112 protein-coding genes, 1 tRNA gene, 1 other RNA gene, 1 pseudogene and 1 riboswitch are annotated in these 107,856 nt (G+C 58.3%); of the genes and pseudogenes, 55 read left to right on the plus strand and 60 right to left on the minus strand.

Annotated features, from left to right (window positions below):
- Window positions 1-53 precede the first annotated feature (53 nt).
- Window positions 54-1,424, plus strand: coding sequence for an IS1182 family transposase (locus DQ393_RS14845; protein ID WP_112340028.1), 1,371 nt, complete (start codon window positions 54-56; stop codon window positions 1,422-1,424).
- A gap of 176 nt (window positions 1,425-1,600) precedes the next feature.
- Here DQ393_RS14845 and murB read toward each other — a convergent pair whose 3' ends face one another.
- The 17 genes from murB to DQ393_RS14930 all read right to left on the minus strand — a co-directional run bounded on the left by murB (window position 1,601) and on the right by DQ393_RS14930 (window position 20,196).
- The gene (gene murB / locus DQ393_RS14850) at window positions 1,601-2,575 is read right to left on the minus strand and encodes a UDP-N-acetylmuramate dehydrogenase (RefSeq protein WP_112342546.1); all 975 of its coding nucleotides are present in this window, start codon (window positions 2,573-2,575) and stop codon (window positions 1,601-1,603) included.
- Window positions 2,572-3,987 carry a UDP-N-acetylmuramate--L-alanine ligase gene (gene murC, locus DQ393_RS14855; RefSeq protein ID WP_112342547.1) on the minus strand — a complete coding sequence of 472 codons (1,416 nt, stop codon included), beginning with the start codon at window positions 3,985-3,987 and terminating at the stop codon, window positions 2,572-2,574. Before murC ends, murB begins: the two co-directional genes overlap by 4 nt.
- Window positions 3,984-5,105 (minus strand): undecaprenyldiphospho-muramoylpentapeptide beta-N-acetylglucosaminyltransferase, encoded by a 1,122-nt coding sequence (murG, locus tag DQ393_RS14860; RefSeq protein ID WP_112342548.1) that lies wholly within the window; start codon window positions 5,103-5,105, stop codon window positions 3,984-3,986. The genes murC and murG overlap by 4 nt, the downstream gene beginning before the upstream one ends.
- Window positions 5,106-5,286: 181 nt before the next feature.
- Window positions 5,287-6,441, minus strand: coding sequence for a putative lipid II flippase FtsW (gene ftsW / locus DQ393_RS14865; RefSeq protein WP_112342549.1), 1,155 nt, complete (start codon window positions 6,439-6,441; stop codon window positions 5,287-5,289).
- A 1-nt stretch (window position 6,442) separates the two neighbouring features.
- Complete coding sequence (gene murD / locus DQ393_RS14870; protein WP_112342550.1) at window positions 6,443-7,855, minus strand: UDP-N-acetylmuramoyl-L-alanine--D-glutamate ligase; 1,413 nt, start codon at window positions 7,853-7,855, stop codon at window positions 6,443-6,445.
- A 7-nt stretch (window positions 7,856-7,862) separates the two neighbouring features.
- Window positions 7,863-8,984, minus strand: coding sequence for a phospho-N-acetylmuramoyl-pentapeptide-transferase (mraY, locus tag DQ393_RS14875; protein WP_112342551.1), 1,122 nt, complete (start codon window positions 8,982-8,984; stop codon window positions 7,863-7,865).
- Between the two features lie 11 nt (window positions 8,985-8,995).
- Window positions 8,996-10,456 carry a UDP-N-acetylmuramoylalanyl-D-glutamyl-2,6-diaminopimelate--D-alanyl-D-alanine ligase gene (locus tag DQ393_RS14880; protein WP_112342552.1) on the minus strand — a complete coding sequence of 487 codons (1,461 nt, stop codon included), beginning with the start codon at window positions 10,454-10,456 and terminating at the stop codon, window positions 8,996-8,998.
- The gene (locus tag DQ393_RS14885) at window positions 10,453-11,916 is read right to left on the minus strand and encodes a UDP-N-acetylmuramoyl-L-alanyl-D-glutamate--2,6-diaminopimelate ligase (protein ID WP_112342553.1); all 1,464 of its coding nucleotides are present in this window, start codon (window positions 11,914-11,916) and stop codon (window positions 10,453-10,455) included. Before DQ393_RS14885 ends, DQ393_RS14880 begins: the two co-directional genes overlap by 4 nt.
- A 66-nt stretch (window positions 11,917-11,982) precedes the next feature.
- The gene (locus DQ393_RS14890; protein ID WP_112342554.1) at window positions 11,983-13,734 is read right to left on the minus strand and encodes a peptidoglycan D,D-transpeptidase FtsI family protein; all 1,752 of its coding nucleotides are present in this window, start codon (window positions 13,732-13,734) and stop codon (window positions 11,983-11,985) included.
- The gene (gene ftsL / locus DQ393_RS14895) at window positions 13,734-14,249 is read right to left on the minus strand and encodes a cell division protein FtsL (RefSeq protein WP_112342555.1); all 516 of its coding nucleotides are present in this window, start codon (window positions 14,247-14,249) and stop codon (window positions 13,734-13,736) included. Before ftsL ends, DQ393_RS14890 begins: the two co-directional genes overlap by 1 nt.
- A 1-nt stretch (window position 14,250) precedes the next feature.
- A complete protein-coding gene (rsmH, locus tag DQ393_RS14900) occupies window positions 14,251-15,276 on the minus strand; it encodes a 16S rRNA (cytosine(1402)-N(4))-methyltransferase RsmH (protein ID WP_112342556.1) in 1,026 nt (341 codons plus the stop codon).
- Between the two features lie 14 nt (window positions 15,277-15,290).
- On the minus strand, window positions 15,291-15,731 hold the full coding sequence (gene mraZ / locus DQ393_RS14905; protein ID WP_112342557.1) for a division/cell wall cluster transcriptional repressor MraZ: 441 nt from the start codon (window positions 15,729-15,731) through the stop codon (window positions 15,291-15,293).
- Between the two features lie 431 nt (window positions 15,732-16,162).
- Window positions 16,163-16,561: RNase P RNA component class A (rnpB, locus tag DQ393_RS14910), an RNA gene on the minus strand.
- A 67-nt stretch (window positions 16,562-16,628) separates the two neighbouring features.
- Window positions 16,629-17,822 (minus strand): NAD(P)/FAD-dependent oxidoreductase, encoded by a 1,194-nt coding sequence (locus DQ393_RS14915; protein ID WP_112342558.1) that lies wholly within the window; start codon window positions 17,820-17,822, stop codon window positions 16,629-16,631.
- Window positions 17,823-17,904: 82 nt separating this feature from the next.
- Window positions 17,905-18,462: a lytic transglycosylase domain-containing protein gene (locus DQ393_RS14920; RefSeq protein ID WP_112342559.1), complete on the minus strand. Its 558-nt coding sequence runs from the start codon at window positions 18,460-18,462 to the stop codon at window positions 17,905-17,907.
- A 265-nt stretch (window positions 18,463-18,727) separates the two neighbouring features.
- Window positions 18,728-19,489, minus strand: coding sequence for an N-acetylmuramoyl-L-alanine amidase (locus DQ393_RS14925; protein WP_112342560.1), 762 nt, complete (start codon window positions 19,487-19,489; stop codon window positions 18,728-18,730).
- Window positions 19,486-20,196: a J domain-containing protein gene (locus DQ393_RS14930; RefSeq protein WP_112342561.1), complete on the minus strand. Its 711-nt coding sequence runs from the start codon at window positions 20,194-20,196 to the stop codon at window positions 19,486-19,488. The genes DQ393_RS14925 and DQ393_RS14930 overlap by 4 nt, the downstream gene beginning before the upstream one ends.
- Window positions 20,197-20,469: 273 nt before the next feature.
- Between DQ393_RS14930 and DQ393_RS14935 the strand changes: the two genes are divergently transcribed.
- The 3 genes from DQ393_RS14935 to DQ393_RS14945 all read left to right on the plus strand — a co-directional run bounded on the left by DQ393_RS14935 (window position 20,470) and on the right by DQ393_RS14945 (window position 23,754).
- The gene (locus DQ393_RS14935) at window positions 20,470-21,681 is read left to right on the plus strand and encodes a pyrophosphate--fructose-6-phosphate 1-phosphotransferase (protein ID WP_112342562.1); all 1,212 of its coding nucleotides are present in this window, start codon (window positions 20,470-20,472) and stop codon (window positions 21,679-21,681) included.
- Window positions 21,682-21,821: 140 nt separating this feature from the next.
- On the plus strand, window positions 21,822-22,457 hold the full coding sequence (locus DQ393_RS14940; protein WP_112342563.1) for a LysE family translocator: 636 nt from the start codon (window positions 21,822-21,824) through the stop codon (window positions 22,455-22,457).
- Between the two features lie 133 nt (window positions 22,458-22,590).
- Window positions 22,591-23,754 (plus strand): lytic transglycosylase domain-containing protein, encoded by a 1,164-nt coding sequence (locus DQ393_RS14945; protein ID WP_112342564.1) that lies wholly within the window; start codon window positions 22,591-22,593, stop codon window positions 23,752-23,754.
- A gap of 126 nt (window positions 23,755-23,880) precedes the next feature.
- Here the strand turns inward: DQ393_RS14945 and DQ393_RS14950 are convergent, their stop codons facing one another.
- Window positions 23,881-25,269, minus strand: a complete 1,389-nt coding sequence (locus DQ393_RS14950; protein WP_112342565.1) for a serine hydrolase domain-containing protein — start codon at window positions 25,267-25,269, stop codon at window positions 23,881-23,883.
- A 191-nt stretch (window positions 25,270-25,460) separates the two neighbouring features.
- Between DQ393_RS14950 and DQ393_RS14955 the strand changes: the two genes are divergently transcribed.
- The 5 genes from DQ393_RS14955 to DQ393_RS14975 all read left to right on the plus strand — a co-directional run bounded on the left by DQ393_RS14955 (window position 25,461) and on the right by DQ393_RS14975 (window position 30,796).
- Window positions 25,461-26,708, plus strand: a complete 1,248-nt coding sequence (locus DQ393_RS14955) for a DUF3419 family protein (RefSeq protein WP_112342566.1) — start codon at window positions 25,461-25,463, stop codon at window positions 26,706-26,708.
- On the plus strand, window positions 26,705-27,379 hold the full coding sequence (locus DQ393_RS14960; RefSeq protein WP_112342567.1) for a class I SAM-dependent methyltransferase: 675 nt from the start codon (window positions 26,705-26,707) through the stop codon (window positions 27,377-27,379). The genes DQ393_RS14955 and DQ393_RS14960 overlap by 4 nt, the downstream gene beginning before the upstream one ends.
- A gap of 213 nt (window positions 27,380-27,592) precedes the next feature.
- Window positions 27,593-28,384, plus strand: a complete 792-nt coding sequence (locus DQ393_RS14965; RefSeq protein WP_112342568.1) for a glycoside hydrolase family 25 protein — start codon at window positions 27,593-27,595, stop codon at window positions 28,382-28,384.
- Window positions 28,385-28,464: 80 nt separating this feature from the next.
- Complete coding sequence (locus DQ393_RS14970) at window positions 28,465-29,709, plus strand: lytic murein transglycosylase (RefSeq protein ID WP_112342569.1); 1,245 nt, start codon at window positions 28,465-28,467, stop codon at window positions 29,707-29,709.
- 160 nt (window positions 29,710-29,869) lie between these two features.
- On the plus strand, window positions 29,870-30,796 hold the full coding sequence (locus tag DQ393_RS14975; RefSeq protein ID WP_112342570.1) for a DMT family transporter: 927 nt from the start codon (window positions 29,870-29,872) through the stop codon (window positions 30,794-30,796).
- Between the two features lie 409 nt (window positions 30,797-31,205).
- On the opposite strand, the gene metF is transcribed toward DQ393_RS14975, so the two are convergent.
- The 4 genes from metF to DQ393_RS14995 all read right to left on the minus strand — a co-directional run bounded on the left by metF (window position 31,206) and on the right by DQ393_RS14995 (window position 35,862).
- Complete coding sequence (gene metF, locus DQ393_RS14980) at window positions 31,206-32,108, minus strand: methylenetetrahydrofolate reductase [NAD(P)H] (protein ID WP_112342571.1); 903 nt, start codon at window positions 32,106-32,108, stop codon at window positions 31,206-31,208.
- A 1-nt stretch (window position 32,109) separates the two neighbouring features.
- Window positions 32,110-33,135: an ArsR/SmtB family transcription factor gene (locus DQ393_RS14985; protein ID WP_112342572.1), complete on the minus strand. Its 1,026-nt coding sequence runs from the start codon at window positions 33,133-33,135 to the stop codon at window positions 32,110-32,112.
- 205 nt (window positions 33,136-33,340) lie between these two features.
- Window positions 33,341-34,990, minus strand: a complete 1,650-nt coding sequence (gene ettA / locus DQ393_RS14990; RefSeq protein WP_112342573.1) for an energy-dependent translational throttle protein EttA — start codon at window positions 34,988-34,990, stop codon at window positions 33,341-33,343.
- 125 nt (window positions 34,991-35,115) lie between these two features.
- Window positions 35,116-35,862 (minus strand): ribonuclease T2 family protein, encoded by a 747-nt coding sequence (locus tag DQ393_RS14995; RefSeq protein ID WP_112342574.1) that lies wholly within the window; start codon window positions 35,860-35,862, stop codon window positions 35,116-35,118.
- A gap of 166 nt (window positions 35,863-36,028) precedes the next feature.
- On the opposite strand from DQ393_RS14995, the gene DQ393_RS15000 reads away from it, so the two are divergent.
- From DQ393_RS15000 to DQ393_RS15015, 4 genes and pseudogenes are all read left to right on the plus strand, one after another.
- Complete coding sequence (locus tag DQ393_RS15000; protein WP_112342575.1) at window positions 36,029-36,961, plus strand: alpha/beta hydrolase; 933 nt, start codon at window positions 36,029-36,031, stop codon at window positions 36,959-36,961.
- 19 nt (window positions 36,962-36,980) lie between these two features.
- Complete coding sequence (locus tag DQ393_RS15005; protein ID WP_112342576.1) at window positions 36,981-37,940, plus strand: DMT family transporter; 960 nt, start codon at window positions 36,981-36,983, stop codon at window positions 37,938-37,940.
- A gap of 14 nt (window positions 37,941-37,954) precedes the next feature.
- Window positions 37,955-39,157, plus strand: a complete 1,203-nt coding sequence (locus DQ393_RS15010) for a CaiB/BaiF CoA transferase family protein (RefSeq protein WP_112342577.1) — start codon at window positions 37,955-37,957, stop codon at window positions 39,155-39,157.
- Window positions 39,154-40,811, plus strand: a pseudogene (locus DQ393_RS15015) (thiamine pyrophosphate-binding protein). The gene DQ393_RS15010 and the pseudogene DQ393_RS15015 overlap by 4 nt, the downstream one beginning before the upstream one ends.
- A gap of 41 nt (window positions 40,812-40,852) precedes the next feature.
- On the opposite strand, the gene DQ393_RS15020 reads toward DQ393_RS15015, so the two are convergent.
- From DQ393_RS15020 to DQ393_RS15030, 3 genes are all read right to left on the minus strand, one after another.
- Window positions 40,853-41,194, minus strand: coding sequence for a RidA family protein (locus tag DQ393_RS15020; RefSeq protein WP_015340385.1), 342 nt, complete (start codon window positions 41,192-41,194; stop codon window positions 40,853-40,855).
- Between the two features lie 87 nt (window positions 41,195-41,281).
- Entirely contained in the window at window positions 41,282-41,620 is a 339-nt protein-coding gene (locus tag DQ393_RS15025; RefSeq protein ID WP_112342578.1) for a beta-lactamase hydrolase domain-containing protein, read from the minus strand.
- Between the two features lie 72 nt (window positions 41,621-41,692).
- The gene (locus DQ393_RS15030) at window positions 41,693-42,532 is read right to left on the minus strand and encodes a DUF4432 family protein (RefSeq protein WP_112342579.1); all 840 of its coding nucleotides are present in this window, start codon (window positions 42,530-42,532) and stop codon (window positions 41,693-41,695) included.
- Between the two features lie 252 nt (window positions 42,533-42,784).
- Between DQ393_RS15030 and DQ393_RS15035 the strand changes: the two genes are divergently transcribed.
- Window positions 42,785-44,203, plus strand: a complete 1,419-nt coding sequence (locus tag DQ393_RS15035) for a L,D-transpeptidase family protein (protein ID WP_432422004.1) — start codon at window positions 42,785-42,787, stop codon at window positions 44,201-44,203.
- Window positions 44,204-44,318: 115 nt separating this feature from the next.
- Here the strand turns inward: DQ393_RS15035 and DQ393_RS15040 are convergent, their stop codons facing one another.
- The 7 genes from DQ393_RS15040 to DQ393_RS15070 form a co-directional block, all read right to left on the minus strand.
- Window positions 44,319-45,467 carry an iron-containing alcohol dehydrogenase gene (locus DQ393_RS15040; RefSeq protein ID WP_112342581.1) on the minus strand — a complete coding sequence of 383 codons (1,149 nt, stop codon included), beginning with the start codon at window positions 45,465-45,467 and terminating at the stop codon, window positions 44,319-44,321.
- On the minus strand, window positions 45,464-46,849 hold the full coding sequence (locus DQ393_RS15045) for an aldehyde dehydrogenase family protein (protein ID WP_112342582.1): 1,386 nt from the start codon (window positions 46,847-46,849) through the stop codon (window positions 45,464-45,466). Before DQ393_RS15045 ends, DQ393_RS15040 begins: the two co-directional genes overlap by 4 nt.
- Before the next feature lie 20 nt (window positions 46,850-46,869).
- A complete protein-coding gene (locus tag DQ393_RS15050; RefSeq protein ID WP_112342583.1) occupies window positions 46,870-47,286 on the minus strand; it encodes a type II toxin-antitoxin system VapC family toxin in 417 nt (138 codons plus the stop codon).
- Window positions 47,279-47,704 carry a helix-turn-helix domain-containing protein gene (locus DQ393_RS15055; RefSeq protein ID WP_112342642.1) on the minus strand — a complete coding sequence of 142 codons (426 nt, stop codon included), beginning with the start codon at window positions 47,702-47,704 and terminating at the stop codon, window positions 47,279-47,281. The genes DQ393_RS15050 and DQ393_RS15055 overlap by 8 nt, the downstream gene beginning before the upstream one ends.
- Before the next feature lie 78 nt (window positions 47,705-47,782).
- On the minus strand, window positions 47,783-49,150 hold the full coding sequence (locus DQ393_RS15060) for a glutamine synthetase family protein (RefSeq protein WP_112342643.1): 1,368 nt from the start codon (window positions 49,148-49,150) through the stop codon (window positions 47,783-47,785).
- A gap of 148 nt (window positions 49,151-49,298) precedes the next feature.
- A complete protein-coding gene (locus DQ393_RS15065; RefSeq protein ID WP_112342584.1) occupies window positions 49,299-50,870 on the minus strand; it encodes an amino acid permease in 1,572 nt (523 codons plus the stop codon).
- Between the two features lie 119 nt (window positions 50,871-50,989).
- Window positions 50,990-51,763 carry an N-formylglutamate amidohydrolase gene (locus DQ393_RS15070; RefSeq protein WP_112342585.1) on the minus strand — a complete coding sequence of 258 codons (774 nt, stop codon included), beginning with the start codon at window positions 51,761-51,763 and terminating at the stop codon, window positions 50,990-50,992.
- A 181-nt stretch (window positions 51,764-51,944) separates the two neighbouring features.
- Here DQ393_RS15070 and DQ393_RS15075 point away from each other — a divergent pair, with 181 nt between their 5' ends.
- The 7 genes from DQ393_RS15075 (at window position 51,945) to DQ393_RS15105 (ending at window position 58,163) form a co-directional block, all read left to right on the plus strand.
- Window positions 51,945-52,817 (plus strand): MurR/RpiR family transcriptional regulator, encoded by an 873-nt coding sequence (locus DQ393_RS15075; RefSeq protein WP_112342586.1) that lies wholly within the window; start codon window positions 51,945-51,947, stop codon window positions 52,815-52,817.
- Window positions 52,818-53,006: 189 nt separating this feature from the next.
- Window positions 53,007-54,110 carry an ABC transporter substrate-binding protein gene (locus DQ393_RS15080; protein ID WP_112342587.1) on the plus strand — a complete coding sequence of 368 codons (1,104 nt, stop codon included), beginning with the start codon at window positions 53,007-53,009 and terminating at the stop codon, window positions 54,108-54,110.
- 72 nt (window positions 54,111-54,182) lie between these two features.
- Entirely contained in the window at window positions 54,183-55,076 is an 894-nt protein-coding gene (locus DQ393_RS15085) for an ABC transporter permease (protein ID WP_112342588.1), read from the plus strand.
- Entirely contained in the window at window positions 55,073-55,861 is a 789-nt protein-coding gene (locus DQ393_RS15090) for an ABC transporter permease (protein ID WP_112342589.1), read from the plus strand. The genes DQ393_RS15085 and DQ393_RS15090 overlap by 4 nt, the downstream gene beginning before the upstream one ends.
- An 11-nt stretch (window positions 55,862-55,872) precedes the next feature.
- Window positions 55,873-56,934, plus strand: coding sequence for an ABC transporter ATP-binding protein (locus DQ393_RS15095; RefSeq protein ID WP_112342590.1), 1,062 nt, complete (start codon window positions 55,873-55,875; stop codon window positions 56,932-56,934).
- Between the two features lie 105 nt (window positions 56,935-57,039).
- Window positions 57,040-57,186: riboswitch (FMN riboswitch) on the plus strand.
- A gap of 89 nt (window positions 57,187-57,275) precedes the next feature.
- Window positions 57,276-57,752, plus strand: coding sequence for a 6,7-dimethyl-8-ribityllumazine synthase (locus DQ393_RS15100; RefSeq protein ID WP_092711425.1), 477 nt, complete (start codon window positions 57,276-57,278; stop codon window positions 57,750-57,752).
- 60 nt (window positions 57,753-57,812) lie between these two features.
- A complete protein-coding gene (locus DQ393_RS15105) occupies window positions 57,813-58,163 on the plus strand; it encodes a VOC family protein (protein ID WP_112342591.1) in 351 nt (116 codons plus the stop codon).
- 53 nt (window positions 58,164-58,216) lie between these two features.
- Here the strand turns inward: DQ393_RS15105 and phnF are convergent, their stop codons facing one another.
- The 4 genes from phnF to DQ393_RS15125 form a co-directional block, all read right to left on the minus strand.
- Window positions 58,217-58,945, minus strand: a complete 729-nt coding sequence (gene phnF / locus DQ393_RS15110) for a phosphonate metabolism transcriptional regulator PhnF (protein ID WP_112342592.1) — start codon at window positions 58,943-58,945, stop codon at window positions 58,217-58,219.
- Window position 58,946: 1 nt separating this feature from the next.
- Window positions 58,947-59,633 (minus strand): class I SAM-dependent methyltransferase, encoded by a 687-nt coding sequence (locus tag DQ393_RS15115; RefSeq protein WP_112342593.1) that lies wholly within the window; start codon window positions 59,631-59,633, stop codon window positions 58,947-58,949.
- A gap of 118 nt (window positions 59,634-59,751) precedes the next feature.
- Window positions 59,752-60,147 carry a VOC family protein gene (locus DQ393_RS15120; RefSeq protein ID WP_112342594.1) on the minus strand — a complete coding sequence of 132 codons (396 nt, stop codon included), beginning with the start codon at window positions 60,145-60,147 and terminating at the stop codon, window positions 59,752-59,754.
- Between the two features lie 98 nt (window positions 60,148-60,245).
- Window positions 60,246-60,671, minus strand: a complete 426-nt coding sequence (locus DQ393_RS15125) for a tautomerase family protein (protein ID WP_112342595.1) — start codon at window positions 60,669-60,671, stop codon at window positions 60,246-60,248.
- A 120-nt stretch (window positions 60,672-60,791) separates the two neighbouring features.
- On the opposite strand from DQ393_RS15125, the gene DQ393_RS15130 reads away from it, so the two are divergent.
- Window positions 60,792-61,397, plus strand: a complete 606-nt coding sequence (locus DQ393_RS15130) for a TetR/AcrR family transcriptional regulator (protein ID WP_112342596.1) — start codon at window positions 60,792-60,794, stop codon at window positions 61,395-61,397.
- 69 nt (window positions 61,398-61,466) lie between these two features.
- Here the strand turns inward: DQ393_RS15130 and DQ393_RS15135 are convergent, their stop codons facing one another.
- From DQ393_RS15135 to DQ393_RS15155, 5 genes are all read right to left on the minus strand, one after another.
- A complete protein-coding gene (locus DQ393_RS15135) occupies window positions 61,467-62,471 on the minus strand; it encodes an ABC transporter ATP-binding protein (RefSeq protein WP_112342597.1) in 1,005 nt (334 codons plus the stop codon).
- Window positions 62,472-62,483: 12 nt separating this feature from the next.
- A complete protein-coding gene (locus DQ393_RS15140) occupies window positions 62,484-63,548 on the minus strand; it encodes a Gfo/Idh/MocA family protein (protein ID WP_112342598.1) in 1,065 nt (354 codons plus the stop codon).
- Window positions 63,545-64,384: a carbohydrate ABC transporter permease gene (locus tag DQ393_RS15145; protein ID WP_112342599.1), complete on the minus strand. Its 840-nt coding sequence runs from the start codon at window positions 64,382-64,384 to the stop codon at window positions 63,545-63,547. Before DQ393_RS15145 ends, DQ393_RS15140 begins: the two co-directional genes overlap by 4 nt.
- Before the next feature lie 12 nt (window positions 64,385-64,396).
- Window positions 64,397-65,350, minus strand: a complete 954-nt coding sequence (locus DQ393_RS15150; RefSeq protein ID WP_112342600.1) for a carbohydrate ABC transporter permease — start codon at window positions 65,348-65,350, stop codon at window positions 64,397-64,399.
- A gap of 200 nt (window positions 65,351-65,550) precedes the next feature.
- Window positions 65,551-66,810: an ABC transporter substrate-binding protein gene (locus DQ393_RS15155; RefSeq protein ID WP_112342601.1), complete on the minus strand. Its 1,260-nt coding sequence runs from the start codon at window positions 66,808-66,810 to the stop codon at window positions 65,551-65,553.
- A gap of 542 nt (window positions 66,811-67,352) precedes the next feature.
- On the opposite strand from DQ393_RS15155, the gene DQ393_RS15160 reads away from it, so the two are divergent.
- Together DQ393_RS15160 and DQ393_RS15165 are read left to right on the plus strand one after the other, a co-directional pair.
- A complete protein-coding gene (locus DQ393_RS15160) occupies window positions 67,353-68,237 on the plus strand; it encodes a BadF/BadG/BcrA/BcrD ATPase family protein (RefSeq protein WP_112342602.1) in 885 nt (294 codons plus the stop codon).
- Window positions 68,234-68,998, plus strand: a complete 765-nt coding sequence (locus DQ393_RS15165) for a GntR family transcriptional regulator (protein WP_112342603.1) — start codon at window positions 68,234-68,236, stop codon at window positions 68,996-68,998. The genes DQ393_RS15160 and DQ393_RS15165 overlap by 4 nt, the downstream gene beginning before the upstream one ends.
- 129 nt (window positions 68,999-69,127) lie before the next feature.
- Here DQ393_RS15165 and metH read toward each other — a convergent pair whose 3' ends face one another.
- Window positions 69,128-72,904 carry a methionine synthase gene (metH, locus tag DQ393_RS15170; RefSeq protein ID WP_112342604.1) on the minus strand — a complete coding sequence of 1,259 codons (3,777 nt, stop codon included), beginning with the start codon at window positions 72,902-72,904 and terminating at the stop codon, window positions 69,128-69,130.
- Window positions 72,905-73,180: 276 nt separating this feature from the next.
- Between metH and DQ393_RS15175 the strand changes: the two genes are divergently transcribed.
- Entirely contained in the window at window positions 73,181-74,437 is a 1,257-nt protein-coding gene (locus DQ393_RS15175) for an AGE family epimerase/isomerase (protein WP_112342605.1), read from the plus strand.
- Window positions 74,438-74,482: 45 nt separating this feature from the next.
- On the opposite strand, the gene DQ393_RS15180 is transcribed toward DQ393_RS15175, so the two are convergent.
- A complete protein-coding gene (locus DQ393_RS15180; protein ID WP_112342606.1) occupies window positions 74,483-74,971 on the minus strand; it encodes a heme-degrading domain-containing protein in 489 nt (162 codons plus the stop codon).
- 58 nt (window positions 74,972-75,029) lie between these two features.
- Entirely contained in the window at window positions 75,030-75,908 is an 879-nt protein-coding gene (locus DQ393_RS15185; protein ID WP_245430362.1) for an ATP-grasp fold amidoligase family protein, read from the minus strand.
- A gap of 147 nt (window positions 75,909-76,055) precedes the next feature.
- Here DQ393_RS15185 and DQ393_RS15190 point away from each other — a divergent pair, with 147 nt between their 5' ends.
- Complete coding sequence (locus DQ393_RS15190; RefSeq protein WP_245430363.1) at window positions 76,056-77,570, plus strand: lipopolysaccharide biosynthesis protein; 1,515 nt, start codon at window positions 76,056-76,058, stop codon at window positions 77,568-77,570.
- 4 nt (window positions 77,571-77,574) lie between these two features.
- On the opposite strand, the gene DQ393_RS15195 is transcribed toward DQ393_RS15190, so the two are convergent.
- The gene (locus DQ393_RS15195; protein ID WP_181592356.1) at window positions 77,575-78,735 is read right to left on the minus strand and encodes a polysaccharide biosynthesis protein GumK; all 1,161 of its coding nucleotides are present in this window, start codon (window positions 78,733-78,735) and stop codon (window positions 77,575-77,577) included.
- A gap of 334 nt (window positions 78,736-79,069) precedes the next feature.
- Between DQ393_RS15195 and DQ393_RS15200 the strand changes: the two genes are divergently transcribed.
- The 3 genes from DQ393_RS15200 (at window position 79,070) to DQ393_RS15210 (ending at window position 80,981) form a co-directional block, all read left to right on the plus strand.
- The gene (locus DQ393_RS15200; RefSeq protein ID WP_112342608.1) at window positions 79,070-80,038 is read left to right on the plus strand and encodes a polysaccharide lyase; all 969 of its coding nucleotides are present in this window, start codon (window positions 79,070-79,072) and stop codon (window positions 80,036-80,038) included.
- A 133-nt stretch (window positions 80,039-80,171) separates the two neighbouring features.
- Window positions 80,172-80,468, plus strand: a complete 297-nt coding sequence (locus tag DQ393_RS15205; protein WP_112342609.1) for a hypothetical protein — start codon at window positions 80,172-80,174, stop codon at window positions 80,466-80,468.
- A gap of 306 nt (window positions 80,469-80,774) precedes the next feature.
- Entirely contained in the window at window positions 80,775-80,981 is a 207-nt protein-coding gene (locus DQ393_RS15210) for a hypothetical protein (RefSeq protein ID WP_112342610.1), read from the plus strand.
- A gap of 186 nt (window positions 80,982-81,167) precedes the next feature.
- Here DQ393_RS15210 and DQ393_RS15220 read toward each other — a convergent pair whose 3' ends face one another.
- The 3 genes from DQ393_RS15220 to DQ393_RS15230 are packed head-to-tail and all read right to left on the minus strand — an operon-like array spanning window position 81,168 to window position 84,237.
- Window positions 81,168-82,400, minus strand: a complete 1,233-nt coding sequence (locus DQ393_RS15220; protein WP_245430364.1) for a DUF1073 domain-containing protein — start codon at window positions 82,398-82,400, stop codon at window positions 81,168-81,170.
- Between the two features lie 48 nt (window positions 82,401-82,448).
- The gene (terL, locus tag DQ393_RS15225; RefSeq protein WP_181592357.1) at window positions 82,449-83,933 is read right to left on the minus strand and encodes a phage terminase large subunit; all 1,485 of its coding nucleotides are present in this window, start codon (window positions 83,931-83,933) and stop codon (window positions 82,449-82,451) included.
- On the minus strand, window positions 83,890-84,237 hold the full coding sequence (locus tag DQ393_RS15230; protein ID WP_112342611.1) for a hypothetical protein: 348 nt from the start codon (window positions 84,235-84,237) through the stop codon (window positions 83,890-83,892). Before DQ393_RS15230 ends, terL begins: the two co-directional genes overlap by 44 nt.
- Before the next feature lie 551 nt (window positions 84,238-84,788).
- Between DQ393_RS15230 and DQ393_RS15240 the strand changes: the two genes are divergently transcribed.
- Window positions 84,789-85,487 carry a class I SAM-dependent methyltransferase gene (locus DQ393_RS15240; RefSeq protein WP_112342646.1) on the plus strand — a complete coding sequence of 233 codons (699 nt, stop codon included), beginning with the start codon at window positions 84,789-84,791 and terminating at the stop codon, window positions 85,485-85,487.
- A gap of 74 nt (window positions 85,488-85,561) precedes the next feature.
- Here the strand turns inward: DQ393_RS15240 and DQ393_RS15245 are convergent, their stop codons facing one another.
- From DQ393_RS15245 to DQ393_RS15260, 4 genes are all read right to left on the minus strand, one after another.
- Window positions 85,562-86,227 carry a DUF6362 family protein gene (locus tag DQ393_RS15245; RefSeq protein WP_112342613.1) on the minus strand — a complete coding sequence of 222 codons (666 nt, stop codon included), beginning with the start codon at window positions 86,225-86,227 and terminating at the stop codon, window positions 85,562-85,564.
- Window positions 86,202-86,618 (minus strand): hypothetical protein, encoded by a 417-nt coding sequence (locus DQ393_RS15250; RefSeq protein WP_112342614.1) that lies wholly within the window; start codon window positions 86,616-86,618, stop codon window positions 86,202-86,204. The genes DQ393_RS15245 and DQ393_RS15250 overlap by 26 nt, the downstream gene beginning before the upstream one ends.
- Window positions 86,619-86,674: 56 nt before the next feature.
- On the minus strand, window positions 86,675-86,947 hold the full coding sequence (locus DQ393_RS15255) for a hypothetical protein (RefSeq protein ID WP_112342615.1): 273 nt from the start codon (window positions 86,945-86,947) through the stop codon (window positions 86,675-86,677).
- A gap of 79 nt (window positions 86,948-87,026) precedes the next feature.
- Window positions 87,027-87,245, minus strand: a complete 219-nt coding sequence (locus DQ393_RS15260; protein ID WP_112342616.1) for a hypothetical protein — start codon at window positions 87,243-87,245, stop codon at window positions 87,027-87,029.
- A gap of 362 nt (window positions 87,246-87,607) precedes the next feature.
- Between DQ393_RS15260 and DQ393_RS15270 the strand changes: the two genes are divergently transcribed.
- The 19 genes from DQ393_RS15270 (at window position 87,608) to DQ393_RS15360 (ending at window position 98,692) form a co-directional block, all read left to right on the plus strand.
- Window positions 87,608-88,396 carry an XRE family transcriptional regulator gene (locus DQ393_RS15270; protein ID WP_112342618.1) on the plus strand — a complete coding sequence of 263 codons (789 nt, stop codon included), beginning with the start codon at window positions 87,608-87,610 and terminating at the stop codon, window positions 88,394-88,396.
- 146 nt (window positions 88,397-88,542) lie between these two features.
- Window positions 88,543-88,731, plus strand: a complete 189-nt coding sequence (locus DQ393_RS15275) for a hypothetical protein (RefSeq protein WP_112342619.1) — start codon at window positions 88,543-88,545, stop codon at window positions 88,729-88,731.
- A gap of 2 nt (window positions 88,732-88,733) precedes the next feature.
- On the plus strand, window positions 88,734-89,117 hold the full coding sequence (locus DQ393_RS15280) for a hypothetical protein (protein WP_181592358.1): 384 nt from the start codon (window positions 88,734-88,736) through the stop codon (window positions 89,115-89,117).
- Between the two features lie 45 nt (window positions 89,118-89,162).
- A complete protein-coding gene (locus DQ393_RS34310; RefSeq protein ID WP_112342620.1) occupies window positions 89,163-89,558 on the plus strand; it encodes a DUF4440 domain-containing protein in 396 nt (131 codons plus the stop codon).
- A gap of 425 nt (window positions 89,559-89,983) precedes the next feature.
- Window positions 89,984-91,408 (plus strand): site-specific integrase, encoded by a 1,425-nt coding sequence (locus tag DQ393_RS15295; protein WP_112342621.1) that lies wholly within the window; start codon window positions 89,984-89,986, stop codon window positions 91,406-91,408.
- Window positions 91,409-91,653: 245 nt separating this feature from the next.
- On the plus strand, window positions 91,654-91,848 hold the full coding sequence (locus DQ393_RS15300; protein WP_112342622.1) for a helix-turn-helix transcriptional regulator: 195 nt from the start codon (window positions 91,654-91,656) through the stop codon (window positions 91,846-91,848).
- Entirely contained in the window at window positions 91,848-92,048 is a 201-nt protein-coding gene (locus DQ393_RS15305) for a helix-turn-helix transcriptional regulator (RefSeq protein ID WP_112342623.1), read from the plus strand. The genes DQ393_RS15300 and DQ393_RS15305 overlap by 1 nt, the downstream gene beginning before the upstream one ends.
- Window positions 92,045-92,233, plus strand: a complete 189-nt coding sequence (locus DQ393_RS15310) for a hypothetical protein (RefSeq protein ID WP_112342624.1) — start codon at window positions 92,045-92,047, stop codon at window positions 92,231-92,233. Before DQ393_RS15305 ends, DQ393_RS15310 begins: the two co-directional genes overlap by 4 nt.
- Window positions 92,230-92,505, plus strand: coding sequence for a hypothetical protein (locus DQ393_RS15315; protein WP_112342625.1), 276 nt, complete (start codon window positions 92,230-92,232; stop codon window positions 92,503-92,505). Before DQ393_RS15310 ends, DQ393_RS15315 begins: the two co-directional genes overlap by 4 nt.
- Window positions 92,502-93,530, plus strand: coding sequence for a hypothetical protein (locus DQ393_RS15320; RefSeq protein ID WP_112342626.1), 1,029 nt, complete (start codon window positions 92,502-92,504; stop codon window positions 93,528-93,530). The genes DQ393_RS15315 and DQ393_RS15320 overlap by 4 nt, the downstream gene beginning before the upstream one ends.
- A gap of 594 nt (window positions 93,531-94,124) precedes the next feature.
- The gene (locus DQ393_RS15325; protein ID WP_112342627.1) at window positions 94,125-94,307 is read left to right on the plus strand and encodes a hypothetical protein; all 183 of its coding nucleotides are present in this window, start codon (window positions 94,125-94,127) and stop codon (window positions 94,305-94,307) included.
- Window positions 94,308-94,461: 154 nt separating this feature from the next.
- A complete protein-coding gene (locus tag DQ393_RS15330; RefSeq protein ID WP_112342628.1) occupies window positions 94,462-95,052 on the plus strand; it encodes a hypothetical protein in 591 nt (196 codons plus the stop codon).
- A 2-nt stretch (window positions 95,053-95,054) separates the two neighbouring features.
- Window positions 95,055-95,222, plus strand: coding sequence for a hypothetical protein (locus DQ393_RS33455; RefSeq protein ID WP_181592359.1), 168 nt, complete (start codon window positions 95,055-95,057; stop codon window positions 95,220-95,222).
- Between the two features lie 81 nt (window positions 95,223-95,303).
- The gene (locus DQ393_RS15335; protein ID WP_112342629.1) at window positions 95,304-95,636 is read left to right on the plus strand and encodes a hypothetical protein; all 333 of its coding nucleotides are present in this window, start codon (window positions 95,304-95,306) and stop codon (window positions 95,634-95,636) included.
- Between the two features lie 307 nt (window positions 95,637-95,943).
- Window positions 95,944-96,243, plus strand: coding sequence for a hypothetical protein (locus tag DQ393_RS15340; protein ID WP_245430365.1), 300 nt, complete (start codon window positions 95,944-95,946; stop codon window positions 96,241-96,243).
- 209 nt (window positions 96,244-96,452) lie between these two features.
- Window positions 96,453-97,061 (plus strand): hypothetical protein, encoded by a 609-nt coding sequence (locus DQ393_RS15345; protein ID WP_181592360.1) that lies wholly within the window; start codon window positions 96,453-96,455, stop codon window positions 97,059-97,061.
- Between the two features lie 161 nt (window positions 97,062-97,222).
- Window positions 97,223-97,435 carry a hypothetical protein gene (locus DQ393_RS15350; protein ID WP_112342630.1) on the plus strand — a complete coding sequence of 71 codons (213 nt, stop codon included), beginning with the start codon at window positions 97,223-97,225 and terminating at the stop codon, window positions 97,433-97,435.
- Between the two features lie 110 nt (window positions 97,436-97,545).
- Window positions 97,546-98,205 (plus strand): hypothetical protein, encoded by a 660-nt coding sequence (locus DQ393_RS15355; RefSeq protein ID WP_112342631.1) that lies wholly within the window; start codon window positions 97,546-97,548, stop codon window positions 98,203-98,205.
- A 103-nt stretch (window positions 98,206-98,308) separates the two neighbouring features.
- Window positions 98,309-98,692 (plus strand): DNA-binding protein, encoded by a 384-nt coding sequence (locus DQ393_RS15360; protein WP_245430366.1) that lies wholly within the window; start codon window positions 98,309-98,311, stop codon window positions 98,690-98,692.
- Window positions 98,693-98,997: 305 nt separating this feature from the next.
- Here DQ393_RS15360 and DQ393_RS33680 read toward each other — a convergent pair whose 3' ends face one another.
- Window positions 98,998-99,171, minus strand: a complete 174-nt coding sequence (locus tag DQ393_RS33680; protein WP_210209425.1) for a hypothetical protein — start codon at window positions 99,169-99,171, stop codon at window positions 98,998-99,000.
- Here DQ393_RS33680 and DQ393_RS15365 point away from each other — a divergent pair.
- The 3 genes from DQ393_RS15365 to DQ393_RS15375 all read left to right on the plus strand — a co-directional run bounded on the left by DQ393_RS15365 (window position 99,170) and on the right by DQ393_RS15375 (window position 102,948).
- Window positions 99,170-101,458 carry a hypothetical protein gene (locus DQ393_RS15365; protein WP_112342633.1) on the plus strand — a complete coding sequence of 763 codons (2,289 nt, stop codon included), beginning with the start codon at window positions 99,170-99,172 and terminating at the stop codon, window positions 101,456-101,458. The genes DQ393_RS33680 and DQ393_RS15365 overlap by 2 nt on opposite strands.
- Window positions 101,459-101,816: 358 nt before the next feature.
- Entirely contained in the window at window positions 101,817-102,599 is a 783-nt protein-coding gene (locus DQ393_RS15370) for a hypothetical protein (protein WP_112342634.1), read from the plus strand.
- A gap of 91 nt (window positions 102,600-102,690) precedes the next feature.
- Window positions 102,691-102,948 (plus strand): winged helix-turn-helix domain-containing protein, encoded by a 258-nt coding sequence (locus DQ393_RS15375; protein WP_112342635.1) that lies wholly within the window; start codon window positions 102,691-102,693, stop codon window positions 102,946-102,948.
- A gap of 15 nt (window positions 102,949-102,963) precedes the next feature.
- Here the strand turns inward: DQ393_RS15375 and DQ393_RS15380 are convergent, their stop codons facing one another.
- From DQ393_RS15380 to DQ393_RS15395, 4 genes are all read right to left on the minus strand, one after another.
- A complete protein-coding gene (locus DQ393_RS15380) occupies window positions 102,964-103,407 on the minus strand; it encodes a hypothetical protein (protein ID WP_112342636.1) in 444 nt (147 codons plus the stop codon).
- A 2-nt stretch (window positions 103,408-103,409) separates the two neighbouring features.
- A complete protein-coding gene (locus DQ393_RS15385; protein ID WP_112342637.1) occupies window positions 103,410-103,937 on the minus strand; it encodes a hypothetical protein in 528 nt (175 codons plus the stop codon).
- A gap of 8 nt (window positions 103,938-103,945) precedes the next feature.
- The gene (locus tag DQ393_RS15390; RefSeq protein ID WP_112342638.1) at window positions 103,946-104,395 is read right to left on the minus strand and encodes a DUF2569 domain-containing protein; all 450 of its coding nucleotides are present in this window, start codon (window positions 104,393-104,395) and stop codon (window positions 103,946-103,948) included.
- Between the two features lie 130 nt (window positions 104,396-104,525).
- Window positions 104,526-104,852: an XRE family transcriptional regulator gene (locus DQ393_RS15395; protein WP_181592361.1), complete on the minus strand. Its 327-nt coding sequence runs from the start codon at window positions 104,850-104,852 to the stop codon at window positions 104,526-104,528.
- A 173-nt stretch (window positions 104,853-105,025) separates the two neighbouring features.
- On the opposite strand from DQ393_RS15395, the gene DQ393_RS33460 reads away from it, so the two are divergent.
- Window positions 105,026-105,202, plus strand: coding sequence for a hypothetical protein (locus DQ393_RS33460; RefSeq protein ID WP_181592362.1), 177 nt, complete (start codon window positions 105,026-105,028; stop codon window positions 105,200-105,202).
- The gene (locus DQ393_RS15400) at window positions 105,202-105,429 is read left to right on the plus strand and encodes a hypothetical protein (RefSeq protein WP_112342639.1); all 228 of its coding nucleotides are present in this window, start codon (window positions 105,202-105,204) and stop codon (window positions 105,427-105,429) included. The genes DQ393_RS33460 and DQ393_RS15400 overlap by 1 nt, the downstream gene beginning before the upstream one ends.
- A gap of 87 nt (window positions 105,430-105,516) precedes the next feature.
- Here the strand turns inward: DQ393_RS15400 and DQ393_RS15405 are convergent.
- Window positions 105,517-105,592 (minus strand) — tRNA-Ile (locus DQ393_RS15405).
- A 161-nt stretch (window positions 105,593-105,753) separates the two neighbouring features.
- Between DQ393_RS15405 and DQ393_RS15410 the strand changes: the two genes are divergently transcribed.
- Window positions 105,754-106,497, plus strand: coding sequence for an SIMPL domain-containing protein (locus DQ393_RS15410; protein ID WP_112342640.1), 744 nt, complete (start codon window positions 105,754-105,756; stop codon window positions 106,495-106,497).
- A gap of 228 nt (window positions 106,498-106,725) precedes the next feature.
- Here the strand turns inward: DQ393_RS15410 and DQ393_RS15415 are convergent, their stop codons facing one another.
- Window positions 106,726-107,061, minus strand: a complete 336-nt coding sequence (locus DQ393_RS15415; protein WP_112342641.1) for a hypothetical protein — start codon at window positions 107,059-107,061, stop codon at window positions 106,726-106,728.
- 243 nt (window positions 107,062-107,304) lie between these two features.
- A complete protein-coding gene (tnpA, locus tag DQ393_RS15420; RefSeq protein WP_112340015.1) occupies window positions 107,305-107,739 on the minus strand; it encodes an IS200/IS605 family transposase in 435 nt (144 codons plus the stop codon).
- Window positions 107,740-107,856 lie beyond the last annotated feature (117 nt).

Raw genomic sequence — 107,856 nt, forward strand, 5'->3', positions numbered from 1 at the left:
CAGACTGCTGACAAACCTCTGGCGTCAGCCGGAGGTTTTTGATTCAATGGGACATGCTGAAGAAACCTGCTCCCGAACAGACGGCTCTCGAGATGGTGACGCTCGACAGTCTTGTGCCGAAGGATCACCTTCTGCGCCGAATAGACGCGGTGATCGACTTCTCGTTCATCCACGATCGCGTTGCCGGCTTGTACTGCGCCGACAATGGCCGCCCGCCGCTTGATCCGACGCTGATGTTCAAGGCGCTGTTCATCGGCTACCTCTACGGCATTCGCTCCGAGCGGCAGCTGGTGCGCGAGATCGAGGTCAATGTCGCCTATCGCTGGTTTCTCAGGATGAAGCTGACGGATGGCGTGTTCGATGCGTCGACCCTGTCGCAGAACCGCCGCCGACGCTTCAACGATACGTCGGTGGCCCAGGATATCTTCGACCACATCGTTGAACAGGCGGTTTCCCACGGGCTGGTGGACGGCACGGTACTCTATACGGACAGTACCCATCTGAAGGCCAATGCCAACAAGGGCAAATACGATCTGGCCATGATCGAGAAATCGCGTGCCGACTACTGGGCCGACCTCGACCGGGCGATCGACGCGGAGCGCAAGCTGCATGGCCAGAAGCCGCTGAAGGACGGGGAGCGCCAGGCCGAGATCAAGGAGACCAAGGTGTCGCGCACCGATCCCCAGAGCGGCTACATGGTGCGTGACGGCAAGCCGAAGGGCTTCTTCTATCTCGATCATCGCACGGTGGACGGCCGACATGCGATCATCACCGATACCCATGTGACGCCGGCCAACGTGCATGACAGCATCGTCTATCTCGGCAGGCTCGACCGGCAGTGCCAACGCTTCGGCTTCGATGTGAAGGCTGTCGGGCTGGATGCCGGCTATGCCACCTCAGGCATCGCCCAAGGCCTGGAGGACCGCGCCATCCTCGGTGTCACCGGCTATCGCAATCCGACCCCGCCCAAAGCCGGCATGATGCGCAAGAACAGCTTCGTCTACGATCAGCGAGCCGATGGCTATCGCTGTCCGCAAGGCCAGCTTCTCACCTACGCCACCACCGACCGCAACGGCTACAAGCATTACACATCCGATCCTGCCATCTGCGGCACCTGCCCGCTTCTGGCGTCGTGCACGTCCAACGGCAAGGCCATCCGCACCATCACCCGGCACGTTTGGGCCGATGCCCGCGAGCGCACCGACGGTCACCGTCTCACATCCTGGGGCAAGGCGATCTACAAAAGACGCAAGGAGACGGTCGAGCGTTCCTTTGCCGATGCCAAGCAGCTGCACGGCCATCGCTACGCCCGCTTCCGAAGTCTCATCAAAGTCCGATGCCAGTGCCTGATGGCCGCCGCAGCCCAGAACATCAAGAAGATCGCGATGGCGCTCACAAAGACACCCAAACCGAGCCTCGCATGAATCACAGGAGCAGGACCGATCTCCCTTCAATGCCGCAACCCAGGAAACAAACACACCAGAAATACAAAACCCCGCCAAAATTTGACGGGGTTTGTCAGCAGTCTGAAGGCCGGGTGAAAACCCGGCCTTTTTATTGAATCATTTTCCGAAGTCCGGAGCCTGTAACAGGCCACTCCTTACTCCGACGTGACACCCTGGAACGGGCGAACCTCCCGGCCGGGCATGAAGTAACCGAGACGCTTGATCTCCCACTCCAGCTTGATGCCGGATTTTTCGAAAACCTCGCGGCGCACCTGCTCACCCAGATATTCCAGATCGTAGCCTGTCGCCTGCTCCATGTTGATCATGAAGTTGCAATGCAACGACGACATTTGCGCGCCGCCGATGACGAGACCGCGGCAGCCCGCTTCATCGATCAGCTTCCAGGCGGAATGGCCTTCCGGATTCTTGAAGGTCGAGCCGCCGGTCTTTTCCCGAATCGGCTGCACGGTTTCGCGATGGGCGCGCACGGCATCCATCTCGGCGCGAATCTTGGCGCGATCTTCGGGATAGCCCTCGAAAAGGACATGCGTGAAGATCAGGTCTTCCGGGGCATCCGAATGCCGGTAACTGTAGCCCATCTCGGCATTGCTAAGCACATGCTTGTCGCCCTTGCGGTCGATCGCATGCACCTCGACGACGCGCTCGCGCGTTTCGGCGCCATTGGCGCCTGCATTCATCCGCGCGGCACCGCCAACGCTGCCCGGAATGCCGTAGTAGAAATGAAAGCCGCCGATGCTGTTGTCCATCGCCATGGCCGCGACATGCTTGTCGGGGCAAATAGCGCCTGCCAGGATGCGATTTTCGCCGGCAAGCTCGACGGAGCCGAAACCCTTGGCCGAAAGCCTGAGGACGACGCCCGGAATGCCGCCGTCGCGCACCAGTATGTTCGAGCCCACTCCGACGACCGTTAGCGGTACATCTTCCGGCAATATTTTCAGGAAGGCGACAAGATCGTCCATGTCATGCGGCTGGAACATCAGTTCCGCCAGTCCGCCGGCGCGGAACCACGTAACACGATCCATCGGCGCGTCCGGCGTCAGCCGGCCCCTGATGTTCTTTACACTGTCGCCGAGCGACGCGAGAAGCTTTTCCCCATTTACCTGTTTCATGCGGACTTACCCGAGAGGCCTTCCAATTCCTTTGGCAATGACGCTGCCCAATATGTGATGCTGCCAGCCCCCAACAAAACCACAAAATCACCCGGTCGCGCAATCTCTGCAACCATGGCGGCAAGATCTTCCTGCGATGGAAGATAGCGCGCGTCGCGATGACCGCTAGCCTTGATGCGCGAAACCAACGTCTGCGAATCGGCACCCTCGATGGGATCCTCGCCAGCCGCATAGACAGGCGCCAGGAAAATGCTGTCGGCATCGTTGAAGCAGGCCGCGAATTCCTCGAAGAGGCTCGACAGGCGCGTATAACGGTGCGGCTGATGAACGGCGATGATGCGCCCCTTGCAGGCTTCCCGCGCGGCCTTCAGCACCGCCTTGATTTCAACCGGGTGATGACCATAATCGTCGAAGACCTTGACCCCGTTCCATTCGCCGGTCAGCGTGAAGCGGCGCTTGACGCCGCCGAAGGATGCGAGCCCTTTGGCGATCGCCTCGCTGGAGATCCCCAGCCGGTTGGCAACGGCAACGGCCGCCGTCGCATTGGAAATATTGTGGCGGCCCGGCATCGGCATGACGAGATCCTTGATCTGGATCACCTTGCCCGTGCGGCGCCTGCGGATTTCGATGTCGAACAGCGAGCGCGTGCCGTCGATGCGCACATTCGAGAAACGCACATCTGCCTGCGGGTTTTCGCCATAGGTGATGACCTTGCGGTCCTCGATGCGCCCGACCAGCGACTGCACTTCCGGATGATCGATGCACATGACGCCGAAACCGTAGAACGGCACATTCTCGACGAACTGCCGGAAGGCGGCACGGACTGCATCGAAATTGCCGTAATGATCGAGATGCTCCGGATCGATATTCGTGACAACGGCCACATCGGCCGGCAGTTTCAGGAAAGTACCATCCGATTCGTCGGCCTCGACCACCATCCACTCGCCGGCGCCCATGCGCGCATTGGTGCCGTAGGCATTGATGATGCCGCCGTTGATGACGGTGGGATCAAGTCCGCCGGCTTCGAGCAGCGTCGCCACGAGTGACGTCGTCGTGGTCTTTCCATGCGTGCCGCCGATGGCGATGGCGCTGCGGAAGCGCATCAGTTCAGCCAGCATTTCGGCTCGGCGCACGACCGGCAGCAGCTTTTCGCGTGCGGCGACGAGCTCGGGATTGCTCTTCTTGATTGCGGTGGAGACAACAACGACTTCGGCATCGCCGAGGTTTTCCGCCTTGTGGCCGATATGAACCGGAATACCCTTATCGCGCAGCCGCTGCACGTTGGCGCTTTCCGATTGATCGGAACCCTGCACGCGATGGCCGAGGTTATGCAACACCTCGGCAATGCCGCTCATTCCGATACCGCCTATACCGATAAAATGCACAAGGCCGATAGCCTTCGGCAGCTTCATGCGCCTGCCCCCTTGAATTGCTGAATTGAACGTCCCGCGGCAATAACCTCAACCATGTCGGCAAGCAAGTTTGCCGCATCCGGCTTGCCTGCCTGCTTGGCTGATGCCGCCATCTTTGCGAGCTTTTCCGGCATGGTCATGGCGCCGCGCAGGATGGTGGAAAGCTTTTCCGGCGTCAGTTCCGATTGCGCGATCACCTTGACGCCGCCGGTTGCCGCCAGCGCAGCCGCATTGGCTGCCTGATCGTGATCGAGCGCATGCGGATAAGGCACGAGAATCGCCGGGCGCCCGATAACCGCAAGCTCGGAGACCGTGGAGGCACCTGAGCGGCAGAGAACCAGATGCGCGGCGCCGATGCGCTCGGCCATATCGGTGAAGAACGGTGCGACATCAGCCCCCATGTCAAGCTTTCTCGTGCAGCTGTTGACTGTCTCCATATCTTCCGGGCGCACCTGCTGGGTAATGCGCAGGCGCTTGCGCAGCGGCTCCTCAAGCAGACTGATTGCCGTAGGCACGGCCTTCGAGAAATACTGCGCACCCTGACTGCCGCCGAAAACGACCAGATTGAACGGATCGTCCAGTCCCGACGGCACATAGGGACGCTTGGCAGCATCGATGACGGCCGGGCGCACGGGGTTTCCCGTCGTGACCGTCTTTTCCGCAAATGCGCCGTTATCCGTGAGGAACCCGCCCGCAATCGCACGGACGCGCGTCGCCAGCATCTTGTTGGCGCGGCCCATGACGGCATTCTGTTCATGCAGCATGGAGGGCACACCCATGCGCGTGGCGGCAAGAAGCGGCGGCACCGTCGGATAACCGCCGAAGCCGACGACGCAGACGGGCTTCAGTCTCTGGATCAGCTTCCGCGCCGCGCGCATGCCGCTCCACAGTGTCCAAAGCGCGCTTGCAACCTTCAGCGGATTCTTCGACCCGATCGTCGCCGAGGGTACGACATGGATTTCTTCAGCCGGAAATTTGCCGGCATAGCGTTCGGCGCGGCTGTCGGTGACGAGGTGCACGGAATAGCCGCGCTCCTTCAATTTATAGGCCAGCGCCTCGGCCGGAAATACGTGACCGCCGGTTCCGCCGGCGGCTAGAAGGACAATGCCTTTACTCATAATTTTCGCTCCCGCGAACACCCCACTACTCGGGGCATCTCCCTAATATAGGAAGCCGCCACGGCCGCGTCATCGACCCAGGCCAAGCCCCCCTCATAGACCGCCGCTTCCTGAAAAGCGACCGGAGAATGAGGGATAGCCAGGAGATATCGAGAGCAAATGGCAGATAGTCCCAAGACGATCACTCCGCCGGCAGTCCGTGCGTCACGCGGAACAAGGTGCGATCCTGCGCGCGCTTTTCCGGCCTGTGACGCGTCAACGCCAGGATGAAGCCCGCCGTCACGCAGATCGCGGTCATCGACGACCCACCATAGGAGATCAGCGGCAGCGTCATGCCCTTGGCCGGCAGGAGCTGCAGGTTCACGCCGATATTGATGATCGATTGAATGCCGATCTGCAGCACGAGGCCCGCAACGGCGAAACGGTTGAAATCGTTCTTTTCCTTATAGGCATGCGACAGGCCTCGCAGCACCAGGAAGGCAAAGATGAGCACAAGCACCATGCAGAAAATGACACCGAACTCTTCGGCGGCCACCGAGAAGATGAAGTCGGTATGGGCATCCGGAATGATACGCTTGACGATACCTTCACCGGGGCCAACGCCGAACCAGTTGCCGTGAACGATCGCTTCCTTGGCGGTATCGACCTGGAAAGTATCGCCCTCGCCCGTCATGAACTTGTTCACGCGTTGCGCCACGTGATCGAAGACGTAATAGGCTGCGACGAAACCGCCGGCGCCAAGACCGCCGAGCACGATGATCCACAGCCAGGGCATGCCTGCCATGAAGAACATGCCGCCCCAGACGGCGGTCGTCAGGATGGTCTGGCCAAGGTCAGGCTGGGCGACGAGCAACGCGACGACGATGCCGAACAGGATGATGGCGAAGAGATTGCCGGGGATTTCCGGCTGGCGTGCATGTTCGGAAAACAGCCAGGCGCAGACGACGACGAAAGCCGGCTTCATGAATTCCGAAGGCTGGATCGACAGGGCGGCGATATTGACCCAGCGCCGCGATCCCTTGACCTCGATGCCGAAGAAAAGCGCAAAAAGCATCATCGCCAGCGAGACGACGAGCAGGATGACAGCCGTCCTTCGCACCTGCCTCGGCGACATGAAGGAAATGCCGATCATCGCCGCAATCGCCGGGATGAGGAACAGGGCGTGGCGTTTGACGAAGTGGAATGGCTCAAGCCCGATACGCTCCGCCACCGCGGGTGAAGCCGCGAAGGAAAGCATGAAACCGATGCCGATCAACAAAATGAAAAGGGCGAGAAACACGCGGTCGATGGTCCAGAACCATTCGGCCAAGGCCCCACGTTCAACGCGGCTTACCATATCATTTGCCTCCAGCTGCTGAACCGATCAGCATCGTGACACCCTCGATCGCAGCCACATGGCTGACGAAGGCGTCGCCCCTGACCTCGAAATTCTTATACTGATCGAAACTTGCGCAAGCCGGTGACAACATCACCGCCGCGGATGCATGTTCATCCTTGTCTGCATCGGCTGCCGCATGCGCGACGGCCCGTTCCAGCGTACCGGAAATTTCGTAGGGCACCTGCTCCCCGAGCGTTGCGGCAAAGGCAGGTGCGGCCTCGCCGATCAGATAGGCCTTGGCGATGCGCGGAAAGAGCGGCGCAAGCGTCGTGATCCCGCCCTCTTTCGGCAGGCCGCCGGCAATCCAGTAGATATTCTCGTAGCTCGAAAGCGCAGGTGCCGCCGCATCGGCGTTAGTCGCCTTGGAATCGTTGACGAAGACCACTCGGCCGCGCTTTCCCACAGGCTGCATGCGATGCTTGAGGCCGGGGAAGGATTTCAGCCCGGTCCGGATTTCCTCGGCCGAAACGCCGACGGCAAGGCAGGCGGCGATCGCCGCCGCGGCATTCTGTGCATTATGGCCGCCGCGCAAGGTCTGGATCCCGTCGAGATCGGCAATCTCGCGTGCAGCACCGCTCGCTGCCTGCATGATGCGGCTGCCCTCCGCATAGAGGCCATCCGCCAAGGCATGCCGGCGCGAAATCCGGGTCACTTTTCCACCGGCACGCTCTACGCGATCGGCGATCAAGGAGGAATGACTGTCATCGACGCCGACGACGGCCACGCCGCTGCCCGCGACCAGCCGCTCCTTGATGTCGGCATAGTGCTGCATCGTGCCGTGCCGATCGAGATGATCGGGCGTGAGGTTCAGCAGAATGCCGGCCGAAGGATTGAGTGTCGGCGCCAGATCGATCTGGTAGGAGGAGCATTCGACCACATAAAAGCGCCCGGCCTTCGGCGGATCAAGCGTCAGGACGGCCGTCCCGATATTGCCACCGAGCTGCGTATCGCGGCCGCTCGATTGCAGGATATGGGCGATCAGCGCAGTCGTCGTCGATTTGCCGTTCGTGCCGGTAATGGCGATGAACGGGCAATCGGGAACATGCGCCCGCCGCTCCCTGACGAAAAGCTCGACATCACCGATGATCTCGACACCGGCGGCATGAGCGAGATCGACGGTCCAATGGGGCTTCGGATGCGTCAGCGGCACGCCTGGCGACAAAACGAAGACGGACTGGCTGTTCCAGTCGATCGTCCTGAGATCGGCAACCGCTATTCCCTCCGCTGCCGCCTTGGCCACGCTATCCGGATTGTCATCCCAGGCCGTGACCTCGGCGCCACCGGCGACGAGCGCTCGCGCCGTGGCGAAGCCCGAGCCGCCGAGGCCGAAGAGAGCGACCTTCTTTCCGTTCAGCGTGGTGACTGATATCATCGGCGCCTCACCGCAGCTTCAGGGTGGACAGGCCGATCATCGCCAGGATGACCGCAACGATCCAGAAACGCACGACGACCTGGCTTTCCGTCCAGCCCTTCTTTTCGAAGTGATGGTGGATGGGTGCCATGAGGAAGACACGGCGTTTGGTCATCTTGAAGAAGCCGACCTGAATGATGACGGAAAGCGCTTCCAGCACGAAAAGACCACCGATGATCGCCATGACGATCTCGTGCTTGGTGGCGACAGCGACAGAGCCGATCATGCCGCCGAGCGCCAGCGAACCGGTATCGCCCATGAAGATGGCGGCCGGCGGCGCGTTGAACCAGAGAAAACCGAGACCCGCTCCGATAACCGCGCCAAGGACCACGGCCAGTTCGCCCGTACCGGGCACGAAATTGATCGCGAGATAGTCGGCGAAAACGAAGTTTCCGGCCAGATACGAGATGATGCCGAAGGAGGCGGCCGCGATCATGACCGGCACGATAGCAAGCCCGTCGAGACCATCGGTCAGGTTGACGGCATTCCCAGCGGCTACGATGACGAATGCACCGAAGAACACGAAGAACATGCCGAGATTGAGCAGCAGGCTCTTGAAGAAGGGGAAGGCGACAGACGACCCGAAGGTCGAACCGGCCGGGCCGGAAGATAGCGCGGTCGTCATCATGAAGTAGACGGCGATAGCCGCGATGATGAATTCGATGCCGAGGCGCGCGCGGCCGGAAAAGCCCTTGTCGCTCTGCTTGGTCACCTTGAGATAGTCGTCGTAGAAGCCGATCGCGCCGAAGCCGAGCGTCACCAGCAGGGTGGCAACGACATAGACATTGGCAAGATCGGCCCAAAGCAGCGAGGAGACGACGATGCCGGCCAGAATCATCAGCCCACCCATCGTCGGAGTGCCGGCCTTCTTGAAATGCGTCTGCGGACCATCGGCGCGGATCGGCTGCCCCTTGCCCTGGCGCACGCGCAGGGACGAGATGATTCGCGGCCCGAAGAGGAAGACGATCAACGCTGACGTGAACAGGGCACCGCCGGTACGGAACGTGATGTATCTGAACAGATTGAGGAATCTGAAATGAGTACTGAAAAAATGAATATGGTCCGACAGTTCGGCAAGCCAGATCAGCATAAGAGCCCTTTCTAAAGCCCCTGATGGGTGTGGGGGCCCGTGTCGGAAAATGCGGGAAACTTGTCAAGCAAGCCCGCCACGATCTTTCCAAATCCCAGCCCCAGCGACGATTTCACCATCAAGACGTCGCCAGGGGCGACTGAATTGAGCGCGAATTCCGAGAGCTCCTCCGTCGTCTCGCGATATTCGACATGAACACTTTCCGGCAGCTCATCTCTCAAAGCCGCCATCTCCGGACCCGCCAGCCAGACATGCTCGATGCCGGCCGCCAGCAGCGGTCCGGCAAGGTTGGCATGCACGCGCTGAGCATAATCCCCCATCTCCAGCATATCGCCGAGAACGGCGATCCGCCTGCCCAGCCGCCCGCCCGGACCCGCATGCGGCGAGGTCGTCGCCAGCAGCGCGATAGCCGCGCGCATGGATGCTGGGTTGGCGTTGTAGCTTTCGTCGATCAGCGTGAAATAGCCGTTGCCGATCGCGCGCTTGTGGCGCTGTCCCCGGCCCTTTTCCGGCTGCAGATCCGCCAGGGCATCGACCGCCTCGTCGAGATCGGCCTCCACCAGCATGACAGCACCGAGCACGGCAAGCGCGTTTTCGGCGATATGGCGGCCGGGCGCGCCGAGCGCCACCTCCATGGTCTCGCCGCCGATCGTCAGCCAAAGCGTCGAATTTTCTTCCGAGGCATTGAATTCCGCAAGGCGCACATCGGCCTTCGCATGCTGGCCGAAACTGTGCACATGCTCGATGCCTGCCTCCAATGCGGCATGTTCCAGCATCTCGAACTGATCGCTGTCGTGATTGAGAATGGCATGGCCGCCCGGCACGACACCCTCGAAAATTTCCGCCTTCGCGGCTGCGATTTCACTGATGCTGTTGAAATTGCCGAGATGTGCCGGGGCAATCGTGGTGATGATCGCCACATGCGGCTGCACCATCTTGACCAGCGGGCGAATTTCACCGGGGTGGTTCATGCCGATTTCGAAAACGCCGAAATCGGTGTCTTCGGGCATGCGGGCCAATGTCAGCGGCACGCCCCAGTGATTGTTGAAGGAAGCAACGGAGGCATGCACTTTGCCAGAAGGCGTCAGCGCCCGGCGCAGCATCTCCTTGGTCGTCGTCTTGCCGACCGAACCCGTGACGGCGATGATCTTGGCTTGCGTACGCTTGCGGGCGGCGGCACCGAGCCGTGCAAGCGCCGCCAAGACGTCATCCACGACTACCTTCGGCACAGCCAGGCTGCCCATGGCCGGCAGCCGTGCCTCACTAATCACGATGAAAGCGGCGCCGTTCGCCATGGCGATATTGGCATAATCATGGCCATCGACACGATCGCCCTTGATGGCAAAAAAGGCTTCGCCCGGCTGGATGGAACGACTGTCTATGGAAATGCCCGTAATGCCCTCAGGCAGCGATCCGACGAAGCGGCCCGAGATTGCAGCGATCAGATCCTCAGTTGTCCATAACCAGCTCAAGACTTCAACTCCTCCAATGCTTTGCGCAATTCGGCATGATCGGAGAACGGCAGCGTCACGCTGCCGATCGTCTGACCTTCCTCATGCCCCTTGCCGGCGACGATCAGCGTGTCGCCCGATGTCAGCATGCCAACCGCCGTGCGGATTGCTTCGGCGCGATCGCCGATCTCCATCGCACAGCTGGCCGCCGCCATGATCTCCGCGCGGATCGTTGCCGGATCCTCGGATCGCGGATTGTCGTCGGTAACGACGACGACATCGGCGAGGCGGCAGGCAATCTCGCCCATGATCGGCCGCTTGCCCCGATCCCGATCGCCGCCGCAACCGAAGACGACGATGACACGGCCCGTCGTGAACGGCCGCACCGAATTCAGAACGTTCTCGAGCGCATCGGGCTTGTGAGCGTAGTCGACATAGGCCAGCGCACCGTCATGCGTGTGACCGACAAGCTCCAGGCGACCGGATGCGCCAACGAGCTTTTCCAGTGCCGCCATGGCGATCGGCGCCGCGACCCCAGTCGAAATGGCAAGGCCAGCGGCAACAAGCGCATTGGCGATCTGAAAATCCCCGGCCAACGGGATATGAACTTCGAAGATATCGTCGCCGACATGTACCTCGGCGATCTGCTTGTGGCGGAAATGCTCGACGCGCTTCAACGTCAGGAAATCACCCTTGCGTCCGACGGTACGCACATCCTGCCCTGCCTCGCCGGCGGCGGCGATGGCCTGTGCCGACCAGGCATCATCGGCAAAGATCACGGCCGGCGAACCCTTCGGAAGCAAATCCCTAAACAGCCGCATCTTGGCGGCCATATAATCCTCGACTGTCGGATGGTAATCCATGTGATCACGGCCGAGATTGGTGAAGGCAGCAGCAGCGAGCTTCACGCCATCGAGCCGGAACTGATCGAGGCCGTGACTGGAAGCCTCCATGGCCGCATGCGTGACACCTTCGTTGGCGAGTTCGGCCAGCAGCTTGTGCAGCGACACCGGATCGGGCGTCGTCAGCGCGCCATATTCGTTGCGGGTCGGCGAAACGACGCCGGTCGTGCCGATCATGGCAGCCGGATGACCGGCATAGGCCCAAATCTGACGCGTGAAGGAGGCAACGGAGGTCTTGCCCGCGGTCCCCGTCACCGCCACCATCGTTTCCGGCTGCCGTCCGTAGAAGCGCGACGCCGAGACGGCAAGAAAACGGCGCGGCTCGGAAACCGAGAGCACGGGTACGCTGCCGGCATCGGCCCCATGACCCGCAACCACGACCGATGCCCCACGCGCAACGGCATCGGCGATAAAGCTCGCCCCATCAGCTTTGGTACCGGCCACAGCGATGAAAGCCATGCCAGGCGACACCTTCCGGCTGTCGGCGGAAATTCCGATTATCTCAAGATCGCCAAGCGTCCCGCCAATCTGTATGTTGAGTTCCGGAAATCCATTTCCGGCAATGTCCCGCAAATTCATCGAATGTACTTTTCGCCTTCTCGATCAGTCCGCCCCTCGCGAATCGACGTGTGTATTCTTTCACGCTTAATAAGACACCAGCAAGGCCGAGTTGCCGTTTCCAAAACTTGGCTGGATGCCGAGGATCGGTGCCGCCCGGGCGATAATGTCACGCGCGATCGGCGCTGCGGTGTAGGCCGAGATGGTGCCGCCATGCTCACCGGTCTTCGGCTCATCGCAGAAGGTCATGATGATGTATTGCGGATCGTCGATCGGGAACGCGGCCATGAAGGTATTGAAATTCAGCGTATTGGAGTACCGGCCGTTGACGACCTTGTCGGCCGTGCCGGTCTTGCTGCCGACATCGTAACCCGGTACGCGGGCAGCACGGCCCGACCCCTTCGAACCATTGAAATCCAGCAGGAAGCGCACGTTGTCGCTCGTGCTCTTCTTAACGACGAGCTTGGCAATCTCATCGGCCTGGTCGCGGCTGCGAGGCAGGAAAGTCGGCTCGATCAGCTTGCCGCCGTTGACGAGCGCAGCACCGGCAACGGCTGTCTGCAGCGGCGTCGTCGAGACGCCATGACCGAAGGAGATCGTGATCGAATTGATCTTCTTCCAGACACGCGGCTGTGTCGGCATCTTCACCTCGGGCAATTCGGTCTGCATCTTGGTAAGCAGGCCGATGCGGGTGAGGAACTCCTTGTGCGCGTCGATGCCGACGAGATCGGCGATCTTCGCGGTGCCGATGTTCGACGAATACTGGAAGATTTCCGGAACGGTCAGCACGCGATGCTGGCCGTGGAAATCTTTAATGGTGAAGCCGCCGATACGGATCGGATTGGTAGCGTCGAAAGCGTCACGCAGCGTGACCTTGCCGGAATCGAATGCCATGGCCATGGTAAAGGTCTTGAAGGTCGATCCCATTTCGAACGTGCCGTTCGTCATGCGATTGAGCCAGCCTTCGGCGGCACCTTCGTTCGGGTAGTTCGGATCGAAATCGGGCGCGGACGCCATGGCGAGCACTTCGCCCGTGTGGACATTGATCACTGCCGCGCCGGCGCCCTTCGCCTGGAAATTCTTGACGGCGTTGACGACCGCATCATGGACGATATCCTGCACGCGCAGATCGATGGAGAGCTTCACCGGCTGCAGCGGCTGGTCGTTGGTCATGCCTGCGGCGGCGAGATCGGCGAGCCCCTGGTCATCGATATACTTCTCCATGCCGGCAACGCCGCGGTTGTCGATATTGACGTAGCCGAGAATATGGGCAGCGGTCGAACCGCCGGGATAGAAGCGGCGCTTTTCCGGGCGGAATCCGATGCCGGGAATGCCGAGCGCCAGGATCTGGCTCTGCTGTTTCGGCGTCAGCTGGCGGCGCAGCCAGGCAAAATGCGAACTCTTCACCGAAAGCTTCTTATAGGTGGACTTGGCATCGAGATCCGGCAGGACCTTGCGCAGCTCCTCGACGGCCTCATCCGGGTCGATGATTTTGTTCGGCTCGGCAAACAGCGATACGGTCCGGATGTCAGTTGCCAGAAGGGCACCATTGCGATCAACGATGTCGGGCCGCGACGCCATGAGGCGATCCGGCGGCAAAATGCTTGACGTCGTATCCGGCGGCGTCATGGCGAACTGGGCAAGACGAGCACCGATTACGCAATAGACCGCGATGAAACTGGCCACCAGCAGAACGACGCGGCTCCTGGCCTGGGTGGCCTTGCGCTTGCGCGCACCTTCGAAGGTCGAGCGCGAAAAACCATCGCTCGGTCGATTGTTGCCGTCGGTGGAGAAGTGCGCCTTGCTCTTCAGAACCATGATGCGAGAAAGAAAAGACATTATTCGTCCACCGATCCCGTTGCGATATTGTCGATGTCTGGCTTCTTGCGCTTCACCAAGGCGGGCGCCTTCGGCCGCGGCGCCGGAGCGGCGGCCACATCCGCAATCGCCTTCCTGATCTGCGCGTCGGTCGTATCGCCGTTCTTAGAGGCTATAGATGCATTGCCCTTGACGGGCTTGCCACTCTTTGGATCGTTGGATGCCGTCACCGTCGGCGGCGGAAGCTGCGAGCGCAGCATCGGCATCTCACTTGGCTGCACGATCGCGGTCGAGAGCGTCGGCTGCAGCTGTAGCTCGCCGCTATAGGCGTTAACGAGCTTTTCAAGACGGTTCGGCTGCGAGACCAGCGCCCAGTCCGCCTTCAGAAGCTCGATCGTGTCTTTCTCGAGCTTGATCTCGGATTCGAGACGGCGAACCTCTTCCAGCTTCAGCTCGGCCCGATGCTTGATCGTATAGGTCACGGTGGCCATGGCCGTCATGACGCCGATCAGCACGATGTCAAAAGTCTTCAGCATCTCAACCTCCGAGCTTTCCGAGACTGGCGAGATTGGGCAGATCGAAGATCGAGAAATCGGCAGCTTCGGCTGGGGCGGCGGTGCGAAGCCCCGCGCGCAGCTTGGCCGAGCGAGCTCGTGGATTGACCTCCGCCTCGGCATCGCTCGCGGAGATCATCGCCTTGCCGACCGGCTCGAAGGTGGCAGGCCGCTCATTCACGATCGGCATGTGGCGCGACCCGGCAGCACGGCCCGAACGATCGGCAAAGAACTTCTTGACGATACGGTCTTCCAGCGAGTGAAAGGTCACGACGACGAGGCGCCCGCCCGGCTTGAGAACGCGCTCGGCCGCAAACAATGCCTGGGCCAGCTCACCGAGCTCGTCATTGACGAAAATGCGCAAGGCCTGAAAGACTCGCGTTGCGGGATGAATCTTGTCCTTCGCCTTTCGCGGCGTCACAACCTCGATCAACCCAGCGAGGTCGCGGGTGGTCACGAAAGGAGCTTCCGCACGCCGCTTCTCGATCGCATGCGCGATACGCGGGGCCTGCTTTTCCTCGCCGAGGAACACAAAGATGCGGATAAGATCGGCGAGCTTGGCGCGATTGACGACATCGGCAGCCGACACGCCGCTGGCCGACATGCGCATGTCGAGCGGACCGTTCTTGTTGAAGGAAAAGCCGCGCTCAGCCTCGTCGATCTGCATGGAGGAAACGCCGATATCGAGCACGACGCCATCGAGGCCAGCTGCCGGCGCATGGTCGGCCAGCCGGGAAAACTGCGATTGGATGAGATTGAGGTGACCGGCATGGGCCGAAACGAGCGCCTGCCCCGCCGCGATCGCCGTCGGATCGCGATCAAGCGCGATCACATCGGCGCCGGCGGCAAGAATGGCTGAGGTGTAGCCGCCAGCCCCGAACGTTCCATCAAGAATGACCTTGCCGGGCGCCGGAGCGAGCGCGTCAAGCACCTCGGAAAGGAGAACCGGAATGTGACGAACCGGTCCGCCACCGGCATCAGAAGAACCTCCGCCTGAATTCGCCGCCATTCCGCTTCCCCGCTCTACTCCGAGCGCCTGCCCGCCAGCCTGCGCTCCTCTCGTGCCTGCGCCTGCAAGGCCAGAAAGGCCTCCGGTTGCCACAATTGAAAATGATCCGCCCGACCGACAAAGGTCACTTCGCCTGCTATTCCGGTGAAGTCGCGAATGAAATCCGTGACCATCAGCCGCCCTTCGGCGTCGAGCTTCATAAAGACCCCGCCCCCATGAATGAGGAGCGACATCTGGTTCGCCGCCGGCGAAAACGGATCGTCTGCCACAATCTGCCGCTCGAAGCGATCGAGCAGATCGAGACCGCCGACACTGATCGCCGGAAACACAAAATCCTGAAAGCAGTACAGCTCCTGGATATTGCGGTCGGCCAGCACGGAACGAAACGCCGCCGGCACGGAAACCCGCCCCTTGGAATCGATCCGGTTGGTCGCATTTGACAGGAAGCGGTTCATGACGCGAAACACCCGTCCCCCATGACCTGCAAGCCGCTACTCGCTTACAGGCACAGCCAAAATCGGACACAGCTTCGCAAACCGAAAGGGCCGACACCCCTCCGATACCCCCAGAACGGGAGCAATCATGGCTTTGCGATGATTGGGCTCTGATTTGCCCTTGTGCAGTGTTCTTTTGGGATACCATGGGACCATATGGGCGTCAATGGGATGAAGCCACGTCAGACGTGGCCGCAGCCTGAATATTCATAAGCCGTTAAGTTTAACGAAAGGTTAGGATCGGCCTCAACCAACGTCCCGAAACGGATTGTTTTCACAGGCGAAACGCCCCGCCTGCCAGGGCCGCAAACCCTGGAAATCCGGGCACGTCGCCACTCTCGAAATTATTTGCGGAAAGCGGGAGCGCGCCTTTCCTCCCGCAGGCGTGATGATTTGCCAGTTGGCCTGTAAGCCGGGTTCTGTATGGCTCCGGCCGAGGCCGGAACGTGGCAGCCATTCATCTGGGACGGCGCTTGCGCGACGCCTCTTGCAACCCACCCGGATGACCGGCCCGGAAACAGGCTGGAGCGCTTGCGCGCCCCGTGTCATCCCTATTCGGTTTTGCTCCCGGTGGGGTTTTCCGTGCCGTCGCTGTTGCCAGAGACGCGGTGGGCTCTTACCCCACCCTTTCACCCTTACCCGGCGCAAGGCCAGGCGGTTTGCTTTCTGTGGCACTTTCCCTGAGGTTGCCCCCGCCGGACGTTATCCGGCACCGTGTTTCCGTGGAGCCCGGACTTTCCTCACCCCATCGCCTTTCGGCATTGATGAAGCGCGGCTGCCCGGCCAACTGGCACTGGCTCATTAACCGAGACCGACCGCAATTGCCATCGAAATATGCGGCCTCGTGGGCGCCGGATGTCAATTGCGGAAATGCGCTGAGAAATCCGTGCCGTAGCCTTCGTCCTTGATTCGGCCTGCGAGCAGCAGTTCCGCCCCCAGCCTACCAATTTCGTCGGAACTCTTTGCAGCCATGCCACATCCGCCAGTCAGAATCGCAACACGCGGCGAAGAGGTATAACCGATCATGGGATAGCTCGTTGGCGAATAGGAGACGGCACAGGAATTGGTGAAGGCCGGTGGCCGCCTCACGCCGGGAACGAGCCCATGGAATATCCGCACCAGATGCTCGCGTGCCTTATCGCGGCCGGCCGTACGGAACCAGGCACGCAATTCCGCCTCGGTCTCGAATTGAAGATCATCGGGATCGCCGCCGATCTTGATGTAATATTTGCCGTCCGGATAGCGGATCGGCGGCAGCATATAGATGCTCTCCACATCATCAGCTGCCTTCGATATCAGCGACGGCATGCCGGAAAAGGCTTCGGCTTCCGTCTCGCTCACCTCGAAGAAAGTAACCGTGCGGCCATAAACCTTCATCTCAACGGGCCGCGGCAAGAGATTCTCCGCAATTGAGAAACCGCCGGCGGCCAGGAGAACTTTTTCCGCGCTGAAAGTCTCGCCCTCCGCTGTCGTGACGACCGCCAGACCACCCTCGTCGCGGATCGATAATGCCGTCTGCTTGATGGTGCGGGCGCCGGCTTTTTCCGCCAGCAGGGACTGTGCCTTCACCAGCCGGCGCGGACTGATATGGCCTGCCCCACGCGGTTCAAAGACGCCTTCGCTTCCCGATGCGAACGAGAAGAAAGGGAACTTCTTCTCGAGTTCCGCGTCGCCGAGGACTTCCGTTTGAACGCCGAGCCGCCTGGCCGCTTCTACGACATCACCGACATAAGCTATTTCACCACCCCGCTCCGGCCCTACAACAAGGCAGCCGACCGGCGCATAGAACTGGATGCCGCTATCCCGTTCGATTTCCGCATAGCGGCTGATCGAACGGTTCGCCAGGCGGGCCCAATCGGCATCGGGATCGATCGTCCGGGTGATGCGGCCCTCGTCGTAATGGCTGCCGAAGACGCCCTGATGACTGGCGCGATGTTCGGGTTCATCCGGCCCGATGACGGCAATGCCGTCGGTCTGCCTGGCCAGGTGGCGGGCAGCAGCTGCCCCCATCATACCCCGGCCGACGACGATGAACCTGAAATCCGCTGCCATGCTATGATCCTCGTGAACAACAGTGGTTCGATAGCATGGAAGACGATTCCGCCCTACCCGGTAATTCCTGGCTCGGATAACGTCAGTCCAGAAGCGCCAGCACCTTGCCGCAATAACGTTTCGAGATTGGGTTCATGCGCGTGGCGCCGTGACCCGCATTGTATTTGAGGATGGTATTGCAGGTCTGACCGCCGCCGAGATCCTGCGCCATGGCCAGGTACTTCATGCCGAACTTGATGTTCGTCTCGGGATCGTAGAGCCCCTTGGCTCCTCCGGCATATCCCATCAGCCGCGCCGTTGCCGGCTTGATCTGCATCAGGCCGATCTCGCCTGCACTACCCCGGGTTTTCGGATTGAAATTGCTTTCGATCTTGATGACGGCGGTCGCCAGTTCGACCGCAACGCCGTTCTGCTTGGCATATTTGGCAATCAGGCCGGTATAACGATTTTGTTGTGCGAAGGAGGTTTCCGCATCACGCAATTCGGCGGGAACGTTTGGCATCGGAAAGCCGGTGGTGCGGCTGACGATCTTGAGTGGAACCGTTTTCTGCCTTGCGTCACGCTGGCCCGCAAAGGCGCAATCATATCCCGCCAGCAGCACGCCCACGCATGCTGCAGCCGCAACAATCAAATTTTTCATGTAGTCTTTTGTCTCCAGGGGCGGGACCGCGGACGGCACAAGCCGTCACGTCCGGCTGGAGGCAAAAAGAGCCGCCGGAATGCACAGTCCCCATTAGTCGTCTACGGCCGCGCGACACACAAACCCAGACGGCGCGACCGCCGTTCAGCGAGCGTCGTTAGACCAATGCAATGCGGAGATAATAGGGAAAAGATGTGGCGTAGCAGGGAGTTACGCATTTTCACATCAATAGCCGGCTATAAACATAGCCGGTGCCGGCAAAAGGCTACGAATAGCGAGGCAGCGCGGACAGGAGGCGATGAAGCGTATCGATCGTGGAAAAATCGGCAATGCCATCCACACGCTCCTGGCGGAAATGACGCTGAAAGGCTTCCACGTCCCCCTTCAGCTTCTCTGAGAATTCCCCTGTTATTTCAGTACTGTAGCCATAAAGTGAGAGCATGGACTGCAGCGCTTCGATCGGTTGACCGACATCGCCCTTCTGGAAGAACCTTCCGCCGGTGATCGGCGTCGGTTCCACCCAATGTCCCACCCCTGCCTTAGCCAGCTCCGCCCAAGGGAATTTCTCGCCCGGATCCACCTTTCGCACGGGTGCCACGTCGGAGTGTCCGAGCACGCGTTCCGACGCGATTGCCCAGCGTTGGCCGCAATCGCGACACAGTTCGACGACTGCTTCGATCTGCGCGTCGGGAAAATCCGGCAGTCCGCCCGGATGGCCGGCATTCGCGATCTCGATGCCGATCGACCGCGAATTGATATCGATATCGCCATGCCAGGAGCTCTTGCCCGCATGCCAGGCGCGGCGCTCTTCCGGAACGAGCTGAACGATGCGGCCGTCCTCGAAAACGAAATAGTGGCTCGACACCTGGCTCTCCGGGCGACAGAGCCAATCGAGCGCGCCCTCGGCCGTGCCCATGCCGGTATAATGCAGAAGAATGATGTCAGGCCGCCGTCCATCCCGCCTCTCCCCATGGTTCGGCGAAGGCTGCACATGGGCGCGAGCGAAATCGGCCTTAAATGCACTCATGCGGCGCGGCGTTCTTTCTCGATCTCGGCATAAGCCGCATTCAGGGCTGCCATGCGCTCGTTGGCAATGGCATGAAACTCTTCGGGAACCCCTCGCGACACGAGGCGATCCGGATGGTTCTCATAGACGAGGCCATGGTAGCGGCGACGGATTGTCGGAAAATCGTCCTGCCGCGATACGCCGAGCACCTTATAGGGATCGCGGCCGCCAGCACTCACATGGCGGGCCATGATCTGTTCGAACCGCTGCTCGCTCATGTGGAAGATTTCGGCGACATGCTGAAGGAAGGCCATTTCCTTCTCATGGATCAAGCCGTCGGCCTTGGCGATATGGAACAGCCCGTCCAGCACGTCTTCCAGCACCGGGCAATTCTTCGTGCAGGTCTCGCAAAGCGAGGCCAGTCGCTCCGCATAGGCCTCGTAACCGGCGACGTCCTGACGCGCCAGATTATAAAGACGTGCGACATTCTTGGCCTGGTCGGGAGGAAATTCGAATATCTCGCGAAACGCATTGATTTCGTTTTCCGTCACCACGCCGTCAGCCTTCGCCATCTTGGCCGAAAGCGCGATGATGGCGACGGAAAAGGCCACTTTGCGTCGGGTTTCCGGATCGCCTTCGAACACGGTGCGAATAGCCTCGACCACCGCGGACAGGGCATTGCCGGCAGTGCTACCGATAGCATTCAGCAATTTTTCCCAAAACGACATGGTGGTTCCAACGGCCTCTAAACAGTAGAACACCTTGATCAAATTATGGTTGCCATTGCAAGCAGTCCATTCGTCGCAAGGCGGAAAACTCTTTTCACAATTTGGTAATGATTGCGGACGTCGCACCTCATCCAATTGTGCGCGATCTGCCCTCCAGCGGCAAAACAAACCGCGAATTTCTTAAATTCTTTACTTTACACCCATGCCTGCCTGTCGCATCCATTCCCACCGCAACCATTGAAATGAAGCAGCTTGACTGCAAGGAGGATCTCCATGGCCAAACAGAAAGTCGCAATGCTCACCGCCGGCGGATTGGCACCCTGCCTTTCTTCCGCGGTTGGCGGGCTGATCCAGCGCTACAGCGACGTGGCACCTGATCTCGACATCATCGCCTATCGTTCCGGCTATCAGGGTGTGCTGCTCGGAGACAGCATCGAAGTGACCGCGACCATGCGCGAACAGGCCTATCTGTTGCACCGCTATGGCGGCTCGCCGATCGGCAACAGCCGCGTCAAGCTCACCAACATTGCCGATTGCGTCAAGCGCGGTCTGGTCAAGGAAGGCGAAAACCCGCTGCGCGTCGCAGCCGAGCGACTGGCTTCCGACGGCATCACCATCCTTCACACGATCGGCGGCGACGACACCAATACCACAGCGGCGGACCTTGCCGCCTATCTCGGCGCCAACGGCTATGATCTGACCGTCGTCGGCCTGCCGAAGACCGTTGATAACGATGTGGTGCCGATCCGTCAGTCTCTTGGCGCCTGGACGGCAGCCGAGGTCGGCGCGCATTTCTTCGATAACGTCAGCAACGAACAGACTGCCGCGCCGCGCACATTGGTCATTCATGAAGTGATGGGCCGCCACTGCGGCTGGCTGACGGCCGCAACGGCGCGCGCCTATATCCAGAAGAGCAGCGCCAACGAATACGTCGACGGCTTCATGATGAATGCCGAATTGAAGCGCATCGACGGCCTTTATCTGCCGGAAATGCTGTTCGACATCGAAGCGGAAGGCGAACGTCTGCGCGCCATCATGGAAAAGACCGGCCAGGTGACGCTGTTCGTATCGGAAGGCGCAGGTCTCGACGCCATCGTCGCCGAACGCGAGGCGGCCGGAGAAACCGTCAAGCGCGATGCTTTCGGCCACGTGAAGATCGATACGATCAATGTCGGCGGTTGGTTCCAGAAGCAGTTCGCAGCGATTATCGGCGCCGAACGCTCCATGGTGCAGAAGTCGGGCTATTTCGCACGCTCCGCCCCCGCAAATGGCGAGGATCTCCGCCTGATCCAGGGCATGGTCGATCTTGCGGTAGAAAGTGCGCTCAACAAGGTATCGGGCGTCACCGGCCATGACGAAGGACAGGGCGGCAAGCTGCGTGCCATCGAATTCCCCCGCATCAAGGGAGGCAAGGCATTCGACATCACCCAGCCATGGTTCGCCGACGTGATGGACCATATCGGGCAGAAATATACACAAGCCTGATTGATCGACGATCAATCGGACTGATCTGTGATCAGGCGGCCCGATTCGCAATCAGGCGGCCTGATCTGCGATGAAGCGGATTGACGGATCGCAAATCCGGTGTCTTTGCTGGCGGCGGAAGAGGAATAGAGGAGGATTCTATGTCCATCGAAACCTGGCTCGCTTTCGCCGCCGCGTCCTGCATCATGCTGGCCATCCCGGGTCCGACCATTCTCCTTGTCATATCCTATGCGCTGGGCCACGGGCGTAAGACGGCCCTGGCCACCGTGACCGGTGTCACTTTGGGCGATTTTACGGCAATGACCGCTTCCCTGGCTGGCCTCGGAGCCCTTCTCGCCACTTCGGCGGCACTGTTCACGATTCTCAAGCTGATCGGCGCCGCCTATCTCGTTTTCCTCGGAATCAAGCTGTGGAGAGCGCCGATCGTTACGGGTCCGCTGGGCGACAATGACAATCTACCCGAGGAAAAACCGTTAAAAATCATGCTGCACGCATATGTTGTAACGGCACTCAATCCGAAGAGCATTGTGTTCTTCATCGCCTTCGTGCCGCAATTTCTCGACCTGTCGAAGCCATTTCTTGCGCAAACGCTTATTTTGGAGGCGACCTTCCTGACGTTGGCGGCCCTGAATTCGCTCATTTACGTGTTCGTCGCCGACATGGCACGCGGCTTTATCCGCAAGGCAAGCGTGCAACGCGCGGTCAACAGAACGGGTGGTACCCTGTTGATTGCCGCCGGTGCCGTGACCGCCGGATACCGCCGGATGGCCGCCTGAGGCTGTGCAGGGTTGCGGGTCGATCACGGATAGGTTAATGGGGATTCATAATTTTATCGATCCTGTGACCGAATTTGGCGGTCCTGTGGCCGAATTACATCGAAATTAGGTTTGGCTTTTCGAAAGTGACAGAATGGTAGCGATCGGATTTCCCAGCCTGAAGCGCAGCGTTGCCTTTTCGGCAATGATGTGCGGCGCTCTTGCCGGGTGCGCAAGCACTCAGCAGCAGACGTCTCAGGCAGAACTCCCGTCGGCACACACCAACGTGCCGCATCCGAATACGACCCTGACCGCAACCGGCGCTGCCTCGTCTACGGGCGGCCCGGCAATGGCCGCAGTAGCGCCGACATTCATCGGCCCGCGGCAGCCGCAGCAACAGGTGGCCCTGGCAAAATCCGGCCGCGTTGCCCCAGGCTCGGTCAACGCCGCCCCCGGCGCCGTGAACCAGCAGCAGATCGATGCGGCGCAAGCGCGTTTCGGTACCCCGGCGGCAAATGCGCCTAACCAGGGAACGATCGCAATTGCCGCGGCAACCGGTGCACCCGCCGCCAATACCACGACAGCCGCGGCCTATGCCGCATCCGACGTGCCGCTCGTGCCTTCCGTGGTCGCAATCCCCATGCCCAATCCGGCACGCCCCGGCGATGCCGCCCTGACGCCGGTCTCGGCCTCCGTCGCGCAAGGTGAACCGACCATTCCCATGACGTCGGATATTGCCGCCATTCAGGTTGCCGTGCCGACGCCGCGTCCGGGATCCGAAGCGCAGGCCGAAGTCGCTTTCGCGACGCCAGCACAGATCGGCCAGCCGCGCTATGTGGACAACCGCATGCATTATGACTTCAATTTCGACAGCAGCGGCCCGACCGTCGTTCCCGCAGTGGTGACGACGACGACCTCCAACTATGATTCAGACGTGCCGGCCGAGGAAAAGAGCTACGTCTCAAAGCTCATCCAGAAATATGCCAAGCTCTATGAAATCCCGGAATCGCTGATCCATCGCGTTGTTCACCGCGAGAGCCGCTATAATCCGAAGGCCTATAACCGGGCCGGATATTTCGGTCTGATGCAGATCAAGTACAATACGGCCAAGTCCATGGGTTACCAAGGCCCGGCGTCCGGCCTGCTCGATGCGGAAACCAACATCAAATACGCCGCAAAATATCTGCGCGGCGCCTGGATGACGGCAGACAGCAAGGCCGCAAACAAGGAAAGCAATGCCGTCCAGCTTTATGCACGTGGCTACTATTACGATGCCAAGCGCAAGGGCCTGACAGATGTCGCCAACGGCAATTACTGATTTCATCAAGGCATTTTGAAAGCCGGCTTGGAACGGTTCAGCGTCTCATCGAAGCGCCGAACCGTCCGATCTCTTCGTTTTTGCGCAATTCCCGGCAAAACCGCTGCCAACGCTCCTGGACCCGCCCTAGTTCGAGGCCGGCTTTATCACATCCATGATCCGTTTCAGCAGGATCTGCGGCCGGTAGTCCGCCCAGGCCGGCGTCAATCCCATCCGCACGACAACGAGATTGGCGGACGGAACGATGGCTACCGTCTGGCCGTCGTGGCCACTCATCCAGAAAGTATCTGCGGGCAGACCGTATTGCGCATTCGAGCCGCCCGGACCTGCAAGCCAGGCCTGAACCTGAGAATAGACGCCTTCCGACGCCTTTGTCGGCGTGCGCATGGCGCCGACGAAACCCTCAGGAAGCAACCGATGCCCGTTCCAGACGCCGTCCTGAAGCAGGAACTGACCGAAACGCGCCCAGTCGCGAGCATTGGCGTAAAGATAGGAACTGCCAACAAAGGTCCCGCGCTCATCGGCCTCCAAAACGGCGCTGTACATGCCGAGCGGTCCGAAAAGCGCTTCTCGCGGATAGGAGATGGCGGCACTCAGATTGGGCAACCGATTCATCCAAAGGCGCGAAAGCAGGGTTGACGTGCCGCTCGAATAGCTGAAGCGCTCGCCTGGCGCTGCGACCTGACGCGCACCGGCCGGAACGCTGGTCGTATCCGGATCGAGATAGAGCATGCGTGTCACATCGGACACGCTGCCATAGGACTCGTTGAAGACAAGACCGCTTTCCATGGCAAGGAGATCGCTGAGCTTGATGTTCCTGCGCTCGTCCGCGCTCCATTGCGGCAACAGGTTTTGATCGTCGAAAGACATACGCCCCGCCAGCATCAGGCGACCGATGATGGCGGCATTGACGGTTTTCGTCATGGACCAGCCGATGAGAGGTGTCGCCTTGCTGAAGCCGTCGCCATAGGTCTCGGCGACGATATGCCCGTCCTTGACGACCACGATTGCCCGCATGGCCGGGCCGGCGAGATCCGGGTTCGTGACGATATTGGCAAGCTTCGCCCCCTGCTCGCCCTGATCGACGTTGACCGCATCCCCATCCGGCCATAACGCATCACTCTTCGGAGCCTTGATCTTGTTCAGGAAGACGGCCCTGCGCGCTCCCTGCAAATCGCCGTCGGGAACCGTCGTACAGCCGAGCGCACCGCGATAAAGCGCATAATTGGGCGCAAACAAACCAAGAAAACGGGCGGTCACGACGCCTTCGTCGCGATCGACGGAAACGCGGATGAGTTTCAGCGCAGGATTGCCGGGGGCCTGCACGTCTTCTTCCAGCACCTTGTCCGGATCGCGTTTTGCCACGAACGTGTTCGAGCAGACCATCTTTGCGGCATAGCCATCGCCAACCTTGAGCAATTCCGGCGGATAAAGGGAAAGCCAGACGGCTCCGCCGGCGACAATGATCAGCAGCAAAACAATAAGAGCCCCGATCACTCTCGATATCAAACGCATGTCACACGCCCTCCAAAAGGTACGCGGAGACAATCAGGAAACGCAGCAATATGAAAGGCCTATGATGATTGCGGCACCTTAAATATGTGCAAGGGTGCTTTTCCGCCTGATCTGCCAACAGCCCGCGTCATCAGACTGTAGCATTGCCGGGTTACACGCCCTGAACCTTACAAATTGGTGACAAGACTCAGATGACGGAATTCGCCCCGGATGCCGGTCTCCAAAAGAACCGGAAACTCAAGGACGCTCTCCTGCAGCATAAGGCGCTGTCCAAGGCTGGCCTCTCCGAGCGCCTCTTCGGAATGCTGTTCTCGGGCCTTGTCTATCCGCAAATCTGGGAGGATCCGGATGTCGACATGGAAGCGATGGAGCTTCAGCCGCATCACCGCATCGTCACCATCGGTTCCGGCGGCTGCAACATGCTCGCCTATCTCTCGCAGAACCCTGCCTCGATCGATGTCGTTGACCTGAACCGTCATCACATCGCACTCAACAAGCTGAAGCTCGCAGCCTTCCGCTTATTACCCGGCCATGCAGACCTGGTGCGCTTCTTCGGCACCCCGGGCGTTACCGCCAACAGCCAGGCCTACGACCAGTTCATCGCATCGCGCCTCGACGCGGCGACCTCCAGCTATTGGGACGGTCGCGACCTCTATGGCCGCCGCCGGATCACAGTCTTCAATCGCAATATCTACAAGACCGGCCTTCTCGGCCGCTTCATCGGCGCGGCCCATGTGCTGGCGCGCCTGAATGGCGTTCGTCTCGACAAGATGACGCAAGCCCGCACCATGCGCGAACAGCGCCAGTTCTTCGACGAAGAAATCGCTCCGATCTTTGATAAGCGGGCCGTTCGCTGGCTGCTCGGCCGGAAGAGCTCGCTCTTCGGTCTCGGCATTCCGCCGCAGCAATATGACGAACTTGCAAGCCTTGCGGGCGACGATTCCATTTCTGCCGTGCTGAAGCACCGTCTTGAAAAGCTCGCCTGTCATTTCCCGATGCGCGACAACTATTTTGCCTGGCAGGCGTTTGCGCGCCGCTACGCCGCCCAGCATCAGGGTCCACTGCCGACCTATCTCAAGCCGGAGCACTATGCCGCAATCCGCGCCAATGCCGATCGCGTCGACGTGCATCACGCCAATTTCACCGAGCTTCTGGCCTCGAAGCCGGCCGCCTCGCGCGATCGCTATGTCCTGCTTGATGCGCAGGACTGGATGACGGACGAGCAGCTCAACAGCCTCTGGGCCGAGATTACCCGTACGGCGCGCGAAGGCGCCCGCGTCATCTTCCGCACGGCCGCCGAAAAGAGCATCATCGAAGGTCGTCTTTCTCCGGCGATCCGCGACCAATGGGTCTATTTCGAGGAGCGTTCGCAGGAGCTCAATGCACGCGATCGCTCGGCGATCTACGGCGGCTTCCACATTTATGGAAAAAAAGCGTGAGCCAGGCGGATACGGGCATAGAAACCAGCGATAACAACCATGCCAAGCTGATGGACGGCATGTACCGCTATCAGCGCCACATCTATGATCTGACCCGCAAATACTACCTGTTCGGGCGTGACCGCACGATCGAGCACCTGAATGTGCCTGCCGGCGGCTCCTTCCTGGAAGTGGGCTGCGGCACCGGCCGCAACATGTTGCTCGCCTATCGCCGCTTCCCCTCCGCTCGCTTCTATGGCCTCGACATCTCCCAGGAAATGCTGATTTCGGCGCGCAATAATTTCCGTGGTCTGCAGCAGATGCCGGATTTCCGCGTTGCCGACGCTACTGCCTTTTCGCCCGCCGATTTCGGTGTCGGCGGGTTCGACCGCGTGATGATTTCCTACGCGCTGTCGATGATCCCGGACTGGAAAAGCGCAATCGATGCTTCGCTCGATGCCGTTGCTCCGGGCGGCGAACTGCATATCGTCGATTTCGGCCAGCAGGAAGGTCTGCCGCGCTGGTTCAGGGCACTTCTGAAGGGTTGGTTGAAGAGGTTCCACGTCGATCCGCGCGCCGACCTTCTGACCGTGCTTCAAGACAAGGCCCAGGTACACGGCATGTCCGTGAAGACCGAAAGGATCGGTCGCGGCTATGCCTGGCGCGCTGTTGCTAGCAGGCCCGGCATCTGAGCGGCGGCGGATTCCAGCGCAAAATCCGTCAAAGAATACGCCAAGCATAAGAATTTGCTTGAAGATAACGCATTTTTTACGTTGATATGGTGAATAAAGTGGCAAGACCAGCCGACAACGGCATGGTCTGCCGCTCTTTCGGATTCTCGGGGACCATATTACGGAAGCCAAGCCTTGGGGCAGCAAGATCACTCGCGCCATAACGGGTTACGCATGCGCCGGCTTCTGGCATGTCTACTGCCGCTCGCCCTCTTCTTGAATGGCTGCACGACGGGCTATGACGCCCTTTCGACGGCTGCCCTTCCCAAGACCAGGTTCAGCGATACGAAACCGCAGGATTTCGGCCGCGACCATCCGCAGCGTCATCCCATCCACGGCATCGACGTTTCCAAATGGCAGGGCGATATCGATTGGAAGGCGGTGAAGGGGTCGGGGGTCGCCTTCGTCTTCATCAAGGCGACGGAGGGTAAGGACCGGATCGATCCGCGCTTTACGGAATATTGGCAGGAAGCCAATGCTGCCGGACTTCTGCACGCGCCCTATCATTTCTTCTATTTCTGCTCCACCGCCGACGAACAGGCCGATTGGTTCATCCGCAATGTACCGAAGGATACAATGGCGCTTCCACCCGTCGTCGACGTTGAATGGAACCCGGGCTCCCCGACCTGCAAGACCAGGCCGGCTCCTGAAACGGTACGCAGCGAGATCAAGCGCTTTATGGATCGCCTGCAGGCCTATTACGGCAAGCGCCCGATCATCTATACATCAGTGGATTTCCATCGCGAAAATCTCGTCGGTTACTTCAAGGACTATCACTTCTGGGTCCGCTCGGTCGCCAAGCACCCGAAAGAGACCTACGCGGATCGCAGCTGGGCCTTCTGGCAATATACCTCGACAGGCGTCATACCCGGCATCAAAGGTCCGACGGATATCAATGTTTTCGGCGGTTCAGAGCAAAACTGGCAAAACTGGGTGGCGGCAGTAGAGAAGCAGGGAAATTCTTAAGACTGAGCCCATTTCACTCTTGCTTATGTCACAATCTTCTGTGAAAGCGACCCTATTCTATCACCTGGGAAGGATCGCTCATGGATCGTCACACCATTCGACGCAGCGCTCTTGCGTTGCTCTTCGCTTCAGCCATGACCGGTACGGCGATGGCTCAAAGTGCGGCTCCAGTAGCCGTGCCGCCCGCTAGCAGCGACGCCACTCCAAAAGTAGCCTGTGGTGGCGATCTCACCGCATTCCTGGCCGGCGTGAAGGCCGAGGCGATTGCTGACGGCGCGGATGCAGCCGCCGCAGACAAGACGCTCGCTGGCGCGCAGATCGACCAGAAGGTTCTCGCCATGGACCGCAGTCAGGGCGTCTTCCGCCAGACCTTCCTCGAGTTTTCCCAGCGCACCGTCAGCCAGGGCCGCCTCGACATCGGCCGCCAGAAGATGAAGCAGTATGCCGATGTCTTCGCCAAGGCCGAAAAGGACTATGGCGTTCCTCCCGGCGTCATCACCGCCTTCTGGGCCATGGAAACGGACTTCGGCGCCGTTCAGGGCAATTTCAACACACGCAACGCGCTGGTCACCCTTTCGCACGACTGCCGCCGGCCGGACTTCTTCCGTCCGCGCCTGATTGCGCTGATCGAGCTGGTGCAGCGTGGCGATGTTGATCCGGAAACGACCACGGGTGCATGGGCCGGTGAAATCGGCCAGACGCAGATGCTGCCCCCCGATATCATCGCTTATGGCACGGATGGCGATGGCGATGGCCATGTCAACCTCAAGACCAGCGCACCTGACGTCATTCTGACGACAGCACGATTCCTCCAGCATCTCGGCTTCCAGCGCGGTCAGCCCTGGCTGCAGGAAGTAACAGTCCCGGACAATCTCCCCTGGGAAAAATCCGGCATCGGCGGCACGCTGACGGCTGGCGATTGGTTCAAGCTCGGCGTCACCCCGCGCGACGGCAACACGAGCTTCGGCTCCCTTCCCGCTGCTCTCATCCTGCCGCAGGGTCGCAAAGGGCCTGCCTTCCTGACCTATCCGAACTACAATACTTATCTCGGCTGGAACCAGTCGTTCATCTACACGACCTCGGCCGCCTATTTCGCCACCCGCTTTGCCGGTGCCCCGCCCTATAGCAAAGGCACGCCTGAGGCAGGCCTGAACGATGTCGACATGAAGGCGCTTCAGACCAAGCTCGTGGCGCGCGGCTACGATGTCGGCAAGATCGACGGCATTCTCGGCTCCGGTACGCGCGTCGCCATCCAGAAGGAACAATTCCGCCTCGGCATGCCGGCGGATGGCTGGGCAACCACGGCGCTGCTCAACGCGCTTTGACCTCTTTTGCATCCCTATCGAAAAGGCGGCTCCGAGCCGCCTTTTTGCTATGCGCAGTTCCGCCAGCTCCTCGATAACCGACTACCGCGGATTCGAGCAGAAAACGGGTGGAACCCCAGCCCTCTCCCGGGTTACATGGGCTGAAACGGGGGAGACGACAATGAGTAACGAAAACCGGATGAGCGCCTTGACCTGGGGGCTGCTGCTGTTGCTCGGGCTGATCTGGGGCGGCTCGTTTTTCTTTGCCCGTATTGCGGTCCATCATGTTCCGCCCTTTACGCTCGTTCTTCTGCGCCTGTCTCTGGCGGCGCTGGCGCTGCATCTCTACCTTGCCGGCCGCTTTGGCATCTACCAGGTATTACGGACCCAGTGGCGGCAATTCCTCCTGCTGGGGCTCATCAACAATGCCGTGCCGCATACCCTGATCTTCTTCGGCCAAACGCAGATGGGCGCCGGTCTTGCCTCCATCCTCAACGCAACCACACCAATCTGGACCGTCCTGATCGGCAACCAGCTGACCACCGACGAACGCCTCACGTCAGCGAAGCTCATCGGCTGTTTCACCGGACTGATCGGGACGGCAGTGCTGCTCGGACCAAGCGTCACCACCGGCGGCTCGGTTCCCTTCTGGGCATTGTCCCTGCCAATCCTCGCGGCGATTTCCTATGGCTTTGCCGCCATCTACGCCAAACGCTTCAAGGGCATCGCCCCACCCGTCGTTGCGGCCGGTCAATTGACCGCTTCCTCGCTGATCATGCTGCCGGTCGCCGTGACCGTTGACCAACCCTGGTCTCTTGCGGCACCGCCGGCGACGGCGATCGCGGCTATTCTAGGCTTGGCACTGCTGTCGACGGCTTTCGCCTATATTCTCTACTTTCGCATCATGGCGCTTGCCGGCGCCACGAATGCTTCACTGGTGACACTGCTGGTGCCGCCAAGCGCACTTCTGCTTGGCTTCCTGTTCCTGGATGAGCGGCTTGGCTTCGCCGAGATCGCCGGCATGGTGCTGATCGGCGCGGGTCTGCTCGTCCTCGACGGCCGGCTCTATGCATGGATGAAACACGGCACACGAACGCGCACAACGTGATTGGCCGCTCCATCGAGTGGTCTTCGGTCACAGCATGTTAATACTTATTCACAACCCGTCACTTAGCAGGCGACTGGAATTTTCATAGTAAAATCAAAATACTGTCGCGATTATCTGAATCGAAGCACCAACCTCATGCCGCGTCGCAGCATCGAATTTGCTTTCCAAACGACATATTTTCGACATAAAATTTAACGGCTGACTGAGGAGGAAGACATGGGATTGACGCGATCCATCAACGTCCTAGTGGTCGGTGCGGCCTTCGCTTTTGTCGTAACGATGCTTTTCATCTGACGGCTTTGACGAAATTCGCAGACGATCAAACTCCGAAAAGCTAACAAAACCCCTGCCTTATTAGAAAAGCGCATGCCCGGGCCGGACATGCGCTTTTTCATACCGGGCGAAATGCTCAGGCGGCGGCGCCGGCGCGCGCATCCAACTTGCGCTGAAGCCCCAGCCGCTCAAGGACGGCTGAGACGAGCGCCGAGCGATTCATTGTATAAAGATGAAACTCATGAATGCCGCGGCGTATGAGATCCTGGATCTGCTCGGCCGCAACATCCGCAGCAACCTTGGCGCGTTCCTCGACATTCTCATCCAGACCATCGAAACGATCGTCAAGCCAGGACGGGATACTGGCGCCGCACGCACCGGCAAAGCGCTTGAGCTGCGTGAGGTTCTGGATCGGCATGATGCCGGGCACAACGGGGATCCGGATGCCGGCCGCACGAACGCGATCATGATAGCGCTCGAAGGCGTCATTATCGAAGAAGAACTGCGTCAGCGCCCGGTCGGCGCCGTTCTCGGCCTTGCGCTTCAGCATGTCGATATCTGCAGCCGTATCGCGGCTTTCTGGATGCTTTTCCGGATAGGCGGATACGGAGATATCGAAATCGCCGCGCTCCCGCAACGCGCCCACCAATTCGGCAGCATTGGCATAACCGCCCGGATGCGGCTGGTAGGCCGAGCCGACACCGCCGGGCGGATCGCCGCGCAACGCGACGAAACGGCGAACGCCGGCAGCCAGGAACTCATCGATCACCCGATGCGTATCTTCGCGTGTTGCGCCGACACAGGTGAGATGCGATGCCGTCGTGAACGGTGTTTCATGGATCATCTTGCGCACGGCGGAAAGCGTCGGCGCCTTGGTCGAGCCACCTGCCCCGTAGGTCACCGAAACGAACTCCGGCTCCCAATCGCTAAGATCTGCCACGGTGGCCCACAGCTGTTGCTCCGCTTCCTCCGACTTCGGCGGAAAGAACTCGAAGGAGATGCGGATACCGTCACTAAGACTTTCGGATCTCGAGGACATGTCAAACTCTCCCGGCAAGAATGGGGGACGACTGGTGGCCTTGGTCGGTGGCCATGAGCAGCCGCGGATCGCGCGCCAGCCAAATACTGACTGTCAGCGCCGGACCGCCTTCCCTCTCCGAATGGAGGTGCTGCACGCGCTCGACATCGAGCCCCGCCAGCTTCAGCCAATCCGATATTGTCTGATCCGAGAAGCCGAGACGCAAATGCGCATGCTCGTCGCGCAGATATTCAAGCGCGTGCGGCGCGAGATCGATGATGACGAGCCGGCCACCGGGCCGCAGCATTCGCGCCGCCTCGGCAACGGCAATCTCCGGCTGATCGAGGAAATGCAGCACCTGATGGATGGTGATCAGATCGAAATCCTGCTGCTCGAGCGGCAGGTTGAAAATATCGCCATGGCGCACCGACGCAGCGGTGATGTTGGCACGATCGAGATTGGCACGGGCGACCGCGAGCATGTCACGGCTGGCATCGATGCCGACGGCGCGACGATAGTGGCCAGCCAGGAGCTGCAGCATCCGGCCCGTACCCGTCCCGAGATCGAGGAAGGAATCGATCGGCTGCGGGCCGATCAGCTCGATCAGCGCCTTGTCGACATCCTCGTCGGCGACATGCAGGCGACGCAGTTCGTCCCACTCGGCGGCATTGCGACTGAAATAGGCCTGCGCCCGTTCGGCACGGATGCGCTTGACCGAAGCAAGGCGCTCGCCGTCACGCAGAAGAACGGTGTCCTTCTCGGCGGTGTGGCGCAGAAGCGTACGCGCCAAGGTCACCGCCTTGCCCTCCTGCTTCAAGCGGAAATAAGCCCAAGCGCCTTCCTGATAGCGGTCGATCAGGCCGGCTTCGCCAAGCAGCTTCAGATGCCGCGAGATGCGGGGCTGCGACTGGCCGAGAATTTCGGTAAGATCGGTGACGGTCAGATCGCTTGCTGCGAGTAATGCCATGAGGCGTAGCCGCGTCGGTTCGCCGACCGCCTTCAGCACGTCCACAACTTCATCCAAGCCGAGCTTCACCACATCCGTCATTCGACACCCAATCAAGATATAAAGATATCTTTATGTGATTTGAATGAACTCCGCAAGCACTAATCGCCATAGAGACCGGTGGGGCGTCGGAAATCTGTTATTTTTTGTCGGCTGGGGAATGTATGCTTCCTGCACTACCGCAAAGAAAAACCCCGGCCTGTGAACTGCCGGGGTTCTCCTTCTCCATAACGGAAAGACAGCAAACTTATCGTGTCAGTCGCTTATGCGCCTGGCTGCCCGGATTGAGAGCATCGGGGCCGAGGCGGCGGACCTTGTCCTGCTCGTAATCTTCGAAATTGCCTTCGAACCATTCGACATGGCCTTCGCCCTCAAAGGCCAGGATATGCGTGGCCAGGCGGTCGAGGAACATGCGATCGTGGCTGATGATGATGGCGCAGCCCGCGAAGTTTTCGAGCGCGCTTTCCAGCGCTCCCAGCGTTTCCGTATCGAGGTCGTTGGTCGGTTCGTCGAGCAGAAGCACGTTGCCGCCGGACTTCAACATCTTGGCCAGGTGCACGCGGTTGCGCTGACCGCCGGAGAGATTGCCGACCTTCTGCTGCTGGTCGCCGCCCTTGAAGTTAAAGGCGCCGCAATAGGCGCGCGAGTTCATATCGAACTTGCCGAGCTTGATGACTTCAGCGCCGCCGGAGATTTCCTCCCATACCGTCTTGTTACCATCAAGCGCGTCGCGGCTCTGGTCGACATAGCTGAGATGCACCGTCTCGCCGATGCGGATCGAGCCGGAATCCGGCTTTTCCTGCCCGGTGATCATCTTGAACAGGGTCGTCTTGCCGGCGCCATTCGGGCCGATGATGCCGACGATACCGCCGGGCGGCAGCTTGATCGACAGATCCTTGATCAGCGTGCGGCCTTCGAAACCCTTGGTGATACCCTCCATCTCGATCACCACCTGACCGAGACGCTCGCTGACCGGAATGATGATCTGCGCATCGCCAGGACGCTGATTTTCGGCAGCATCGACCAGCTGCTCGTAAGCGTTGATACGCGCCTTGGACTTGGCCTGACGGGCTTTGGGGCTGGAGGCGATCCATTCCTGTTCGCGGCTGATCGCCTTCTGGCGGCCAGCTTCTTCACGGGCTTCCTGTAGCATGCGCTTGGCCTTGGCCTGCAGATAGGCGGAGTAGTTGCCTTCGTAGGGAATGCCGCGGCCGCGGTCGAGTTCGAGAATCCAGCCAGTAACATTGTCGAGGAAGTAGCGGTCGTGGGTGATCATCATCACGGCACCCGGATAGTCGCGCAGGTGCTTTTCCAGCCAGGCAATGGTCTCGGCATCGAGATGGTTGGTCGGTTCGTCGAGCAGCAGCAGATCTGGCTGCGAGAGAAGCAGGCGGCAAAGCGCGATACGGCGGCGCTCACCGCCGGAAAGGCTGGTGACTTCGGCATCGCGCGGCGGGCAGCGCAATGCATCCATCGCCATTTCCACCTGGCTTTCCAGATCCCAGAGGTTCTGGCTGTCGATGATATCCTGAAGCTTGGCCCCCTCTTCCGCAGTCTCGTCGGAATAGTTCATCATCAATTCGTTGTAGCGATTGAGGATTTCGGTTTTTTTGGCAACGCCTTCCATGACGTTTTCGAAAACCGTCTTGTTGGGATCGAGCTGCGGCTCCTGTGGCAGATAGCCGATGGTCGCGCCTTCGGCCAGCCAGGCTTCACCGGTATATTCCTTGTCGAGGCCAGCCATGATGCGCAGCACCGTCGACTTACCTGCGCCGTTCGGACCGAGAATACCGATTTTGGCATCGGGATAGAACGAGAGATGGATATTCTCGAGGATCTTCTTGGCGCCATAGGACTTATTCAGACCGGCCATATGATAAATGAACTGACGTGCCATAGCTTGGGTTACTCCACAGGCGGATAACATTGCGAATTGTGCCGCTATGTAGGCGAAACCCCGCCCTCGGGCAACGGCGAAACCTCGTCCGAGGGCATTATCCGCGTCAGAAAAGCTGTATTTTCTCAGAAGCCGGCTGCATCCACCACACCCCGATCGCAGCCGAAGGCGGTGCTGCCGGCGCTTTGGATCAGTTTACCGAGCCGCGGCTCATTGCCCTCTTGAGGTTCGATCGCATCTTCCGAGAGGCCGATGGTCAGCTCCGAAATCATCCTGACATCGCCGACACGGCGGCAACTCATCTTGATGCGCGCGTTGGCACCCTCACCGAAACTCTGGTCGAAGGCGGCCTTGATGCTTTCGGCATCGAGTTCCTTGCCGATATTCTCCGCAAACAGATCGCGCACGGACGACGCATTGAGCTCCGCGATCAGACCGGTAGCGATGGAAAAATATTTGTCGGCGCTGAGCTTCGTGCAGGTCCCGTGCTTGATCCATTCATGCCGCTCGAGCCCGGATTGCGTGCCCGGCATCACCTTGTCCAGCTTCGCCTTGACATCCTGCGACAGCTCCACCGCCGGCAAATCCTTCCAGTCGCGGCCGCGATCCGCCTGCTTCAAATCCTCCGAAACATCGCAATATTCCTGCCTCATCGGCCAGAGGCCATGCAGCGAGAAATTCTTGGCGTCATAACTGCTCGACGATTGGTTTCGGCATTCGGCCTTCTTCTGGTTCGTCGCGCAAAATGCCGGCTCCCAGCTCGCCGCCAGGATAAAACGCGTTCGGCCGCGGCTGTGCTCCTGCGCCATGGCGCTGGCGGCCGTTCCGACTGAAAGAAATACAACTGCAAATACCCGAAGCAACTGCCTCATTCCCGGTCTCCAATTAGAACATTATAGGAACAAATAAGCAGTTTGATCGCGCGGGCGCAATCCTGAATCGTAGTGCTCGGAAAGATTTATTTCTGTGTGCTTCGACACCTATCCATTGCAATCCGTCGGATGATAACCTTTCGTCCCAATAGGGAGCACCGAATGCATGTTCGCGGATACGCAGCGCCTGAATAGCCCGACGGGCGCGAAGATCGCCTATCATCATGTGCCAGCGGCGGCAGAAGCACGCGGCATCCTGCTGATATCACATGGTCTTGCCGAACACTCCCGCCGCTACGAGACCTTTGCCGAGGCGATGGCCAGTCAAGGCTTCCATGTCTACGCCCACGATCATCGCGGCCACGGCGAGACCGTTGCCCATGAAGCGCCCATCGGCCGCTTCGCGCGAAGAGGTGGAGCGGAGCATGTCATCGCCGATGTGCTCGCCATGCGCGAGCTTGCCGCAGGCGTTCATCCCGGACTGCCGATCATCCTGTTCGGCCACTCCATGGGTGGATTGATCAGCCTCAACACCGTCGTCACGCATCCGGACAAGTTCGATGCCGTCGCGGTGTGGAATTCCAACTTCAATGCGGGCCTTGCGGGCCGCGCCGCCCAGCTCATTCTCAAGACGGAGCGCATGTTCAAGGGATCGGACGTTCCAAGCGGCCCCTTGCCGAAGCTGACCTTCGGCACCTGGGGCCGGTCGATCGCAAATCGCCGCACCGACTTCGACTGGCTTTCGCGCATCCCCGAGCAGGTGGACAAATACATCGCCGATCCGCTTTGCGGCTTCGATGCCTCCGTCTCGCTCTGGCTCGACATATTCGAGCTTACCTTCAAGGCACCGCAAAAGATCTATCTCGACCGGCTTCGACGCGACATGCCCATCCATCTCGTCGGCGGCGGCGAGGATCCGGCCACCGATAATGCGAAAGCGATCTCCTGGCTGGCAAGCCATTTGAAAAGCGCCGGCTTCTCTCATATTACAACAGAGATCTACCCTGACATGCGGCACGAGACGCTCAACGAAATCGGTGCCGATGAAGCCATTTCCCGCTTTGCAGATTGGTGCAAAGAGGTGGCGGCAAGCACCTGATTCTCATGGGAATTCTGCAATGAACACCTCCAGCGGCTCCTCGATCCGATTGCTGCAATCGGAGCTGACCTTCGGCTTGGTGATGATGTTTCTCTCCGTCGTCCTCTCGCCGATCATCGACATCTTCTCCAAGCTCGCCGCATCCACGATCCCACCGGCGGAAGTCACCGCCGCCCGCTTCATCCTTCAGTCGCTCTTTGCACTGCCGATGATGGCGATGCGCGGGCAATGGGGCGCGTGGACATGGCGGCGCAGCGGCGTCCACGCCATTCGTGCCGCGGTGCTGACGCTGTCCATGGTGTCCTTCGTCACTACGCTGCAGGTGATGGAGGTGGCCGATGCCATTGCCATCTTCTTCGTCGAGCCGATGATGCTGACCATTTTGAGCAGCATCTTCCTCAAGGAAACCATCGGCTGGCGGCGCTACACCGCCTGTGCCGTCGGCTTTTTCGGCGCGATGCTGATCATCCAGCCGAGCTTTCAGGAAGTCGGCTTCATCGCTCTGCTGCCCGTCGTCACCGCGCTCTGCATCGCAGTCTATGTCATGATCACGCGTGTCGTGTCCCATAGCGAGGATGCCTGGTCGATGCAGTTCCAGACCGGCCTGTGGGGCACCGGCTTCAGCCTGGTCCTGCTTGTCATCGGCAAGGTGACGGGATCCGCAATCCTCGATCCGGTCATGCCGGATCTGGCTGCCATGCTCTACCTGCTCGGGGTCGGGGCCACCGCGGCGGCTTCCGGCATCTTGACGGTGCATGCCTATCGCGCCGTGCCGGCCTCGACGCTCGCGCCGCTGCAATATTTCGAGATCGTCTCCGCCACGATCTTCGGCTGGCTCGTCTTCGACAATTTCCCGGATGCGATCAAATGGCTCGGCATCCTCATCATCATCGGCTCGGGGCTCTACATTCTCTGGCGCGAGCGGCGCTTTGCTTCCAAGCCGGTATCCGATACATCTGAAACTGCATTCACGCCGTAAGCGAGTGGATCGACATGACAGAACACAAGACCAAGAAACCTCCGCTGTCCGGTATTCGCGTCATAGAGCTTGCCCGCGTTCTCGCCGGTCCCTGGGCCGGACAGATGCTGGCCGATCTCGGCGCCGATGTCATCAAGGTGGAAAATCCCGACGGCGGCGACGACACCCGCCAATGGGGGCCACCCTTCGTCGAGGGCAAGGACGGCGAAAATCTCTCGGCCGCCTATTACCATTCCGCCAATCGCGGCAAGCGCTCGGTAATCGCCGATCTCAAGATCGAGGAAGGACAGGAACTGGTACGCCGCCTGGTGAAGACGGCCGATGTGGTGATCGAGAATTTCAAGCTCGGCGGCCTGGTAAAGTACGGGCTGGACTATGAAAGCCTGAAGAAGATCAATCCCCGCATCGTCTATTGCTCGATTACCGGCTTCGGCCAAGCCGGCCCTTATGCCAGTCTCGCCGGCTATGATTATATCGTTCAGGGCATGTCCGGCTTCATGTCGATCACAGGCGAACCGGACGGACAGCCGATGAAGGCCGGTGTTGCGATCGCCGACATCTTCACCGGCATCTATGCCGTTTCCGCGATCGAGGCCGCCCTGATCCATGCTCTGAAGACCGGAGCAGGACAGCTGATCGACATGGCGCTGCTCGATGTGCAATCGGCCGTGCTTGCCAACCAGAACATGAACTATCTGATCTCCGGCAAACCGCCGGTGCGGCTCGGCAACGCCCATCCGAATATCTCGCCCTATGAAGTCGTGCCCACCGCCGACGGCTATCTCATCCTTGCCGTCGGCAATGATGGGCAGTTTCGGCGCCTCTGTACCATTCTCGGGGTGGAAACCCATGCGGACGACGAGCGCTATGCGACCAACAAGGCCCGCGTCGCCAACCGCAACGAGGTGCGCGCCTTCGTCTCAGCCGAGACGTTGAAGTGGAACAAGGCGGATCTGCTGAGGGCCTGCGAGACCAATGCCGTTCCGGCCGGCGCCATCAACACGATCGAGGATATGTTCGCCGATCCGCAGATTGTGGCACGCGGCCTGAGAATCGATCTCGAAGATAGTGCCGGCACCGTCATTCCGAGCGTGCGCACGCCAATCGTGCTGTCGGAAACGCCGCTGACCTATACGCGGCCAAGCCCGCGCCTTGGCGAACATCAGGAGGAAGTTCTGGCTGAATTGGCCGAACTGGAGGGAAAGGCGGGGACATGAAGCGAACGGGCGGGCAACTCATCGTCGAGGCGTTGAAGGCCAATGGTGTGCAGCGCATTTCCTGCGTGCCGGGCGAGAGCTTTCTCGCCGTGCTCGATGCCCTGCATGACAGCGATATCAACGTGCTCGTTTGCCGCCAGGAAGGCGGGGCGGCAATGATGGCGGATGCCTGGGGTCGATTGACCGGCGAACCGGGCATCTGCTTGGTCACCCGCGGCCCTGGCGCCACAAACGCCTCCGCCGGCCTTCACATAGCCCGGCAGGATTCGATCCCGATGATCCTGTTCATCGGCCAGGTCCAGCGCGATGCCCGCGAGCGCGAAGCCTTTCAGGAAGTGGAATTCCGGCGCGCTCTTACCGAATTCGCAAAATGGGTCGGCGAGATCGACGATGCCGCCCGTATCCCGGAATTCGTCACCCGCGCCTTTGCTGTGGCAACATCGGGTCGCCCCGGTCCCGTGGTGCTGACCCTGCCCGAAGACATGCTGCGCGATGAGGTCGAGGCGCCGCAAGCGCTGCCCTATACCCCTGTTGCCGCTCATCCGGGCCGCAACCAGCTTGCCGATCTCCGCCAGCGCCTTTCGGCTGCACAGCGGCCGATGGTCATTCTCGGCGGCACGCGCTGGAACGAAGAAGCGGTTGCCGGTATCAGGCAATTTGCGGAGCGTTTCAAACTGCCGGTCGGCTGCTCTTTCCGGCGGCAGATGCTGTTCGACCATCTGCATCCAAGCTACGCCGGCGATGTCGGCATCGGCATCAACCCGGCGCTGGCAAAGGAAATCAAGGAAGCGGATCTGCTGATCCTGCTCGGTGGACGTCTCTCCGAAATGCCGTCCTCCGGCTATACGCTTGTCGATATCCCTACCCGCGCCAGCAGTTCGTCCACGTCCATCCCGATCCCTCGGAACTCGGCCGCGTCTATCGCCCGGACCTGGCGATCTGTTCCAGCCCGGTGGATTTCGTTGCGGCTCTCGTGGATTTGGACCCACCGCACGAAACGCCTTGGGCAGATCGCACCGAACGCATGCACGCGGCCTATCTCAGCTGGTCGAAGACACCGGAAAAGAGCCCCGGTGCCGTGCATATGGGCCGCATCATGGATTGGATCGAAGCCAATACGGCCGACGATGCGATCTTCACCAACGGCGCCGGCAATTATGCCACCTGGCTGCACCGCTTCCATCGCTTCCGCCGTTTCGACACGCAGGCGGCGCCGACATCAGGCTCGATGGGTTATGGTCTGCCGGCGGCGGTTGCGGCGAAACAGCTCTTTCCCGAGCGCGAAGTCATCTGCTTTGCCGGTGACGGCTGTTTCATGATGCATGGGCAGGAGTTCGCGACCGCCGTTCAATATGGCCTGCCGCTGATCGCTTTGGTCATCAACAATGGTATGTACGGCACCATCCGCATGCATCAGGAACGGGAATATCCCGGCCGTGTCAGCGCCACGGCGCTCGACAATCCGGATTTTGCGGCCCTTGCCCGCGCCTATGGCGGCCACGGCGAAACGGTGAAGGCGACGGCAGAATTCGGCCCGGCATTCGAGCGGGCGCGCGCGAGCGGCAAGCCGGCCATCATCGAGATAGCGCTCGACCCGGAAGCGATTACGCCTTCCCGCACCCTGACGGAAATCGCGCAAACAAAAGGCCGATGAGCGCGAGCCCACCGGCCTTAAAAAATCACTGATGGCGCGCCTTAGAGTGCTGCCGTCACGATGAATTCGACCTTGTACTTCGGCGCGGCGAGCTTGGCTTCGCTGGTGGCACGGGCCGGCGTGTTGGCCGGATCGACCCAGGCTTCCCAGGCAGCGTTCATTTCAGCGAAGTAGGAAATGTCGGAGAGATAGATGAGCGTCTGCAGGATCTTGGACTTGTTGCTGCCGGCCGCAGCAAGCAGGCGATCGACTTCAGCCAGCGCTGACTTGCACTGATCGGTGACGCTTTCGCCCTCGCCAACCTGACCGGCGAGATAGACAGTATTGCCGTGGATGACAGCGCCGCTCATGCGGGCGCCAACGTCGATACGCTTGATGCTCATGGTGTTCTCCTGATGTTGTTCTTCGACAGGTAAACAGGGCATGGCCTACGGCCTGCCCTGCGATCAAAAGGTTAGGTAAAGATCCGTTCAGCCGCGGATGTGATGCGTCTTCTGATAGATCGCAGTCGAACGTGCGCCGGAGCGGCAATAGCCGAGCATCGGCCGCGCAAACTCGTCGAGCGCATCGACCATGCCCTGCACGGCTTCCTCGGTGACGCCCATGGGGCCGACAGGCACCTGGGTAATCTCCAGGCCGAGTTCCTTGGCGCGGGCTTCGATGACGCCAAACGGTGTCTGATCCGGGCTCTCACCATCGGGGCGATGGCAGACGATGGATTTGAACCCCATAGCCTTGATCTGGTCGAGATCCTCTACGGTGATCTGGCCGGACACCGAGTATTCATCGTCGATCGGGCGGATATCCATGGTTCATGTCCTCTCTAAAACCGTGGCCTTGATCTACGCCGCGATACGGCGAGCGTCAACCGCGGCGCACTCTCAAACAAAGGCAAAGTTGAGCATGAAATTGCGGGCTTCGCCGGGCTGGAGAATATTGAATTCGCCCGCCTCCTCAAGCTCCGCACGCGAGACCCACCGATGCGAAACCGGCTCGATGCCAAGCACATGCGCAGGCGCGCGCTGATTGCGCCAGACCTGCAGGAACGGCAGCGTGTCGGTACCGAAGCGCACCCTCAGCGACTTGCCGCCGATGGCCTCGATCGGGCCGAGAGTGATTTCCGCCCAATCCTCGCCCTTGTCCTCAGCCGGCACGCAGAAGATATCGCCGCCCTCCTGGCCGAAGGTCCATGGAAAACCGCCATTGTCAAGCATCTGTCCGGTGAGGCGCGTGCCGCCGTCGAACCATTTGCCGCCAATGTTCATGTGGTACATCAAAAAGACCGGCATCGCCTCTGTGCTCGTATTGACGATACGGTCTGCTAGCGACACCTCGCCCGTGGCGCCATCGATCTGCCAAAGTCGTTCAAGCCTTGCCGTTCGCCTCTCGGCGGTGGCAACATCGATATCGGCACGGCATTCCGCATTGCCGTTCTCGAATTTGGTCCAGAGAATTTTGGCCGGATGGGACGAGAAGGAACCGTGAAGCGGATAGTGCTTGCCCTCATCCGCGCCGGACATCGGCTCGGGGTGGCGGATATGATCCGGCCCGCAAGTGAAGAGGAAGCCTTCGACCGAATGACTGATACGCGGATCGCCATCGTCGGGAACGGCGCTTCCGGGCGCAAGATTGTTGCCATCGACGATGCAGGCGCCGATATCCAGGACGGAGCCCTCATCCAGCGTCAATTTCGGCCCTTTCGCCGCAGAAAAATCCATCATCCCTCAAGTCCTCCTTGATCGGTTTCGCGCACAGGCGTTGTCCCAAGGTAACGCGCGGCTGAAATAAACGGTGATTTGGCTTACCGAATATTAACTTGAAGCCTTGATCACGGAATTTTTTATATTTTATTCAGCATGATAATCTAAATTTCCATACTGGCGTCAAAATTGCCATGTGTGTGTCAGCCGAACGACTACCCCGAGGATTCGACAGACGTGAACCGGTTTGTAAAATTGAGTTTTGCCCTGGCAATGACTGCCACTGTGTCCATGCTTGCGCTCACCGATGCGCAGGCACAATATTATCGCAGCGGAAACGGCAACACGGTTCTCGTCACTCCCGACGGCCGGATTCTCGATCAATATCCCTACGGCGGCGGATATGCCATGGCGCGCGACGGGCGCGGCCGACGGGTTCTGATCGATGCCTATGGCAATGTCGTCGCCACCGAGATGAAGGCAAGTACCTATTATCCTCGCGCACCTGCTCGCCAGACTTATAATGACGATGGGTACGACAATGGCGGCCGCTATGGCGATACCCAGCTCTCCCGCAACGGCGGCTACCAGGATTATCGGCAGTATCGCACCGACGGCTATGGCAATTACGATGGCGGCGATCAACAGGATCGCGGCGTAGTGACCGGCGGAATTCCGCGCGATGGCGATATTCAGCGTCAGCCGCTCGACGATCAGCCCCTGCCGGGCGGAAATCAGGGCCGGACGAACCCAAGCGGTAGCGATTATGCATCGATAGACCCGCAACAGGGCGCACCGGATATCGTCAATAAGCCGCCGGCCGAGCCCGTGATCACGCTCAAGGGCAAGTCGAGGATGGAAATTACCGCGCTCGAGGTCTTCCTCGCGCGGCAAGGCATTTCGCCCGGCGCCATCGATGGCCGCATGGGCGCTAACGTCACCAAGGCGATCTATGCCTATCAGCAGATGACCGGCCAGACGCTCGATCCGAACAACACCGATTCGATTCTCGAGCAGCTGCGCATGTCCGGCGGGATGCCGATCGTCAACTACACGATTACGGCCGCCGACGCGGCCGGCCCTTATGTCGCGTCAATCCCTGAAGATTATGCCGCGAAATCCCAGATGCCTTCCCTTGGCTACACGTCGACGACGGAAATGCTGGCTGAGCGCTTCCATATGGATGAAGGCTACCTGAAGGCGCTCAATCCCGGTGTCGATTTCACCGTGCCGGGCAGCACCATCAAGGTCGTCAATACGGGTCCCAGCAAGACGGGAACGGTCGCCAAGATCCTGGCGGACAAAGGCCGCAAGCAGGTTTTCGCCTATGACGCCAACGGCACCTTGATCGCGGCCTATCCGGCCAGCATCGGTTCCGCCGACACGCCCTCACCGTCAGGCACGGTCACGGTCGAACGTGTCGCCTTCAATCCGGGTTATACCTACAATCCGAAGATCAACTTCCAGCAGGGCGGCAACGACAAGATCCTGAACATTCCCCCTGGTCCGAACGGCCCGGTCGGTACGGTCTGGATGGCCCTGTCGAAGCCGACCTACGGCATCCACGGCACACCGGATCCCTCGCGGATCGGCAAGTCGCAAAGCCATGGCTGCGTACGTCTTACCAATTGGGATGCGACTGAGCTCGCCAAAATGGTCAAGCCCGGCGTCGTCGTCGAATTCGTGGATTGATAACCGGATATGCCCAAACAAAAAGCCGCCGAGTTTCCCCGGCGGCTTTTTCTTTGACTTGAAATATCGACGCGCCGCTATTTTCATCCGGCGCGTCAGGTAGTTCGGCGGCGCATCAGAAGCAATCGCGGAACAACACCTTGGTGTTTTCGAGCGTCATCGGCACCGGATTGCCGCCGGCACTCGGATCTTCGATTGCCATCGCGGAGAGCTCGTCGATCCGGTCGGGCGCGATACCCATGGCAGACAGGTTTTCCGGCACGCCGAGTTCCGAGCGCAGCTGCAGCACATAATCATAGAAGCCGTCGAAACCACCCGAAATGCCGAGATAGGCTGCGGCACGCGCAATCTTGTCCTCGATGGCCTTGCGATTGAAGCGCAGAACGGCTGGCATGACGACGGCATTGGTCATGCCGTGATGGGTGTTGTAGACGGCGCCGATCGGATGCGACAGCGCATGGATGGCGCCGAGTCCCTTCTGGAAGGCGACGGCGCCCATGGCGGCGGCACTCATCATGTTGGCGCGGGCTTCGAGATCCGTTCCCTCACGATAGGCGCGCGGCAGGAATTCCTTGACGAGACGCATGCCTTCCAGTGCGATGCCGGCCGACATCGGGTGGTAGAACGGCGAGGAATAGGCTTCCAGGCAGTGAGCGAACGCGTCCATGCCGGTGCCGGCGGTGATGATCTTCGGCATGCCGACGGTCAGCTCCGGATCGGCAATGACGACGCCAGGCAGGAATTTCGGATGGAAGATGATCTTCTTCACATGCGTTGCGGAGTTGGTGATGACGCTGGCGCGGCCGACTTCCGAGCCGGTACCGGCGGTCGTCGGCACCGCGACGATCGGCGCAATGCCTTCGACGCTGGCGCGGGTCCACCAGTCGCCGATATCTTCGAAATCCCAGACAGGACGCGTCTGGCCGACCATGAAAGCGACGCACTTGCCGAGATCGAGGCCGGAACCGCCGCCGAAGGCGACGACACCATCATGGCCGCCATCCTTGAATGCCTTCACGCCGGCTTCGAGGTTCTTCTCGTTCGGATTCGGATCGACGTCAGCGAAGATGGCGCGGCCGAGACCCGCATCTTCCAGAATATCCAATGCTGTCGCCGTGATCGCCATCGAGGCAAGTCCCCGGTCGGTGATCAGCAGCGGCTTCTTCATGCCCAGGCTCTTGCAGGCGTCCGCGAGCTCCTTGATGCGGCCGCGGCCAAGCTTGAAGGCGTTCGGATAGCTCCAATTGGCTGAGATAGTGCTCATGCTGTTACTTTCTTCAGATGATAGGATTTCGGGCGCGTCAGATTGTGGAAGCCGATGATCGACAGCGAGCCGCCGCGGCCGGTTTCCTTGACGCCGGTCCAGCACAGAGCCGGATCGAGATAATCGGCGCGGTTCATGAAGACGGTGCCGGTTTCGATTTCCCGGCCGATACGCGAGGCGCGCTCGACATCCTTGGTCCAGAGCGAAGCCGTCAGACCGTAGGGGCTGTCGTTCATCAGTTCCAGCGCTTCCGCATCGCTCTTCACCTTCATGATGCCGACGGCAGGGCCGAAGGTTTCCTCGCGCATGAAGGCCATGGAATGATCGACGTTGACGAGGATCTGCGGCGCAAGATAGGCGCCGCCATCATCGGCCGGAAACAGCTTAGGATCGACCAGCGCCTTGGCGCCCTTGGCAACCGCATCGGCGATCTGCTCGCGCACGACCTTGGCGAAGCGCTTGTTGGCCATCGGCCCGAGTGATGTCTCGGGATCAAGGGGGTTGCCGAGCTTGTAGTTCGAGACCCAGGCCACCGACTTCTCGACAAAGGCGTCGTAGAGCGATTCATGCACGTAGATGCGCTCGATACCACAGCAGCACTGGCCGGAATTATAGGTTGCTCCATCCATCAGCGTATCGACGGCGGCATCGAGATCGGCATCCTCCATGACATAGCCCGGATCCTTGCCGCCAAGCTCCAGCCCGAGGCTGGTGAAGGTGCCGGCAGCCGCACGCTCGATCAACCGGCCGCCTTCGACGGAGCCGGTGAAATTGACGAAGTTGAAACTGCCGGCCGCAATCAGCGCCGAGGTGGTTTCATGATCCAGGAAGACATTCTGGAAGACATCGGCGGGAACTCCGGCCTCGACGAAAGCCTGCACCAGCCGCTCGCCAACGAGCAGCGTCTGGCTTGCGTGCTTGAGAATAACAGTATTGCCGGCCATCAGCGCCGGGGCGACCGTATTGATGGCCGTCATGTAGGGATAATTCCAGGGCGCGATGACGAAGACCACGCCATGCGGTTCGCGCTCGATGCGTCGGGCGAAATTGGCACTATCCTCGACGACCAAGGGTGCCAATGCGTCGGCCGCGATCGAGGCCACATAATTCGAGCGCTCGTTGAAGCCGCGATATTCGCCGCCGTACTTGATCGGGCGGCCCATCTGCCAGGCAAGCTCCGGCACGACAACATCGGCCATCTCATTGAGCCGCGCGACACCCTTCAGCACGAGCTGGACACGATCTTCCAGCGGGCGGCGCGCCCAATCCTTCTGCGCTTTGCGGGCGCGTGCCACGACGTCCTTGGCAGCATCCAGCGACAGCGCTGGACGCTCGGCATAAACCTCTCCATTCACGGGGGAGACACATGTGATCATGGTCATTCTTTTCTGCTCCAATAGGCCTAACAGGCAAGGGTCTTAACGTGACCGGCCGCTCCATAAGCGAGAATAGCGCGATCACGTGTGATTATCGTGAGATCGTGCTCGCGTGCGGTAGCGATGATAATGCGATCCATTGGATCGTTGTGCAACGGCTCCGGAAGGTAGGATGCGGCGATCATGATGGCTGGGGTAGCCATCCGTACATGTATTGCGCTGGCCTTCACAAAGTCTTCGAACCACGCCAGCGCGTGCTTTGTGCTATGTATTCTGCCGCGCGATATTAGCATCCCGAGCTCCCATGCCGTCATCGCAGAGATGCAAAGCCGATCGCTGCCGGGCGCGATCTCGCTCACCGCGTCGATCGCGGCTTGCGATATCGGCTTTTCATTTGCCAACCAGATTGCGGCGCAAGTATCGAGCAGAAAACCCTCATTCATTGTAGAGTTTATCGCTCCACTCGACATCTATCGGCGCGGTGAGATCGAGATCCGCCGCTATTGTCATCGTCCCTTTCATGCACCCGAAGATCGGATGAGGCTTTTGATTGCCATTCGCAATCCCGCTCGCTTCCTTGTCCGGCAAGGGCATCTTCCCATACGTAAAGTCCGGTTGTTTCATTTCCTTAAACCCATACCGTGAAATGGCTCGATGAGCAGCGACATCCAGGATACTAACACCCAGGAACTGAGCGATGAGATCCTGCTCTTCGGCGCTCATCTTGCGCTCCCCTGCAAGCATCCGTGAAGCCGCGCTCTTATCCATATTCAAAAACCGACCCAGTCCGCTTATCGTCTCGCCTCTGCTTGCCAGCTTCTGATGAAACCAATCCGTATCGATCGAACTCTTCCGCACCATAAACCGATCCCCATGTTGCATGGTTGAAAGCTGCCATGAGGTTGTGATTTTGTCAACGAATTATCTCAACGTTGCGAATTACGCTCTTTCGAATCCGCGCGCCACTTCCCAATCAGTGATGCGACGATCATACTCCTCCTGCTCCCATTCGGCAGCGCGGGTATAGTGGTCGATCACCTCGTCGCTGAAGGCTGCGCGCAGCATCTTCGAATTGGTCAGGGCCTCGGTTGCGCCGCGCAGGGTGCGCGGTATCTCACGAACCTCGCGCGCTCCATAGGCGTCGCCGACAAAGGGCGCCTCCAATTCGAGCTTGTTCTCGATGCCGTCAAGGCCGGCGGCAATCAGGGCAGCAAAAGCCAGATAGGGATTGAGGTCCGAGCCGCCAACCCGGCATTCGATACGGATGCTCTTGGTCTCGGCGCCGCACAGGCGATAGCCGGCGGTGCGATTGTCGGTGCTCCAGATCGCCTTGGTCGGCGCGAAAGTGCCGGCGACGAAGCGCTTGTAGGAATTGATATAGGGTGCAAGGAAATAGGTGATTTCGCTGGCATGGTTCAAAAGGCCGGCGACATAGTGCCTCATTAGCGGCGTCATGCCGTGTTCTTGTTCCTTGTCGAAGAACAGCGGGGTCTTGCCGTCGGCGCTCCACAGCGATTGATGAATATGCGACGAGCTGCCGGCCGCGCTGTAGTTCCATTTCGCCAGGAAGGTAATGGCCTTGCCCTTCGACCAGGCGATTTCCTTGCAGCCGTTCTTGATAATGGCATGACGGTCGGCCATGGTCAGCGCGTCGGCGTAGCGGACGTTGATTTCCTCCTGGCCGGCGGATGCCTCGCCCTTGGAGTTTTCGACGGGAATCTCCGCACCCTGCAATCCCTTGCGGATCGCCCGCATCACATCCTCTTCCTTCGTAGTCTGGAAGATGTGGTAATCCTCGTTGTAGCCACTGACGAGATTGAGGTTGCGATAGCCGGATTCACGGGCGCTGTCGTAGCTCTGATCGAACAGGAAGAATTCAAGCTCCGAAGCCATGTAGGCCTTCATGCCCATCGCCTCGAGGCGCTTGATCTGCTTCTTAAGGATCGCACGCGGCGAATGCGCGACCTCCTCATGCGTATGATGGTCGAGCACATCGCAGAGCACCAGCGCCGTGCCCTCCAGCCAGGGTATGCGGCGCAACGTGGCAAGATCCGGCTTCATGGTATAGTCGCCGTAGCCCTTCTCCCAGCTCGTCGACTTGTAGCCGGAGACGGTCTCCATCTCGATATCGGTCGCCTGCAGATAATTGCAGCTATGCGTTTCCTTCCAGGCACTTTCGATGAAGAATTCCGCCTGGAAGCGTTTGCCCATCAACCGGCCCTGCATGTCGACCTGGCATGCCAGAACCGTATCGATGCGCCCTTCGGCCACATCTCGCTTGAGGTCGTCGAACGTATAGCTGCTCATGATTTGGTCCGCCTGAACAATGAATTGAAACACCGGTCTGTCGAACAATGCCGCCGCTCGGAGGATGATCCGCGCTCCGCAGCCCTGTCGCTACCGTGAAAGGGGTCGCAGGTCTGCGACCCCAGTGGTTGGAGAGATGTGCCCGCGCTCAGTTTTCGCCGACGGCGGCTTCCGCTGCCGCGATCTCGGCCTTGCGCTTGGCAATCGCATCGCCGATCGGCGGGCCTTTGAAGCGACGGCGCTCGAAGCCGAACCAGACGATGGCCGTCAGAACCAGGAAGCCGACGGTGATGATGCCGGCCCAGTCGTTCGGCGGCTGAATGCCGAGAATGAAGATGATGATCATCGCGATGATCGTCAGCACGGCAAACAGCTTGAACAGCCCTTCCCCGAGGTTCCAAGGGCCCATCTTGTCCCACTTCGCCGTACCCCATGCGAAAAGACCGAGTGTGATCGGGATCGCGAAGGAGAAGAACAGGAAGATGACGGTGCACGAGACGACGATAGTGTAAACCGGCGTATCGCCGATCGATACCAGCGACGAACCCCAGACGAAGAGGACGGAAAGGATCGAGCCGGTCCAGATCGCCGAAACCGGCGTGCGGTATTTCGGGCTGACGCGAGACAGGGCCTTGGATCCCGGCAGACCGCCGTCACGCGAGAAGGCGAAGATCATGCGCGAAACCGAGGTGACCGTCGCAAGACCACATAGCCACTGGCTGATGAAGATCAGCAGATAGAGAATGTCCTTCACGATGGGATTGACCTGCGCGTCCATTGCCCAGAAGAACACATTCCAGCCCTGCTTGGCGGCATCGTCCATATTCGGCAGCATCAGCACGAACGAGCACAGCATGATGTAGCCGAAAAGCGCCGACCAGAGAACCGAAGACACCATACCCCGCGGAACGGAATGGGCGGCTTTCACCGTTTCTTCCGAGGTGTGAGCCGAGGCGTCATAACCGGTGATCGTGTAGATCGGCAGCAGAAGGCCGAGCGCGAAAACCCAGAAGGTCGAAACCTGCGGCCAGACCGGCGCGCCGGTTGCCGAACCGTCGGCAGCAATCGTCGCCAGACCGGAATAGTTGGTGAAGGTGAAAAGCCGTGCAAGATCATAGGACGGCGCCGCGATCAGGCAAACGGCCGCCAGAAGGATCGAGGTTGCGAAGATCAGATAGCCGGAAAAGTCCGTGAGCTTCGCGGTCAGACCGATACCCATATGGTTGACGAGCGCCTGCAGGCCGGTAATGACCACCAGGAACAGGATGCGCACCAACGTGGTGTCGGTCATGCCGAAATAGCCGCCGAAAGCCCCCACGAAGAAATAGTAGGTACCGACATTGATGGCGCCGAGCACGGTGACGAGGCCGAGCAGGTTGAACCAGGCGGTCAACCAACCGGTGAAGCGGTTGCCGAGGATCGAACCCCAGTGATAAAGGCCGCCCGCCGTCGGATATGCCGAGCTGATCTGCGCCATCGCCACGGCAAAAACCAGCGATATGAAGCAGCCAACTGGCCAGCCGATGCCGATAGCGGCACCGCCGGCACCCGATGTCGCCTGGGCGAGCGAATTGATGCCGCCCGAAAGAATGCAAATGATCGAGAAGGATACGGCGAAATTCGAGAATGAACTCATGCGCCGTTCCAGCTCCTGGGCGTAGCCCATGGAGTGCAGGATCTGGACATCCTGCTTCTTGTCTAACTCCGAATAATCAGACATGCCATTCCCCCTAAAGCCCGGTCGTCCGCGGGATTGCGGAAAACCATATGTCACATGAGCCGCTGGCTCTTGCCATGCGGCCCGATCGCAGTTGAACTGCTCCCCGGGGTCTTTTTCTTTTATGCTTGGGCTTCCAGACTGCTCTGGATAAGCCCTGTCAGATAATCGGCCACGACCCCTTGGCCGACGTCATCTTGAATGAGGTCGTTGCGGACCTCGATCATTACATTATGCAGGCTATTGGCGATCCCATGCAGCTTCAGCGTATGGGTAACGCCGTCCTCAGGCCCGTAAGGCTGGTTGCGCTCGGTCCGATAGAGCAGCGCTTCAGCCGCTGCCTCCAGCATGCGATCGGCCAGCCAACGGTCCTCGTCATGCAGAATGCCGAGCTCCACCGCCCGAGGCTTGCCATTATAGACCGGCGTGAAGCTGTGGACTGTCACGATCACGGTTTTTTGTCCGCGCGCGGCCCTTTCTTTCAACAGGGTTCTGATCCTGTCATGAAACGGTATGTAGAGGCCTTGGGTGCGCGCCTGCCTGTCTGCCTCGGCCAGATGCTGATTGCCGGGAATCGTGTATATTTCACTCGTTTCCGGCATGGCGCCGGCACTTTCCGGCGGCCGATTGCAATCGTAGATTAGGCGGGAGAAACGCTGAAAAACCAGGGTCGCATTCAAGCTGGCGGACATTTTTCTTGCAACCGCCAGTGCGCCCGGATCCCAGGCAATATGACTGGAAAGCGCCTCGGCGGAAAGCCCGAGATCTCCGAACTGTTCCGGCAAGGCGCGGGAAGCGTGCTCGCAGACGAGCAGAACCGCGCTGCTCCCATCCGGCCTCTCGACCGCGACGCAATCGCCATCCGCCTTCGTCAGAATGCCTTGCTGCGCAAGCATCGGAGACGCCCCATTACCGATTAATGAAATCTTTATAAGAAAAGAATTCTTCAGGTTTTCGCCGCTGTCAATCGAAAACTGAAATTATTTCTTCATTTGTGACATTGACTCGAAATATGACAGCGTTGTTATATCCTTGCAGGAAAGCGGCATAAGACCGTTTCCGGGGAGCAAAAATCGAGTGAACACTGCGTCGAAGACAGTTTCTGACGTGATCAACGCGCGCTTCGAGACGCTGACGCGCGCCGAAAAGCAGCTCGCCAAAAGCCTGCTCGACAACTATCCCGTTTCTGGGCTTGGCAGCATTACGACGGTTGCCGAAAATGCGCGCGTTTCGACGCCAACGGTCGCGCGCATGGTGCAGAAACTCGGCTACAAGGGCTACCCGGACTTCCAGGCCCATCTTCATCAGGAGGTGGAAGCGACCATCTCCAACCCATTGACGAAGCATGATCGCTGGGCATCGAATGCGCCGGGCACGCATATCCTCAATCGCTTTGCCGATGCCATCATGAGCAATCTTCGCCAGACGCTTTCGGATATCGATGCAGCGACATTCGACGGCGTCGCCACCCTGCTGTCCGAAAGAAAGCGTGGGCTCTATTTCGTTGGCGGGCGCATCACGGGTGCGCTTGCCGAATATTTCTTCACTCACATGCAGGTCATTCGCCCCAATACGACGCTGCTCTCCTCCAATTCCAGCACCTGGCCGCAATATGTCCTGAATATGAATCCGGGCGACTTGCTCGTGATCTTCGACATCAGGCGCTACGAACAGGAAATGGTCAATCTGGCCGCGGCCGCCCGCCGGCGTGGCGCCGAAATCATCGTCTTCACCGACCAATGGGCAACACCTGCCGCCAAACATGCACGACACACGTTTCGCGTGCAGATCGAGGCCCCTTCCGCCTGGGATTCATCGGTCGTTACTCTCTTCATCGTCGAGGCCCTGATCGAGGCTGTTCAAAGCTCGACATGGGACGAGACGAGCGAGCGCATGAAAACGCTCGAAGGCCTTTTTGAACAAACAAAGTTGTTTCGCAAGCTGAGCTGAGAGGGAAACGAAAGCATAAAATAACATCTCGCGAAACGATGTGAAATGCAGCGACTGTCATACTTGTTGATTAGAAGCAAAAATGTCTTCGTTATTAGCAAACGCAACGCTTTGAAACCGTCACACAACCTTCATGTTACGTCATTAACAGCAACGCCAGACACTGAAAACCCAGAAGGAGGAAATGCAGTGACCTCGAAAATTCATCGTCTTCTGACCATCTCTACCGCAATGCTCGTCGCTTCGACGGCTATCGCGGCCGCGGAGCCGAGCGCCGATCTCATCGCCGCTGCCAAGAAGGAAGGCACGCTGACCACGATCGCCCTACCCCACAACTGGTGCGGTTATGGCGATCTCATTGCTGCGTTCAAGGCAAAGTACGGCATTGAAGTCAACGAACTGAATCCGGATGCCGGTTCGGGCGATGAAGTCGAAGCAATCCGCGCCAACAAGGGCAACACCGGCCCGCAGGCTCCGGACGTGATCGACGTCGGTCTCTCCTTCGGCCCGACTGCCAAGAAGGAAGGCCTGCTGCAGCCTTACAAGGTCTCCACCTGGGATTCCATTCCGGACAGCGCCAAGGATTCCGAAGGCTATTGGTACGGCGACTATTACGGCGTTCTCTCCTTTGTCACCAACAAGGACGTCGTAAAGAACCCTCCGAAAGACTGGGCCGACCTGCAGAAGTCGGAATACGCAAACACCGTTTCGCTCGCCGGCGACCCGCGCACCTCGAACCAGGCCGTCCAGGCCGTCTACGCCGCCGGCCTGGCTGCCGGTGAAAAGGATGCCACCAAGATCGGCGCTGCCGGTCTCGACTACTTCGCGAAGCTCAACAAGGCCGGCAACTTCGTTCCGGTCATCGGCAAGTCCGCTTCGCTCGCACAGGGCGCAACCCCGATCGTCATCGCATGGGACTACAATGGTCTCTCCTGGCGCGACAGCCTGAACGGCAACCCGCCGGTTGACGTCACCGTTCCGGCTTCGGGCGTTATCGCCGGCGTCTACGTCCAGGCGATCTCGGCTTTCGCTCCGCATCCGAATGCTGCCAAGCTCTGGATGGAGTTCCTCTATTCCGACGAAGGCCAGATCGGCTGGCTGAAGGGCTATTGCCACCCGATCCGCTTCAACGACCTGGCGAAGAACAAGAAGGTCCCGCAGGAACTTCTCGACAAGCTGCCGCCGGCTGCCGCTTACGAAAAGGCCGTCTTCCCGACGCTCGACGAACAGGCTGCCGGCAAGACCGCCATCACCACGAAGTGGGACTCTGTCGTCGGTTCGAACGTGCAGTAATTTGATCTGACATGACCTCCCCGCTTCGGCGGGGAGGTTTTCCGTTTTTTGACGCCGCGGATTGGGCCAATCATGAGCACCGTGACAACATCAACGATGAGCACCACTCCCTTGATCAACAAACGCGTGGTCGTCGACTGGCTGGGCATCGCGCCCTTCCTGATCTTCGCGCTGCTGTTTCTGATTTTGCCGACGATCTACCTGATTGCCGGCGCGTTTCTGACGCCTGACGGCAGTCTGACACTGAAGAACATCGGCGATCTGTTCACAAAGTCCATCATGGACTCCTATTGGATCAGCATCAAAGTGTCGGTCACTTCGGCGCTCGGCGGCGCGCTGATCGGCTTTTATCTGGCTTGGGCCTTGGTCATGGGCGGGCTTCCGGCCTGGGTGCGCAATGTCTTCCTTACATTCTCCGGCGTCGCTTCCAATTTCGCCGGCGTGCCGCTGGCGTTCGCCTTCATCGCCACGATCGGCCGCCTGGGCCTTGTCACCGTGTTGATGAGAGACTGGCTTGGCTTCAATCTCTACGCCACCGGCTTCAATCTCTACAGCTTCATCGGCTTGACCGTCACCTACATGTATTTCCAGATTCCGCTGATGGTGCTGATTATTACGCCCGCACTCGATGGCATGAAGAAGGAATGGCGTGAGGCCGCGTCAATTCTCGGGGCGACAAACAGACAATATTGGCTGATGGTGGCGCTGCCCATCCTCTGGCCGAGCCTGCTCGGCACGACGCTGCTGCTGTTCGCCAATGCCTTCGGCGCCATCGCAACGGCCATTGCGCTGACGGGCAGCTCGCTCAACATCATCCCGATCCAGCTCTATGCCCAGATCCGCGGCGATGTGCTGCACAACGCCAATCTCGGCTATGCCATGGCCCTTGGCATGATCGTCATAACAGGCATTTCCAACGTCATCTACATCATCATGCGTATACGCGCGGAACGGTGGCAGAAATGAAACTGCAGAAATTCTTCGCCTGGATCGCGGTCGTCATCGGCGCCATCTATTTCATCGTTCCGCTGATCGGCACGCTGGAATTCTCGCTGCGCATGCGCCGCAATGCCTATAGTTTCGACGCCTACGCATCGGTTTTTTCCGACGCAAACTTCCTCTATGCGTTCGGCTATTCCATGCTCATGGCGCTGCTGACCATCATCGTCGGCATGCTGCTCGTCGTCCCGACTGCCTACTGGGTCCGGCTTCGCTTACCGCAACTGCGCCCGGTCGTCGAATTCATCACGCTGATGCCGCTGGTCATTCCCGCAATCGTCATCGTTTTCGGCTATCTGCGCCTTTATAATTCGTCGTCGATCCTGCCTTTGACAGGCTTCGAGCAGACGACAAACTTCCTTCTGGTCTGCTCCTATATTGTCTTGGCGCTTCCCTATATGTATCGTTCGGTCGATACGGCGATGCGCACGATCGATGTCGGCACCCTGACGGAAGCGGCGGAAAGCCTCGGCGCGAAGTGGACGACCATCATGTTCCGCTGCATTTTTCCCAATGTCATGAGCGGCGTTCTATCCGGTGCCTTCATCACGCTGGCGATCGTGATGGGCGAATTCACGATGGCATCATTGCTCAACCGGCCGGCTTTCGGCCCTTACATGCAGCTCGTCGGAGCCAATCAGGCTTATCAGTCCTCGGCGCTCGCCATCATCGCACTTGCCGTCACCTGGCTCAGCATGGGCCTGCTGCAGCTCGTATCCCGCTTCTCAAAACTGGCTCCGGTTAAGGTGTAAGGCTTCTCACCATGGCTTTTCTCGAACTCACCCACATCAAGAAATCATTCGGCGACGTGCACGTCGTCCACGATTTCAATATGCAAATCGAGAAGGGAGAATTCATCTCCTTCCTTGGACCGTCAGGCTGCGGCAAGACGACCGTGCTGCGCATGATCGCTGGCTTCGAAACCCCGACCGCTGGCACCTTGACGATCAACGGCAAGGACCAGCGCCCGCTGAAGCCGAACCAACGCAACATCGGCATGGTCTTCCAGGCCTACGCGCTGTTCCCGAACATGACGGTGCACGACAACGTCGCCTTCGGCCTCAAGGTGGCCGGCATGTCGAAGCCTGACATCGACAAGCGCGTCAAGGAGATGCTTGCTCTCATCAAGCTCGACCATCTCGCCAGCCGCTATCCCTATCAGATGTCCGGCGGCCAGCAGCAACGCGTGGCGCTTGCTCGCGCCATCGCCGTCAAGCCTCAAGTGCTTTTGCTTGACGAGCCGCTTTCGGCGCTCGACGCCAAGATCCGCATCTCGCTGCGTGAGGAAATCCGCGCGATCCAACAGCAGCTCGGCATTACCACCGTTTTCGTGACCCACGACCAGGAAGAAGCCCTGTCGATCTCCGATCGCATCGTCGTCATGAATGCCGGTCGCGCCGACCAGATCGGCACGCCTTTCGAGATCTACAACACGCCGGCAACCCGCTTCGTCGCCTCCTTCGTCGGTACGCTGAACCTGATCGAAGGCAAGGTCGTCGATCCCGACAGCAACCGCATCATGATCGGCGATCAGGGCGTGACCCTGAAGCAGTCGGTGACGGCCTACAAGCCGGGCGATACCGTATCGCTCGCCCTGCGTCCCGAAGCCGGTTCGCTGGCCGAATCGGCAAAGGGCGATACCGCGCTGACAGGCGAGGTTTCCTCCGCACACTTCCTGGGTTCGGTTATCCGCACCCGCATGAATGTCGCCGGTAACACGATTTCCTTCGATATGTTCAATAGTCCGGGCATGATGCCTCCGAGCGTTGGCGAGAAGGTGACGCTGCGCTTCGCCTCTTCCGATCTGCTCGTCATTCAGGATTGAGCACGCATCCGCGCTGCATGGAAACTTTGAAAAATTATTCGCAGACGCCGGGTCAAAAGCCCGGCGTTTTTCTTTGATTTTCATGAGGCAAAGCATCTATAGTCCGTGCGTTCTCAGGGCGGGGTGCAATTCCCCACCGGCGGTATGGGGAGTTTCCTCGAGCCCGCGAGCGCCTTCCGAACTTTCGGAAGGGTCAGCAGATCCGGTGAGATGCCGGAGCCGACGGTATAGTCCGGATGGAAGAGAGCAAGCAGGATCGCACCTCCTCTGCGCGAGAGGTGCCGCGATCTTGCGTGTTCGCCCAAGGGATATTTGACAACAACCCTTGAAAGGCAAAATTCATGACCATTTCGATTTCTACCCAGCCGAGCCGCATTGCGATCATTCGGGCCCGCTGGCATGCCGATATTGTCGATCGCTCGGTCGACTCCTTCGTTGCCGAATGGCAGACGGTGGAAGGCGCATCTCCGATCGATATCTTCGACGTGCCCGGCGCGCTTGAAATTCCGCTGCACGCACAGACGCTTGCCCGCAACGGCCGTTATTCCGCGATCGTCGCCACCGCTTTCGTTGTCGACGGTGGCATCTATCGCCATGAGTTCGTCGCCAATACGGTTCTTGATGCCATGATGCGCGTCCAGCTCGACACCGGCGTGCCGATTCTCTCGGCAGTGTTGACGCCGCATCACTTCCAGGAATCGGAAGCGCATATCCAGTTCTTCAAGGAACATTTCATCATCAAGGGCCGCGAAGTGGCCAGCGCCTGCCGCCATATTCTCGCGGAACGCGCCAAGCTGCTTCCCGCAGTCACGGTCTGAGCCAGCATGGTGGAGGCGCGGTGAAGACCCGCCTCCATGTCCACAAGGGAGAAACGTCAGTTGACCGTCCTACGCATCATCCCAAACCTGCCCGCCGCCGATCCAGACACGGCACGCCTTTTCTATCATGACCTGCTCGGCCTCGACATCGTCATGGACCATGGCTGGATCCTTACGTTTGCCTCCGAAGCCGCAACGGTGCCGCAGATCAGCATCGCCAGCGAAGGCGGCTCGGGAACGATCGTCCCCGATCTCTCGATCGAAGTCGACGATGTCGATGCGCTTTATCAGCGCGCCACCTCCATGGGCTTCGGCATATTGTATGACCTGACGGACGAGCCTTGGGGTGTCCGCCGCTTCTACGTCCGCGACCCCTTCGGCAAGGTGGTCAATATACTTTCACATCGCTAAGGCGGAGATGGCCGAGCCGCTTTGGCCCAAATGCGCTGGGCCTGCTCGAACCGTTACCGCAGATCCACGCTGAAGGTGATCCGCTCGGCTGACCACATCGACTCCGAATAGGTAATCGGCACGCCCTTCGCGTCCACGTCTAACTTCCGTGTGATAAGCAGCGGCACGGATTTCGGCTGCCGCAGGAGCCGCGCCTCTTCCGCCGTCGGCATCCGCGCCTCGATTTCCGTCGATAGCCGCTCGTAGTCGGTGACACCGTAGCTGGCGAGCGCTGCCGAGATCGTCGGGTGCTGCAACCGGGCCTTATCGAAATCGGGAAAACGTTCGGCCGGATAATAGGAATCGCCCAGTTCGACCGGAATGCCATCGGCCGTCATGATGCCGCGACGATGGATGACCGACGTATTCACCGCCAGTTTCAAATAGGCAGCGACGCGTTCTGCTGCCGGCACGATCTCATGAACGAGCAATTCTCCACCCGGCTCGAAACCTTGTTCGATCAGGTTCCTGGAAAACCGCGTTCGCTTGGACAGGGAATAATCGAGCACGCCCTTATGAACGAATGTCCCCCGCCCCTGCTCGGCGCGCACCAACCCACGCTGTTCCAGATGCCCTAGCGCCTGGCGCACGGTAAAGCGGCTGACGCCGAAACGCTGCATCAGCTTCGGCTCGGTCGGCAATTTCTCTCCAGGAGCGAAAGTCCCGGCGGCGATATCGGCCGCCAGGATCTCGCCGATCTGATGCCAGAGCGCGCTGCCGCCCTTCCGATCGATCGTCTCCATGTCAGACGCGCTTCTCGAGCCGGAATAAAAGCTTGTATTCAGCCGGATAGCTCAACGCGTCGAGAATGCTCGGATAATATTTCCGGTCTTTCGATGCATGCACGAAGCCGTCATAACCGAAACGCTTGACGGATACGTCGAAGCCAGCTGCAACGAAGGTATCGATATAGTCCTGCGGGGACCGATCCTGCATCGGCGCATTGCTGTTGTTGCCGATCAGTTCGAGCCATTTCGGCCAGAGCGGCATTTCATTATGGCAGCCGGTCACAGCGTAGTAGACGCCGCCATTCCGCATGACCTGGAACATCTGTTCGGCATGCTGTCTCAGCTCCGGCAGCAGATAGATCACCTCATAGCTGAAAGCGATATCGAAGCTATCGACAAAGGGCGACAGGTCGGTCGTCACATGAAACTGCAGCGGCATATTGCCGACAGCGGCAACGGCCGCAGCCACCGACTCCGAAGCGATATCGATGCCGACACCGCGCCGGAACGGCCGCATCGCATGAAGCAACCGCAGAAAGCCGCCGCGGTTGCAGCCGAAATCCAGGACGGTCTTGGAGGAGAAATCCCGCTCCGGCACCGTCTCGATGAAATGCCGCCAATAGGGGCTATGCGATTCCGCCATTTTCATATCGCCCTGCGGATCCTTGTGCCAGGTGGCGTAAGTCGTTGCTGCGTTTGCCATGATGTGCTCGCTGTTGGAGTGGACTGAGCTTGAGATAGCGCAGCCTCATGACAGCCACATGAATTCGTCCGGACGACTGGAAGTATTTATTCAGCGCTTCATGCCAATCGATATCCTCCTAATGCGAGCAATCCACCATCCATTGCACGCCGAACCGATCCGTCAGCTTGCCGTAATAGCTACCCCATGGCTGGACGGCGAGCCGTGTCGTCACGTTGCCGCCTTCAGCCAATCGGGCAAAAATCCTGTCGGTGCTGCCGCGATCATCCATGAGAAGGATGTGGGCAGACCCGCGCATCGGCTCGGCGTCGTGATTGTCGGAGGCGAAGAACAGCAGGCCCGGTCCCTCGAAGCTCGCATGCATCACCCTGCCCCGCATTGCATCGTCAGCAAGCGGAACTCCATTCGCACCGTGCCGCACCAGCAGCGTGACTTGGCCAAGTCCGCAGGCAGAGTAGAAGGCAAGCGCTTCCTCGCAATGCGTCGTGAAAAACAGATAATTGGCGAGTTGCATGTCTTGCCTTCCTTTGGTTCAGATCAAAGACGATTCCCGTACCGGTCCGTCATCGATGCAAAGCTGCCGTGAAAGACGGCAGTAAACATCCAGATCGCTTAGGCGACTGCAGCACCTTGAATAGCGCCGAGCAGTTCCGCATTGCTATAGCTCTGCCCGGCAATGCCCCAGGCTCCCTCCGGCGCATAAACTATGTTCGACCAGATGTGCTCACGCTTGATCCGCCCTTCGGCTGCTTGTTCGACGACATCGGTAGCCTTTTCGATGAAAGCGCGCTTGGCTTCAGCCGTCGCGAGAGCGATCTCGGGTAGTTTGAGCTCAATGAAGGCAGCAGGAACCGGCCTTCCTGCTGCCAGTACGCGTTCGACGGGAAGCACATTGATCGTGCCGATGACATTTGCCGTCATGAACGCATTCTCGGTCAAGCCGGCAACATCGAGGACTGCATCCGTCAATCCGGCAAAAGCTTGCGCCTGCGCCTCAGACGAAAGCAGCCCTTCGGGGACGGTGAGCGTAATGGGCATGAAACATCTCCTTGTTGGACCTGTCGCGGCAATTGATATATACCGATCACTCTTTAACGATACATATAGATCACTCTCTATGCAAGCAATAAAGAGAGATCGCTCTCAATGGAGGCCGCAATGCGCTATAGCGCCGAACATAAACAGGAAACCCGGACACGGGTCGTCACTGCTGCGGGACAGGTGTTTCGAAGGGAAGGTTACGGCGGCGCGGGCATCGATGCTCTGACCAAGGCGGCCGGCGTTACCAACGGCGCCTTCTACGGACACTTCAAGTCCAAGAGCGAAGCGTTTCGCACAGCCGTCGTCGAGGGCTTGGAAGAATTGCGCCAGGGAATCCTGACGCTCAGGGAAAGCCAGCCGAAAGACTGGCTCAAGGCGCTCGCCAGCTTCTACCTCGGCTACAAGCGGACCTGCGATCTCAGTGACAGTTGCACGCTGCCAAGCCTTTCGCCCGACGTCATGCGCGCCGACGAGGAAACGCGCGACGCCTATACGGCGGAATTGAGAAAACTGATCGCGGATGTCGCCGCCGGTTTGCCGGAAAGCACGAGCTCTGCCGAATTAACGACGGAGGATCGTGCGATCCTTCTCCTCGCAACGCTCAGCGGCGGCGTCACCATTGCCCGCGCAGTCTCCGATCCCGCCCTTTCCAGCCATATTGGCCAAGTCATAGAACGGGCTGCATTGGTAATAGGCAATCCCTCAAAGCCGCACGGCGGATAACCGATCGCAACATGCATGCGGCAGGAGGCAACTGAGACAAAGCTTGCCGCCTCGCCTCGGCGGGACCGTTTACCCCCGGATCGCCTTGTCATTCGCATCGAAGCGATGCATCTGGTTCGCATCGGGGGTGGCATAAACCATCTCGTCCGGCTCGTATTTGTGTTCACCGAAGAGACGCGCGGTCAGAAGACCGGTGGTCTCCGATTCGAGATAGATGATCGTGTCGGCACCGAGATGCTCGACGTGGATGACCTTGGCAGCCCACGAACCCTGATCACGCGACAGCGTGATATGTTCAGGGCGAATGCCGACGGTCTTGGCGCCGCTTTCGCCCAGACGCTCAGCCGCGATGAAATTCATCTGCGGCGAGCCGATGAAGCCGGCCACAAAGGTATTGGCCGGGCGATTGTAGAGCTCCATCGGCGAGCCGATCTGCTCGATAGCACCGGCATTGAGCACGACGATCTTGTCGGCAAGTGTCATTGCCTCGACCTGATCGTGGGTAACGTAGATCATGGTTGCCTTCAGGCTGCGATGCAGCCGGGCAATTTCCAGACGCGTCTGGACGCGCAGCGCCGCATCGAGGTTCGACAGCGGCTCGTCAAACAGGAAGAGTTCCGGCTCGCGCACGATCGCGCGGCCGATGGCCACGCGCTGGCGCTGGCCACCGGAAAGCTCGGCCGGCCGGCGGGCGAGATAAGGCGCGAGCGACAGCATGCTGGACGCCTTCTCGACACGGCTGTCGATTTCCGCCTTCGCAGTGCCGGCCTGCTTGAGACCCAAGCCCATATTGTCCTTGACGGTCAGATGCGGATAGAGCGCATAGGACTGGAAGACCATCGAGATGCCACGCTTGGCAGGCGGCGTTACGGTCACATCCTGGCCGTTGATCAGCACGGCACCGGAGGTCACGTCTTCGAGACCTGCGATGCTGCGCAGCAGGGTCGACTTGCCACAGCCTGAGGGACCGACGAAGATGACGAACTCACCATCTCTCACCTCGAGGTCGATGCCCTTCAGCACATCATGCGTACCGTAGGCCTTGCGAATGGATTTCAGTTGAAGCGATCCCACAGTCTCTTGTCCTTATAGATAAACGGGCTTGCCGGTACGCACGCTCTCATCGGCGGCAAGGCATATGCGCAGCGATTGAACGGCATCTGCCATATGGCGATTGAGGTCGAGATCCTCGCGGATGGCCTTCAGCATGAAGGCCTGTTCGAAGTCGCAAAGCTCCTGATGCCCTGGTTCGCCATCCATATGAAGATCCTGATCCGGCCGGATGAACTGGCCGTTCGGGCCTGTCTCGGCGCTATGCAGCCGGATGACGGATGTCTTCGTATGCATGTCGATATCATCGGACTTGGCATTCTGATCCATGACGATCGAGACCGAGCCGTTCGGCGACATCACGTCCTTTACGAAGAAAGCCGTCTCCGAAATCATCGGCCCCCAGGCAGCCTCGTACCAGCCGACGGAACCGTCTTCGAAGATCACCTGCAGATGGCCGTAATTATACATGTCCGGCTTGATCTCCTGCGTCAGCCGCAGGCCCATGCCTCGTACCTCGACGGGCTTGGCATCGGTGATCTGGCACATGACGTCAACATAATGCACGCCGCAATCGACGACCGGTGAGGTCGTGCGCATCAGCGCTTTGTGCGTCTCCCAGGTCGGGCCGCTCGATTGCTGATTAAGGTTCATGCGGAAGACATAGGGACCGCCGAGCTTGCGCGCTTCGGCGATCAGCCGCATCCACGAGGGATGGTGACGCAGGATATAGCCGATCGCCAGCTTCTTCCCGGCCTTCTTCGCAGCCGCAACGACGCGCTCGGCATCTTCGACTGTCGTTGCCAACGGTTTCTCGACGAAGACATGGCAGCCCGCTTCGAAGGCCATGACGGCAAAATCGGCGTGACTGTCGGAATAGGTATTGATGGAGCAAAGATCCGGCTTCAACTCCTTCAATGCCGCCTCGAAATCCGGATGGATCGTATATCCCCGCAACGCCTCGGGCAGTTCCGGCTTTGAGCGGTTGACGAGACCGACAATCTCGAAGCCGGGATTATTATGATAGGCCAGCGCATGGCTGCGACCCATATTGCCAAGGCCGGCAACGAGAACGCGGATCGGCTTTTCGGATGGGCTCACTTGACTGCTCCGGAGGTAATGCCGCGAATGAGTTGACGCGAAAAGATGACGTAGAGGATGAGGATTGGCAGGATGGCGAGCGTCAGCGCTGCCAGCACCGCATTCCAGTTGGTCACGAACTGGCCGATGAAAATCTGCGATCCGAGGGTCACGGTTTTGGTCGCTTCGCTCGGCGCCAGGATCAACGGGAACCAAAGATCGTTCCAGATCGGGATCATGGTAAAGACGGCAACTGTCGCCATGGCCGGACGCACCAACGGCAGAACGAGACGGAAGAAGATCGCATATTCGCTAAGGCCATCGATACGGCCGGCATTCTTCAGGTCGTCGGAAACCGTCCGCATGAACTCGGACAAAATGAAGATCGCGAGCGGCAGACCCTGCGCCGTATAGACGAGGATGAGTGCCGTCAGCGTGTTGACGAGACCGGCGGCGACCATGCCCTGCAGGATTGCGACTGTTCCCAGCCGGATCGGGATCATGATGCCGATCGCCATATAAAGACCCATGACCGTATTGCCGCGGAAACGATATTCCGACAGCGCAAAGGCGGCCATTGCCCCAAAGAGCAATGTCAGGATGATCGAGACGATCGTCACGATGAAACTGTTCTGGAAGTAGGTGAAAAAGTCCCCCTGCTTCAGGACGGTGTCATACCCGATCATGCTGAAGGAGGACGGCGTCGGGATGCTCAAGGGGGCACGGAAGATCGACGCGCGATCCTTGAAGGAGTTGATGACGGTCAGGAACACCGGAAAGATGGCGACCAGCGTATAGGCGATAAGCGCCAGATGGACGAAGCCGGCGCGGACAAGCGAAGTGCGTGCCTTGGACATGGAGCGCGCTCCTCAGAACTGGTAGCGGCGGATGCGCCGCTGGACGATGAAAAGATAGAAGGACACACCCGCCAGGATGATGAGGAACATCACCGTCGCAATTGTCGCCCCCATCGAGCGGTCACCCAGCTGCAGCTGAAAGCCGAAGAAGACGCGGTAAAGCAGCGTGCCAAGAATATCCGTCGAGCCATCCGGCCCCGCCAAAGCGCCCTGCACGGTATAAACAAGGTCGAACGCATTGAAATTGCCGACGAAGGTCAGGATCGAGATGATGCCGATTGCCGGCAGAACCAGCGGCAGCTTGATCTTCCAGAACTGGCTCCAGCCGGTAATGCCGTCGCATTCCGCAGCTTCGATCACCTCTTCCGGAATGTTGAGCAGGGCAGCATAGATCAGCATCATCGGGATGCCGACATACTGCCAGACCGAGATCAGCGCGACAGCGATCAGTGCCGTACTTGGCTTACCGAGCCATGGAGCAAAGAATGATTTGAGCCCGATCACGCTCAGCAGTTCGGGCGCGACACCCCAAAGCGGCGAGAGGATCAGCTTCCAGATGAAGCCGACAACAACGAAGGAAAGCAGGGTCGGCAGGAAGATGGCCGTGCGGTAGAAGGCGACGAAGCGCAGCTTCGGCAGGGATAGGAGTGCAGCCAGCGCGACACCGATCGGATTCTGCACGCACATATGGATGGCGAAGAAGATCAGGTTGTTGCGCAGCGCGTTCCAGAAGTCATGCGCCCAGCGTTCGTCGCCAAACAGGACCTTGAAATTGTTCAAACCGACGAAGACGGACTGATTGTCGACGACATTGTAAAGCGACAGCCGCAAGGTCTCGATCAGCGGCAGGATCATGACCGCCGTATAGACGACAAAGGCCGGGAAAAGGAAAACGAGGATGTGCCAGCGCTTGGAGCGCCTGATCGGCGTGACCTCAAGGGCATCTGATGTCGCAGCGTCGCTCATGGCTTTCTGCCTGTTTTTCTTGGCTGCTTGGTGAGGCGGCAGCTCAATGGTTCAAATCCGCCCGCTGCCCCGGCCCTGCAACCGAATGGAAACAACATCAGGCGTGTCGAATGCAAGGGCGAACGATCGCCAATCCAATTTATGTAAATAATGAAAAGGGCGAGGAGCCTGAAAGACCCCTCGCCCGTAGAACTCGGCCGTTACTTACCGGGCTTGTACCAGCTGTCGAGGCCCTTCTGGAGCTTCTTGGCAGCATCGTCCGGCGTATCCGTGCCGTTGATCACGTTTGCGGATTCGGTCCAGGTTTCATTTTCCAGATTCGGCGTACCGCGCGACAGGATCTGATAGGTCGAGCGAACGGTCGACTTGTGATTATCACGCCAGGAGACGAATTCCTGCGCAAGCGCATCGCTCATCTTTACCGGGTGCGAGTTCAGGCTGAAGAAGCCCGGCAGCGAGTTGGCATAGATGTTGGCGAACTCGTCGGAAGCGACCCAGCTCAGGAACTTCTTGGCTTCTTCCTGATGCTTGCTCTTAGCGTTCAGGCCGACGCCGATATCCGGATGATCGGAGATGTAGGCAGTGTCACCGGCCTTGGCGACCGGCGGCGGGAATGCACCCATCTTGAACTGAGCCTGGGTGTTGAAGAGAGCAATTTCCCAGGAACCAGCCGGATAGATCGCGGCCTTGCCAAGTGTGAAGAGGTTCTGGCTATCGGAATAGCTTTGTGCTTCGAAGCCGTCGCCGAGATAGGGCTTCCACTTGGCCAGCTCCTTGTAAGGGTCGACCCACGGAGCGTCCGTCAGCTTTTCCTTGCCAGCGATGAGAGCCTTGCGGCCTTCCTCACCCTTCCAGTAGTTCGGGCCGATATTCTGGTAGCCCATGGTTGCGGCTTCCCAGAGATCCTTCGTGCCCATGGCCATCGGAATGTAGGTGCCATCGGCCTTGATCTTATCGAGAGCAGCAAAAAACTCATCGCGTGTCGCCGGGACCTTCAGGCCGAGCTTGTCGAACGCATCCTTGTTGTAGATGAAGCCGTGGATAACGGACGCCATCGGCACGCAGAAGGTCGACTTGCCATCATCGGTCGACCATGCGGCCTTGGCAACAGCCGAGAAGTTTTCCAAGCCCTTCAGCTTGGTCAGATCAACAAGGTGCTTCTTGTTGAAAAGGTCGAGCGAGGCATCGAACGGACGGCAGGTGATGATGTCGCCTGCGGAGCCGGCGTCGAGCTTGGCGTTCAGCGATGCATTGTATTCGGTCGGAGCCGTCGGCGAGAAGACGATCTTGATACCCGGATTCTTCGCTTCGAAAGCCGGGATGATCTTTTCCTGCCAGATCTGCAGGTCGTCGTTACGCCAGCTTTCAACCGTCAGCGTCACATCGGCCGCATGCGCCAGACTGACCGAGGTCAGCAGACTGGATGCAAGAAGCAAGCCTTTCAGAACATTGGTTTTCATTTCCCTCTCCTGTTTTCCGCGCCATGGCAAGGCGCTGTTTTCGATCTGAAATCCGCTGGCCTGTCCGAGGAAACGGTCAGCGCTCCGCAGGGACCGCCAATATTGCCGACCCCCCATGCAAAAGGCTTCAGAGGCACTCTGCCCGATCAGCCGGATCAATTGCCGCCTGCCGCAACCTGGACGGAGGCGCTGCAAGAACCATGCGGGAATTCACGACCAATGCCGAAGCGAGATCCTCCTGATCCGAACGGTGGGGACAACGACGAGATGCGCGTCTTTGACACTCACCTACCGGCTGTTGTTTTTTTGCCGGCTGTATCGATGTCCATTCGTATTGTTCCCTTGTAGCGAATTAAGGCCAAAAAAATACCAATTGTCCAGCCGATTTTAACTTTCAGATATAAAAATATCGGAGAAAATAAATTTCCATATGTATTTCAAATGGATGTCAGCAAACAAAAATGAGCGCGCCGCCTATTGGTAAATGGTATTTTTTTGGTATTGTATTGAAAAGCGGGGAACATGCGGCATCCGGAGGCATGATGGGGCAGTTTGCAATTGGTATTGACGGTGGCGGAACAAGTTGCCGGGCGGCGATCATAAACGGCACCGGGCAAGTGCTCGGCACCGGTAAGGCCGGTGCCGCCAATATCCTCTCCGACCTGGAAAACTCGTTGATCCATATCGTCGCCTCGGCAAAACAGGCGCTGATCGATGCAAAGCTGGACCCGGAACTGCTACGGAAACTACCTGCGGTCATCGGAACCGCCGGAGCCAATGTCGGAAATTATGGCAAACGGGTCGAAGGTGCCCTGCCCTTCGCAAGCACACGCGTGGTCACCGATGCGACAATTGCGCTCCAAGGTGCGCTCGGCGACGCCGACGGGATTATCGGCGCCTTCGGCACCGGCTCCGTCTACAATGCCCGCCGTGATGGCAAGAGTTGGGGCATCGGCGGCTGGGGCTTTGTCGTCGGCGATCAGGCCAGCGGCGCGCGCCTTGGCCGCGACCTGCTCGAACGAGTTCTTCTCGCGCATGATGGAGTATTGAAGGGCTCGGCGCTGACGGCTTCGATCATGGCCGAATATGGCAACGACCCGGAACGGGTCGTCGAATTTGCCCACGTATCGAAGCCCAAGGATTTCGCCCGCTACGCTCCGATCGTGTTCGAATATGTCGGCCTGGAGGATGTCGTTGCCGTCGACATCGTTAGAACGGCGGCGAGATCCATAACCGAGAGCCTTGATGCATTGCTTTGGCCGGGATGCCCTTCGATCTGCCTTCTCGGCGGCCTTGCCCAAGCCTATCGTCCCTGGCTTGATGAACGGCACAAGGCGATTCTCGCCGAACCCAAGGGAGATGTCTTGCGCGGCGCCGTGGAACTGGCAGCAAAATTGCTGCAGGGTGGAGAGGGAACCAGGGCATGACCGAGGATTTGAGCGCAATCTTCTCGCCGGAGCGCCTTTCGGGAGGCGGCACGGGTCCGCTGTATGTCAAGCTGCGGCGCACGCTTGAAGAAGCCGTGAAGATCGGAAGACTGAAACATGGCGACGCGCTTCCGCCGGAACGTGATATAGCCGAATTCGCCGCGGTCAGCCGCGTCACCGTACGCAAGGCAATCGACGATCTCGTCGCCGAAGGCATCCTTGTTCGCCGCCATGGTTCCGGCACCTTCGTCGCTAAACCCGTTTCCAAGGTGGAGCAACGGCTGTCCCAGCTGACGTCATTCACGGAGGACATGGCCCGACGGGGGATGACCGCTCGTTCCGAATGGCTGCACAAGGGCGTGCATACGCCCTCCCCGGACGAAATGATGATCCTCGGCCTTGCGGCCGACACCAAAGTATCGCGGTTGAGCCGCCTGCGCATTGCCGACGATCAGCCGCTCGCGATCGAGCACGCCAGCGTCTCCGGTGAGTTCCTGCCGGATCCGTCTGTCGTGACGACATCGCTCTATGCAGAACTGGAAAAGCGGCAGGTGCGCCCGGTTCGCGCCGTTCAGCGCATATCCGCAACCAACATGAAAGAGGCCGATGCCGGGCTGCTCGGCGTCCCCGTGGGAGCGGCAGGCCTCTCGATCGAGCGTATCTCCTATCTGGGTTCCGGCCGAGCTGTGGAGTTCACGCGATCACTCTATCGTGGTGATGCCTATGATTTCGTCGCCGAGTTGACGATAGGCGCGAGCTAGCGAAAAGCTGCGAGCAGAAAAACGTCTGGAATCAAAAAAACGCCGCCCCGGCTTGAGTAGCCGGGGCGGCGTTTTCATGCGGAATCAAATTCCAAGCAAAACAGTTCAAGCCATTGAAATGACCAAATTTCAGGCCGCGTCGTCCACGTCTGCGTCACGCCTTTCGGGCACATAGTTGAGAACCGGGCCTAGCCAGCGTTCAACCTCGGCGACAAGCATGCCCTTGCGGGCGGCATAATCTTCCACCTGATCGCGTTCGACCTTGGCCACACCGAAATAATAGGATGACGGATGACCAATGTAGATACCAGAGACGGATGAGCCCGGCCACATTGCATAGTTTTCCGTGAGGCTCACGCCCGTTGCCGCTTCGGCATCAAGCAAGCGGAAAAGCGTATCCTTCTCGGTATGATCAGGCTGCGCCGGATAGCCAGGCGCCGGGCGAATGCCGGCATAGGCTTCAAGAATGAGTTCCTCGCTCGACAAGTTTTCGTCAGCAGCATAACCCCAGAACTCCCGCCGCACGCGCTCGTGCATCCGCTCAGCGAAGGCCTCGGCAAAGCGATCGGCTAGTGCCTTCACGAGGATCGACGAATAATCGTCATTCGCCCGTTCGAAACGCTCGGCGATGGCCACTTCCTCGATGCCGGCAGTAACGACGAAGCCGCCAACATAATCGCTCACACCGGTTGAAACCGGTGCCACGAAATCCGATAGAGCCACATTCGGCCGACCGTCCCGCTTCGACAGTTGCTGACGCAGCGTGTAGAAAGTCGCAAGTTCCTCGCTGCGGCTTTCATCCGTAAACAGCCTGATATCGTCACCGACCGCACCCGCCGGCCAGAAGCCGATGACCGCGCGCGGACGGAACCAGTTCTCCGCGATGATCTTCTCCAGCATCGCCTGTGCGTCGCCATAGAGCTGCCGTGCCGCCTCTCCCTGCTTCTCATCCTCGAGAATGGCTGGGAAACGCCCCTTGAGTTCCCAGGTCTGGAAAAACGGCGTCCAGTCGATATATTTCGCCAGCTCGGCAAGATCGTAGCTGTCGAATACTTTGGTTCCGAAGAACTGCGGCTTGACCGGCTTGTAGCTCGACCAATCCACTTTCTCGGCATTCTCGCGCGCCCTTGCGATCGGCAGGCGCACCTTCTCCGCCTCGCTGCGCGCATGGGCAGCCGCGACCTTGGAATATTCAGCCCGAACGGTATCGATATAGCCCTGCCGCGCATCCGGCGATAGCAGCGCGGATACGACGCCAACGGCGCGGCTCGCATCCGTAACGTAGACAGTTTGCCCCCGGTGATAGCCGGGATGGATCTTCACCGCGGTATGGACGCGGCTCGTAGTGGCGCCACCGATCAGCAATGGTATATCGAAGCCCTGCCGCTCCATCTCGGAAGCGACATGCACCATTTCGTCCAGAGACGGCGTGATCAGCCCCGACAGACCGACAATATCGACCTTCTCGGCGATCGCCGTCTCAAGGATCCTCGTCGCCGGCACCATGACGCCGAGATCGATGATTTCGTAATTGTTGCAAGCAAGAACGACGCCAACGATATTCTTGCCGATGTCGTGCACATCGCCCTTGACGGTCGCCATCAGCACCTTGCCGGCCGACTGCCGTTCACCGCCGCCGCCATTGGCGAGCTTTTCGGCCTCCATATAAGGCAGCAGCACGGCAACGGCCTGCTTCATGACGCGGGCGGATTTCACCACCTGCGGCAGGAACATCTTGCCCGAACCGAAAAGGTCGCCAACGACATTCATGCCCGCCATCAAGGGACCTTCGATGACATGCAGCGGCCGCTCTGCGGCCTGACGCGCTTCCTCGGTATCGGCCTCGATATAGTCGGTAATGCCATTGACCAGCGCATGCTCGAGCCGCTTCTCGACCGGCCATTCTCGCCAGGAAAGATCCTGCGCCTTGGCCTCCTTGCCGCCAGCTCCGCGGAAACGCTCGGCAATTTCAAGCAGGCGCTCAGTGCTGTCAGGCCGGCGGTTGAGCACGACGTCTTCGCAGGCTTCCCGCAGTTCAGGGTCGATATTATCGTAAACCGCAAGCTGACCGGCATTGACGATGCCCATGTCCATACCCGCCTGAATGGCATGGTAGAGGAACACGGCATGCATGGCCTCGCGGACAGGTTCATTGCCGCGAAACGAGAACGACAGGTTCGACACGCCGCCGGAAATATGAACCAGCGGCATGGTCTTCCGGATCGTCCTCGTCGCTTCGATGAAGTCGACGCCGTAATTATTGTGTTCTTCAATACCGGTCGCCACGGCAAAGATGTTCGGATCGAAGATGATATCTTCCGGCGGCAGGCCAGCCACTTCCGTCAGCAGTTTGTAGGCACGCGAGCAGATCTCGACCTTGCGCTCATAGCTGTCTGCCTGCCCCTGTTCGTCAAACGCCATGACGACGACGGCCGCACCGTACATCCGCATCAAACGAGCCTGCTTGAGGAAGTTCTCCTCGCCTTCCTTCAGGGAGATGGAATTGACGATCGGTTTGCCTTGAACGCATTTCAGGCCGGCCTCGATGATCGAGAACTTCGAACTGTCGATCATGACAGGAACACGGGCAATATCCGGTTCGGCGGCGATGAGGGTGAGAAACTCTACCATCGCCTTTTCGGAATCGATCAGGCCCTCATCCATATTGATGTCAATCACCTGCGCACCGTTCTCGACTTGATCGCGCGCGACGGCAAGCGCAGCCGTGTAATCGGCATTGGTGATGAGCTTGCGGAATTTCGCCGAGCCGGTGACGTTCGTGCGCTCGCCGACATTGACGAACGGGATGTCTTTGGTGAGCTCGAACGGTTCCAATCCCGAGAGCGACATGAAGGGACGATGCTCGGCAGGCTGCCTTGGCGGATATTTCGAAACCGCCTGAGCGATCGCAGCAATATGCTCCGGGGTCGATCCGCAGCAGCCGCCAACGATATTGACGAGTCCTTCGCGCGCAAACTCCTCGACCTGAGCCGCCATCATCTCGGGCGTTTCATCATACTGACCGAATTCATTCGGCAAACCGGCATTCGGATAGGCGCAGATGAAGGTATCCGCAGCGGCCGAAAGCTCCTGCAGATGCGGCCGCATGGCATTGGCGCCGAGCGCACAATTGAGGCCGATAGTAAAGGGACTGGCGTGGCGCACGGAATTCCAGAACGCCGAAGGCGTCTGACCTGACAGCGTGCGGCCGGAAAGATCGGTAATCGTGCCCGATATCATGATGGGCAGACGAACGCCCTTGGCTTCGAAGCGCTCCTCGCAAGCAAAGATCGCGGCCTTGGCGTTCAGCGTATCGAAAATCGTCTCGATCAGAATGATATCGGCGCCGCCGTCGATCAAACCGTCGATCTGCTCGCCGTAGGCTAGGCGCAGATCATCGAAGCTGACGGCACGATAGCCGGGATTGTTGACGTCGGGCGAGATCGAAGCCGTACGATTCGTCGGACCGATGGCACCGGCAACGAAACGGCGCTTGCCATCCTCGCGCTCGGCGCGGATCGCCGCGCGGCGGACGATCTCGGCGCCCTCCTTGTTGAGATCGTAGACCGCACCTTCCATCTGGTAGTCCGCCTGCGCAATGCGGGTGGAAGAGAAGGTGTTGGTCTCGAGGATATCCGCACCCGCCTTGGCATAGCGATAATGAATCTCTTCAATCGCATCGGGCTGAGTCAGAATGAGGAGGTCATTATTGCCCTTCTGGTGGCACGCGCAGCCGATGAATCGATGGCCGCGAAATTGATCCTCGTCGAACCCGAGCCCCTGGATCTGCGTGCCCATGGCGCCGTCAAGCACAAGGATTCGTTCGTTTGTAGCCTTTCTCAAGGCCTCGAATACTTCGCCGCCGTCGCGCTTCGCCGTTTCCGAACCAAAAAGAGTGTCAAACATAAGCGATTCCTCTGGCCTGATTGCGACTTCGCAACCAGATCACATAAAGATATCTTTATGTCAACATATCTACGCTCATGTTCGGTGGAGCGCAAGCACGCCTCTTCTATAGTTGTGTTCTTTCAGGAAAAGACAGACTAGGCGAATTGCTGCCCGACCATTGCTACCCGACCATGGACAACGCGGATGTAGCGACACAGTTTCATCCCATAACGCCATGACAGCGCTTTCGAGCGGCGCTATACGGCTTCTGGAAGAGAATCCAAGGAGGACGGCATGAACATACAGGTTGAACCCGCAGCGCTCGGAAACTGGAGCACCCGCACCTACCACAGGCGCTGGTTGCTCGATCAGGCCGATGCGCTTTTCAATTTCTTCCAGTATCGCGCCGTCAATCCCAAGGGCGGCTTCTATGACATGGACGATTACGGTAAACCGCTGGATAAGACCAATCCCGTGCGGGGCATCCACTCGACGGCGCGCATGGTGCATTGCTTCTCGATCGGATCGCTGCTGGGTCGTCCCGGCGCGAGCGAGATTGTCGACCATGGAATGAATTATCTATGGAACCATCATCGTGACACGAAGCATGGCGGCTATGTCTGGTCGCTAAACAATGATGGCCCGGTCGATTCCAGCAAGCAGGGATATGGTCACGCTTTCGTACTGCTTGCGGCTTCCTCCGCCAAGACGATCGGACACCCGCTGGCCGACGGCATGCTCGCGGATGTCACGGAAATTCTGGATATGAAGTTCTGGGAAGCAAAGCACGGCGCGATTGCCGAGGAATTCAACCAGGATTGGTCGCTGATCGACGGCGGCAGCTATCGTGGCCAGAATTCCAACATGCATTTGACGGAAGCGCTGATGGCCGCCTTCGAGGTTACAGGCGAAAGAGCATATCTGGACAAGGCCGAAAGTATCGCGGATCTCGTTATCCGGCGTTCGGCCGGATCTGTTGGTTGGCGAGTTGCCGAGCACTTCAACGCGGATTGGGTGCTCGACAAGAATTATCGCGGCAATGAGATGTTTCGTCCGTCGGGCACGACGCCGGGGCATTGGCTGGAATGGGCGCGTCTCATCCTGCAGCTTTGGTCGCTGGGAAAAAGGCGTCACGACTGGATGCCGGACGCGGCCAAAGGCCTCTTCTCGCAATCCATGTCTCTGGGTTGGGACAATGATAAAGGCGGCTTTTTCTATACGCTTGATTGGGAAGATATACCGGCCAAACGCAACAAGCTCTGGTGGCCTGCCTGCGAGGGCGCAGGCGCTGCACACTACCTGAATGAACACGCTCCGAGCGATTTCCATGAAGAAAGCTATCGCAAGATTTGGAGCGTGATCGGCCGGGCATTCATAGATCACGCCAATGGCGGCTGGCATGAAGAGCTGACAGACAATCTGGTTCCGGCCCACACGCTGTTTCCAGGCAAGGGTGATATCTACCATGCCTTGCAGGCCTGCCTGATCCCTCTCTTCCCGGCAACAGGTAGCCTCACCAAGGTCATCGCCGAGGCTGGCGGCAAAATCTAAGGCTGGCGGCGGCGCATGGTCCAGGTCCGGTGCCGCCTTCGCCTTCTATGCGAGATTGAGATTGTGAAGCTCGTGACCAAGCGTCAGAGCCAACGCCTCGACGACGAGATTATGATCTTCACGCTGCGGCAGGCCAGAAACGGTAACTGCACCGATGCAGCCGGTGCCATTGACGAAAATGGGGAAGCTGCCGCCGGATGCGGCATATTCAGCGCTCGAAAGGCCATTGTCCTCGATCGTTTTCCCCTGCCGCTGCAGTCGCAAGGTGCTGGCGTAGCTGCTGCGAAAATACCGCAAGACCATGTTGCGCTTCCGGCGAATCCAGTTGGAATTGTCGGGGGTGGAGCCGGGTAACGCGACGTAGAAAACCGGCATCGAATGCAGCGTAATATCGATGGCGACGCCCAGATTGCGCTCGCTGGCCAGGTCGCGCAATAGCTTCCCCAGTACCCAGGCCGTCGAAAGATCGAAAGCGTCGAAGCGCAGCGTTTCCTCTTGCAGTTCGATACGAGCAAGGTCCTGGTCGATCGTCATGGAAAGCCCTTCCTAAAAATGGATCGGCCTATCAAACGCGGAGAAAGTGATTTGTCCACTATCTCTTTGGGACTTCGAAACCAAGTCGCCATTTTTGACCGATAATAAGGTCATACTCTTCCGGCTCGAACGCCTCAAAGCCTCCGCCTGGATAGAAGGTCAATTCGCCGACGCGGACCCACTCCGCCGACGCATAGAGATCGACACGAACGAAATCGATATCACGCGCCACGGTTTCAGCGACATGGATCATTTCATCCAGCCGCGGCGGACGCGCAACTTCGCCTGGATAAAGACGGAGATAATGCCGATCGTAAAACGGTAGTTTCTGCCAGTCGGGCGTATAATTGCAGGAATAGCCTCGGCCATTCTCACGTATGTCGATCTCGATATGAGAAACTTTGCCGTTGAACGTAAAGAGCCGATAATCCCAAGGAACTCTGCCATCGACGAGCAGCATGCTTTCTATAAGAATGCGGCGCTCCAATTGGCTGTAAGCCCACTCCCTATTGTAGGAAGCATGATCGATCGATAGCCACTCAGCTGAGGGATCATTCTTGAGAAGCCGGTCCACGTCAGCCTCTCCATAAAGAAATCGTCCCACACCGCTCGCATGGGTCGGCTTGACAACGGCAGGTAAGGAGATTTCCGACCAATCCACGGAGGCCAGGTCGGTTCCGACCCAAAGCGTGGGAATAATATATTGGCTGCCAACCCGTTCCGCGATCAGCAGCTTGGCGTCGGCCTTGTCAACGAAACGTGGAAAGACGGGATTGCGATCGTAAAGTTTGCGCGCCTGCACCTTATCGGTAAAGGTTTGAGGTGATGTCAAATTGGGAAATTTGCCGCGGATGGCACGATATTTCAGAGCGCAATAAGCCCTGTCCGGCAAAGGCGACATAAGCCGCCAGAGGAGATTGTGCATCCGCTCGCGCAATCCCTTCTGCAGATATCCCGGAATGAGAAATCCATCTCGCCCTGCGGCTCGATCTGTCATAGCAGCCATCTTGAATTTCAACTAGAACGCAAGTGAAAACTATCAGCCCGCCTTTAACACAAGGTTATGCGTCGGTCTTCAAGATAGATGACCATGAGTAAATCTGCATCCAATCTTCTTAGAAGCTCACTGATCAGCCTGGCAGCAACATTCATTTCGTTGGCAGCAGGCTTCGCGAGCAGCATCATCGCCGCCCGCATGCTCGGTCCTGCCGGATCGGGCAAGGTCGCCTACGCATTATGGGTTGCGACGGCGGCCGCAGCGCTGGCAGACATGGGCCTGCCTCAAACCTTGCTGCGCAATGCAGGCAGCCTTTCGGGCGATGGCGACGCATGGAAAACATTGGTCCGCACGGCGCTGCGCAGCTTTCTCATATCCGTCGGCATGATTACCGCAGCTATTCTTCTCTTTGCCGCAATTACTTACGTCCACCGCGATGTACGGCATGCCTGGTTTTGGCTGATTACCGGTGCCTTGTTCCTGAGCTATGCGTTCCATGTATTCTCGACCGCCGTGGCACGTGGAAGAAACCGCTTCGGTCAGACGGCTCGCACGACTTTACTGGGCGGAACGATGCAAGTTCCGCTCGTCTTTGCCGGAGCCTGGCTGCTGGGCCCGGCTGGAGCCTTGATCGGCTATGTCGCCCGCTATCTGCCACAGGCGTTGAAATTGCGAAGCTATATCGATCCCGCTTCAAAATATTCGCGGAACGCGATGACACCGGAAATGTTGCGCTACGGCCGGTATATATGGCTCAGCGATCTCATCGAGATCCTCGTCCTCTCGCGCATAGAGTTCCTCTTTCTGGGTATCTTTCTCTCTCCGACAAGCATCGGCTATTTCGCTGCGGGCCTCGGCCTGGCCGGGCTCATTGAACAGATCATGCTCCAGATATCGCCGGCGTTGATTGTCAATTTCACCGAGGCACATGCGCGAAATGACCAGCAGGCGCTTGATGCGGCATATCAACGTGTTATCCGTATCGTCGCCCTGGTCATGCTGCCGATCAGTCTTGGCGGAGCAACCATCATGCCCGAACTTTTGCCGCTGATCTTCGGCGATGCCTTTGAGCCTGCCACTCCCGCAGCGGCCACCCTGCTGGCCTTTGTCTGGCTTGCCGGCATGTCCGTAATTCCGTGGGGCATAATCGGCGCTTCCGGTCGCAGCGCTGTTTTGCTGCGCATACAGATTGCAAGCGGTATATCGACGATAGTATTGCTGACCGTTCTTGTGCCTCTGCTTGGGCTCGAGGGTGCCGCTCTTGCTCGGGTCATGATCGTGATATTTACGTTTACGCTGCTCGGCTGGATGGCTTGGAAATATGTCCGCGTTGCTGTACCGGTCGCGGCCTTGGCAAAAACGATGCTCGCAGCTCTTCTTTGCGCGAGCGCCGCAGGTCTCGGCGTTTACAGCCTCGATGGGCTTGCGGCGCTTATAGCCGCCATTCCCGCTGGAATAATTGCCTACATGCTGGCAATCCGTTTTTTGCGCCTGGTTACACCCGAAGATGTGCAGATTTTGATGGATACGGCGGCAGCGAAGCTACCAAAAGTATCACGTCCATTCGCCAACAAGCTGTTCAATTTTCTCGCACCGAGCTAATAGATCACTGGGCTTCAAAGGCGGCGGCCAAAGTCTGCCGTGCAACTTCGTCCCAGGTCATTATTCCATCGCGGAAAGCCGTCGAACGTCGCATCGCCAGTGCAGCGTCGATCTTCTCTCGCCAGGCAACCTCGCCTTCAAGACGATATGGAATTCCGTTGGCACGTTTAAAGGGAACAAGATCAGGCAACAGGATCGGCAAACCGCAATAGCTGTACTGCGCGAGCTTCAGGCTTGATTCAGCGAGATAAACTTCATCGGCTGTGAGCCGATAAGGCGCAATTCCGAAATCCGCATGCTGCAGATAAGGAACGATGCCTTCGAAGTCCCGCTCACCGTAGATCGTGATATTTGGTTGAGCCCAGCCGCTCCAAGCTGCGCCAAAGACGTGAAAATTTACATCGGGAGCAGCCGCTGCCATGGCAGCGACGGAAGCCTGGTCAAAGAGCATATTGCCGATGGAAATTGCGTTGTAGCTGCCGGGTTGATATGGCGACGGCTGCTCCCGATCAAAGAGTGCGGTGTCGACACCCTGAGGAACGACACGTACACGCCCCCCCGATGGAAGCATCGCCCCCAGCCTTTCTGAAGGAACACAAACCGTATCGAAGCGTCCAATCTGAGCGGCTTGAAACTCTTGCAGCACTGGTGCTGCGCCTATGCTGCGCAGCAGGTCGCGGCAAAAATACAAGGTGCGTGCCCTCGAATTCAGCCTTTTGACCTTATTAAAGAATGCGAGTGCCGAACCGCTTTCGATCACCACCAAATCGGCATCGGCTATTACGCCGCGCGCAAAAGCAGGGAGATAGCTGCCATAAAGCCGAAACAATGCCGCACTTGTTACATTCAGAAAGCGATTGCTGGAGCTGAAGGCATGGAATGGAGGAAGATAAGCGCCTGCTCTCAGGTTAGCGGCGATAACCTGAAATCGGTTCGCCTGGTCTTGAGACAGTGCGCGAAAGCGTGGACGGTCCTTCAACAGCGTCAGCCAGCTGTGTCCTATGGTAACAAAATCGACCTTATTTCCCTGCGCGGCCCAGCAGGACGCGATAAAGTGGATCGACGCCTTCCTGTAGCCGCGCAGAAACGCATGCGATGTTAGAATCACTATCTTCCGTCGCTGCTTGGCCTCGCTTATGGCCAGCTTTGCATCCTCGTGTGCCAAAGGCAGGTCCCTAACCGCGACCTTTCGCCGGCCTGTCTCATAACCGGCATCAAAACGTCGTTGAAGTTGCGGCGGCGAACGATCATGTCCGGGGCGCTGATAACCACAACCAAGCCCAGTCTGGAGGGATATGAACCGCAAAGCGTCTAACAGGTGGTTAAAGTAGCGCCGTCAATCATCACATTAATAGGTTGTAGTTCTCGTGGATTTGATTGGAAGTGACTTGGCGAACCATCACTCTGGCCCTGAAGCCGCACAGCTCTCGCTTGCCTGCAAGAAGCGAACAGGTCATTGATAACGCTGTATGAATGTCCCGCCAGAGGAATACTCCTGCATGAATGCAAAATACGCATTGCCCGCCATCCTGGCCTGCACCTGTGCTGCGACGCCAACTCTGGCTGACAATCCAGCGCAGATGGTTCTACACGACGGCTTCGACGGCACGGATTTCGCGCCGTCCGGCCATCTTTATTATCGCGATAACTTCGAACAAAAAGCGGGCACGATTGAATTTCAATCAGAGGTCAAGCGGACCGGCGCCGGTGCATTGAAGTTAAGTGTCAAGCCATTCTGCCCGCCCGGTAAAGCGAATTGCAGCGAAAGAGCGGAGATCTGGGAGCGTACCAAATATCGCGTACCCTACGATCAGGGAGTTTGGTACGGCTTTGCCGTTAAGTTCGCCGATCCCATCCCGTCTGGCGATCATCGTTATCTCATTGCGCAATGGAAACGGGAAATCGGGCCGAAGGCAGAGGGAGACTTCAGCCCATTCCTGGCTTTGCGGCTCAATAACGGCAAGCTTTTCGCTACCGTAGAGACCAACTACGTCGCACCGGCCAAGAAGGGCAAATCCAGGGGCGATGGTGAAATTTGCGGCGACGGCGAAACGCCTGTTTGGTTCCGGCCGGATAGCAATCAGATGCGGGCCTTGGTGGCGACGGACGATAATTGGAATGACGGCGATGGTGGAGAGTTCATAAGTTGCACCAACGCAATCAAGGTAATAAATCGTGGCAACAAGCTACCAACGCCTTCTTCTGGCTGGATCGACTTCGCCATCTACAGCAAACCGGGCCCGGATGGCTCGGGTCATATCGAAATATTCGCTAACAATAAATGGATTGTATCAGTTACCGGCCACATAGGACATGCAGACCACGGACTTGGAAAGAATCAATACTTTAAATTCGGCCCATATCGCGCTGCCGATACTACGGTTTGGACTCTTTATTACGATGATTTTCGCCGTTCACCGCATTGCGCCGATGTATTGTCGGACCCCAGTCTGTGCCCGATGAAGTGAGATGATAGACGAAGGCACTTCCATCGTTGAATAAACATCGCTGAGAAATGCTGCGAAAACCGCTTTTTTAGCAATTCCGCCGAACTTTTTCTCTTTTCGTTAGTTATCTTCTTTCGTGAAGGAGGTGACCTAAATGCTTACTACCCATCGCGACTGCAAACAGCACGTGAAGAGGAATGCAATACCATCTCTCGGCGAAATCGAAGGTAGGGTCGCAGTTCTGGAAATTGTTGCTCAATCTGCGTTGGCGCACGTCTTTGACGACGGAGAAGTCGATATTGACGCTGCATTGCTCGCACAAATTCGCAGGGCAATGCATCGTAAGTGCAAAGAACTGAAACTCGACGGAGATGACACGGCATCGGCACTTTCATATGCCGAGGAGTTGATCGAGGCTGCAGTAAGGGCGTCCCATCCAACTCACCAATGATGCCTTCCAGACCGAAGCTCGCATTATCCCTTTTGGTGGCGCTGGCAATTACGCTCGGCGTCCTCTCGTTTGTTGCGCCACACGACATAAAGGGCGGGCCTGCACATCCAACAGCCCGGCCTGGCGAGCACCAAATTCCTCAATGATGTGCCGCAAAGAACCTTGTCGCATTAAGAGACACGGTACCTGTTCCATATCAGGCTGACGTTAACGTCGAGCAATGAAGGCGGTTGCAAATTTCCAAAACCAAAGCAGTGTTCGCTTCAGCCCGTCTGGTACCAGCTCCAACAATGAATGGTGTAGCGAATGTTTATGACGATCAACGCGCCGCTTTACCCTGATGACATTGATGTCCTCGCCGGCGCACTCTTCGCCTGGTGCGCGGAGCGTAGTATAAGACTGCAAAGCCAGGAGGGTCTGTCCGCGGCCAACGTGGCTATCGATCTCTACGATGCCGGTTATCAAACCCAGGACCAGCTTCTGGGCGCTCTGTACGACTACGAGTTTCATTGACGATTAGGTCCAGAGCCCGCCCATCCTCAAAGTTGCGGTGTAGAGCAATCTCCTGAATATGTGCTGTGGTATCGCTTCAGTTACAGCAAGCTCTGATCTACCGCCTGATCTTTCAGAGCATTGGCGATGCAGTCCGCTCCTCAAGGATGCCGGACCATTCGTCCCAATGGTATGTCGAATCATAGATTAGCGTGAAAGGCCCTTGATAGCCGGCGGCGGCGGAAACCTCGACACAACGAATATAATCCTCGGTACCAAGGCCAGTTGGGGAATAATGCCCCTTTGCGTGGCAAAGCTCGGCGCGGCCCATGATCCTCGCAAGATCATCGTATTTTCCGGCGCGCTCCCAGTTGCCGAAGTCCCCGTTGAGACCGACCTTGCCGCCCAATGCGTCAAGAAGTCGATTGACCTCTGCAGGGCTTGGTAAAAGATCAAACCAGTTTTCTTCATATCGGCCGTGCCCGTCGCGTTCATGCCGGCGGGTGATTGGCCGAGCAATCGGGTGACCGGAATGTCGGCCGCGCCGGCGACGATCTGCAGGAAGGCCATCAGAATATCCGTAAGACCGGAGAGCGATGCGCTCTTGCTGTCATAGTCCTCTTCGGCATCGAGGATCAGGGTGCCGTTGACCCCCTTGATGGTGTTGGCAAGCGAGTAACGGCGCAGTACGGCATCTTCATAGGCCTGATTGCCGATATTCGCCGAGAACTGCGGAACCTTGATGATGTCGATCTTCGCCTCGAAGACGAGGCTGGCGATATTGGCCGCCGTACTGTCTGCGTTCTTGATCGCGTCGAAGGTCGCGGCCAGCACGCTTTCGCCCCAGGCTTGATTGCCGATGCCGCCAAACTCTTCATTAGGCGCCATCGCCCCCTTGAAGATGACGAGCCGGGACGGATGGATGGTCACCTGGATGCCGTTGGCGCCGGTCAGCGTGTAGAATTTTGGCGTGCCATACCATTCCGAGGTCGGATCGCTCTCAATGTCCCCGGCAGCCAGCTGTCGACGCGTCAGCACCGTCAAGTGTTTGAGGCCGCCCTTTCCGATACGCTCCATCTCCAATGGCAAGGCCGGATCGGCGTCCTCCGACCCGATGAACAAGGCAGCGCCACCGAAAAGCCGCGCCTTCGTCGACGCCTCCAGCAGCCTGCCGCGAAGATTGAGACGGCGTTCCTCGGCATCGATCAATTCGATCTGATCGTTCGCCGCCTGCCAGTTTCGCCATTTCCGGCAGCTATCCAGCGCCGGAATGTCGACGATCTTGCGCGGCAGCCAGGAACCGCGATAGGCGGCAATGATCTGCTCGTCCGTCAGGATCGGCTGCGTGTAGAAAACAGATGCCGCCTTGTCGCGTTCGGTGCCCAGGCGGGATGCCAAGCTCACCAATCCGTCGCGAACCATCGAGAATACCTGCCCCATGGATTGTCCTTTGATGTCGGGTGATGAAGAGGCTCACACGAGGCGAGCCTAGAAGTTGCTGAAGCTGAAGGACGAACTCAGCGCGAGCTCATTCAAAGCATCGGCGAAAGCATCGACCTGATCGTCGAACTGCCCATTCGGAAAGGCACAGATCTCGTCGAGAAATGCCTCATTCCAGTCCCCACGCAAAAGCTTGACGTTTCCCGCTTCAGCCTGCGCCGAGGCAGGTTTGGCGCGCGTAGCCTTGTCTCCGGTTGGTGATATCGCTTTTACAGGAAAGCCAGCGAGCAGCTTGATCTTCGTTTCCGCATCGGCCTTGCCGGCCGCTCCCGGGTCCTGCGGCATACGGATCGTCACCGTCGGCCCGTCCTGCGATGCCGTATTCTTGAGATTGCGCTCCACTTCGGCCGGAGACCAGCGTCCCCGCGCTATGGTTTCGACGTAGAAGATACCATCGACCCAAGCCATGCGCAGGCCAACGGTCCAATCCGGCTGGCGGCCGGGGCGTGCTTTCGAAGCGGCGAAATCCCAGGCGCGGCAACGCTTTGCACCTGCCGGCACAACTTCGACGATTTCGAAGTCGCCGCGCTGAAACAGACCACCAGAACGTGGCGCGGGCCGTTGCTGGAACTGACCGGCCACCGCATAGGAACCGAGTGGGATCTTGTCACGCTCGACCACCGCCAGAGGGAAACGCTGCGGAAAGAGCAGCTCGCCTTCCTCTGTCCTCGGATCGACAAATCCGATCGAAGTCCGGCAACGGCGCTCCGGCTCGAATTCCATCGGCAGCATCAGGTGCTCGTAGCCGAGCCGCAACGACAGGATCGTGCCGGAGACATCCGCCTCGTGTAGCCGCTGCATCACGACGACGATCGCCGAGCGCTGAAGATCGTTGAGACGCGTTGGCACGGATTCGCGAAATGTGCGAACCGTCGTCAGCCGCTCGGCTTCCGATTCGGCCCCATCGACCGAATGCGGATCGTCGATGATGACACGATCGCCGCGTCCACCGGTCAGCCTCGAGAATGGCACGCCCTGACGCGAGCCCGTGCGGGTATTGGCGAAAGCCATCTCGCCGGTTCTCGTCAGCTTGACCTGATCGCCCCACAGCGCCTGATACCACTCTGAGGCAACAAGGTCGCGCATGCGCCTGTTGTCGCGCTTGGCATAATGTTCCGAATAGGAGGCGCCGAGATAACGCAATTGCGGCTTGCCCTTCGACCCCCATTCCCATGCCGGCCAGAAGACGCCGCAGAGAAGTGATTTCATCGTCCCCGGCGGCACGTTGATCAGCAGCCGGGTAATATCACCGGCGGTCACCGCTTCGAGATGCTGACAGATGGCGTCAATATGCCAGCCATGGACATAATCGACCGAGGGCTCGACGACATGCCAGGCCTCTCGCACGAAGCCGGTTAGCGATTGGCAATTGGTACGAATTCTCTCCGCATCCGCTGCAATCCGGGCGGCGACCTCCCCTTGCTCGCGCTCAGCTATCCGCCTTGCCTTCTCCTCCCGTATCGCCGCCATCATCGTCGCCGGATCCGGCAAGCGGGCCGAAGAGGGATTCGAGTATTGCAAGCTGCTCATCCGTGGCATTGGTTAAGTCGATGGTGACACCCCTGCCTCCCTTGGCCCCGGCGCCGGAGCGTTCGCTCGGCTTCTGGTGAACATAGGAGGCTGCGATCTTCGCCATTTCGTCGCGCCGCTTCTGATCCGCCTCGTCGTCGCGCATTACTTTCAACATGTAATCAAGCGGCGTGTCGTCAACAGAAACGGCCTTGCGACGGCGCGCACGCGGTTTGCGCGGCGCGACCGGCTTGTCGGCATTGGTCATGCTTCAGATTTCCGATGGGATTTTGAAAGAAAACAAACGGTTCAAAACAACGCTTGCGGTCGACAGTGCGTCGCTGCAACTGTTCTCATCATGCCAAAATAGATACCCTATTCCGGCGCAATTGGCGACACCCTTGAAGGCCGACCAGCGCGCAAGGAATGGAGACTTTGACGAAGGTGCCAAATAACGGTCTGAAATTACTTGTGAATATCGCAGCCTGCAGTCCGACGAATTGAAGGGTCTGACCTTAAATTCATATCGGTTAGCTCTGGAAAATAACGAAGATGCACGATCAAATTCAGTCCGGTGAAGCTTTTGAGCAGGTTCGCACCATACTCCTGCAGGAGTGGGATCCGATCGGCGTTCAAGATGCGCAGGGACCGCCTAACGAATATGACGGCTACGCCGAGGAAATCCTCGCCATGTTGTCGACAAGAGAAATGACCACCGAAGAGATTGCTGCTCACCTGCTGCAAATGGCTGCGGATCACATGGCGCTTCAACGCACACCGGCGCTGAGAACTCTTTGCACGCATGCGGCGGAGCATATGATGAGAACCTCTCTAAAACACGGATACAGAGAAACATCAGGCTTCAGTTCGGCTGACGCCAAGAGCGATGATAGGATTCGGCAATTTATCGCCGCCAACCTTCCGGTCCTGCCCGTTCCCGGCATCGCGGGCATTCGGCTGCATAGAGCAGGCCCGCAAAGTGGGCTGCGGCGCCTAGCCGAGCGGGATCCGCAATTCGGCTCACCCTATTGGGCACATTATTGGGGAGGAGGTCTGGTCCTGGCTCGCTATCTTTTCGACAGGCCGGAAAGCGTGGCCGGCCGTCGCGTGCTGGATCTCGGGGCCGGCTCTGGAATTGTCGGGATTGCGGCCGCAAAAGTGGGTGCAGCGGAAGTCTATGCCGCCGACATCGATCCCTATGCGATTGCGGCCATCGAGCTCAATACGGCATTGAATGGAGTAACAGTCAACGCGACTGTCGCAGACTTGACGCAAGGCGAACCGCCCGAAGTCGATGCCATATGCGTCGGAGATCTTTTCTATGAAGCGACGCTTGCCGAGAAAGTCACAGCATTTCTGGATCGCTGTCTGGCGCAGGGGATTGCAATCTTGATCGGCGATCCCTGGCGCGCGCATCTGCCCAAGTCGAGGCTTCGGCTTCTGGCGGAATATGCGGTTCCGGATTTCGGCGAGGATACCACAAGGACGCGCCCGGCTGGCGTCTTTGCATTCGCCTGAACCAAATCACCGAGCGGAGACCGTTGGTACGGTACAACGATTATGCGGGGTCGGACCGCAATCGTCGCTACGATTCAGGCGTTCATCTTGGCGCGCCTTCGGTTTCCGCGCTCCAGTCGTTTGGCCAGCTCGGCAAGCTCCGGGCTTGCCGCATCGAAGACAGGCCGCGCATCATCCGGCAGCCAGTGGTTTTCATGCTTGGGCGCTTGCGGTCTTATCCGATCGAGCCGACCAGGCGCATTTGGCATCATCGGAGATATGCGCGACCAATCTGGCTGCTGCAATATCGGTAAGCCGGCGAGAAGCCTGCTGGCAAGATTCTGGAATTCACCTTGAATGCGCCGTTCGGCCGTGCGGCGTACGCGCCCCGTCCGCGCGCAGAAATCCCGGAAGGATCCGGCAATATACGGCGCAGCTAGGCAAATGGACCAGCGCGAAAGCAGAATGCGCCGCTCCTCGTCCTGTACCTGCGTGCGCAGCCATTCCTGCAAAACTTCCTCCGCCCGACTGATCGCCGCGGCACTCGGACGATAGCGGATGCGGATATCTGCATGGTCCGTCGGCTCTGGCAAAACCTCCGGCCAAAGCGTCCGCATTCGGTCAGGCCGAACGCCGCGCACGTCGAGATGGACCATCGTGTCGGCAGCCTCGACGAAGCGGGCGCGCACGATCAGGCTCAAATCGGCGATCTCTGCCGCGTGACTGGACAGGTCGTCAAACTGCAAGGCGGATCGGTGCATCAAGTCGTTTCTCCAATTCCCGATAAATCAGCGTGCGTAATGTCGCGCGAACGGGCCAAGGCCGCCGTGCCACCGCGTCCGTGCGTAAGGAAGCGAGCGCGATATCGTCGAAGGCGCCCAAGAGATCACCTGGACGCAGCAGTGCCCAATCCTGGCGCTGCGCAAGGACATCGGACACCGCACCGATCGTGTCCGACCAGAGTTCGTCCCGGTTGCTCCCGGTCTGCCGGATGCACCGCAAGACGAAGACCAGATGGCCGTCGCCATAGCGACCTCGAATTTCCTGCATCGTCCCACGCGCGTGACTTTCCGCCGGGGCGCGTCGCCGATGGACCGGAACCAGCTTGATGCCGAGCCCATCGAGAAGAAGATCCAGCCTGCCTTTGGTCATGCAGCTCAACTCCTTTCCTCAGTGAATTTGATGCTTTCCGCATTCCGGCGAACGGATCAGGCAATGCCGGCGGCAGTAGCAGGCTTCGGCTTGAAAAGGGCTTCCGCCTTGGAAATTGCTTCGACCCTCGCCCCGTCACGCAGCATCGGCGTATTGAGATAGGCGACCATCGCCTCGCCCGCAGCGGCCTTCGCTGCATCCTGCGTCGCGAAAACGATCGGCTCGCCGCGACTATCGCGGACTATCTCGTTTGTCGCTCGATGCACCTTGCGGATCCAGCCGTGATGACCGCCGGCAACAGCTTCAGTTCCGATTTGAAATTCATTCATGGCAACCTCCTCCGGCCAATGAGCCGGATCTGTCTGTTGAGTGTTCTGGTGGGATTCGAATGGGAAGCGCGGGTGATCGTCAGCCCATTTCGACGAGACGTGCCAACTTCTCGGCACGAGTATTTTCGTCTTCAGCGATGCGAAAGTGGATCTGATCCCCTTCCGGCGCACCACAATCTTCATCGTCATCATATGAGCGTGACGATCTGCAGATGCTCGATTTTACCGCTGTCAGCATGGTGCCGAAGAAAAATGCCGCGCCCACGCAAGCCAGGAAGCCCTGAAGCAACTCGCTCATCACAATCTCCCCAGATCCGGAGCTTCATTGACTGGCTCGCCCATGGCCATTTCCGATGGCACGATCGCGAGGTCGCAGTTTTCGCAATGCAGTTCGATAACTTCTGCAATCGACAGGATGCGCCGGCAGCGTGGGCAGCCCCAGAAGCAGTCGAAATATCCCGCGCGAGACGATGTTCTCCTACTTCTTCTGCCCGTGGTCATACCGTCACCTTTCAATACATCCGGCCTAAAATCCGCAGATCAGTCCGCGTACCCGCATGCGGCAGTTTACGCCGCATGCCCCTTGATAGACACCAATTATGTTGACAATAATGATGATGTCAACATGATTTATGTTGTAAATTTTGCAAGGGTCGAAAAATGCAAAAATCCATGGGCGAACGACTGAAGGCGGCCCGCGAGGCCGCAAATTATCCATCAGCCACGAAGGCAGCGGAAGCGCTCGGCGTGAGCCTGTCCACCTATCGCGCACACGAGAACGGGCAGAACGAGTTCAGCGCAGAGATCGCCAATCGCTACGCCAAGAAATTCGGGACCTCTGCCGGCTATCTCCTGACGGGAGAAGGGCCGCGCACGGTGGCGCGTGTGGCGCCGACCATCGTCACCTCCTTCGATCCCGACGTACAGGATCAAGACGGATTTGCCGAAGATGGCGAAGAGCATAGCTATAGCCGCGAGCATTGGACGCCGCAGATCGCAGGCGCGATGCCGGAGGTTGATGTCAAATTGGGAGCCGGAAGTGGCATTGTCGGCGAAGTTATCAATCTTCCCGTCGGCTCCGGTAACGTCGCAGGGCATAAAATCGTCGCGGAATGGCTTATTCCCACAGGCTATTTGAGGAATGAGGCAAAGGCCTCGCCGAACCATACCATCATCATGGAAGTCGTCGGCGATTCCATGCAGCCGACCTACATGCCGGGTGATCGCGTCATCGTCGACCTCTCCCAGAACCAGATGACGACTGATACCGTTTACGCCATCAGTGACGGCTATTCCGAGCCGCAGATCAAGCGCCTTCAGCGTGTGCCCTTCACACACCCCAGCCAAGTGAAGATTATTTCGGACAATCCTGCCCTTGAGACGTTCACCGTCGAACTCGAGCGACTGACAGTCATCGGCCGCATTTGCGGACACATTGCCCGCAAATAGATAATTCGCACGGACTTACAAACACTTTTGATGTCGATCCCGATTGGGTAAACATAAATAATGTTGACACGTATTATGTTTATAGGCAGTATCCCTATCGAGTGCCGTTGGCCCTGAAAGGAATGAGCCCATGCAAGACGTAAGGCTTGCGTGAAGTCAGCGAAACCGGACAGGCCATGACATTGATATTCGATCGGAAGAAATATCGAAAGGAGATTGCCGTAATGTTCGAAGCACCGCTTAATATCCCACCCGGGTCAGCCGGGACTTCGAAAGCGGCCGGTTTTCAGGAAGCAACCGCCTTCTCTGTATCGATCGCACAAATGGAGGCTTGATCATGCAGGCCAGCCCCGCCTTCTCCTGCGAATATTCATTCGACGAGCTCAGCATTCGCCTCTGCGATCGCTGGGAAACCGGGCTGTTGCTCTATGGCCGCGCTGAATTGACCTCTGCCGGTGATGATTATGAAGACGAATTTTACGTCTCGGCTATCCGTCTCGATGGCGGCGCGAGATTGGCGAGACCGAACCGTTCGAACACTGCCAGCAGCTTCGAAATGGAGCTATTTCGACGGATAGCTGCGGTCATCGAAGATGACAGGACACATATCGGCCGCCACGCCGCAGAACTCTTTGCCAATGAACTGGAGCAATGCCGGCAAATCGATCATGATGAGCCCCGCAAGCTTGAGCAAGAGCGAATTCTCGAACCATTGATGTAACCGGAAGCGTATGACGATCGCAATTGGACCGCGCGGGGGTCGTAGATGGAAGTTTCACAAAGCGAGTTCGAGGAAATCCGCAGGCTTGAGGAAGAGTTGCATCGTCCTGAAATCCGGCAATCCGCGGATAAAGTGGCAAGCCTCCTCGCGAAAGGTTTTGTCGAATTCGGCAGTTCCGGAACGATCTACGATGATAGAGACGAGCTCGTCATGCACCTGGCGGTGGAAAAGACAGAACCGCCTTCAGAGCCCGTCATGGCGCGCGATTATACCTTTCGGTCGATTTCCCCTGACGCCGTCCTCGTCACATATCGAAGCGTTCGATCTGCAGAAGGAGACAGGCCTGCCCGGCATGTCCTGCGAAGTTCGATTTGGCAGCGCATCGATGGTCGATGGCAGATGATATTTCATCAGGGCACGCCGACAACGCCGGATGGCTGATGAAGCCGGCAAATTGGATGACCTGCACTTCACACCTGCTCCGTCGGTACGGCTTCCATAGAGCATTGATTTCACTCGCTGAGAGCTTAGCCAACATGCCATGCGCGGAACGCAGGTGACCCAAGCATGGCCGTGTTGTGAACACCATATCACATCGGACCATGCGCACGGCTAATCTTGCAAACCGCATGGCTAACCACGCTGCAATCATCTGAAGCCATAAATAAATGGTGGGCCCGGAGGGACTCGAACCCCCAACCAAGCGGTTATGAGCCGCATCATATAGTGATGGCTAACGATGGGCAATGACGGCAGATGCGGATTTTATCTTTTAATTTCAGCGTCAGCATACATTTTAATGTAGGTTAACGTTGCCTGCCGTGGTTTAATAACGGCCAGATTTGTTGACCAGGAAGTTGACCAAAATGACAAGCGCCCGCAAACCGCCGACCGTCTTGAAGGCGGCGTTTCTCTCAAACCCGCCGAAGGTCGCCAAGGGAAAGCGCCAAGAGTTTCGCGATGCAGCCACCAAGGGACTTGCCGCACGAGTCAACGATAAGGGGCAAGTGAGCTTCATTTACGTTGGTCGCTTCCCAGGCGGAAAAGGCGTTGATCGGCGAACAATCGGCATCTTTGACGAAAAGGCCGCCGCGCTAGAGCTTGACTTGCAATCAAAAGGAAAGGATCTGCCGCGACCCCCCGCTGCTATGTCGTTAGCCAGGGCGCGGGCTATCGCTGGGGAGTGGTCGACACTGATAGCAATGGGGATCGATCCTGCGAAGCACGAGGGAGAGATAGCAGCTGAACGAGATCGCCGGCGCCAAAACACCTTCGCTGCAGTCGTCGAAGACTATCTGGAAGATATCCCGACCCGGAAACGCAATCGGCACGCCGAGCAGGATAAACGGGAGATCCGCCGTGAACTGCTTGAGCGCAAAGACAAGGATGGAAAGGTCTGGAAAAATCCATGGGCATCAAAGCCCATTGCCGAGGTGACCGACGCCGACGTGGCGGAACTTATCGTAGCCATACGCGACGGCAAGCACCGAGAGAGAGCTGCGCCAGGGCAGGCTTACAACACGTGGGGCCATATCAAGGCGCTCTTCTCTTGGGCGATGTGGCCCGAACGCCGGCAAGGTTACGGGCTGACGGTCAATCCCGTCGCACATCTGCAGCCGAAGCACTTCAAACTCAGTAAGACCGCGAGCACTCGTACGCTGACCGATGATGAGATCCGTGCGTATTGGGCCGCGGCCGAGGATACCCCCTACCCGCTTGGCCAGTTCTATAAGTTGCTGCTTTTGACCGGCCAGCGAAAGAATGAAGTTGCTGGCGCCCGCCGATCGGAGATTTCCGACAATCGCCAGCTTTGGACCGTGCCCTCTGAACGCTTCAAGTCTGGGCAAGAGCACATCGTTCCACTGTCCAACGACGCCATGTCACTAATCAGAGACCTTCCAAAATTTGAGGGCGAAAATTCGGGAGAGTGCCTTTTCAGCACCACGAATGGAAAGAAGGCAATCAATGGCTTCAGCCGCGCTAAGAGCGCGCTAGACGAGGCAATGTTGAAAAAGCTTCAAGAGACGAACCCAGACGCCACCCTGCCCGATTGGGTTTTCCACGATATCCGGCGCACGGTCCGCACTCGGCTTTCCGGTTTACGCATCAATTCCGAGATCGCGGAAATGGTGATCGGTCATGGTAAGACCGGCCTTCGTCGTGTCTACGACCAGCACGAATATGAGCCAGAGATGCGTGAAGCACTTGAACGATGGGCCGCCGCGCTTCGTCAGATGATCGCCCCTGAGCCCTCCCCAAACGTTGTCACACTGGATCGAAAAAGCGCTTGACGATTGTTGAATTTCAGGGCTTATCGTCGGATATAGAAGTATCCAGTAGCTTATTTTCAACCAAATGGAGACGCCTAGAGAAGCTTTCTTCAGTTCACCAAGCATCGCCGTACGTCCCCGAAAAAGAAAAGTTGGTTTCCGCCCGACGCAATGGTCTCAGATCTAACGAATACGTTTCGTGATTTGGGCAATTGTGTCTTAAGAAACTTCGATTGGGCGTAGCGAAGCAGAAATGAGGCAAAGCTATGCGTCTACTATCGCTGGAAGATTTGAAGTCGAAAGGAATCGACTTCGATCGCACCCACCTTCACGAATTGGTCAGGATCGGGAAATTTCCGAAGCCGGTAAAGATCGGCCTCAGGCGTAATGCCTGGGTTGAATCCGAGATCGATGACTGGATTCAGCAACTCATCGCCGAGCGTGATAGGAGCGCGGCATAATGCTGGTCAGTTTCGAATTTCTCAAGCAAATGGGTATTCCCTATAGCCCCCAGCACCTGAACCGTCTCATCAAAGCCGGCGCGTTTCCCAAGCCCATCAAGCTCGGCTCATCGCGCAATTCCCGCAAGGCGTGGCTGAAGGAAGATATCGAAACTTGGCTGGAAAAGCGGATCAACGTTCGTGATGGAGATGCCCCATGACCGGTGCCGATCACGAACATAACGAGTCCGTCCGGATCGCCGCTCTGTGGCTTGCCGACCAACGGGAACCACCTGCCCACGCTGTTTCCGAACTGCGCCAGCGTTTTGGCCTATCCGCCGTCGAGGCAAGCGAAGCCATCGCCACCGCGAACAGGTTCCGGATCTACCGGAGGGCACACGGATGAGCCGGCGCAATTTCAGCAAGCTTCAGCAGCGCAAGAACATGGCGCGCCGCGGCTCCGAGCAAATTGATGGCGGCCTCCCCATCCTGAGCGGTCCGCCTCGGAAACGTCCATCAAAAGAGGATCTGCGCAAGCAGACGAAAGACATGTTTGCGGCGGTCACCGAGATCACCCGGATTTTCGAGTGCAAGCCTTGTCGCTTTCGGTTTCGCGCCCGGCAGGCGGTCGATCCAGTTGAGCCGATGCTGTGCACACGATGCGGGAGGCCGGTATGACAACCGATACTTTGGAAAAGACACCGGTCTCCGAACGCTTCTTCGCGATCGATCGCAATGTGTGGCATCAGGTGTGCGATCTGGGGCTGAACGAGGCGATTTCCTATGTCGTCATAGCCGCCGGCGCCGGGAGGAGCCACATCATATCGAACTGGTCTGCCGAAGCGATCGAAAGGCGTACCAGCATGCATCATATTCGGGCAAAGGAGGCGATTGGACGACTGGTTGAGAGCGGCCTGATGTCCGTGACGCCTAACGGCAAGCTACGCCGATACGAGTTACACATCAGCGAGGAGCCGGCGTTCATCTGGCTCCCTCTGGCTATCGTCGAAGGCGCGGCCGGGGAACGGCCCCCACTTCGATTGTTGCGCCAGGCGCAAGACATCGATGCTCTCAGACTCTTCATCGACCTGCATTTCTTCCACGATATGGACGGCAACGGCGGCTGTGAATGGCGGCCCGGAAAGGGAGTGCGCATTCCATATTCTCGAGAGCGCGTCGGATCCTATGGTAGCTGTACCCTATGGCGCTTCCGCCGCGAACTGTCGCCCAACGGCAACCCCAAGGCCGAAGCGTTCACGACTACGCCCTTCGTCGTGCAGAACTTCTGGGATGCGTTCCACCTGCTGGACCGGGCGGGCCTCATCTCTTTCGTCGAGCATCTTGTCGACGCCGACACAATTGCGGGTGAAGTCTATCACCCATTGCCACTAGGTGGGCGGTGCGAACCCGGCGAGCGAACGATTACCGACGCAGCCTTAGCGGCCGGCCGGCGCATGATGTCATGGCAGGTGGAAGAAGGCGCAATCATTGTGCCCGTCGAAGATCTAAAGCCAAACGTCCAACTGATTGGCATTGCTCGGCTGCTCTACAAGCCGCACATCAAACAGACCAAAGCGTGGCTTAAGCGTTCAGATGAGTGGCTGAACTTCGCCGCCGCATTCGATGAGATGGCTTCCGATATCAAGAAGCCGCTCGTTTCCGATATCAAGAATAGCTCAAGGAAGGCTCTAGGAGAGTTCTAGGAGGGATCAAGTTGTTGATCCCCGTTACTATCATGCGCTCATTGCCGCGCGGCTAGCGCTCATTGCCGCACAGGCTAGTAGATCTTGATCGACACAGCGCCTCAGCCAGAAAGATTTCAAAAGCGATGGAGAAATGGAAGTGACACGATTTGAGGATTGCTTCCCACCGGATATTGTCCGGGCCGTCTACGTACGCTTGCAGCGAGAACGAGAAGCGCAACAGCACGAGCCGGCACAGATGCCATCGACTAACGTCGTATCCCTCACTGCATATCGATTGATGCGCGAAAGAGAGCAGAAAGTGGTGTCGTAGCCACGCGCAGCACCGCTCCAACATTTCCGCCTCCCCGCCGCTGCGCTCTGGCCTCGCAGGATCGATTTCATGACCAAGCGGTTTACAACCGGATGCCACCTCAAAACCTGTGCTTAGCTACCTACTTGGAATAATGTCATATTGCCTCTCGACCGCCAGTTTTCGATGAGGCGAAATCGCTTTCCGGTCAACGAATTGGTCAACATAGACACGATTTCAGCTCCGTTTTTCGTGGGTTGATCAAACCGGAAGCTTGGAAAAGCGACACAGGAGCGCGAGCAATGCTGAATAGAACGACGATCTACCGCAACAACGGCGATACCGCCGAAGTCAGCTTCTGCGATGCGCGTGAAGCTGTGCAGAACCATCCCGCCGAATGGAGTTTCGAGCCGTTCTCCCCGGCGCAGATGGCCGCAGCTCACGCGAAGCAAGATGAGCGCAAAGGCCAGGGCTCCGGCGCCTGATAGCGGGCGCTAGGCCCCACCCCCTCTTTCTGCTTCGTAACCATAGAGAAGGGGTGGGGGAAAATTCGGGCGCCAGATTTCCGTTCCTCCCTCAAACGCACCTCGCCCTCCCAAAACATCGAACAGCAAATTTTTCACTTGAGGAAACATTTCGATGGCAACCAGACACGATGCGGATCCGAAAGCCTTGCTTGCGGCCCGCCGGCGCGAGGCGGCTAAGCCCGGCCGACAGAAGACGAGCGGTCGCGGGTCCGGTCTGACACCGAAGGTTCGGAAGGCCATCGAGGCGCTTGTCTTCGATGATAGACTCGCGCCAGCCGCGCGACTGAAAGAGGCGGCGGAACATGTGGGACTGAGCGTAAGCTCTCTTCGGACGGCAATGTTGAAGCCGGCCGTCGATGCCTTCTATCGGACGCAGCTCACACTCTATCGCAATGGTGAGCGGGCGCAGTCGCTACGAACGTTGGCCGAGATCAGAGATGATCCACGGTTGAAGGGTAACGCCGCCGGGGCAACGGCGCAGATCAAGGCGGCGGAACGGTTGGCGTTCGACCAGCCGGGCCAGGCCGTTAACGTCAACGTCGGCGTCGATGTCAGCGTGACCACTCCCGGCTACGTCATCGACCTTACCGAGCCGGAGCGGCCGAAGGTCATCGAGCACAGAAAGGACGATGTGCTACTACCGGTTGATGAAGTCCTCGAATTTCCACCGCAGCCGATGCGCGAAACCTCGGAGGAGTTTTGATCATGCTGGCAGATCAGGCAAACAACACCCTTCACGCGGAGCGGGCAGTGACGATGTCCAACTTCCGGGCAATTCAGGCATCGACGCACGCCGGGGTCGTGCCAACGCTATTCGCCCCAGGAACCTTGCAAATCTACAGTGCCGCGCATCCGACTGCGGTAAAGCAATAAATCCGCACGGTTGCATTTTTGCCACTTCCGCTATCGCCATAGTCGAGGATACCACAGTGGAGTTTACATCTGGGGGATTTCATGACGAAACGATTTTTCGCGGTTCTCGTACTGCTACCTCTTGCCGCCTGCGCCAAGCGTCCTGACGCCATCGTCCCTACGGATATTCCAATGGCCGCCTACTCCAATCTCGATTGCCCGGCACTCAGCCGTGAGCTAACGACCGAGCAAGGCAAACTGACCGCTCTCTCCCAGGATCAAAACAACGCAGCCAATGGTGATGCTTTTGGTGTGTTCCTTGTGGGGGTTCCGATGTCGAGCCTCACCGGTGGTGATAAGGAAGGCCTCATTTCAGTAGAAAAAGGTAAGGTCATCTCCATCCAAAACACGATGAAGGCCAAGGGCTGTAAATAGCCAAGCTTCTCTCCTCGTGCCGTGTCTTGGTCTGAAGCTGATAGGAGCTGAAACTCTAGTAGCTTCGACGACGGCAACAGCGCCAAATGCTCCCTGCTCCGGCAAAAAAGGCGGTGTGGCTTCATGCACATCGGAATGCCGGAGATGAGATGATCTATTCGAGAGATCTTGCCGGCTTAATATTCGCGATGATAATCCTGCTGGCGCCTGCCATTGTCGGGCCACGCAGCGGCCGTTATTGCCTTACCGACGACAGTCGAAAGAGCTATCTTCGCAAGTGATTTTCTTGCCGATAGAGGACGCCACGATGCTCGACGAAACGATAGAATACCTGCTCGACCACCGCGACAAGCTGCTGTCCCAGATCAAGCAGGCCAATTACCATCTGCTGCGCCTAGAGGCTGACGCGATCAAAATCATCAACAACAAGGCATCGCTGCCTGCCGCCGATATCGCCATCATCACCGAGGACTTGGCCGAGCACCTGAAAAGTCAGATCGAGCTGCTGGGTTGGGCAATCGACCATATCGACCATGAACTGGAATATCTGGACGGCAACGATGAGTTCGAACCTTTCATGGGGCGAGAGGCTCGTTCGCGCGGCTGAATCGGCTTTTACGTGATTTCAGTGAAATGTGGCACGGGTCGGAGGACAGAGCGCTGCGATGGGCGTGCAGCGCGATCAAGAAGCCGACGAGGATGTTCGTCGCATTGAACCATTTGCTTTGCTCCGTCGAGTGATCAATAAGACGCCGGGATTCCAGCTAGACTTTTCTTGTAGATGATTCAATCATTGGGCGTAGGGTGGGACGTCAAATGAAGAGATGTATAGCATTATTTCTCGCGGCGACACTTCTTCTTGCAATGCCGGTGTTCGCCGAAGACACATTACCTTGGAAAAATGTAAATGGCTGGAGTATTTTCGTAGATCCCAGCATGGGGAATGCTTGTTACATGGCTACGACGTTTGACAACGGCGTCGGCTTAAGGTTTGGGTTTAACTTTCTCGGCAAAGAACCTCTTTTATATTTGTCAATTGGAAACATGGATTGGAAATCATTGGAAGTGGGCAAGGATTATCCAATTCAAGTTCAGTTCGATGATAATCCTGTCTGGACGGCTACGGCATTTGTCACGGATATGAGCGGGGTAAAATTCCTGAACATCACAACAGCCGACACCAATTTTGCCAAGGAGTTTAGCCATAAACTGGCATTGCGCCTTTCCTTCCAAGGCAAATTTGTCACAGGCGTGCGCCTCACTGGTTCGGCTGCCGCTGTGTCTGAATTGCTGAACTGCCAGACAAAAGTGAACGCTGTCTCCGGCGCCAAAAATGGGGCGCCCGCGACAGATCCTTTTCAACAACAACCGTCGCCTACCCCCATGCAAAAGCCACGTAGTGGCAACGATCCATTTTCGCTTTAAGCTGCGAAATGCCTCAGCCCTCTGAAGTCGAAATCGCCGCACGCATTCGCGATCTCCTGCAGCAGCCATCAGTAGGGGGCAAGCACATGTATGGTGAGCGCAGCTAAGCTTGCATGATTCACCGTATTGAAGATCGACGGTGGTCTGCGACTCTGCTGTTTATGACGACAAATCTCAAAGACTTAAAACTCCGCCCCAGCTTACTCGCCGAACTTAATCAACTTGGCTACGAGACGGCTGAAGATATGATCCCAATCAGCACTGCCGAACTCCTACGCATCCCCGGCATGGGCGGCCATGATTGGCGAAAAATTGCACGCGCAATGGGGCGCGATCTTATGACGAACCGCAAACCGAAAAGTGAGAACGGATAAGGGCACATTTTTACATTAGACTTTTATTGAATAACCTGTGCTTTGCGAGAATTTGACGCGTGGTGTTTCGTTGTGGCGCATCCTGTCCCGCCAACGAAAAGGAAAATTCAATGGCCGCCACACACCGCGAACGTCATGCCGCCCTCGTCCAGCAACAGCAGGATCTCGCCGATCGGCGAGATGCCCTGATCGCCGAACACGCCAGTGCACTCATCAACGGCAAGGCATTCGACAAACAACAGCAAATCAGCGACATCAATCACGAAATCGAAGCGCTCGATCTTGCGATAACAGCTCTCGATGGCCAGGCGACCAAGGAAGAAAATCGCGCCCGAGCATCGCTGCAGGCCGACTCCTTGCAGCGAAAAATCGACGAGATCGTCGCTGACGAAGAATCCTACTTTGAAGACGTAGCTCAGGCGGAAGATCTTTTGCTCGCCTTCGTCGAAAAGCTCAAGGGAGCACATGCCAAGGCCGATCGGTTGCGACAGGTCTTTGCAGAGGTTCCAGGCGTGACTTCTAACGCCATGGGGCTTCTCCCCGAATTCGATAATGGCAACATTTCGGCGCGCCTATCCCAAAAGATGGGCCTCCTATTTTCCCGTATTATCGCCCGCGGCAGTTACGGGATTTTCCGATGGGCCGATGAACATGATCGGGATGTAGATTTTGCCGCGGAAGAGCGCCAGGCGCTTGCCGGCATCACAAGGCATGCTGTGAAGCTTATCTCGGAGCGCATCTCCGCGCTGCGGGCTCAAGCTGCTGCGTGATACCGTGAAGCGGTTATCTGGCCCCCACCTTTGCGCTCGCGATGTCTGCGAGCGCTATAGCATCTCGAAGCGAACGCTAAACCGCTGGATGAAAGATGACGCGATGGGCTTCCCAAAACCCATTGAGATCAACCGGATCCTGTATTGGCGTGAGAAAGATATCGCGGATTGGGAGCTGCGGCAGCAAGGTATAGATCCCAATACGCCACAGTCCGCTGCGGGATATGAAGTCGTCTCCGGGCCGATCGGCGATTATCGTGATCTCGTCGAGGCGCTTCGCAAGCAGCGTGAGCGGTTGAAGCTGAGCGTCATGGAGGTAGACGCTATAGCCGGAATGCAGGAGGGCTACACGAACAAGCTCGAGAACTGGGGCCGGCCGTACGGTCGCGGCGCCGGTCCGGAGATCCTACCGCTCTGGCTCGGCGGTTTGCGGACCGCTCTTGTTCTCGTCGAGTTGCCGCGCCGGCCGCGAAATTTGACAGCCTGAACTTGGTTCAAGCCGAAGGCAAACATTGCATGTGAATCGCGAAAGGTATTTAATCCGCTTGAGAGTGGACCATTGGCGTGGTCCACTCCCCCGCGCGGTTGCAGGTAGAACTGCATACCCGTACCAAGGCCGAGGTACGACGATGAAGTGTTCGTGAGACACAGTCGTTGCCTCGGCCTTCTGCTATCAGACCCGAAAAATCAGCAAAATCAACGAGGAATTTTACACAAAATTAAGTGTCACCGATTGACTTCGAATCGCATTTTTGACTGTCAACAGCCCTTCGAAAAAGAATCGCTGTTAGATCAAAGGTCTGCAACGACAACCGTTTTCTGATCGGTTTCAAAATAAAATAAATAAAAGATTCCTTGCTTATCGCCGGGGTTTGGCATGCCGCGATTCGCAGTGAATGATTCCCGAGAAGCCTGGAAAGCCTGTGCTTTGCGAGGGGTCTCATGGTCGCGGATTATGCCGGCCATGGTTACAATCGCGCCCTCCTCCCGCCTGACGGCCTATCAGCCAATCGCTCCGACAACGATTTTCCCTGTCGGTTTCCCCATATTCGACAATGATGATTTGGCTGTTACTGTCGATGGTATGCCGCGAACGGATTTCTCCGTTACTGCGACCTATGTTGAGGGTGTCTCAACAAACGCCTCCGTCGTCATGGACATTGCCGTGACTGGCGACGTGTTCGTGATCGGCCTTCGCCAGCCAGCACGAACAGATCAGTTTGTGATTGGCGCCCCCCTGCCGATCTCGGGATTCAATTACTCGCTGAACCGTCTTGAGATCGAAGAACAGGAAGCTCGACGTGATATCGATCGGTCGCACAAGGCGCCATATGGTGAGGAAGGCGGCATCTTCACTGCGGAGGATTTTGCTAACGCGTCAGCTAATGCCGCCGCAGCCGAAGCTGCTGCTGCCGCAGCAGAAGCAGCGCGCGACGAAGCCCTAGGGGCCGTGCCGAACGTATTTGTGGCTTCGCGAGCCGCTCTTAAGGCACTCGACACCACAACCATCACGGCATCTTACCTCAAGGAATCTGGCCGAACCGCGCAGTGGCTATGGAAGACCGGCGATTTCTCGGCGCAGATCGCGGCAGACACCAATGAAGGCCTTTACATGAAGGCCAATGCAATTGCGGCAACCGTCGGAGCGTGGGTTCATCAGTACGATGGCCCCGTCTATGCGCGCTGGTGGGGAAATGGTCAGGCTGCCATTGAGGCTGCGCAAGGTTTTGCTGACGACATCATTATCGATCAGCCCTTCGCCATCACCTCTACGGCCGCCTGGCCCAAGGGCAAGCACTACCACTTTATAGGGACTGGCGAGCTTACTGTTACTACCGGCGTCACACTGAGGATACGCGGTAGGGTCACGGCCGGTGCTTGGCGCAATATTCCGTCCACTACCCCTGTGCCGAACAAGATTTTTAACTGCAGCGGGACTGGCGCAGTGGTTGGAGTTCGTCATGTCTATCCTGAGTGGTGGGGCGCTGATCCGACTGTCTCCATCGACAGTTCGCCTGCCATCAACAAGGCGATGGCCTGCGTTGGCGATTCTCTGGACAGTGGAGGCAGCAGGCCGACGATCGAGCTTGGCACCGGTACATATCTCATTAAGTCGCAGTGGGCCTTGCTGCCAACACAAGACACGCAGCTTCGCGTGTTTGGGGCCGGCAATAACCAGACGGTCATCCTAGCCGCGGCAGACTATGTTGGCACTGAGCCTGCGGTTATCCTACAGGGGCAGTCTAATGCCAGCGCACAGCGCATCACGAATTTTGAGATACGCGACTTCCACGTCAAGATGGCGGTTGGCTCAACGGCTGCTGTCGGCTTCTGGGTGGGCGGCAAGGGCACGGACAAGAACCTGGTAGGTGACCAGAATTCCCTCATTGAGAACGTCAAGGTAACCGGCTTCCCGGTCAATTGGCAGTGCAATGCGGTGCGTCTGGTAACATTCCGCAGGTGCTCGGGCTGGAACGAGGACGCGAACACGCAGAATGCCGCTGTTGGTGTTAAGCTCAGCACCACGCTGGCGAACGACTTTACCGGTGACCTGCAGTTCTATGACTGCCAGTTCGTCAACAAGTACAACACAGGCGGCTCTAAGAATGTCCGCGTTGAGCAGGTTGGCGGAGGCACTGGCGGCATCAACGGCGTGCACTTCCAGAGGTGCATTTTCTACCACGCAGACGTAGCAATATCCTTCTACAACAACAGTGGCGAGGTGGGGGACATATGGTTCTCTGACTGCCAAGCCGACGGACAGATGGGCTCGCTGTGGCAGGTTACCCAGCAAGGCGCTAGCGCCGTGATGCACAGCATATGGTTCGACAACACATACACGCAGGGCGTAAACAATTATCTCATATGGGTGGATGTTCAGGCCGGATTGTTCCAAGACGTGTTTGTGACCAACACATGGGCAAGAGGCGTCGTACTTGGAACCAAGGAAATGATCAAATGCGATGGCCCTATGGCCGGCATTCAGATTAAGGGCGGCATCTTTGCCGCTGTCTCCTCAACTACAGGGAATGGCGCAATCACCTTCTCTGGCGCTGCTACGCAGGTAAAGCTGAAGGACCTGGAATTCCGATCGCACAATGGAGCCACGGTTACAAACGGCGTTGTAATGAGTGCTACGTCTAATCACTACAGCATTGAGAATGTTACCGGTAAATCTGCCGGCGCAATTACAGGCAACGTGGTCGTTGAACTGAACCCAAGCGCGACAAAATACGTCGCCGGGATTTTTTAGCGAGCCGCCTTCGTTGCCTGTCTGAAATATTCGTCGAAAATGTCTTGATAAATAATCGTTCGGACCACGAGCAATTTCTCGTCCGCACCAAATCTGCGGCCACGAGTATTTTAGGCTTCGCATCCCGCGTGGCTGAAAGTCTCAGCCTGCGGCTAGTCGCGTTCGACATGCGGAAGGAAATGCCGAATTAGACTTTAGTCGGCATGGTCTACGCTCTTCGATTTCGGATCCTGTCTTCGAGGTTCGCCCGCCCCCAGCATATATTCATGGTTGCTGTCGTCATGTCTCTGAAGCAAGATCAGCATGTCAAACATAAACCATCCTAATCCGGGCGGCTGCGATCGATGGAATCAGTGCGATGACGTTACGGCTCCGAGTAGATGTGAAGGCAAACAGCAACCCACGGAATCTTCTGATTTTTGAAGAGAAAAAGAAAGGTGACGTGTACATCAGACTGAAGTCCGGTGTTCAGATTGGAATGCCCCCTAACGAAATTCTTATCCATCAAGACAGATACTCGATACATCCGTCACCCATCAGCCCTACCTACACAACGGTCAAAAAGACTTTCGAACTGAAGGATGAGACCAAGATCACGCAATCGGCGCTGACAAATGCGGTAAAAAGGAAGACCGGCTTCGCTCACATCTTCACCCACAGATATTCGGATCTCTCCGCTCCACTTTATGATGTGCAGGCAGACTGTCGCGATGTCATCGAATTGGGCGACTTTGATGCCAGCAAAATGGCGTTGGTGGTTGGCCTTTTCGTCGGGCATCCTGATCTCATTTTTCCGGCCAACTCCCCGACTGTTGGGGTGGATACTTTTACAAGCTCGAAATTCCGCTTCGTTGTCTGTAGCACATGGCTCACCATCCCCGCCGGTCTGAGTTCGTGGACCAAAAGTTCGATCACCTTTCCTCCTGAATTATGTGGGAGCGTCGAAACACAAGACTCGGCGAGGCAAAGAATGGTCGGAGAATCGCCTGAGGCTTGCATGGAGCTCTTTCAGGCTCTCACCCTGGAGCTCGCGGCAAATCTTCTGGAGTCCCACATAGCTGTCTCTCCCGACGAGGATACCCGGGTTTGGCTACAATCTGAGCTCGACAAACTACTTCGGGCACCCTGGTATACAATCTAAGTAAATGCGCAGAAACGAAAGGAAGCCCCGGCATTCGACGCACGCCTGACAACATGAATTATCTAGCGGCCACACAACGGACAGGCTCTCCATGGCAAAATCAGACTCCCTCTTCGTCACCGATGCCCAATGCGCTGAACGTCTGGGGCTGACGACTGAAGTTCTGGCGACAGCGCTTCCAGCCCTAACCAAGGCCGGTTTTCCTATGCGAGACCCACTTTTCGCCAACCGCCGCTATTGGCCTGCCGTCAGAGCGTGGCTCGATCGCCGCTATGGTATGGGGAAAGACGACGGCATGCTGCGTGCGCCGCCCGGCCTGGACGAGCCGGAGCCGTGGAAGAAGAAGTAAGTGTCTTCCGATATTTCAACGCGGAATGCCCCCAACCATCTGCAAGAGGCTGCCTGCTACGATGAAGCCGAACGATATGTAGAACGCCCGCCTGTCCAGGCGCCATGCGAGGAAACGTAAAGCTCGTGCCGAGTCTCGCTCTTTTCGTGCTATTTCGTCGGTGATGTCCGCGACTCCGAGCGCGTCAGCTTTAGTTCGGCCCAATACCCTTCCTGATTGATCTTGCCGCCGAATGGCTCTCTCATTTCGATCTACATCGAGTAAGGCCTGACGGCCAGCATGCTCGTAGCCCGTCGCGATGTCGTCGTGCTCTTCCGCTTTTTTTTCACGACGATCATTTCCTATCGTTGTTGCTGCGATCAGAAGAAAGCCTATTAGCTCAGATAAATTGCCGAGCACCGAACTCCATCGCAGGATACATGAGAGCAGATATGAGAGCGCATCAGCAAACTGAGCCATCTTCACCTCTGCTGCTCGTCGGCATAACTCAGCCGCTGACGGTTGCGATCACGGAGCCATTCGATTGGCGTCCGAACGCGCTTTTGATCCATCTTCATATAGGGCTCTGCGGCGGAATTCAGTTCTGACAGAATTTTACGAGCTGCCTCGATCGCCAATGTCCTTCTCTGGGCGGCAGATTGCTCGGGGTGTTTCAGCCGTTCGAACATATCACCTTCATTTGTCGCCCGATAAACATCACCTTGGAATTCCCAGAGCATAGCCACAATATCTTTTCCAAAAAGAAACCTGCTCCGGATCGCCGCATCGACGGCATATGGCCGAGCTTCATCAAAATTCTTGGTTTTCAATACTGTGATCGCCGCAGATCGGGCTGTGGTTAAAATGGCAAGCCTTTTGTCAAAAAGCTCCAGCACAACCTTTTGATGAGCCGTGCGCCATTGAAGGAAGCCAATGGCGCCGACCGCGATAGCGATTGCCGGCGTGAGAAGCGCCTGAAGAATTAGGATCCAGCCGGGCACCGAGCTCATCGCCTCCCCTAATTGACGAACGTATTTCGTACGCGCTTCGAGACCAGCATGTATGGCACCCATATGATAGCGACCGCCACCGCCCGCGTCAGGTCTTGGACATAGGGCTGAATGCCGATTACTCCGAAGCCGCCAAGCGCCGCTATCGTGTAAAGACTGTAGGCAACGTTCGCTACCAAGATCGAGATATAAATTTTCGGATAAATCTTGCTCTTCTTGAGCATGAAATAGATGGCCGCGCTACCAGCGACAGCCATGGCCGAAAGTATGGCGACGTCTGAGTATCCGAAGAGCTTCCAGTTCCCCGGAAGCTGCCCAAGATAACTGATGTCCTGGATCACCCCGAATAGGAAAAGAACGGGGAAAAGAAACGTCGCTAACATCGGCATGATGAGCCATCCGCCAAACCCGACCGGTCCATCAATCTGCCTTGCCATCGGTTTCGCAATTTCGGTCATAACAGGGCCTCCGACGAACCGGATAACACACTGTCAGATTGCAGGAGAATTAGTCAATACCACTTCGCGCAGACTGCGTAACCACCGAATGGACCGCCAAAATTCCGGGCCTACTCGCACGGCGATAATATCAGCCGCCACTCCCCGGGCCGCCATCGCCGTCTTTGAACTCCGGATACTGAATTGTCTCGGTCTCGTCCGTGTCCGAGGTTGAGGCCCTTGCCAGGCGCACGCCGGCGCCCCCTCCAGAAACTTCGCCATCCCTCAGAAATAGAATGCCTTCGGCCTCAAGCGCAGCCTTCACCTTCTCCACCGCCGCTTGAGAGACGAGTCCCGCATGATCTGGTTTCCCCTCGATCCGGCGAAGGGTGATCAGCGGAATGGCCGCCTTTTCACAAAGCTCAGCTTGCGTCAGTCCGACGAGATCGCGAGCAGCCTTTATCAATGTCTTCATCATCGCCTCTGATATCTTTTTATCAGTGATGCACTTGCTATCAGTTGGTGTCTAGTGATAAATAGTTATCAGTTCGCTAAGACGAACATGCATCAACAGACGGAGGGTAAATCATGCCAAACACGTCAGTTCCGGCCGCCGCCGAAGGTGCGCCTCGAAATCGTGGAAGCTTATTCTTGGATGCGCAGGATCACATCAGTGAGTGCATCGATTTCTCGCGCCTTATCTGCAGAGCAATCGAAGGAATGGAGCTCGACGACGATCTCCGGTCGCTATCGGCCGGCGTCTATGCGATCGAGAAGAAGCTCACGAAAGCGATGACGGTCCTCGAAGAAGCCAGGAGGATCGGCTGATGAACATGATCAATCGCCGCCAGGCTCTCGGGGCTTTGGCATCGGCCGCTATAGTGGCACCCACCGCCGCGAGCGCCGCTCACCATGACGAACTCGACTCGGCCGAGCGGGTGCAGGTCGACGCGGAAGCTTTGGTAGAAGCATTGAGGGCGATGCACGGCGGATTCTGGAGCATCAACATCAATCATCAACTTGGATTCGTCTCTGTCTCTAAGGATCTGGCCTGAGAAGTAAATGTTGACCGGATTGATGACCAAAAGCGCACAAGGGCTTAGCCAGATAAGGAAAAATCCACGCTAAGCCCTTGATTTAAATGGTGGGCCCGGAGGGACTCGAACCCCCAACCAAGCGGTTATGAGCCGCCGGCTCTAACCATTGAGCTACAGGCCCGGCGCGACAAAAACTTCGCGCTCGCGACTCCGGAGCAATGGTTCCCCGCAGCCGACTTGGCTCTAACCCAATTTCTCTTTTCCGACAAGGGACTGCCGTAATACCTTCACAATCAATCCCCAAAAGCGAATCCCGAGGAGTTATCAACCAAGGAATGAATCATGCTTCCGACGAAAACCAGAGATTTTGCTCTTGCCGCCCTTATCAGCGCCAGTTTCTTCGTGCCTGCGGCCGCAGCCTTTGCCGAAGACGCCAAGCCGCGGGAAGCCGTCATCACGGTTACCGGTGAAGGACATGCGACCACTGCGCCGGATATGGCCGTTGTGACGCTCTCGGTCGTCCAGCAGGCGAAAGCAGCCCAGGACGCACTCGACCAGAACAGCAAGGCCATGGGCGCCGTGCTGGCGACGCTGAAGGAGAGCGGCATTGCCGAGCGCGATCTGCAGACCTCGGGCTTTTCGATCCAGCCGCAATATACCTATCCGAACGACAAGGACGGCCGTGGCCAGCCGCCGGTCCTGACCGGCTATCAGGTGACGAACGGCCTGACCGTTCGCGTGCGTGATCTCTCCAAGCTCGGCGGCCTGCTCGACCAGGCAGTGAAGCTCGGCATCAACCAGGGCGGCGATATTCAATTCACCAACGACAAGCCTGATACGGTTCTTGAAGAGGCCCGCAAGAAAGCGGTCGCCGATGCCGCCGCCAAGGCGAAGGTCCTGACGGATGCTGCCGGCGTCAAGCTTGGCCGCGTCATCGCGATCCATGAAGGTGGGGTCGCTGCGCCGCCGCAGCCCTACATGCGCAGCATGGCCGCAGCAGCACCGATGGACAAGGCCGTTCCCGTCGCAACCGGCGAGAATGAATATAACGCTTCGGTCAGCATCACCTACGCAATCCAGCAATAGAGCACTTCCAGGAAAGTGCTGCGCGGTTTTCCGGTTGAAAATTGCGAGGTGACATAAAGATAGAGCGGTTCGGATATTCCGTGAAAAGCTGAACCGCTCTTGACCAAAACAAAACCGTCCTTCGCTCAAATCCATTCGGATCGAACAAAGGACGGTTTCGCGGCCCCCGCCAATAAAGGCGAAACGGTCAGTATGAAGAGGGGGCGCTACGTGCGCCCGCAATGCTGATCAGCGGCCAAGCAGCGGGCAGCCGCGAACATTGGCAAACATCATCGTATCCGGACCGCGGCGACCGAAGCCATCGACGATGACACGGCGCGGCGTTACATCCACGACACGGGCACGACGCAGGCCATAGCTGCGCGCAACGTCGATAGCCTGACGCGGATCGCAGCCGCGGCGGTCGAAGCGCGGCGGTCGGTCATAATCCGGCGGTGGCGGGCGATGCCGGCCGGGACCGACATAGATATCAACGCCCTGCGCGGCAGCAAAATCCGCCGTACCCGACAGAGCAGTCACTGCGACGGCAAGGGTGACCCCCAGCTTTGCCAGCATTTGTTTCATTATGCACTCCGTAAATCAAAAACGCCCTCGCCTCCGCAGGATTTGCCGAGCGAACGAGCAAGAGGTAACGATGCGATACTGAACGAGCTCAGAATCAGCCATTCACCCAATATTCAGCTACAATGAACGCTAAAGTGACACCAGATGGCTGATAATAACACAACGCAAATAAGTCATGACCTCCACCAGAGGTGGAGGTTTGAAACGCTGCGCTTGAACCGCTAGAAGCGGTATTGTTAGCGCTTAGTAGCTACGATTGAAGAGGTCGGCAAAGTCGGAAGCTTTGTCGGCCTTTTCCTGATTACGGATATATTGTCTGACGACCTGCTCGTTATAGCCCGTCGTCGATACGAAATACCCGCGTGCCCAAAAGTGATACCCTTTGTAGCGGCGCTTGCGCGCATATTTGTTCGCTACGTAAAGGGCCGTCTTGCCCTTCAAGAAGCCGACAATATGCGAAACCGAGTATTTCGGCGGGATCGAGATCAACATATGCACATGGTCGGGCATCAGATGACCCTCCTCGATCTGGCAGCCTTTCTGCTGTGCCAGCCGACGCAAGAGTTCTCCCAACTCACGCCGCACGTCCCCGTAAAGTCTTTTCGTGCGGTATTTGCTGCCAAAAACAATGTGATACTTGCAGTCCCACGTCGCATGCGAGAGCGTTTGCTCATCCATAAAACCTCCTTGTTCGAAGTCTGGGCCACCCCAGCGGTTCAAGCAGGAGGTCTCTCAACTACCGTGTAGAACTCGTCCAGTCCTCCACCGTAGGTGGAGGTTTATTTATCGATATAA

Source organism: Martinezella tropici (genome assembly GCF_003287875.1).
Classification (GTDB): domain Bacteria; phylum Pseudomonadota; class Alphaproteobacteria; order Rhizobiales; family Rhizobiaceae; genus Rhizobium; species Rhizobium tropici_C.

Coding starts and splice junctions, on each gene's coding strand:
- DQ393_RS14845 (WP_112340028.1), top strand. CDS start 54: ATGCTGAAGAAACCTGCTCCCGAACAGACGGCTCTCGAGATGGTGACG.
- murB (WP_112342546.1), bottom strand. CDS start 2,575: ATGAAACAGGTAAATGGGGAAAAGCTTCTCGCGTCGCTCGGCGACAGT.
- murC (WP_112342547.1), bottom strand. CDS start 3,987: ATGAAGCTGCCGAAGGCTATCGGCCTTGTGCATTTTATCGGTATAGGC.
- murG (WP_112342548.1), bottom strand. CDS start 5,105: ATGAGTAAAGGCATTGTCCTTCTAGCCGCCGGCGGAACCGGCGGTCAC.
- ftsW (WP_112342549.1), bottom strand. CDS start 6,441: ATGGTAAGCCGCGTTGAACGTGGGGCCTTGGCCGAATGGTTCTGGACC.
- murD (WP_112342550.1), bottom strand. CDS start 7,855: ATGATATCAGTCACCACGCTGAACGGAAAGAAGGTCGCTCTCTTCGGC.
- mraY (WP_112342551.1), bottom strand. CDS start 8,984: ATGCTGATCTGGCTTGCCGAACTGTCGGACCATATTCATTTTTTCAGT.
- DQ393_RS14885 (WP_112342553.1), bottom strand. CDS start 11,916: ATGAATTTGCGGGACATTGCCGGAAATGGATTTCCGGAACTCAACATA.
- DQ393_RS14890 (WP_112342554.1), bottom strand. CDS start 13,734: ATGTCTTTTCTTTCTCGCATCATGGTTCTGAAGAGCAAGGCGCACTTC.
- ftsL (WP_112342555.1), bottom strand. CDS start 14,249: ATGCTGAAGACTTTTGACATCGTGCTGATCGGCGTCATGACGGCCATG.
- rsmH (WP_112342556.1), bottom strand. CDS start 15,276: ATGGCGGCGAATTCAGGCGGAGGTTCTTCTGATGCCGGTGGCGGACCG.
- mraZ (WP_112342557.1), bottom strand. CDS start 15,731: ATGAACCGCTTCCTGTCAAATGCGACCAACCGGATCGATTCCAAGGGG.
- DQ393_RS14915 (WP_112342558.1), bottom strand. CDS start 17,822: ATGGCAGCGGATTTCAGGTTCATCGTCGTCGGCCGGGGTATGATGGGG.
- DQ393_RS14920 (WP_112342559.1), bottom strand. CDS start 18,462: ATGAAAAATTTGATTGTTGCGGCTGCAGCATGCGTGGGCGTGCTGCTG.
- DQ393_RS14925 (WP_112342560.1), bottom strand. CDS start 19,489: ATGAGTGCATTTAAGGCCGATTTCGCTCGCGCCCATGTGCAGCCTTCG.
- DQ393_RS14930 (WP_112342561.1), bottom strand. CDS start 20,196: ATGTCGTTTTGGGAAAAATTGCTGAATGCTATCGGTAGCACTGCCGGC.
- DQ393_RS14935 (WP_112342562.1), top strand. CDS start 20,470: ATGGCCAAACAGAAAGTCGCAATGCTCACCGCCGGCGGATTGGCACCC.
- DQ393_RS14940 (WP_112342563.1), top strand. CDS start 21,822: ATGTCCATCGAAACCTGGCTCGCTTTCGCCGCCGCGTCCTGCATCATG.
- DQ393_RS14945 (WP_112342564.1), top strand. CDS start 22,591: ATGGTAGCGATCGGATTTCCCAGCCTGAAGCGCAGCGTTGCCTTTTCG.
- DQ393_RS14950 (WP_112342565.1), bottom strand. CDS start 25,269: ATGCGTTTGATATCGAGAGTGATCGGGGCTCTTATTGTTTTGCTGCTG.
- DQ393_RS14955 (WP_112342566.1), top strand. CDS start 25,461: ATGACGGAATTCGCCCCGGATGCCGGTCTCCAAAAGAACCGGAAACTC.
- DQ393_RS14965 (WP_112342568.1), top strand. CDS start 27,593: ATGCGCCGGCTTCTGGCATGTCTACTGCCGCTCGCCCTCTTCTTGAAT.
- DQ393_RS14970 (WP_112342569.1), top strand. CDS start 28,465: ATGGATCGTCACACCATTCGACGCAGCGCTCTTGCGTTGCTCTTCGCT.
- DQ393_RS14975 (WP_112342570.1), top strand. CDS start 29,870: ATGAGTAACGAAAACCGGATGAGCGCCTTGACCTGGGGGCTGCTGCTG.
- metF (WP_112342571.1), bottom strand. CDS start 32,108: ATGTCCTCGAGATCCGAAAGTCTTAGTGACGGTATCCGCATCTCCTTC.
- DQ393_RS14985 (WP_112342572.1), bottom strand. CDS start 33,135: ATGACGGATGTGGTGAAGCTCGGCTTGGATGAAGTTGTGGACGTGCTG.
- ettA (WP_112342573.1), bottom strand. CDS start 34,990: ATGGCACGTCAGTTCATTTATCATATGGCCGGTCTGAATAAGTCCTAT.
- DQ393_RS14995 (WP_112342574.1), bottom strand. CDS start 35,862: ATGAGGCAGTTGCTTCGGGTATTTGCAGTTGTATTTCTTTCAGTCGGA.
- DQ393_RS15000 (WP_112342575.1), top strand. CDS start 36,029: ATGTTCGCGGATACGCAGCGCCTGAATAGCCCGACGGGCGCGAAGATC.
- DQ393_RS15005 (WP_112342576.1), top strand. CDS start 36,981: ATGAACACCTCCAGCGGCTCCTCGATCCGATTGCTGCAATCGGAGCTG.
- DQ393_RS15010 (WP_112342577.1), top strand. CDS start 37,955: ATGACAGAACACAAGACCAAGAAACCTCCGCTGTCCGGTATTCGCGTC.
- DQ393_RS15020 (WP_015340385.1), bottom strand. CDS start 41,194: ATGAGCATCAAGCGTATCGACGTTGGCGCCCGCATGAGCGGCGCTGTC.
- DQ393_RS15025 (WP_112342578.1), bottom strand. CDS start 41,620: ATGGATATCCGCCCGATCGACGATGAATACTCGGTGTCCGGCCAGATC.
- DQ393_RS15030 (WP_112342579.1), bottom strand. CDS start 42,532: ATGATGGATTTTTCTGCGGCGAAAGGGCCGAAATTGACGCTGGATGAG.
- DQ393_RS15035 (WP_432422004.1), top strand. CDS start 42,785: ATGACTGCCACTGTGTCCATGCTTGCGCTCACCGATGCGCAGGCACAA.
- DQ393_RS15040 (WP_112342581.1), bottom strand. CDS start 45,467: ATGAGCACTATCTCAGCCAATTGGAGCTATCCGAACGCCTTCAAGCTT.
- DQ393_RS15045 (WP_112342582.1), bottom strand. CDS start 46,849: ATGACCATGATCACATGTGTCTCCCCCGTGAATGGAGAGGTTTATGCC.
- DQ393_RS15050 (WP_112342583.1), bottom strand. CDS start 47,286: ATGAATGAGGGTTTTCTGCTCGATACTTGCGCCGCAATCTGGTTGGCA.
- DQ393_RS15055 (WP_112342642.1), bottom strand. CDS start 47,704: ATGGTGCGGAAGAGTTCGATCGATACGGATTGGTTTCATCAGAAGCTG.
- DQ393_RS15060 (WP_112342643.1), bottom strand. CDS start 49,150: ATGAGCAGCTATACGTTCGACGACCTCAAGCGAGATGTGGCCGAAGGG.
- DQ393_RS15065 (WP_112342584.1), bottom strand. CDS start 50,870: ATGTCTGATTATTCGGAGTTAGACAAGAAGCAGGATGTCCAGATCCTG.
- DQ393_RS15070 (WP_112342585.1), bottom strand. CDS start 51,763: ATGCTTGCGCAGCAAGGCATTCTGACGAAGGCGGATGGCGATTGCGTC.
- DQ393_RS15085 (WP_112342588.1), top strand. CDS start 54,183: ATGAGCACCGTGACAACATCAACGATGAGCACCACTCCCTTGATCAAC.
- DQ393_RS15090 (WP_112342589.1), top strand. CDS start 55,073: ATGAAACTGCAGAAATTCTTCGCCTGGATCGCGGTCGTCATCGGCGCC.
- DQ393_RS15095 (WP_112342590.1), top strand. CDS start 55,873: ATGGCTTTTCTCGAACTCACCCACATCAAGAAATCATTCGGCGACGTG.
- DQ393_RS15100 (WP_092711425.1), top strand. CDS start 57,276: ATGACCATTTCGATTTCTACCCAGCCGAGCCGCATTGCGATCATTCGG.
- phnF (WP_112342592.1), bottom strand. CDS start 58,945: ATGGAGACGATCGATCGGAAGGGCGGCAGCGCGCTCTGGCATCAGATC.
- DQ393_RS15115 (WP_112342593.1), bottom strand. CDS start 59,633: ATGGCAAACGCAGCAACGACTTACGCCACCTGGCACAAGGATCCGCAG.
- DQ393_RS15120 (WP_112342594.1), bottom strand. CDS start 60,147: ATGCAACTCGCCAATTATCTGTTTTTCACGACGCATTGCGAGGAAGCG.
- DQ393_RS15125 (WP_112342595.1), bottom strand. CDS start 60,671: ATGCCCATTACGCTCACCGTCCCCGAAGGGCTGCTTTCGTCTGAGGCG.
- DQ393_RS15130 (WP_112342596.1), top strand. CDS start 60,792: ATGCGCTATAGCGCCGAACATAAACAGGAAACCCGGACACGGGTCGTC.
- DQ393_RS15145 (WP_112342599.1), bottom strand. CDS start 64,384: ATGTCCAAGGCACGCACTTCGCTTGTCCGCGCCGGCTTCGTCCATCTG.
- DQ393_RS15150 (WP_112342600.1), bottom strand. CDS start 65,350: ATGAGCGACGCTGCGACATCAGATGCCCTTGAGGTCACGCCGATCAGG.
- DQ393_RS15155 (WP_112342601.1), bottom strand. CDS start 66,810: ATGAAAACCAATGTTCTGAAAGGCTTGCTTCTTGCATCCAGTCTGCTG.
- DQ393_RS15160 (WP_112342602.1), top strand. CDS start 67,353: ATGGGGCAGTTTGCAATTGGTATTGACGGTGGCGGAACAAGTTGCCGG.
- DQ393_RS15165 (WP_112342603.1), top strand. CDS start 68,234: ATGACCGAGGATTTGAGCGCAATCTTCTCGCCGGAGCGCCTTTCGGGA.
- metH (WP_112342604.1), bottom strand. CDS start 72,904: ATGTTTGACACTCTTTTTGGTTCGGAAACGGCGAAGCGCGACGGCGGC.
- DQ393_RS15175 (WP_112342605.1), top strand. CDS start 73,181: ATGAACATACAGGTTGAACCCGCAGCGCTCGGAAACTGGAGCACCCGC.
- DQ393_RS15180 (WP_112342606.1), bottom strand. CDS start 74,971: ATGACGATCGACCAGGACCTTGCTCGTATCGAACTGCAAGAGGAAACG.
- DQ393_RS15190 (WP_245430363.1), top strand. CDS start 76,056: ATGACCATGAGTAAATCTGCATCCAATCTTCTTAGAAGCTCACTGATC.
- DQ393_RS15200 (WP_112342608.1), top strand. CDS start 79,070: ATGAATGCAAAATACGCATTGCCCGCCATCCTGGCCTGCACCTGTGCT.
- DQ393_RS15205 (WP_112342609.1), top strand. CDS start 80,172: ATGCTTACTACCCATCGCGACTGCAAACAGCACGTGAAGAGGAATGCA.
- DQ393_RS15210 (WP_112342610.1), top strand. CDS start 80,775: ATGTTTATGACGATCAACGCGCCGCTTTACCCTGATGACATTGATGTC.
- DQ393_RS15220 (WP_245430364.1), bottom strand. CDS start 82,400: ATGGGGCAGGTATTCTCGATGGTTCGCGACGGATTGGTGAGCTTGGCA.
- terL (WP_181592357.1), bottom strand. CDS start 83,933: ATGATGGCGGCGATACGGGAGGAGAAGGCAAGGCGGATAGCTGAGCGC.
- DQ393_RS15230 (WP_112342611.1), bottom strand. CDS start 84,237: ATGACCAATGCCGACAAGCCGGTCGCGCCGCGCAAACCGCGTGCGCGC.
- DQ393_RS15240 (WP_112342646.1), top strand. CDS start 84,789: ATGAGAACCTCTCTAAAACACGGATACAGAGAAACATCAGGCTTCAGT.
- DQ393_RS15245 (WP_112342613.1), bottom strand. CDS start 86,227: ATGCACCGATCCGCCTTGCAGTTTGACGACCTGTCCAGTCACGCGGCA.
- DQ393_RS15250 (WP_112342614.1), bottom strand. CDS start 86,618: ATGACCAAAGGCAGGCTGGATCTTCTTCTCGATGGGCTCGGCATCAAG.
- DQ393_RS15255 (WP_112342615.1), bottom strand. CDS start 86,947: ATGAATGAATTTCAAATCGGAACTGAAGCTGTTGCCGGCGGTCATCAC.
- DQ393_RS15260 (WP_112342616.1), bottom strand. CDS start 87,245: ATGAGCGAGTTGCTTCAGGGCTTCCTGGCTTGCGTGGGCGCGGCATTT.
- DQ393_RS15270 (WP_112342618.1), top strand. CDS start 87,608: ATGCAAAAATCCATGGGCGAACGACTGAAGGCGGCCCGCGAGGCCGCA.
- DQ393_RS15280 (WP_181592358.1), top strand. CDS start 88,734: ATGCAGGCCAGCCCCGCCTTCTCCTGCGAATATTCATTCGACGAGCTC.
- DQ393_RS34310 (WP_112342620.1), top strand. CDS start 89,163: ATGGAAGTTTCACAAAGCGAGTTCGAGGAAATCCGCAGGCTTGAGGAA.
- DQ393_RS15295 (WP_112342621.1), top strand. CDS start 89,984: ATGACAAGCGCCCGCAAACCGCCGACCGTCTTGAAGGCGGCGTTTCTC.
- DQ393_RS15300 (WP_112342622.1), top strand. CDS start 91,654: ATGCGTCTACTATCGCTGGAAGATTTGAAGTCGAAAGGAATCGACTTC.
- DQ393_RS15305 (WP_112342623.1), top strand. CDS start 91,848: ATGCTGGTCAGTTTCGAATTTCTCAAGCAAATGGGTATTCCCTATAGC.
- DQ393_RS15310 (WP_112342624.1), top strand. CDS start 92,045: ATGACCGGTGCCGATCACGAACATAACGAGTCCGTCCGGATCGCCGCT.
- DQ393_RS15315 (WP_112342625.1), top strand. CDS start 92,230: ATGAGCCGGCGCAATTTCAGCAAGCTTCAGCAGCGCAAGAACATGGCG.
- DQ393_RS15320 (WP_112342626.1), top strand. CDS start 92,502: ATGACAACCGATACTTTGGAAAAGACACCGGTCTCCGAACGCTTCTTC.
- DQ393_RS15325 (WP_112342627.1), top strand. CDS start 94,125: ATGCTGAATAGAACGACGATCTACCGCAACAACGGCGATACCGCCGAA.
- DQ393_RS15330 (WP_112342628.1), top strand. CDS start 94,462: ATGGCAACCAGACACGATGCGGATCCGAAAGCCTTGCTTGCGGCCCGC.
- DQ393_RS33455 (WP_181592359.1), top strand. CDS start 95,055: ATGCTGGCAGATCAGGCAAACAACACCCTTCACGCGGAGCGGGCAGTG.
- DQ393_RS15335 (WP_112342629.1), top strand. CDS start 95,304: ATGACGAAACGATTTTTCGCGGTTCTCGTACTGCTACCTCTTGCCGCC.
- DQ393_RS15340 (WP_245430365.1), top strand. CDS start 95,944: ATGCTCGACGAAACGATAGAATACCTGCTCGACCACCGCGACAAGCTG.
- DQ393_RS15345 (WP_181592360.1), top strand. CDS start 96,453: ATGAAGAGATGTATAGCATTATTTCTCGCGGCGACACTTCTTCTTGCA.
- DQ393_RS15350 (WP_112342630.1), top strand. CDS start 97,223: ATGACGACAAATCTCAAAGACTTAAAACTCCGCCCCAGCTTACTCGCC.
- DQ393_RS15355 (WP_112342631.1), top strand. CDS start 97,546: ATGGCCGCCACACACCGCGAACGTCATGCCGCCCTCGTCCAGCAACAG.
- DQ393_RS15360 (WP_245430366.1), top strand. CDS start 98,309: ATGGGCTTCCCAAAACCCATTGAGATCAACCGGATCCTGTATTGGCGT.
- DQ393_RS15365 (WP_112342633.1), top strand. CDS start 99,170: ATGGTTACAATCGCGCCCTCCTCCCGCCTGACGGCCTATCAGCCAATC.
- DQ393_RS33680 (WP_210209425.1), bottom strand. CDS start 99,171: ATGGCCGGCATAATCCGCGACCATGAGACCCCTCGCAAAGCACAGGCT.
- DQ393_RS15370 (WP_112342634.1), top strand. CDS start 101,817: ATGACGTTACGGCTCCGAGTAGATGTGAAGGCAAACAGCAACCCACGG.
- DQ393_RS15375 (WP_112342635.1), top strand. CDS start 102,691: ATGGCAAAATCAGACTCCCTCTTCGTCACCGATGCCCAATGCGCTGAA.
- DQ393_RS15380 (WP_112342636.1), bottom strand. CDS start 103,407: ATGGCTCAGTTTGCTGATGCGCTCTCATATCTGCTCTCATGTATCCTG.
- DQ393_RS15385 (WP_112342637.1), bottom strand. CDS start 103,937: ATGAGCTCGGTGCCCGGCTGGATCCTAATTCTTCAGGCGCTTCTCACG.
- DQ393_RS15390 (WP_112342638.1), bottom strand. CDS start 104,395: ATGACCGAAATTGCGAAACCGATGGCAAGGCAGATTGATGGACCGGTC.
- DQ393_RS15395 (WP_181592361.1), bottom strand. CDS start 104,852: ATGATGAAGACATTGATAAAGGCTGCTCGCGATCTCGTCGGACTGACG.
- DQ393_RS15400 (WP_112342639.1), top strand. CDS start 105,202: ATGAACATGATCAATCGCCGCCAGGCTCTCGGGGCTTTGGCATCGGCC.
- DQ393_RS15410 (WP_112342640.1), top strand. CDS start 105,754: ATGCTTCCGACGAAAACCAGAGATTTTGCTCTTGCCGCCCTTATCAGC.
- DQ393_RS15415 (WP_112342641.1), bottom strand. CDS start 107,061: ATGAAACAAATGCTGGCAAAGCTGGGGGTCACCCTTGCCGTCGCAGTG.
- tnpA (WP_112340015.1), bottom strand. CDS start 107,739: ATGGATGAGCAAACGCTCTCGCATGCGACGTGGGACTGCAAGTATCAC.